Below are 115,343 nucleotides of genomic sequence, written 5' to 3' on the forward strand. Positions count from 1 at the left end.
GCGGGGGCGTGCTCCCCTCGAAGCTGCTGGGCGAACTGCTCCGGCAGTTCGAACGGATGCAGCGCGAGGTCCTCTCCCCGCACGGCCTGCACACCTCCGGGCTGACCCCTCGGGAGATCGATGTGCTGCGGCTGATGTCGGAGGGCCTGGACACCGCCGAGATAGCCGTCCGCATGTGCCTGTCGGAACGGGCGGTCAAACGCGTCGTCTTCGGGGTCACCCAGCGCCTGAACCTCCGCAACCGGCCTCACGCGGTGGCGTACGCCTTACGCAGTGGCGTCATCTGACCCGGGGCCGACGCCCGCACGAGGCGCCTGCCCGGCCCCGGGACCCGTGGACGAGGCCCCCGCCGGAGCCCCGGTGACGGCCGTCGGCGTGCGAAAGGCCCACGGCGGCCGTCCCTCCCGGCGCATCGCCTTGTGCAACAGCACCACATAGGCCAGGTCCAGAGCCACATAGGTCGGCACCAGCACCTGGAGCAGGTGGTGGGAAGGATAGACGACGAAGGCGGTCAGTCCGGCGAAGAGAGAACCCACGGTCTTCGCGACGGCGATGTACATCGACTGTCCCGCACTGGACCCGCGCCGCCTGAGCAGGAAGATGAACGAGGCGCTCAGCGGAACCTGGATGATCATCCCGGTGTACATGCCGTCGATGTCGTGGAACTCGTTCGCACCGACCATGACGACCACCGACGCCCACACCAGCACACCGGCGAGTGTCCACCGGAAGGCCCTCGCCGACAGGCCCGGATAGTCGCGCGGCCCGTACCGCAGTGCCTGGTACAGCAGGACGACGTTGAAGACGAGCCAGAGGAAGTTGATCTGCCGCTGGGTCGGCGTCTGCTCCAGCAGGAAGGTCAGGCTGAACTCCCAGGCGATGTTGACCGCCACCAGGTAGGCGGGTATTCCCACGTACCGGTCCCGGGACGCCTGCCGGATCGACAGGATGTACGTCACCATCCAGCCCAGCGCGGTCGGCCCGGCGACCGCCGCGAAGAGTACGTCCGGGACGTCGGCCGCCCCCACCGTGACCGGTGGGACCTCCGACATCGGGATGAGGAAGGGGGGCAGCCAGGACATGGAGATCCCTCGTGGGTCGGGGCCGGACGGGCGGGGCGGGACGGGCGGGACAGGCAACAGGCAGAGGACGGGTCAGAGGCTGGGCACGATGGGCTCCAGGCCGAAGAACGACCCGCCGTACAGTTCGTGGCCGACGTGGACGTTGAGCATCGCGTGGCGGGCCGCGGTGTTGGCGTCCCGCCAGTACCGCTGCAACGGGTTCGACTCGGCGAAGGACCCCGCGCCGTGCGCCCACAGCAACTCGTCGAGCGCCGTGGTCACCAGGCTGACCGCCTGGCCGACGTCGCCGCGGATACGCAGGAGTTCGCTCTCCGGCAGCGGGACGGCCCCGTAGGCGGCCTCGTCGAGCGCGGTCGCCGCCCGGTTCACGTGCATCTCGGCGGCGTCGATCGACAGAGCCGTCCTGCCGAGCGAGGACACGAAGGTCCGTGAGTCCGTCTGGCTGGTGTACTTGGTGGGCGCGATGCCCCGGGTGGGCGCCTTCTCCACGACGAAGGCGCGGGCCGCCTGGCCGGCGCCGAGCACCACGGAGGCGCAGACGACGGCCATGGCCGCGATCGCCGCCGTACGGAACAACGGCGGCAGGCTGACGTCGGTGGCGTTCTCCCGCCCGCGTTGCGCCTCGCCGGAGATCACCCGGTGCTCGGGGACGAACGCGTCCCGGAGCACGGCGGTGTGGCTGCCGGTGGCACGCATGCCGACGGTGTGCCAGGTGTCCTCGATGGTCAGGTCCGCGACGGGCACCAGCACGGAGAGCCCGCCGACGGGCTCCCCTTCACCGTTCAGCTCCCGGGCGACCAGGATCGCCCAGTCGTCGTGCAGGATGCCGGTGCCGTACGGCCAGGTGCCCGAGAGCACATAGCCGCCGTCGGTGCGTACCGCGGTGCCCGCAGCCGCGAAGATCGAAGCCAGCTTGGCACCGGGGTCGGCCCCGAAGACCTCGTCCCGGGCCGCCTGCGGGAACTTCGCGGCGAGCAGGTTGGAGCCGTTGATGTTGTTGACCACCCACGAGGTGGACGGGCAGTAGTGGGAGAGGGCCTTGGCGACCTCGCTCATGGTCCGGACGTCGGCCTCGAGACCGCCGTAGGCCCTCGCGGTCCAGATCATGCCCAGCTGTGACTGGTCGATGGCCCGGACCGTGGCGTCGGGCAGCCGCCGCTCCCGCTCCCCCTCCGCGACACCGTCCGCGAAGACGGGACCGAACTTGTGGACCCTTTCCACCAGTTCGGCCCGCAGTTCCGCCGGGTCCGTTCGGATGTCTGTCATGGTCACCATTCCGGGCTCTCGGTGATGAGGTGGGTGAAGTCGAAGTAGTCCCGCCAGGCGCTGATCCGGCCGGCCCGCAGTTCGAAGGCCCCCATCACCTTCAGGTTCAGCGCGATGGGGGTGCCGTCGACGCGGAGCATGTTCTCCACGCGCTCGGTCAGGACGGTGCCCCCGGCCGTGGCCACGTGCCGGAACTCCACCTCCAGCCGTGCGAAGTCGGACGGCATGAGCCGGAGGATCTCCGCCTTTCCCCGGCACACCGGGGAGCCGGGGTTCTCCCACACGCAGTCGTCGGTCAGGTAGCCGTCCACGGCCGCGCGGACATCGGCCGGGGCCGGCCCCATCGACGTCAGGAAGTCCTGGACGAGACGCTCGCCGTCGGTGGAGGGCATGGTCAGCTCCCGCTGTTCGTGGCGCCGGACCGGCCGAGGAGCCGGCCGAACGTCGCGTCGAGTTCCTGATCGGCGTGCCGGCTCCCCCGGACACTGCGCCAGGCGACGTGCTGGTCCGGCCGCACCAGAACGGCACCGTCGTCGTCGATCTCCCTCACCGCGGCCCATGCGCCCTCGGCGTCCCAGGGGCCCGCCGCGTCGGGCCCACTGCCGACGGGCACCACGGTGAGCGCCACCCCGTGGGTGTCCGCGGCCTTCTTGGCCGCGGCCGCCCAGCCCTCGCCCAGCGGCCCGGTGATCAGCACGAAACCGCCGTCGCCACCGACCAGGTCGTGTGTGGAGAGCCGGGTGTCGCCGTGCCGCAGCCACACGTGCGGGAGCCGGTGTCCCGGCCGGGTCGTCGGACGGTGGACCGCGCCCATCGGGTCCCGGGGCGGCGGCGGGGTGCCGTCCGGGAGCACCGCACCGGCCGTGTAGTGGTGACCGATCTCGATGTCGTGTGCCTGGTACTCGATGCGCTGGGTGCCGAACGCCTCCCGCACCACGGCCCGCCGGGTCTCACCCATCGGTGTGTCGGCCAGCAGTTCGCGGATGGCGGCCTCGGTTGCCTCCGGTTTCCCGTGCGCCATGCCCAGGGCCGCGAACAGGAGGCCGTAATTGAGCAGACAGCCCATCGCCCAGCCGACGTTGCGCCGGGCGACGGGAAGCCGTTCCGCCTCGTAGGAGTCGAGCAACGCGTCGCCGGCCCGGCCGTCGAGCACGGCCTTGAACTTCCAGGCGAGGTTGTGCACGTCCTGGATCGCCGTGTTCAGGCCGCCGCCGGCGGCGGGCGGCTGCCGGTGCGCGGCGTCGCCGGCCAGGAAGGCGCGGCCGGACCGGAACGACCGGGCCACGACGGCCTCCGGCCGGTACTCGCTCACATGGTGGATCCGTATGCCGAGGTCCTCCGGCAGCTTCAGCAGTTCCCGCACCCGGCTCGTGATCGCCCCCGTGTCGAGGCCGCCCGCGCTCGTGCCGGGCGGTACCCGGAAGTGCAGTGCCCATTCCTCGGACGACGAGCCCCACTCGGGCCCGGACGCGACGAGTACCGAGACCTCGCCGTCGAGGCCGAAGATGTGGGTCATCAGCACCGGGTCGCTCCACCAGCGGGAGAGGTCCGCGCTGAAGTGGACCGAGATGATGGTGAACCCGCCGCCGGCGCCGTCCATCGGGATGCCGAGCGTCCTGCCGACGCTCCTGCCGCCGTCGGCACCCAGCAGGTACCGGGCACGGACGGTGCCCGTCTCCCCGGTGACCCGGTCGGTCACCCGCGCCAGGACCCCGCTCTCGTCCTGGGTGAACTCCTCCAGCTGATGGTTGAACAACAGGCTGCCGGGAGCCCGTCTCTCCGCGTGCCGGCGCAGCAGCGGTTCGAGCCGGTGCTGCGGGAGGTTGGTCGAGGGCCCCGTGCTGTCGGCGGCGTAGGGCCCGGCGGTGCTGCCGCCGCCGAAGGCGTCCATCCGGTACAGCTCCCGCCCGTCCACGGGGCCGTCGCCGCCCAGCGAGGTGCGCCAGGCCACCTCGCTCATGTTCGGGAGCGGGCAACTGATCCGGTAGACGTCGTCGGCGATGCCGTGCTGCCGGAAGATCTCCATGGTGCGCTGGTTCAGGTAATGCGCCCTGGGCAGGACCGACGTCGACTCGCGACGCTCCACCACGAGGTGGCGCACCCCCACGTCGGCCAGGAAGACCGACGCGGCGAGTCCACACCCACCACCGCCGACCACCAGGACGGGCACTTCTACGTCAAACATCGCTCTTCCCCTGTGCTGCGGACGGATCACTGGCCGAGCTGGTCACTCGCCGTGATCCGACGTGTTCTCGTGCAGGACGATGACGGCGGCCGGGCACCGTGAGGCCGCCTTCCGGACCTGTGCGTGCTTGTGCTCCGGCGGCGTCGCGTCGAGCAGCGCCACCCTGCCGTCGTCGTCGTTCTGGTCGAAGACCGACGGCGCGTACAGCGCGCAGTTCCCGACGGAGAGACATCTGCCCTCGTCGACCTCGACCTTCATCGTCGTCCCCCTCTCGCTGCCGCTCACCAGGTGACCGGCAGGGCGTTCACACCGAAGACCAGCGCGTTGGTGCGGTACTCCAGCTCGTCGTGCGGCACCGCCGAACGCAGTGCGGGGAACCTGTTGAACAGGGCCGGCAGGGCGACGCGCAGTTCCATACGCGCCAGTTGCTGGCCCAGGCACTGGTGCGGCCCGAAGCCGAAGGTGAGGTGGCGCTGCGGGGGCCGGCGCACGTCCAGGCTGTCCCAGTCCCTGTCCTCCTCGTCGGCTGCGCCGAGGTCCCGGTTGGCGGCCAGCACGGACGCCACGACGTGCTCGCCCTCCTTGATCTCCTGGTCGCGCACGCGGATGTCCCCGACCGCCTGCCGCGGCAGGATGGTGGCCGGGGCGGTGTACCGCAGCAGTTCCTCGACGGCGTTGTCGGTCACCGAGGGGTCGTCGCGTACCGCCGCGAGCTGCTCGGGGTGCTGGAGGAGCAGGGCGACGCTCGCCGAAAGGGTGTTGGCGATCGTCTCGTGCCCGGCGATGAGCAGCATGTTGCCGATACCGGCGAGTTCCTCGTCACTCAGCTGGTCGCCGAAGTCCCGCACCACGCGACCCAGCACGTTGTCACCCGGGTCCTTCCGGTGCTGCGCCACGAGCCCGGCCATGTAGGCCATCATCTCGGCGGCTTTCTCCATCTGGACTTCACGGCTCTGGCTGAAGTCCAGCGCGAGAGCGGTACGGCGCTGGAACCCTTCGCGGTCGCTGTAGGGCACACCCAGCAGTTCGCAGATGACGAGCGTCGGGATCGGGGTGCTGAAGAACTGCACCAGGTCCGCGCCCCGGCCGGCCCCCTCCAGCGTGTCCAGCGCGGAATCGACCACGGTCTCGATGCTCGGCCGCAGCTCGCGCGCCCGCTTGGTGGTGAACGACGCGGTCAGCATGCGCCGCAGCCGGGTGTGCTCGGGGCCGTCGTAGCTCAGCAGGTTGCCCGGCTGGTACGGCATGGAGCCGCCCATGTGCAGCCGGTCGTCCGCGAGCACCTCCTTGACGTCCTCGTAGCGGGCGACGACCACCGCGTCGAACTCGCCCAGCATCGGGCTGGGCATCTTGACGCGGCTCAGCTCGTCGTCCTTCTGCGCGTCGTACAGCTCGGCAACGGGGGCGAACGGGCATCCGGCGGCCCGGCCGCCGATGGGAATGCTTCTCGTCTCGGTCATGAGATGGCCTTTCCGGTCAAGGGGGAGTGCACGTTGAGGGATCGGGACGCGACGCGTACGCGGCGGGCCGGGAACCGCGGTGCCGCCCGCCGGAGCGGGTGGCGTCCGGCGGGCGGGGTCTGGCTCCCCGTCTACAGCCGCCTGCCGACGACGAAGCCGGCGACTTCCTGGAACTCGGCGCGCACGTCGTCCGGGAGGCCGGCGTCGGCCAGGCACTCCTTCGCCGCGGCGATCCGACGGTCCGCCTCGTCCCGCGCCCAGTCCCGTCCGCCCGCCCGTTCCACGAGCTCGGTGACGCGTCGGACGCCGGATTCGTCCAGCGGCTCCGCGCTCAGGTACAGGGCGCGCAGCTCGTCCGTCCCGGGTGCGTCGAGCGCCGCCACCACGGGCAGGGACTTCTTGCGGACCCGCAGGTCGGCCCCCACCTGTTTCCCGGTGTGGTCCGGGTCGCCCCAGATGCCCAGCAGGTCGTCGACGAGCTGGAAGGCGAGCCCGATGTGTTCACCGAAGACACGGAGCCGTTCGACCAGGTGCCGTTCGGCGCCCAGCAGGTCGGCTCCCAGTGCACAGGCGCTTCCGAGCAGGGCGCCGGTCTTGTCTCCGGCCATGCGCACGCACTCGGCGAGGGTCACGTCCTCACGTCGTTCGAAGTCGGCGTCGGAGGCCTGGCCCTCGATCATCCGCTGGGTCGCCGTCATGAGCGCCAGGGTGGCGGAACGGGCGCCCGCGCCCGGCGCGCTCATCAGCACGGACGTCGCCGCGGTGACCAGGGCGTCGCCGGCCAGGATGGCGTCGGGCACGCCGAAGACGGCCCATGCGGTCGCCCGGCCCCGCCGGGTCTCGTCGCCGTCCATGATGTCGTCGTGCAGCAGTGAGAAGTTGTGCACCAGTTCCACGGCCACCGCGGCGGGCAGACCGTCCGCGGCCGCGGCGCCGGCCGCCCGGGCCGACAACAGCGCCAGGGTGGGCCGGATCATCTTGCCGCCCCAGGTACCGGTGGGCCGGTCCTCGGCGTCCGCCCAGCCGAAGTGGTAACGGGCGATCCTGCCCATCTCCGGGCCCAGGTGCAGGCTCACGGCGTCGCGCAGGGCCGGTTCGAGCAACGTGCGGCCGGTGTCGAGAACGGTGGTCAGGCTTGGGGTCGGCATCGTCGTCATGAGGTCCACCGGCCGTCCGCACGAAGGAGGGGAGAGTGGGACCGGGTTCGGCACCGGCCCCCTCTTTGACGGTCCGGGAGCACGCGGGTGTGTCGCATGGCGCACCTTCACTGTCGGCTCGTGATGGTCACGGGGTGGGGAGGCCGGACGAGGCCGGCCCGGTCGGGCTCAGCAGGGCCCGCCGCAGCACCTTGGGGGAGGTGACGAGCGTGCGGGGCGGGGCCAGCAGGAAGAGGACGTCACGGTTGGCACTGCAGACGACCGGGTCGTGGGGCACGTGAGCGCGCACGCGGTCGAGGTACCGGGTCAGCAGCCGGGCGACGGGCCCGGACCGCACCGCGTTGCCCGTGACGCCCGGCATCGGGCTGTCGGCGCCCGTCGCGACCTCCCACGCCGAGCGGGAGGAGCGCAGCACCGCCCGTTGCAGGGCGTTGGCCGAGGGGGTGCGGTCCCCGGCCAGGGCCTTCCTGAGGGCGACCGCGTTCAGGGCGGCGACGGAAAGGCCCTGCCCGTAGACGGGGTTGAGCGCGCACAGGGCGTCTCCGACGACGAGCAGTCCGGTGTGGTCCCGTCCCAGGCGGTCGTAGCGGCGGCGCCGGTTGGAGGTGTGCCGGTACCCCACGGGCCGGCCGACCGGGCGCGCCGAGCTGAGCCACTTGTGCGGGGCGGAGTGCGGCAGCCGGCCGGCGAAGTCGACGAAGTCCTCGGCGTCGTTGGGCGGCTCCTGGCCGCGCGGCCCGGACAGGGTGACCATCCAGCGGTCGCCCTCGACGGGCAGGATGATCGCGCCGAGCGGCTGGCCGGCGTCGGGCACGATGTAGAAGCCGCTGAGATCCTCGGGCGGGCCGTCGGCCCGGAAGACGCAGGTGGCGTACGCCCGGCCGGTCTCCACGAGTTCCTCGGCGGGCGCCTGGGCACCCATGTCGGCCAGCCAGGCCGGGGCTCTGCTGGCCCGTCCGGTGGCGTCCACCACCAGGTCGGCCTCGATCTCCTGCCCGGTGTGGTGTTCACCGCCCCGGTCCCGGACCGCCACGCCGGTGACGTGTCCGGGCCGGCCGAGCAGGCCGGTCACCTCGGCACCCGTGCGGACGTGGATGCGGGAGTCGTCCAGGACACGTCGGCGGATGTGGTGCTCCAGGAGCGGACGGGACGGGGTCATGATGGGCTCGGACGGGTTGCGGCGGGATATCCACTGCCCCGCCTGCCACACCCCGAGGTCCCCGGGCACCGCCAGCCGCGGTGCCCCCGAGTCCACCAGTGCGGGCAGCAGGCCGGGCAGCAGTTCTTCCAGGGCGTTCATGCCGCTGGTGAGCAGGACGTGGGTGTGGCGTGACTGCGGCACACCGGCGCGGGGGCCCGGGGCCTCCTCGTACTGGTCGCGTTCGAGCACCGTCACCCGTTCCGCGTGGCCGGCCAGGACGTGTGCGGTCAGCAGCCCCGCGACACTGCCTCCCACCACGACCACATGTCCCGGTCCTGACCGCCCGGCCCGTCCGGCCGGTGCGGGCAGTGGCCGGCTGCCGGTGACGTCCTCGGCGTCCGCCCGCCGCGGCGGCGCGGCGGGCGCCCGGTCGGCACCCGCCGGTACGTCGGTGGAGGCGCCGTCCAGTCTGGCGGCCAGAAAGCGCGCCCCGGAGGTCTCGGCCGAGCCCGGCCGGTCGCCGAGCATGTGGCTGACCAGTTCCAGGTGGGTGCGCCGCCAGCGCTGCACGGCGTCGTCCAGTCCGGACAGCCGCCGGGAGTCGGCCGGCGGACGGTCCTCACCGCCGCGTTGCGTCAGACGCTTCACGAGGCCGAACAGTTCGTGGAACTGCTCCGACTGCAATCCGCTCGCCGTGCCGAGCCGGTCCCGGAAGAGCAGGAAGTCCTCCCGCAGCAGCGTATGGCGCAGCAGCGTCAACTGGCCTTCCAGGGAACCCACCAGCCGCGTCGCCCGTTCCAGGCGCTGGGCGTGGCACTGCTGTCCGCACCGGCCCGCGTCGATGTGCCGCAGGTCGACCAGAACCTGGCTGAGCAGGGTCTCGGACGCCTGGTGCACGACGATGAAGAGCCGTTCGCTGTCACTGAGGTCCTGCTGCTCGGCCGGTGTCAACGGACGCTGCAAGCTGAGCAGTTCGTCTATCTTCAGATACGTCGCATAGTTCGGGGAGGTCATCGGCCCAGCTCCTCGGATTCGGTCTGCGCTACACCAGACGTCCCGGCACGGTGAGATCGGCCAGCGCGTCCCTGTGGACACCGGGCGGGAGGGCTTCCAGCGCCGCCGCGGCCGTCTCCACGTAACGGTGCGAAACCTCGCGCGCCGCCGACAGGCCGTCGTGGTCGTGGACCAGTTGCGCCATGGCCCCGTAACGCTCCTCGACCGGCACGGCCGTGTCGGCGAGCAGTTGCTCGATGCGCCGGCGCTGCTCCACGGGAGCACGTTCGTGGGCGAGCAGCACGGGCAGGGTGGGCCGGCCGTTGCGGACGTCGGAGACGTTCGGCTTACCCGCCCGTGTGCCGTCGTAGGCCATGAGGTCGTCGCGGATCTGATAGGCGATACCCAGCCGGTCGCTGTACTGGCTGAGCGCCTTCAGGACCGTGTCGTCCGCGCCGCCCAGCGTGGCGCCGACGCCGCAGGCCATCCACAGGAGGGCACCGCTCTTGTCCGCGATCATGCTCAGATAGTCGTCGACGGAGCAGATCTCACGGCTCATCCGGATCTCCCGGAGGGCCGCGTCCCCGATGCGCAGCCCCGCTCTGGAGAGCACCACGAGCGCCTGGGCCACCCGCTCCGCGGACGCGCCGGCCTCCTGGCACTCGGCGAGGGCGGCGAAGCCGTGGAAGAACAGTCCGTCCCCGCCGACGATCGCCGTCGGCTGCCCGAACACGGTATGGGCGGCGGGCTTGCTGCGCCGCTCCCCGTCGTCGTCGATGATGTCGTCGTGCATCATCGCTCCGACCTGGATGCACTCCACCGCCACCGCGGCGGGCAGGACAGTCGCTATGTCACCTCCCACCGCAAGACTGGAGTGGGTCACCAGCCAGGGCCCCATCATCTTCCCGAAGGGCACCAGTCCGTAGCGGACTATCTCGTCGAGGCCCGAAACGTCCTCCGGCCACCGGCCCTCGACCTCGGCTCCCACAATCGCTGCCAGTTCGCGATCGGCGACTTGAGGCACATCGATGTCGGTCATGCGCAAGACGTTAGGCATGCCGTACCTGACTGTCGTCACCGCAGGTCCGCATGGGCCCGAGTGGGACCGCACGTTGGCATCTTCGGCCCCGGCGGCCGGACCGCGGCGGCTCTCAGGTCGTGGTGCGCGTGAGCCGGCCGCTCAGGCTGGCCGCGGCCAGCTCGACCCGTGAACGGCAGCCGGTGCGGGCGAACAGACGAGTCAGGTAGTTCTCCACGGTCTTCTCACTGAGGTTCAGGCGCAGCGCGATCTGCCGGTTGGTCAGGCCCTCGCCGATCAGCTCGATGATCCGCTGCTCGGTGACGGCCAGGGCGTCACGCCGGCCGCGGGCGCGCGGGGCGGGGACTCCGCGTTCGCGGGTCACCACGCGGAGGCGTTCGAGGAGCGCCGACGCACCGCACCGTGCGGCCAGTGTGTGGGCCTCCCGCAGCCAGGGCCTCGGGTCCTCCGCGAACCGGGCGACGGCCAGGCAGGATTCCAGCAGTGCGGGCAGATCCCCCCTCTCGCGCGTCAGGTCGGTGGCCGACCGGGCGTACCCCAGGTCGCGGTCCACCAGGCCGCGCGCCAGCAGAAGACTCTCCCGCACGTCCGCGCGGTCCTCCCGGGGCAGCAGCTCGATCTCCGCCAGGAGTTCCGCGGCACCCTCGAGGTCGTCGCTCAGCACCGCGATCCGTACCGCCCGCGACAGCAGAAAGCTCAGGCCCGTGTGCAGTCCGGCCCGGCGCAGCCGCGGTCCGTCCAGCAGTGCCATCCGTACCGCCTGGCCGTCGTCACCCGTCCGGGCGGCCAGGCCGACACGGGCCCAGGTCCGCATCACCTCCAGCCTCGGGGCCGGTGCCGCGGCGGCCAGCCACTGGGCGGCCTGCCCGAACTCGCCGCGGGCGGCGCACATGTCCGCGGCGAACAGGCGTGCCGCGTGGTGCGTCAGCGTGTCCTCGGCGCCGGACAGTTCCAGTTCCCGGACCGCGGACATGGCCTGGGTCCAGTTGGCGTCGACGTACCCCCGCACCACCCGGTGGTAGGCGCCGAGCACACCGGTCAGCGGCACCCGGTAGTCCGCGCCGATCACCAGCCGGGCCACGTCGGCCATGTCGGCGACCGAGGCGGCACGGTGCAACCGGTCCAGTTCCGGGGAGGGTGCGGTGCCGCCCGAGTTCCGCCAGGCCCGCTCGCAGGCGCCGGCGTCACCGCAGAGCGCCGCGCTGAGCAGGTCCGTCCGCCCGGCCACCGCCCCGGTCACCGCCTCGGCCGGGCGCACCGGCTCATGCGTGCCGGGAGCGAGACGGCGTCCGAACCACCACTCCGAGAAGGCGGTGGGCCCCCGGCCCGGGAACGGTGCGTCCAGCAGTGAGCGCACGGCACGCTCGGCGGGCGGCTCGCCGGTGTGCAGGGCGACGAGGACGGCTGCGAGGCGGATCTCGTCCAGGGATTCCTCGGCGCAACCGTGTTCCGCGTACCGGGTCAACACCTCACGCAGCAGTTCGTACCTGCCCGTCCGGACCACCAGGAGGAGCAGTCTGCACAGCGTACGGGCGTGTTCGGGCCCTCTCGGCGGCAGGCGGCGCAGCGCCGCCGAGTACCACAGGGTGGCGCGCTCCGGCTCCTCCTGCTCGGCCGCGGCGCTCAGGGCCAGCAGCCGGCCGACCGTGTCGTCGTCGAGCGTCACGGCCGCCCCGCCGCGCGCGATGTGGTCGGCGAGCACCACGGGGTCGGTCCCGCCGTCCCACCCGTGCCGGGCCAGCAACCGCTCGGCGATCGACGCGTGCAGTGTGATGCCGCGTCGGGCACCGAAGCGGCCGGCCGCGGTGGCCGCCAGCGCGGGACACCGGCAGGAGACCCGGCCCTGCGGGCCGGCCGTCAGCACCCCCTCCTCGATCAGCAGGTCGAGCAGCCGGCCGCAGTCGACGGGGCTGGCCCCGAAGGTCTCGGCGAGCAGCGGCAGGTCGTCCAGGCCGATGCCGTCCAGGACCGCGATCGCGCCCAGCAACCGGACCGCGGGATCGCCCAGTGAAGCCGCACGGCGCAGGAGGGGGTGATCGGCCGGCAGTGCCACCGGCTCCTCCGGCGCGCGCAGGCACAGCCGGCCGCGGAAGGAGATGAGCCGGCCGCCTCTGCGTAACTCCTCGAGGGTGCCCAGGACGGTGCCCGGGTTCCCCGACAGCGGTCCCAGTGCCGCACGCAGGGCGGACGGCACCGCCTCGTCCAGGCGTGCTCCCACCGCGCGACGGACCAGGGACTCCACGACGTCGTCGGCCAGCGGGCCGATCGTCATCATCCGGTCGGCCTCGGCCAGCAGCTCGGCGATCCCCGGGCCGCGCTCGGCACCCTCCTCGCAGGTCGCCACGACCAGACAGCCGGACCGCCGGGCCGCGGTCAGCACGGGGGCGGGCTCGGCCACCGCGTGCACGTCGTCGGCGAGGACCGCGACGCGTTCCTGCCGGCCGATGGTGTCGAAGAGGCTGTCCAGCGCGGCGACCATGGACGGTGTCCATCCGCCGCCGTCCGGCCCTCCCGCGTCGCGCAGTTGGGCCACCGTACTGAGCGCCTCGGTCAGCCCGGCCTCCTGGAACTGTTCGAAATGCTCACGCACGGTGCGCACCAACGCGTCGAGGGCGAAGGGATCACCACCGCTGTCCGGACGGGCACCCAACCGCAGCGGCAGGATCCGCACCCCGTCCGGCGTCAGCAGCCGGCCCACCGCGTCCAGCAGTGCGCTCCTGCCGATACCGGCCGGTCCCCTGAGGACGATCAGGCGTCCGCCGTCGGTCGCCAGCGCTGTGCGCAGTGCCGTCAGTTCATGATCCCTGCCTCGCACCGCGGCACGCGTTCGGGCCACTGCCCGCCTCCTCCTGTGCGCCTCGCGCAACAGCGGCCCACAGGGCCGTCGTACCCGGCTCTCGCGGCCAACTCCGGTCGGTACACGCATTTTTCACACCAGAACCAACGCTGCCCGTCAATCATATACTTTTCGACGGCCCGTGGACCGGGAGCTGTGGGCATACTGGAAGCATGATCGACTACTGGCGCGGTGCGCCCGACGCCGCCCGGTCGGCGCAGGTGCCGTTCGGCCGTGACGACGTCGTGGCGCGGGTCGTCGACCTGGCCGCCTCGCCGGACTCGGCACCGCTCGTCCTGGTCACCGGCCCCATCGGCATGGGGCGCAGCTCGTTGCTGGCCGCCGTCCGCGACGAGCTGGCCGCGCGGGGCTTCACCCCCCTGTCGCTGCGGGTGGCGCGCAACGAGCGGGACCGCCCCTACTCCTTGGTCTCCCGGCTCTCCGCCGAGCTCTCCGCCCTCCACCGGGGCGGCGACGTCCGGCGTACGGCGAAGGCCGTGGCCACGGTGCCGCTCGCGGAGGCCGGCCGGCAGCTCGCCGCCGACCTCCGGTCGGCTCTCGCCACGAACGACAAGCTGACGGTGCTCATCGATGACGCGCACTGGGCCGATCCCGGTTCCCGCGCCGTGCTGTTGCCGCTCGCCCGCACGCTGGCAGGGGGCCCGGTCACGTTCGTCTGCACGGTGCGCCCCTCACCGGCCGACCCGGCGGGCGACCGGGCCGCGGTGGAGCAGTTACGGGCCGTCTCGCTGGCCGAGGTGGTGCCGCTGCGTCCGTTGCGCGAGCAGGAGGTCGGCGCGATGATCGCCCGGAGGTCACAGGCGAGGCCGACGGCGGCGCTGCTCTCCTACCTGCAACGTGAGTGCCGCGGCAGACCCGCCGCCGTGCTCGCGGCCCTGGCGGGGCACGAGCGCACCGGAGGGCTGTACGTATTCGACCGGCACGTCTACCTCACGTCGCCGGACCGGCCGCCCGAGCTGCCCCTCGACCTGCCGCCGATCGAGTACCTGCGCCGGCTGGGCGGTGTGGTCTGGTCGGTGGCCAAGGCGGCGGCGGTGCTCCTCCCCCTGGGCGGCGCGGCCACCGGGCTGATCGCCGAAGCGGTGGGCCGGAACGAGGACGAGGTGCGTGGCGCGCTGTCGGAGCTGTGTGCCGAGGGTGTGCTCCGCCAGGGACCGGAGGAGGGGGCCTGGCGTTTCCGGCTTCCGCTGCTGATCTCCGCCCTGACCGGCTGTCTCGGATCCTACGAGCGACGCAGACTCGCCCAACTGGCGGTCACCGCGATCTGGTCGGGCGACGCCGAGGCGGACGGCCGGTACCTGGCCGAGCAACTGGTGGTCGCCGGGCGGTTCGTGGACAGCCGGCGGGCGGCCGACGAACTGCTCGCCCGGGGCACCGCCGCCATGCTGGACGACGGATACTCCGCGGAGCGCTGGCTGCGCGCGGCCGTCGATCTGATCACCGAGCCGCGGGACCGCGCTCGGGCGCTGGTCACGCACGCCTCCACCTGCAGCATCCACCTGCGGTTCGCCGAGGCCATCGACAGTGCGTGGAAAGTGCTGTCCGAGTACGCCCATCTCGTCAGTTCCGAGGCGCTGTTCGAGACAGAGGTGGTCTACGTCGTCGCGTTGGCCGGGACCCTGGACACGGCGGCGCTCACCAAGATCTGCGACGGCGGCTGGCGCTCGCTGCCGGGCGGGGAGTTGCACCGCATCCTGACCCGGTGCGTTGCGCTGTGCCACCTGGACCGGTGGCGGGAAGCGGACGAACACCTGGCGTCCGAACGGGACGCCCTGCACCGGGACAACGATGTCGTCGCCGCGTTGGGCCTGCTCATCAGCGAGTGCGCCGGGGCGTTCCTGGGCAGGACCGAACCGTTCGACCAGGCCGTCGCCGATCCACCGGGGCGGCACCTGTGGACGTCGGGGACGCGGCACCGCCTCGAGCGGCTGCGGCAACTGGCCCGGACGCTGATGGCTTTCGGTGAGCTGGACCGCGCAGAGCGACTGCTGACGGCTTACGCACTGCCCTCCGTGTACCGGACGGTGCCCGACCAGGTGGTGGCCGACAGCCAGAGCGGGCACTGGGACCGTGCACTCGATCTGGCCCGGCTGGGCCTGGCCACCGGTCTTTCCGTCGGCTACGTGCCCAGTCACACCTTGGTGTCCCGGGAGACGAGCATCATATTCGGTGCACGCGGCCGGCTCACCGAGGCCCGCTCGGTGATCGAGCGGGCGCGCTCCGTGCAACCCGTGATGCTCCACCTGCTGGCCGTGCCGGAATCCCTCCTGGACGAGGCCCTGGGCGCTGCCGACCGGGCCCGCCGCGTCGTCACCGACGGCCTGGCCCAGGCCGTCGGACGAGGTCTGGTGGTCGGCACGGACGTCCTGTGGCTGAGGACGGCCGAGCTGGAACTGGCCCGCGGCGACCTGGCCGCGGCACAGCGGTGCGTGGAAGAGGCGCGCAGGACAGCCGAGTTGATCGGCACCGGCCGGGCCCGCGTGTGCCACCTGCTCGCCGCCGCGATGGTGCACCGCGACCGCGACGCCGCGACGGAGGCGGTCCAGCTCGCCCGCCGGCGCGCCCAGCCACTGGAGCTGGCCGCCACGATGGTCATGGTGGTCCGCCATGAAGTGGCCGACGTCGAGCTGCTGCACGAGGCGTACGCGCTCTACGGCGACCTGGACGCGCTGCTGCGCAGGGCACAGCTGCGCAACCTGATGCGCGAACGCGGCATCGCCGTGCCGCACAGATCCGTCGTCATCGCGGAGAACGAGCGGCTGCTGGCCACCTTGGTGAGCGAGGGCCTGACCAACCGCGAACTGGCCGCGGTGCTGGGCAGCAGCGAGAAGAGCGTGGAGGGCCGGCTGGGCAGACTCTTCAAACGCACCGGCTACCGTTCCCGCGTCGAGCTGGCCTCCGCGATGCTGACGGACGAGTACCGCCCCTGAACCATCAGGAACCCTTCGCAGCCGGCTCGAGGACCGCCATGCGCTCCCCACGCTGCGCCATCGGGAAGACGCCGCACAGGACCGGAGCAGGCACAGTCGCAGGCCGGCGTAGTTCCACAGCCGTTCCGAGCGGACTCCGGCCGTTCCGGGGCGTCGAGCGAGTGGTACGGCCCAGCTGAGGAAGCCCTGGACGCCGAGGCGGCCGCTCGGGGTCGCGGGCGTACGACAGAAGCGCGGTGCAGCGGGCGAGCGGCCGCTGCTCCACGGCCGTGCCCCGGGCGTGGGCGTGGCGGCGCCCGAGCACCGCGGTGGTTTCGGCGGGGCTCCTGCGGGTGCCGTCACGGACCTCCAGGACGGCACCGGCGGGCCGGTGGCGGCCCGGCACCCGGCCGCTCCCGCGGGCCGGACCCGCGCAGGCCGGTGAACACGGCGACGAGGCCGTCCATGGCACCCCGGTCACGGGCGGGCCACCGGAGCCGGCAGCCTCCCGCAAGGAGGAGAAAACGGCGCGAAGTCACTCCCGCCGGTGAGGCCGGGGCGGGGCGCTCCGGGAACCGAAGACCGTTCGCACGGCTGGGCGCCCGGCATCCACAAGACCGGCGCAGACGTGTGCGCGAGCCGTGACCGAGCCGGCCGGCCCCTCCTCCCCCGGCCCCCGGTCCCTCCTCCCCGGCCCCCGCCCGGCACGGGAGCCGTTCATCGCGAGCCGCCCTCCAGCACCGCCCGGCCGAGCCGGGTGCGGTGGTGGAGCACTCGCACGCCCTGGCGCTTCGAGAGCAGCAGACCCGCCTCGCGGAGCACGGTGGCGTGCCGGCTGGCCGTCGAGGGGGCGAGCCGCAGCGCCGCGGCGATGTCCATGGTGGTCATGGGGCGGTCCAGTATCCGCAGCAGTTCGGCTCGCGAGGCACCGATGAGCTGCGCCACCGGGACCTCCCCGCCGTGATGCCGGCGTTCGAGCCAGCCGGGCGCGGGCGAGAGCGGGTGGACGAGGACCGGAGGCAGTTCCTCGTCGACGAGGGCGAGGGGGGCGCGGACACAGAAGAAGGCCGGGACGAGCGTCAACGCCCTTCCATGCAGAGCGAGTTCCCGATCCATCGGGTACGGGGCCCGTAGCCTGCCGTCCCGGTAGTGCCACCCGGGCAGCTGGTCGTAACCGATGAGCAGGCCCTCCGCTCCGTGGGTGAGGACGGCTTCGGCCCGTACGGTCCGGTCGGTCGCCGCCTGCGCGCGCATGGCGAACAGGTAGGGCTCGACGGCCACCCGGTGATAGGCGCGCAAAGCCGAGCCGAGGCGGCGCAGCGCCTCGGGGGAACCCTCGGCGAGCGGGCGCACACCGGCCGGGACGGGGCGGCCGGTGTGCGCGTAGAGCCGGGCGAGTTCGGCGCGCAGACGGTGCCGGGGAGTGGAGAGCAGCCGGTCGAGTCCGGTGTCGAGGTCGGCGTCGCCTCGGCCGGGCGTCAGGAAGTCGGGGAAGTACGAGCCGTCCGGGCACAGCCGGATCAGGGAGCGGGTCGTGGCGACGAGGCCGGATCGCCGCAGGGCCGCGCCCACCTCGCGGCGCCAGGCGGCGAACGCGAGGGGCACCTCGCGGTTCTGGAGCAGATGCAGGCTGAGCGCGGTCTCCCAGAGCGGGTCCACGCCGGCCGCGACGCGCAGGCGGGTCAGCTCCTGGCTCGTGAACTCCATCCGCAGCACGGCGCACCCCCGGCGGTCACGGGTGCTCGTCGGCCCCCGCCCTGCGGGACTCTACGCGTATCACGGAAATGACGCATGCATGCCAGGTAATGTCAGGGGGCTGATACGCCTGCTCGCGGCGACCCCGGCTTGAACTCGCCGCGGCCCGGCCGGAACACACCCGCCGGGACCGCGACGAGCCGTGCTCCCGGCCCGGCCGGGCCGCCATGAGCCGCCGGTACGGCTCAGCAGAGCGGAACGCCCGGGAGTTTCGCGTCCGGGTGGTCGATGTAGATGTTGCTGACGAAGCCGTTCTGGTCACGCAGCTTGCTCCACCAGTTGTTGCTGTGCCCCTCGGCGTTGACGGTGTCGCCCTGCTTCTGGCACAGCACCCGTACGGCCGTCGGACCGGCGAGGGTGGTGACGACGGCGGCGGTGACACGGGCGTCGGCGCGGACGTTCACCCCACTGCCCCAGGTGCTGAACGGGGAGCCGCCGCCACCGCAACCGTTGTCGCTGGTCAGGTACGCCTGGTGGTAACTGCCCGGGTAGGCCAGGCCGGCGCCGTTGATGACGATGTTCTGGCCCGCGCCGTTGTAGAGCTGCTCGTAGTGGATGTGCGCCCCGGAGGAATTGCCCGTACTGCCCGTGACGCCGATCTGCTGCCCCTGGGCGACCGACGCGCCGCTCGCCACCGAGTACGCGGAGAGGTGGAAGTAGTACGTGCTCCAGCCGCCGCCGTGATTGATCACCATGTAGTTGCCGGCCCCGCTCGGCTGCGAGTAGCGGGTGGCCGTGCCGGCGGCGGAGGCGAGCACCGGGGTGCCGGCCGTCGCGCCGCCGTCGGAACGTACGAAGTCCAGCGCCCGGCGCACCTCGGCCGAGTGGTGGCTGTACGTCCACTGCTGGCCGCAGGGGTAGGGCGCCTTGAAGACGGGCGCGGCCGACGCACCGGCTTCGCCGGCCTGCGCCGGGGCGGCCGACAGTGCGGTGAGCACCAGAAGGGCTCCGGCGGCCAGGGCCGGAAGACGTCCGAGAAACCTCACGATTGCTCCTAGGTGGGGGAGGCGGCCCGGCCGGAACGCCGGGCGAGGCGCGGTGGGACGTCGGGAACGTAGCGGCGGTCCGGGCGGCTGGCAAGCGTGCGCCGGGCTTCTTCGACCAGGAACGAATGGGTTGCGCGCCGGCCCGGTCCCCAGCACTCTGGCGCCACGTGCCACAGCGTCACCGGGCCGTCGGCCGGGTGCGTCCGCGCCCCGAAGGAGCCCCCACTCCCATGCCCCCGCTCCGCCCCGCCCGCCGCCCGCCCCTTCCCGTCACCGTCCTCGCGGCGGCCGGGCTGCTGATCGCCGTGTCCACCGGACCGGCGGTGGCCGCACCCACCACGGGCCCGCCCTCCCCGGCCGCCGCCGGCGACGCACCGTCACCTGTGGGGCCCACGGTGGCGGACGCCGGTGCCGGACGGGTGACGGGCAGAACGGAGACCAGCACCGCCATGGACATCCCGGCAGACGTCACGGCGGGAGTCGCGGTGTACGACAGGCGCACCGGCCGCTCCACCGAGCAGCACCAGGCGGACCGCGCCTTGCGCTCCGCCTCGGTGGTCAAGCTGCTGCTGGCACTGGACTTCTCGTGGAACCGGGGCCCGGCCTACGAGCTGCCCCAGGCCGACCGGGTCCGCCTCGGCACCATGTTGCGCAGCAGCGACGACGCCGCCGCGAGCCACTACTGGTCCACGGGCGGCGGCAGTGCCGTGATCACCCGCATGGCGCTCCGCCTGTCACTCACCGGAACCACGCCAGCGCCGGCCGCCTGCCCCGGCTACTGGGGTTACACGGCGACCACCGCCGCGGACACCGTCCGGGTCTGCCGTTACCTCCTCGACGAGGCGCCGGCGCCGGTGCGGAGCCTCGTCCTGGGGGCCCTGCACCGGTCCACCCGCTGCGCCACCGACGGCTTCGACCAGCACTTCGGGCCGCCTTCCGCGTTCGACGCGCCGGGGGCGGTCAAGCAGGGCTGGTCCGGCTTCGCTTCCGGGGGCTGCACCGCCACCGGGACCCGGACGGCCGCACCCGGCACGTCCGTGCCCGCAGCGAACGGCACCGGCGGGAACGGGCCGCAGGGGACGTCCACCGCCGTCGCGTCCGCGCTGGATCTGACGACCGACGCACTGCACACCACCGGCACCGCCGGCCCCGGCGACCGGACGGTGGTCGCCGTCCTCACCCTGCACCCCGACGGCACCCCGTACGGGTCCGCCTACAGCAAGGTCACGGCGCTCACCGGTTCCCTGGACGTCCCCGGGGCCGTCCGTCCGGCACCCGGTTCACCACCTGGGGCAGCGGTGTCCGGGTCCGCAGCGGCGCCACCACGTCGTCCACCGTCCTCACCACCCTGCCCTCCGGGATGGACGTCCTCGTCGGATGCCAGCGGCAGGGCGAACGGGTGCCGGTCCCGCCCTACGTCAACGACTGGTGGGCCTACCTGCCCCAGTACGGCGGCTGGATCACCCACATCTACGTCGCATCCCCCGACAGCACCCTCCCGGGCGTTCCCCACTGCTCGTGACGCCCCACCCACCCCCGCCGAGAAGGAGGCGCACCGTGCGCCATGACCACAGACCCCGTGCCGCCGTCCACGTCCGCCGCGGACCGGCCGTCGCCGTGTCCCTGCTGGCCCTCGCCGCTCTGACCCTCGTCCCGGGGCCCGCCGCCGCCCGCGACGCCGCACCCGACGAGACCCCGTCCGGCAGCGTCGGCTGGCGGGTGGACCTGTCCGCGCCGACCGGCGACGAGACCAACATCAGTCGCACCGACGGCACGCTGCGCCTCCGCGACCGCACCCTGCGGCCCGCGTCCGCCCGCTCCGCCCAGGGGCAGGGCACGGCCCTGATGCCCGAACGCGTACTCGACCGCGCGGTGAACCGGATCACTCCGGAACTCGACGCCACCCTTCCGGCCGGATCCGAGGTCGCCGTCGACGTGCGCGGGCGGGACGGACTGGGTGTCTGGACCGAATGGCGTGAAGCGAGTGCCGGCGCGCCGGCACTGCTCCCACGGGCCGCCACCCGGGTGCAGACCCGGATCACCCTGATGTCCGCCCCGGGTGGCGCCGCACCGGTCGTGCGCGACCTGCGCCTGAGTGCCGAACTCGACCACGAGGCGCCGCGGGCCGTCGCGGCCGCCCCCTACACGGCCACCGTCTACGCCACCCGCGAGGGCCTGGTCGGTGGAACCACCGCGAACGGACACGTGATCGTGGCCGATGATCACTTCGTGGCGCTCCCGTCCCGTCGCGGCCTCTCCCCGAAGGGCAGTACCCAGTACTCGGTCCGCGTGTGCGGTCCGGCGCGCTGCGAGACCGCCCCGGTGTGGGACGTCGGCCCGTGGAACATCCACGACGACCACTGGAATCCGTCCTCCGTCCGCGAGGCCTTCAAGGACCTGCCGCAGGGCAAGCCGGAATCCCAGGCCGCCTATCAGGACGGCTACAACGGCGGGCTGGACGAATTCGGCCGCCGCGTGCTCAACCCGGCCGGCATAGACCTCGCCGACGGTACGTTCTACAACGTCGGCCTGAACGACAACGGCTACGTCACCGTCACTTACCTGTGGACAGGCACCGGCGCGACGACCACGTCCTTCCCGACCTGGGGCACCGACGTCAACATCCGTCAGCAGCCGGCCAGCACGTCCACCCGGGTCGCACAGCTCCCTGCTCCCACGACGGTGCGCGTGCAGTGCCAGGTGCGCGGCCAGCTCGTCCAGGCCGACGGCCACAGCAACGACGCCTGGTCCTACCTGCCGGACTACGGCGGCTACGTCTCCAACATCTTCATCGACGTCACCGACGGCTGGCTTCCGGGCGTCCCGGCCTGCTGACGACGGACGGACGGCGAGCGCGTCGCCGCCGTCCGTCGCGCCCGGTCCGACGCCGGCCCGGTCCGTTCCCGGAAGGCGCACCTGTCACGCAGCCACGGCGCGCCGTGCGGCGGACGTGCCGCAGAGGGCCGAACGCCTCGGCCCCTGCGAAGACGGGCCGGGACGCGACGACCGCACCGGAGACGAGAGGGGCCCCGGCCGCCGCGCGGCCGGAGCCCCTCGGCTCGGTGAGTGCCGGTCAGCAGGCGGAACCGCCCCCGCCGGGAACCGCTCGCCCCTACGCCTGCGGACCGCACCGCACCCCGGTCACCGTGAATCGGGAAGGTCAGCGTCGCAGGGTGAGGACGCCCGGCCGCCACGGCAGCCGGTTGTACTCACCGCCCGCGGCGGGATCCTTGCCCTGATAGAGGAACTGCAGGTTGCAGGGGTCGATGGTCATGGTCTGGTCGGGGTTGTTGCGGACCAGGTCACCGTGGCTGATGTCGTTGGTCCAGGTGGCGCCGCTGTTGGCCTTGCCCGCGAAGGGGTTGCTCTCACCGGCGGCCTGCGGGGTCCACGACCCGTTCAGGCTGGAGGCCGTGAAGGAGCGGAAGTAGCGCCCGTTCGCGCCCATCGCCTCGACGATCATGAGGTACTGGTTCTGGCCCTGGACCTTGTAGACCTGTACGCCCTCGAAGAGGTTGGCCTTCGTGTCGCTCATGATCGTCGTGTACGACGAACCGAAGTTGCCCGGGAAGTTCCCGATCGGCATGCTCGCCCGGTAGATCTTGCCGTTGTCACCGGCGAAGAACAGGTACATGTTCTGGCCGTCGGCGATCAGGGTCTGGTCGATCGGGCCGGTGTCGGAGCCGGAGATGCTCCCGGTGAACAGCGGCTGCGGGGAGGACCAGCCGTTGGGGTTGGTGGGGTCGCTCGACGTGCGGTAGATGAAGGGCCACGCACCCCACTGGTACGCCAGTACCCAGATGTTCTTGGGCGCGAAGTAGAACAGTGTGGGCGCCACCGCGGCCTGGCTCATCCCGGTCTGGCCGGCCGATGCCATGTCCGACCAGTTCGTGAAGGGACCGAACATCATCGAGCCGTACGACGACCCCGACACGTTCGACGCGTAGACCAGGTGCCTGCCGTTGTGCGTCACGGTGGTGAAGTCCTTCACCGCGGCCCACCCGTTCGCCGGCTGCGCCAGCACACCCGTCGACGTCCAGCGGTACGTCGAGGGAAGAGGACACGTGCCGTCCGTCGGCGGCGTCCCGGTCGGACCGGTCCACTTCTGGTTGCTGCCGCCGTTGCACGTCCACAGCTGCACCGCCGTTCCGTTGGCCGTACCGGCGCCCGCGGCCTCCAGGCACAACCCGGACTCCACGCCGACGACCGTACCGTCGGAGTTCACCCGCCACTGCTGGTTCGCACCGCCGGAACAGCTCCAGATCTGCACCCGGGTACCGGCCGTGGTGGCGTGGCCCGGAACATCCAGGCACATGGTGCCGTACACGGTCAGCCGGTTGGTGTCCGTCAACGTCCACTGCTGGTTGGTTCCGTTCCAGCAGTCGTGGATCTGCAGGTGCGTGCCGTCGGTCCGGGCGGCGCCCGGCACGTCGAGACACCGGCCCGAACCGACACCGCGCAGGGCGCCGTCGGCAGCCGCCTGAGCCGGGGTGGCGACGAGCATCGCCGCCAGCGCGGACAGGGCCGCGACCACGGCGGCGAGCACCGCAGACGGATGCCTGCGGCTGAAACTTCCTCTGTGCATGGGGACTTCCTCAGCCTTGAGTAGCCGGTTCCGGTTGGCCTCCTCAGAGGTTGCCCGGACTGTCGGTGTGGTGCGGTGGTGCGGTGGTGCGCAGCGGCCTGTGAGCACTACGCCCTACCGCTTGTGGTTTCCCGGCCCTTCCCGGCCGGCCTTCCGGAGGGCCGGTGGCGCCCGGCGCCTTCGGGCGGCACGGGTGCCCGGGGCGGAAGCCCGGACGGCCGGGCGTCGGGTGGGACGGTCGAAGAGGGCGGCAGCAAAGAATTGGCGAGGGCATGACATACACGTGCAGCACAACTCCCGCGGCACCGCACCGGCGGTGCGACCCGGAGTTGCCCTGCGTGTGCGACAAAGCGACGTGAGGTGTTCGTAATATCGAACAAGGGTCGAAGTGTCGAGCAACCCTCATGATAGGGAGCCGGTGAACGGCGTCAATACCTCTCGCATGTGTCGCTATCAATGCCGAAACGTTTGCGGGAACCTGTGCACGGAACGCCGCACGTCACACCGGCCAACGACCGAGTCGCACCACACTCGACGCCGGAGTGGAGGCCGTCCGGCGCGGCCCGAACACCAAAGGGTCCACGCCGGCGCCGAAGCGGTGGATCGGCGAGCAGGCCTGCGGCACCGCACTGCCGCACCGCCACCCCACCCGCGGCTCCGGGACCCGCTCAGCCGGCGCGGCATCGTGAGCCCGCCGCTCGACGGCCGGCACATGACCTGCCGACTCACCGGCCGCGCCGCGCAGACCCGGCCGGACCCGACGCCCAGCCCACCGGAATTTCGAAACTTTCGAATAAAAAACAGAAACTTTTCCTGTGAGGAGCATTGACGATGCATCGTCAATACCTCAATCATTCCTGTCTGAGAAACCGGTTACAGGCCGGCATCCCGAACCACACCGGCCTCGGGCAATCCGGCCGCACGGCAGGCCCACGCACGACCGCACTGCAGATCCGCGCACCGAAGCACCTGCACCACCCCGTTTCGTTCCGGTGAGGTCCGCGCCGGCGCGTCCTGGCTCTTCACACGGCTGGAGAGGTACGCGACGCCGTGTGGCGGTCCCCCGGCTGAGCCGCGATGGAGTACCCCTGTGCCCGTGTCGAAGATCGTCCCGTCCCATGACCGCGGTGTCCGGTGATTCCGTGCGGTCCGGGCTCCGGCCCGCCCCGTCCGTCCGCCGCAGGGGGGCGGACGACGCGATCCCCTGCGCTTCAGTCCTTCCGTGATCTCTACCTTGGAGGCACATCCATGGGCTTGTACGCCCTCCCCGGACCCGTTACCCGCCGGAAGCTCCGCGGCCTGCTGCTGGCGCTGGTCGTCGGCGTCCTCGGCGCGGTCACCACGCTGGTCACGCCGCCGACCGCACACGCCGCCGAGAACACGCTCGGAGCCGCAGCGGCGCAGAGCGGCCGCTACTTCGGCACCGCCATCGCCTCGGGCAAGCTGGGCGACTCGACATACACGTCGATCGCGAACCGTGAGTTCAACTCGGTGACGGCCGAGAACGAGATGAAGATCGACGCCACCGAACCGCAGCGGGGCCAGTTCAACTTCACCTCCGCCGATCGCGTCTACAACTGGGCGGTGCAGAACGGCAAGCAGGTGCGCGGCCACACCCTGGCCTGGCACTCCCAGCAGCCCGGCTGGATGCAGAGCCTCAGCGGCAACGATCTACGCCAGGCGATGATCGGCCACATCAACGGCGTGATGGCCCACTACAAGGGCAAGATCGTCCAGTGGGACGTCGTGAACGAGGCCTTCGCCGACGGCAGTTCGGGAGCCCGACGCGACTCCAACCTGCAGCGCAGCGGCAACGACTGGATCGAGGTCGCCTTCCGCACCGCGCGCGCCGCCGACCCGGCGGCCAAGCTCTGCTACAACGACTACAACGTCGAGGACTGGACCTGGGCCAAGACGCAGGCCATGTACTCCATGGTCCGGGACTTCAAACAGCGCGGCGTGCCGATCGACTGCGTCGGCTTCCAGTCGCACTTCAACAGCGGCAGCCCCTACAACAGCAACTTCCGCACCACCCTGCAGAACTTCGCCGCCCTCGGCGTCGACGTGGCCGTCACCGAACTCGACATCCAGGGCGCCCCGGCCTCGACCTACGCCAACGTGACCAACGACTGCCTGGCCGTCCCGCGCTGCCTCGGCATCACCGTGTGGGGCGTGCGCGACAGCGACTCCTGGCGAGCGGAGCAGACGCCGCTGCTGTTCAACAACGACGGCAGCAAGAAGGCCGCCTACACCGCCGTCCTCAACGCACTCAATGGCGGCGACACCACTGAGCCCCCGACGGGGTCCGGACAGATCAAGGGCGTCGGTTCGGGCCGTTGCCTGGACGTGCCCAACGCCAGCACCACCGACGGCACCCAGCTCCAGCTGTGGGACTGCGGCAGCGGTACCAACCAGCAGTGGGCGGCCACCGACGCCGGTGAGCTCAGGGTCTACGGCAACAAGTGCCTGGACGCCGCCGGCACCGGCAGCGGCTCCAAGGTCCAGATCTACAGCTGCTGGGGCGGCGACAACCAGAAATGGCGCCTCAACTCCGACGGATCCATCGTCGGCGTCCAGTCCGGCCTCTGCCTCGACGCCGTCGGGGCCGGTGCCGCCAACGGCACCCGGATACAGCTCTACTCCTGCTCGAACGGCAACAACCAGCGCTGGACCCGCACCTGAGGGAACCTGCCGCACACGAGAGGGCGTACCGATGACAGCCTGCGATGCGGGTCCTCCCGCCCCTCCAGGAAGGCATCGTTGATGGTCCCGGGTCGCCGCCGCCGTGGTGGTGGCGGCGACCCTCACGATCGGCATGCCCGCCGCGGTGAATCAGGCGCCCGCCGAGGCGGCGACGGTGGACACCGACAGGGGCCGGCCGCAGGCGTCCGCCGGAATCGCCGGACGAGTCGCAGAGTCCGCCCGGAGGCCGCCGGCCTGCCGCCGCACAGGCCCCGGCCCGCGACTGCGCCCCGCTTCCGGCTCGATCCGGGCACAGGCCGGGCCATGCGTGCGGGCCGGGCACGCGCATGCCCGGCCCGCACGTCGCCGCGCGTCAGGAAACGGGGAACCGGACCGGCAAGCGCTTGGCGACACCCGGTACGTCGATGTCGTCCTGCGCGACGTCCCCGGCGAACGGGCCGGCGACGGAGACCGGTGGCGGAGCGATACCGCGTTGACGCCGTTGAGCCGCAGGAAGACGCGCAGGGCGAGCCAGGCGGCGGGCTCGTCGCCGTCGGCACTTTCCGGACGAGCCCCTGAAGGCGTCGCCGACGCACGCGTCTTCCTCACGGGTTCGCAGGTCAGGCAACCCGCAAAGGCAGATCCGTCCGCTCGGCCGTCGCACGGAGGGAAACAGGCCGAGTACACCGGCCGGGCCACAGACCCGTCGGATCCGGTGCGGCGGGGCGGGACCGGATCCGGCGGGCGCGGGTCGGAGCGGCGCAGGGCTCCGGCTCCGAAGCGTCTCAGCCTGTGGTGGGGCCGGTCCAGTCCGCGGGGACGTGGCCGAGGCGGACCCGCTGCGGGTGGTCGCCGACGGGGATCGAGGCGACCTTCCTGCCGGTGGCGAAGTCGATCGCCGTCACCTGGTCGGCGCCGCTCTCGGACACCACGCAGTGCTCGCCGTCCCCGCTCACGGTGGCCCAGTACGGTTTGGAGGCGGTGACGAGCGGGCCTTCCTGGAGCGTCTCGCGGTTCACGACGGTGACGTAGTCGTCCATGGTCCCGGCGATGCAGAGCTTGTCGCCCCGGGGGCTCATGGACATGCCGTGGTGGCGGGAGTCGTTGACGAAGGTGGTGCGTTCGTCACTGGTGTCCGGGTTCTTCGGCAGTGTCTTCACCCGGGTGATCTCGTCGTTGCGCACGTCGTACTCGACGAAGCCGTTGAAGAAGGAGACCTGGAAGTACATCTTCGACTCGTCGGGCGTGAAGGCGACGGGGCGCAGCGCGTCGGACAGGTCCTTGCGGCCGAAGGCGTCGAGCCGCTCGCGCATGTCGATGATCTTCTTGACCTCGAAGGTCTTCGCATCGGCGACGGTGATGCGGCGGTCGCCCTTGGTGAAGTCCTGCCAGGGCGCGTCCATGTCGGTGTTGACCTCGCCGATGGCCATGTTCCAGATGTACTTGCCGCCGTCGGTGTACACGTTCTCGTGCGGCTTGTCACCCGTCTTGAAGCTGCCCGCTTCCTTGCCCGTCGCCATGTCGAGGACATGCACGGTGTTGGAGATGGAGGAGGAGACGGCGACCTGGGTGCCGTCGGGGGAGACCGCCATGTGGTCGGAGCGGAAACCGGACACCGGGAAGCGCCAGTTGATCTTGCCGCTCTCCACGTCGATGGAGACCACGTCGGCGAAACTCGGCCGGGAGGCGACGACGGACCTGCCATCATTTGTGGTGTACATGTCATCCACGTACTGGTCATGACCCTCGCCCGGGCCGAGCCGGATACCGAGGAAGAAGGCGAGCTTGACGGGGTTGAGATAGATCTCCCGCAGACGCTCCTTCTTGTCGGGGATCATGTTGATCCGGCCGACTTTGGCGTAGTCGCCACGGGAGTTGATGATGTCGGCGGTGCCCTCCCAGTTGTTGCCGACGAAGAACACCTCCTTGAGGCCCCCCGAGGCGGCCGCCCGCGCCCGCTCCGGGGCCTCGCTCGCGCCGGCCGGGCCGGGGACGGTGGGCAGCGCGCCTGCGGCCAGCCCCGCGGCGGCAAGGGCGACCGCGGCGACGGGGCGCCTGCGGCGAGGACGACGGGTGGCGGAACGCGTCATGGTGACCTCCAGAGGCAGGAACGGGCGGCGTGCCGTCGGACAGGCCCGCATCTGTTACTGGAGGTAACGTATCCAGGAGCGGGGAACTTGAACAGGGTCCGATCGAGACTCCTCGGCGGGTGTGATCGGGCCTCCCGAAGGTTCGCCACCACAGGCAGGCCCGCCCGAGCCGCCTCGCACGCGAGGGACGGCCTCCGGTCGGCGATGCGGCATCCGCCTCGCCCGCCCGCGCCGCAGCCGTCCCGGCCGGCGGGCCGGGGCGGCGCCGGCTCTCCGGCCGCCGTCCCGCATGCCGTCAGCGGGATCCGGGAGCCCTCGCTCCCGTTGGACACAGGTTCGCGCCTCACGCCCCACGACGAGCGGGCTCTCGGGCCCGGCCCCCGAGGACCTCGCGCCGCGCCGGGAGAAGTTCCGGCGACGCCCGCCGGAGTCACCGGACGAGCCGCGCGGCCGGCCCGGGGGATCGTGGAGGAAGCGGGAACCTGAGGCCGGCCCGCCCGCCGCGATGACGTCCCGCAACGAGTCGCCGCGCGTCGCGCCGCGACCGGGACGCCGCAGTGACAGGAGTTCGCGGCCACCTTGGACCCACCCCGGCGTCCGCGACGACCACGGCTGCGGGCCCCGTCACGAAGACGGAGCCCGCAGCCGGTTGTCCGCCGGACAGAGGTCAGCCGCTGACCGTGATGTTCGAGCTTCCGCTGCTCTGGTAACCCTCGGTGGCCATGATCATGTAGTACTTGAACTGGCCCATGTTCATACCCGCGCGCGCCCAGGCGTCGAAGTGGTTGCCGGTGGTGATGGTGCCGGAACCGCTGGTCACCTTCGACTGCCGGACGCTCCAGTACTGGTCGAAGGTGCGGGTGCCCTCGACGGAGGGGGCGTTGTACCGCGTCGTCTTGTAGATGTCGTACGTGCCTCCGTCGCTGTAGACGGTGCCCCTGTACTCGCCGGTGGGACGGTAGTTGCCCCAGTTGTCGACGATGTAGTACTCCACCAGCGGGTTCGAGGTCCAGCCGTAGAGGCAGCCGTAGCCGTTGCCCGACGGATTGAAGTAGCCGTTGTAGCGGACCGTCCTGCGCCCGCCGGTGTTCCAGCCCTTGCCGGCGACGAAGTTGCCGCAGTTGGTCCACCGGGTGCTGTAGCTGCCGCCGCCGTTGAGCGTCATGGAGACGGAGCCGCCGCCGTCGGTCCAGAACGAGTAGTACATGCCGTCATAGCCGGTCTGGTTGGTGGTGATGGTGGTGGCGGCATGGGCGGTGCCGGGCAGCAGCAGCCCGGACGCGGTGGCCAGCGCGACGGTGCCGGCACCACCGAGGAAGCCTCGCCGGCTCAAGCCGCTGGAGGGAGCGGGGTTCTGCTGGATCTGGTCCTGCTGCGTGCCGTCCTGTTGCATGCGTCCTCCCGATGAAGGCTGGTGGGGGCCGGGCGGCTCCTGCTGCCCGGCGGCCTTGCATGGAACACGGCGGGGTTCGCCCGTCGTCGTGCGGTGACGACCGACCGCCGTCCCCGGTCACATGGCACGAGGGGCACGACGGTCTTCTGTCGTCAGGTGGCCACAGTTTTCGTAGAACCTCATGAACCTGTCAACACTTTCGACAATCTTTCGGAAATGTTTCCTCAGCGGGAAGAAGTCTTGACGAGCACGTCCTAGCTGTTCAAGCTACCTTTCACAAGAATCGATGCGAGGGGTGGAATGGAATCCGGGAGAAACAGAACGCAAGCAGGCGCCCACCTTTCGAAAGTTTCGAACAAGCGGGGACACGACCACGGCGGCCTGCCGTCGGGAACGGCCGCCCTCGAACGGCCTGGCCCGGTTCACCGCCTACGACGTGGCGAGATCCGCGAACGTTGCCGGGCAGCGGGGATCGGGGGGCATCATCCGGGCCCAGCAGGGGGGTGCGACGACTTCCGTGCCGCATCGCCCGGCATTCCGGGTGACTGGGCGATCTCTTCTTCAGCGGCTTCGATGACGGCCAGTACGGCGGCCGCCGCGGCCGAAGGATCGCGGGCCTCGACGGCATGCACGATGGCGCGGTGACCCGGCAGCGAGGCTTCCACCGCGCCCGGGGTCTGGGTGCTGACGAGGAAGCTGTGTTCCAGCGCGATGTCGACAGCGCGGCCCAGTGACCCGAGGAGACGGTTGCCGCTGGCGTCGAGCAGGGCCCGGTGAAAGGTGATGTCGGCCTCGACGTAACCACTGCGCCCGGGTTCCGCCGCTGCGGCCTCCATGGCCGCCAGGGAGTCGTACAGGACTCGTACATCGTCGGGGCCGGCCCGGTCGGCAGCGAGGCGGGCCGCCTCGGGCTCGACGATCCGGCGCAGTTCGACCGTGTCGCGCAGCAGAGCCGTGGCGTCCCCGGCCTGTTTCCAGCGCAGTACGTCACGGTCCAGGTGGTTCCAGTGCTCCGGGGGCAGCACGCGCGTGCCGGTGCGCGGGCGTACGTGCAGCATCCCCTTGGCCACCAGCGCTTTGACCGCTTCCCGCAACACCCCTCGGCTGACGCCGGTCTCGGCCGCGAGCACGTCCTCGACCGGCAGCGGATCCCCCGGCTCCCACACGCCGTCCACGACGCGCCGCCCGAGCTCGTCGACCACGCGCTGGTGCATGGTCAGGAAGTGCACCACGATCTCCGCTCGCCCCCTGGACACCATTCATCTAATCATTTAATGATTGCATGACAGGGTACGGCTTGCGGGCCCTCACCCGAAAACGCCCCATCGCGAAGCGGACGACGCCAGAGCCACGGGAGTGCCTACATGACCGACGGTCAGAAGACGAGCCGTAGCCAGGCGTGGTTCGGCGCACGGGGCCGCAGCGGGATGCTGTACCGCTCCTGGATGCGCAACCAGGGGCTCGGGCACGAGGTGTTCGACGGGCGTCCCGTCATCGGCGTCGCGACCAGTGCCTCCGAACTCGCCCCGTGCAACGCGCATCTGACACACGTCGCCGAAGCCGTCAAGCGCGGCGTGTGGCAGGCGGGCGGCCTACCGCTCCAGTTTCCCACCATGGCCACCGGCGAGACCCTGATGCGCCCCACCGCCATGCTGTACCGCAACCTCATGGCCATGGAGGTCGAGGAGCTGATCCGGGCCAATCCGCTCGACGGTGTCGTGCTGCTGTCCGGTTGCGACAAGACGACCCCCGCCATGCTCATGGGCGCTGCCAGCGTCGACCTGCCCGCCGTCATGGTCACCGGCGGGCCGATGCTCAACGGCAAGTACCGGGGCCAGGACGTGGGATCGGGCACCCACGTGTGGAAGTTCGAGGAGGACCTGAAGACCGGCCGGATGACCGAGGAGGAGTGCTCCTTCGCGGAGGGGTGCATGGCCCGCTCCAACGGGCACTGCATGACGATGGGCACCGCTTCGACCATGGCCTGCATGGCCGAGGCGCTCGGCATGCAGCTGCCGGGCTCGGCGGCCTGGCCCGCGGTCGACTCCCGGCGGATGGAAACCGCGCAGGCGGCGGGGCAGCGCATCGTACGGATGGTGAGGGAGGAACTGCGCCCCTCGCAGATCCTGACCCGGGCGGCGTTCGAGAACGCCATCCGGGTCAACGCGGCCATCGGCGGCTCCACGAACGCCGTCATCCATCTCACCGCCATCGCCGGACGCGTCGGCGTCGAGCTGAGCCTGCAGGACTTCGACGACCTGGTCCGCGCGGTTCCGACTCTGGTCAACCTGATGCCCAGTGGCACATACCTCATGGAGGACTTCTGCTACGCGGGTGGCCTGCCGGCCGTCATGGCCGAGCTGCTCAGCGGCAAGCTGCTGCACGGCGAACAGATCACGGTCACCGGGCGCACCCTCGCCGAGAACACCGGGAATGCCGAACGCGTCGACTCCGACGTCATCACCGGCCTCGATGCCCCCTTCCAGCCCGCGGGCACCGGTATCGCCGTCCTGCGCGGCAACCTGTGCCCCGACGGCGCCGTGATCAAGCAGTCCGCCGCGTCACCGCACCTGCTCACCCACCGCGGCCCCGCACGCGTCTTCGACTCCCCCGAGGCCTATCACGAGGTGGCCGACGACCCGGAACTCGACGTCGACGAGAACACCGTGATCGTCATCCGCAACGCCGGCCCCAAGGGCTACCCCGGCATGCCCGAGGTCTCCAACGTCCCGCTGCCCGCCAAGCTGCTGAAGGCCGGCGTCAAGGACATGGTGCGCGTCTGCGACGGCCGGATGAGTGGCACCGGGTACGGGACGGTGATCCTGCACGTAGCGCCCGAGGCCGCCGTCGGTGGACCTCTCGCCCTGGTGTGCGACGGGGACCCCGTCGTCCTCGACGTCCCGAACCGCACCCTGAGTCTGGACGTGGACGACGCCGAGCTCACGCGACGCCGGCAGGCATGGAGGGCACCCGCTGAGCGGTATGCCGGCGGCTATGCCTGGCTCTACACCCAGAACGTGGAACAGGCGGACCAGGGCGCCGACTTCGGTTTCCTGCGCGGAAGCCGTGGACACGAGGTCCCCCGCGACTCCCACTGAGCCCGCCCCGGGCGACCGCACCCCTCGAACCCAGGAGAGCATCGATCGTGGAACCGGCAGCAGCGCGCCCTCGTCCGATCCTCACCACCGGCTCCGTCCTGCCGGAGGACGCCGCCCGGGCCGCCCTCGTTGCGCGCGTCCACAGCCCGGAACGGGGCGGACCGTGTGTGGCCGCGGTCCGCGGCGAGCACGTCGTCGACCTGACGGCCATCTCACCCACCGTCTCCGACCTCGTGGAACGCGACGACGCGGTGGCAGTCGTCCGCGAGGCCGACGGCGGACACACCTGGCGCCTGGACGATCTGCTCGAGGCACCGGCCGGCCGCCGTGACGTTCCGCACCTGCTCGCCCCCGTCGACCTGCAGGTGATCAAGGCCGCGGGCGTCACCTTCGCCCGGAGTCTGCTGGAACGCGTCATCGAAGAGCGCACGGGCGGCGATCCGGCACAGGCCGCGCGGGTGCGGGCGCGCATCGGGCAGGTGGTGGGCGGCACGCTCGACGGCATCCGTCCCGGATCGCCGGAAGCCGACAAGGCCAAGGAACTGCTCGTCTCCGAAGGACTGTGGTCGCAGTACCTGGAGGTCGGGATCGGGCCGGATCCGGAAGTGTTCACCAAGGCCCCGGTACTCTCCGCGGTCGGCACCGGCGCCGACATCGGAGTGCTCGGCGCCTCGGTGTGGAACAACCCTGAGCCCGAGGTCGTCCTCGTCGTGGACTCGCGCGGCCGGGTACGCGGCGCGACGCTCGGTAACGACGTCAACCTCCGCGACATCGAGGGACGCAGCGCCCTGCTGCTGTCCCGTGCGAAGGACAACAACGCCTCGTGCGCGATCGGCCCGTTCGTCCGCCTGCTCGACGAGGGCTTCGACCTCGACACCGTACGCGGACTCGACATCGCCCTGCGGGTCGACGGCCCGGACGGCTACGTACTGCACGGCAGCAGTTCCATGCACGAGATCAGCCGCGACGTACTGGACCTGGTGGCCGCTACGCACGGTCCGCACCACCAGTACCCGGACGGTTCCGTCTTGTTCACCGGAACGCTGTTCGCCCCCACCGAGGACCGGCAGGCACCCGGCGCGGGCTTCACCCACGAGTACGGCGACGTCGTGCGGATCTCCAGCCCGCGGCTCGGCGCCCTGGTCAACACCGTCATCCCCAGCGAACAGGCCGCGCCCTGGACGTTCGGCGTACGAGCGCTGATGCGCAACCTCGCTCGGCGCGGCGTGCTGTGAGGCGACGAGGACTCATACGGCCACCACCGGGCCCGGCGTCACGGAGTGCTGACCCGGTGGTCAGTGGGCTCGAGCATCGGCAACGCGTGATGTCGGTCATGTGCCCGTGTGCCCGCGGTACCGGTGTGGTTCGCCGCGAAGAACACCTACCTGTCCTCCAGGGCGGGCGGCTTGCCGCTGCCGCGCCCGAGGGGTCGACGAGATGACGCCGGGGCCCGTCCGTGACGTCGCGGGTGACGTGCAGGGCCCCTGCCCCAGCAGTCCACCCGCACGGCCCGCGGGCCCTCAGCGCCGCAGAGCCACAGCCGACCACCGGGACGGCTTCGAACCGGGCCGGTGCCGCAGTCGCCATGCCGGTGCTGTGCCCGGCGACGGCGGTGGGAGCTTCCTCCTCCAGGCGTGGGCGCTCGCTCTGCACGGTACGCCCGTGCACATGCACCACACCGTGTGATCACGGGTCACCCCGGAAGCGCCGGGCCCGGCCCCCCGCACACCTGGCCCCGCGGTCCCGGGTGCGCAGCGCCGCCGCTGCCGCGACGTGCGCTGCACCCGCCCGGTTCATGCCTGGTCAACCGGCTCCTGCCCGACCGTGGCATGCAGGCGTCGTGTGTGATCCACGTGGCGCTCGGCTCCGGTCAACGTGACCCTGGCCGTCAGGCGTGGATCCGCGCTGGAGGCGGCCAACCGCACTTCCAGCTCGCCCGGCTCGACGACGCGCCGATTGTCGCGTCCGGTGAAGGAGGCGAGGTCGGCCGGGACCGTGACACGGAGGCGCCGGGCCTCGCCCCGCTTCAGTTCGACCCGGGCATAGCCGACGAGGCGCTGCACCGGCTGGACGACGGAGGCGACCGGGTCGTGCAGATAGACCTGGACGATCTCGGTTCCGGACCGCCCTCCTGTGTTGCGAACGGTGAAGGTGAGGGTGAACTCGCCGTCCGTCGAAGCCTCCCGGACGTCCACGGCCAGATCCGTCCATTCGAACCGCGTATAAGACAGGCCGTGGCCGAAGGCGAACGCGGGGGTCGGGTCGATGCTGGACACCTCGCTCGCGTGAGCGAGCCGCGCCCCGAGGTACGTGGCCGGCTGGGAACCCGGCCCGCGCGGCACGCTGACCGGAAGACGCCCGGAGGGATTGGTACGGCCGCTGAGCACCCCGGCGATCGCGTGAGTGCCCTCCTCACCCGGGAAGAAGGACTGCACGATCGCGGCGGACTCCTCCACGGCGCGGCCGAGGGCGTACGGTCGTCCCGCGAGCAGCACGGTGACCACGGGTGTCTCCAGGTCGAGCAGGGTGTCGAGCAGTCGCTGCTGTGCGCCGGGCAGCGCCAGCGTCTCGACGTCGCATCCCTCTCCGCTGGTGCCCCGTCCGAAGAGCCCGGCGCGGTCGCCGAGCACCACCAGGGCGATGTCGGCCTCGCGTGCCAGCCGGGCGGCCTCGCGGATGCCGGAGAGATCTCCGTCGTCGATTCCGGTGCCGCGGGCGACCGTGATCTCGGCGTCGGGGAACTCGGCGGCGAGAGTGTCGCGCAGCGTGGGCAGTTCGATGCCGAGTGGGGTCCCCGGGTGGCGGACGCCGATGTGCTGGGGGAAGGAGTAGCAGCCCAGTACGGCGGCGGGTTCGTCGGCGTTGGGACCGAGCAGGGCGATGCGGCGCGGCCTCTCGAGCGGCAGGGTGCCGTCGTTGCTCAGCAGCACGACCGCTTTCTCGGCGACCGTGCGGGCCAGCGCGCGGTTCTCCGGACCGTCCAGGTCGATCCGGCCGCGCAGGGCGGCCGGGTCGTTCAGGTCTGCCCCGGCGAGCGCGGCCGGCAACGGGTTCCAGTCCGGGTCGAGCAGGCCGAGCACCGCCTTCTGGGTGAGTATCCGGCGCAGGGCGCGATCGACCAACGCCTCCGGAATGCGGCCGTCTGCGACGGCCTCGGCCAGGGGCGCGCCGTATGCCTTGACATTGGGCAGTTCGACATCGATACCCGCGCGCAGCGCCGTGCCGGCGGCGTCGGCCAAGTCGGTCGCGATGCCGTGCAGGGTCTTCAGGAAGGCGATGGCGAAGTAGTCGGCGACGACGGTGCCGTCGAAGCCCCACGTGTCGCGCAGCAGCCCGGTGAGCAGATCCTCGTCGGCCGCGGAGGGCATGCCGTCGGTGTCGGTGTACGCGTTCATCACCGACCGGGCCCCACCCTCCCGGACGGCCATCTCGAAGGGGGGCAGCAGAACGTCGGCGCGCTCACGCGGACCCACCGAGGAGGGAGCGAGGTTACGGCCTGCGCGGGAGGCCGAGTAGCCGACGAAGTGCTTGAGGGTGGCGGCGACCCCGGCCGACTCCAGACCCTGCACGTATGCCGTTCCGATGGTGCCGACGAGGTACGGGTCTTCGCCGATGGTCTCCTCGACCCGGCCCCAGCGGGCGTCACGCACGACATCCAGGACGGGCGCGAGTCCCTGGTGGACGCCGACGGAACGCATGTCGCGGCCGATGGCGGCGGCCATGCGCCGTACCGTTCCCGGATCGAAGGTGGCGCCCCAGGAAAGCGGAACGGGGTAGGCCGTCGCCCCCCAGGCGGCGAAGCCGGCCAGACACTCGTCATGCGCGAGAGCGGGGATGCCGAACCGGTTCGTGGCGGCGATACGGGTCTGGGTGCGGGCCAGGGAGAGCGCGCCCAGGGCGGGATCGACCGGGACCGTGCCGAACGGCCGGGTCAGTTGCCCCAGCCCGGAGGGCAGGAGTGCGTCGAGGTCGACGGCCTCTTCCATGGCGTGCTGGTAAGGAGCCACTTCACCGCCCTGGTCGGAGGCGCCCACCCACACCCCGTACAGCTGGGCGGTCTTCTCCTGAAGGGTCATCGCGTCGATCAGGGCGTCGACTCTCGCGGTGGCGGAAAGGGCGGGGTCGTTCCGGAGGGAGATTCCGGGGGTGTTCTCTACAGCCACGTTGGCGTTCCTTTCCTCCCACGTCCCTCGGACCCATGGTCAGGGTGCGGCGGACGAACAGGTGAACGAGCAGGACTCGGGGTGGGGCAGGTTGCGCCCGGGCTCCGGCACCGGCCCGGATCCGCTTCGCCCGGGGACGAGGCTGCGGAGCCCGGCTTGCCGCGTCCCTCCTGCCGGAATTCGCTCCTGGAGCTCACAGGCCGTCTCCTGCCGCAGGCCGGCCACCGGCCCACAGCGTCGGCGTCGGTCAACGGCTGAATCCGGCGGTCAGACCGCTCAGCAGCTGGCGACGGCCGAACGCGTACAGCACCAGGAGGGGCAGTGTGGTGAGGACGACGGCGGCGAGAACGGCAGGGACGTTGACCCCGTACTGGCCCTGGAAGGTCCACAGTGCGAGCGGCAGGGTCCGGCGGTCAGGACTCTGGGTGAGGATCAGGGGCAGCAGGAATCCGTTCCAGATGGTCAGCGCGTTGAAGATGGTCACGGTGAGGACGGCCGGCCGGGTGAGCGGTGCCGCGAGACGCCACAGCGTCGTCCATTCGGTGGCGCCGTCGACCCGCATCGAGTCGAACAGCTCTTTGGGCACGTCGCGGATGAAGTTGGCGAGCACCAGCACGGACAGCGGGACGGCGAAGGCGATCGACGGAAGGATCAGCGCCGGCAGACTGTCGTACAGACGCAGTCTGATGATGATCAGGTAGACCGGGATCACCGTCGCCTGCAGCGGGATGGCCAGGCCCATGAGGAACAGCCCGTTGATCGCGCGAAGGCCCCGCATGTGCCAGCCGCGAACGATCGCGTAAGCGGCCATGAAGGAGAACACGACCGCCGGCACCACGGCGCCGGCGGTGACGACGAGACTGTTGACGAAGTAGCGAAGGAAGCCGGACTCGATGACCAGCCGGTAGTTGTCGAGGGTCGGGTCGGCCGAAGGTACCAGCGGGTTGCTCGCGTAGTAGCGGCTCTGGGCCTTGAGACTCGTGATGAGGGTCCAGTACAGGGGTACGGCGACGATGACGAGCCAGATCCATCCGGCCAGGCCGCCGGCCCAGTTGCGCCGGCGGGAGTGGCGTTGCCGCTCGCGGTGGGTGGTCTTCCGCGGCCGTCGCGGCTCGGTCGGCGTGGTGGTCACGTCAGGCCCCCTCGAGTTGGCTCGCGCCGGCGTCCCGGCCGCCGAGCCGGCGCAGCAGCAGGGCGAGGGCCAGACCCACCAGGACCAGGATGACCGCGATGGCGCTGGCCGGTCCCATCAGGCTGGCCTGGAACCCCCGCTTGTACATGTCCAGCGCCAGGACCCGGGTGGCGTCACCGGGGCCGCCCTCGGTCAGGACGTAGATGAGGTCGAAGAAGGTCAGCGATCCGACCACCATCAGCGTGGACGAGGTGATGATGGTGTATCTCAGCTGGGGCAGAGTGATGCTGAGGAACTGCCGGATCCGTCCGGCTCCGTCCAACTGTGCCGCTTCGTAAAGGGACTTCGGAATCTGCTGGACACCCCCCTGGTAGATCAGGGAGTGGAACGGGATGAACTGCCAGGAGACGACGAAGATGACGACCCCGAACGCGAGCCCGGGCCGCCCCAGCCAGTCCTGGCTGAGCACCGGAATCCTCAGCCCGGCACCGAGCCCGAAGTTGGGGTCCAGCAGGGCCTTGTACGCGATCGCGATCGCCGCCGAGCTGAGCATCAGCGGGACGAAGTACACCACGCCCAGCACGGCACGGTAGCGCTGGCGGCCTGCCATGAACGTGCCGAGCAGAATGCTCAGCGGCGTCTGAACGGCCCAGGACACGGCCATCACCAGAAACGTCACCCGGAGGGCGTGCGGCAGCCCGGGGTCGGTGAGCACCGCACGCCAGCTGGTGAGCCCCGACGGGTGGATGGAGCCGATCCCGTCCCACGTGGTGAAGCTCAGCGCGAAGACGCCGAGGAGCGGAATCACGGCGAAGCCGACGAAGACCACCAGCGCCGGCGTCGCCAGCCACGGCAGGATGCTGCGCGGTTCGCGGCGCCGCGGATGGCCGGTGAGGGAGGTCATCTGGCGGTGGCCGCGTTGAGGGCGTTGGCGAACTGCTTCGGTGAGACGGCCAGTTGGAACAACTTGGCGATGTTGTCCAGCAGGGTCTCGGCGGCCGCCGGACTGAGCGCCTGATCCCAGGACTGGCCGAACACCTTGGCCTTGCTGGCGATGTCGTAGGTGAACTGCAGGAAATCGGCGTTCTTGGAGGCGGCCAGCAGTTTCTCCGTGCCGAGCCGGATCGGGACCGACCCGTTGTCGATCCACTTCTTCGCCTCCTCGTCCCGGAGGACGCCTGAGGCGAAGAATTCCTTGGCGGTCTTCTTCTCCTCGGCGCCGGCCTTCGAGGAGATGGACAGGTACTGGGCCGGGTTGCCGACGGTGTTGCCCGGATCGCCCTTGCCGCCTTCCACGGGCGGGAAGTTCATGTAGTCCAGCGCGCCACTGGAGACGAAGTCCCCGCCGTCGGCCTGCTGGATGCCGTACGACCAGGCGCCGTGCAGCATCATCGCGGCCTTGCCGCGGTACAGCAGTGCCTGGTCGGCGTTGGAGTCCGCGGTGATCGAGGAGAAGCCCTTGACGAACCCGCCGGCTTCTACCAGCTCCTGTATTTTTGTCAGCGCGGTGATGGCGTCCGGGTGGGACCAGGCGTTCTTCTCGCCTTCCATGATGGCCTGGAACACCTCGGGGCCGCCGATGCGGTCGAACAGGAACTCCAACCACATCATGTTCGTCCACCGGGACTGGCCGCCGAGTGAGAACGGCGCTATGCCCTTCGCGTTGAACCTGGGTACCAGCGCCATGACATCGTCCCAGGACTGCGGTGGTTTCACGCCGACCTGGTCGAAGACCCTCTTGTTGCAGTACAGGACGATCGGCTGCACCACCTCGCACGGCATCGCGTAGATCCTGCCGTCGACGGTCGCCGCGCCGAACGAGGACGGGAACAGCCCCTTCTTGATCTCGGCGTGCTCGCCGAACCACGAGGTGAGGTCCTCCACCTGGCCCGCTTCCGCGTAGGTGCGCAGCGTCCCGCCGCCCCAGCCCCAGATGATGGTGGGCGCCTGCCCCGCGCCGATGGCGGTCTTGATCTTCGTCTTGTACGCGTCGTTCTGGAAGGTGGTGTCCTTGATCTGCCCCGTGGGGTGGGCCTTGTTGAACGCGTCCACAGCGCCGGATCTGACGCCTTCCTGTGGCTGGCCGTTCAGGTACCAGTACGTGGCCCCACCACCGCTCCCGCCGGGACCGGATGAGCCACCGCAGCCCGCCAGCGCCGCGGAGACCGGTACGCCGGCGGCCAGGCCGAGGAGGGTACGTCGAGAGAGCGCCATGTTTTTTTCTCCGCACTCGAGAGCCACCGGCTTCTCGTGAGTCATGGTGAAAAGTTTTCGAAAACAGCCTTCTCCTAGCTCTGTTCATGCAAATTAGGTTTCGTCCTGACGCCCTGTCAAGACAGGTGCGGGCGCGTTGTCAGGCCGCATCCAGCTGCGTAGCATCGGGCGAGAACGACCCTCGGAAGACCTTGGCAGGGACCGAAACTGTTTCGAAACGAGCTGGTTGAGAACGAGGGGTGACGCGGTGACCACGGCTGCCCACACTGCCGGTGCAGGTCATCCCGTGCCGGCAGCGCCCGGCGCCGCCCGTGCTGGACCGGTTCGGTGCCCTCCTGGCTGGGACGACAGGGGCGGGCAAGGTCGCGCGGCTCGGCAGCCGCCGGACCGGCGACTGTCCGGGGCGTGGGGCCGAAGGCGGCGGCGGAAAGACCGAGAGGCGGCAAGGGGCGTCTCCGGACGCCGCGTTCGCGGGACTCCGGGAGCGTTCCGCCGACAGAGGCCGCCCCGCACGGTCTCGGTCACCTCACCCGGGTGTACGGCAGCCCCCGGTGCCCGGAGTGGAGAGCACCGCAGTACTTCCCGGGTCCCGGCCCGGCGCCCCCGTGCTGCCTGCCGGCCCGGTGCGGGCGTTCACGCGCGGCCGGGGGCACGACGGCGATCGCCCCGACCCGGCCCTGCCCAACAAGCTGCGGGGGCAGATCCCCCGCCGCCCCGGCCGGGCCGGACAGTCCGGCAGCCGGCCCGCTGCGCCCGGGCACGGCTGGAGCCGGTCACAAGCGCACGCGTACGGGTCGGCGTGCGTGCCGACCCGTACGCGTTCACCGAACGCGATCTCACACACCTCGTCGGACGTGCCGAGGCCGAGGGGCACGTCGGCACCTCCCCGGACGAGCCCGGTGCCGGGTTGCCGTACGGTTGACCGGTTCCAGACGTGTTGCCGGCCCGGCCGGCGGCTCACCGCACTGGTGGACGTACAACCGAGAGGAACCGATGCGACCGAACACCAGGCGCACCACTTTGGCGGACATCGCCCGAGCGGCTGGAGTCTCCGTCGCGACCGTGTCCAAAGTGGTCAACGGTCGCGGTGACGTGGCACCGCATACCCGTACCCGGGTGCAGGAACTACTGCATCAGCACCACTACCTCGCGCCCGTGTTCCGCCACACCGAGGCCGTCGAAAGCCCGACCATAGAGGTGCAGTTCAAGGGCGACCTCAAGTCGTACGTGGCCGAGACCCTGGAAGGCATCATCGACTCCGCAGCCGAATCGGGGGCCTCGGTGGTGATCAGCAAGGCGTCCCGGGCCCCGCACTGGGCCCGGGACCTGGTCTCGGCCGGGCGCCGCGCCGTCATCGCGGTCACCAGCGTGTACACCACAGCACACCTGAACGAACTGGCCCGGTCCGGGCTTCCTCTGGTCGTGCTGGACCCCCTGCACCTGCCCGACAGCCGGGTCAACAGCATCGGGGCGACCAACTTCGCCGGCGGCCTGGCAGCGACCCGGCATCTGCTCTCCCTGGGCCACCGCCGCGTCGCCTATCTCGGCGGGCCGGCCATGGCCGTATGCAACCAGGCGCGCACACACGGCTACCGAGCCGCCATGGAGGCGGAAGGAGTGCAGGTGCCCGACGCCTACGTCCGGTCCGGAGAATTCACGTACGAGACCGGGTTGCTCGGCGCCACAGCACTGCTGGGCCTGCACGAACCACCGACGGCGATCTTCGCAGGCAACGACGAGATCGCCGTCGGTGCCATCGAGACCGCCCGTGCCCGCGGTCTGCGCATCCCTGAGGATCTGAGCGTGGTCGGCTTCGACGACACAAGCCTCGCCCGGATGGCCTCACCGCCACTGACCACCGTGCGCCAGCCACTACGGGAGATGGGCGGGGCTGCCCTGCGCACCGCCCTGCGGCTGGCCAACGGCGAAAAGGTCGGGTCCCACCACATCGAGCTCGCCACCGAACTCGTGGTACGCGCCTCGACGGCGCCACCCGGCGAAGAGACGTCGGCGCGTAGGTGATCGCAGGCGAGGGGGAATCGGACAGCGTGGGCGAATCGGTCGGGCTGGTGAGCTCTGACTGCCCCCGCGCTCTGTCGCCGTATGAGTGCTGACGTGATTGCGTGACCCGGGCCGGGCCCGGCCTTCCGCCGGGCCCGCCACGTCGGCTCCATACCGGAGCAGGACTCGTGTCACGTCGCCGGCGTTGCGGTGTCAGCAGACCCGGACGGCAGGGCAGGAGACCGTAGTCGCCGCCGGAACGGGTTTCCGAGAACCTCGCCGAGATCCAGTCCTCACCCCGGCCGCCCCGGAACGCCGGTGCCGGCGTCGGTACCGATCGCCACCGGCACCGGGACCTGGATCCAGGAGGGATCGGGTACCCAGGAGGGATGGAGCACGGTGAAAGCCGCGTCCGGCGTGTCGCGCCGCATCGCCTCAGGGGTCATGTGGGTCCGCTCCAGCCGTACCGTGCCTCGAACACCCCGGGGCCCTCAGCGGCCACGCCGGCGTCCAGGCACCCGCGTCAGTACGCCCGCCACCTGGACACCAGGACGCCCGCGTGAGCAGGGCAGTTCACGCCAGCCGGCTCAGCGCCGCCGACACCAGTGTCTGGACACCGGGGACGAGCACCGACGGGTCGGGGGCGAACAAAGGACTGTGGTTTCCCGGTACTCTGCCGAACTTCTCGGCCAGGTCCGCTCCGGGGGCCGCCTCCCACACCGCGGGTGGGGTCGACGTCACATACCAGAAGTCGTAGGGCACACCCTCGGGCGCGAGAAGGGAGAAGTCCTCGCTGCCCATTGCCGGGCCGATGTCGAACACCGTGAGCGATCCGAACAGTTCACGGTGCACGGCAGCGATCTCGTTGTCGAGAGAGGCGTCGTTGACGGTGTTCGGGTACCCGGGCCGGACCGTGACCTCGGGCGGGGCCGGGCAGCCGGCGGTCCGGCACTCGCCCGTGACGATGCGACGGACGGCTCCGAGGACGCGGTCCCGCACGTTCGCGTTCTGAGTGCGCAGGTTCAGGGAGAGCCGGGCCTCGGCAGGGATGATGTTGTGCTTCGTCCCGGCATGGAACTGCCCCACCGTCAGGACCACCGAGTGTGCCGCCGCGACCTCGCGGGACACCACGGTCTGCAGGCGCGTGACGATGTAGGCGGCCGTCACCACCGGGTCGGTCGTCGACTCGGGGCGCGAGCCGTGTCCGCCGACTCCGTGCACGACGACGTCGATGTCGTCGGAGGCCGACATGGTGAGACCTGGCGTGTGCGGGTAGAGACCGGCGAGGCCGGGCGCGGCGTGCTGGCCGAGCACCACGTCGGGGCGGGGAAAGCGGGCGTGCAGCCCGTCGGCGACCATGGCCGCCGCCCCGCCGCCGGACTCCTCGGCGGGCTGCCCGACGACAACGAGCGTGCCCGACCACGTGCTGCGGGCCGCGGCCAGCGTGTCGGCGGCTCCCGCGAGCCACGTGACGTGCAGATCGTGGCCGCAGGCATGCATCACGCCGTCGACGGTGGAGGCGTACTCCAGGCCGGTGGCCTCCTGGACCGGCAGTGCGTCCATGTCGCCGCGCAGCCACACGGTCGGACCGTCACCGTTGGCGAGAACACCGACCACCCCGGTACGGCCGACGCCCTCCGTCACGTCGTAGCCGGCCGCCCGCAGCCGCGAGGCGAGCTTCGCGGCGGTGCGGTGCTCCTGGAAGGCGAGTTCCGGGTGGCGGTGGAGGTCCTGATAGAAGTCTTTCAGGGTGGCGGGCTTCAAGCCGGCGGTGATCTCCTGCGTGAGGCGGGCAACGGCGGTCGGTTCGTTCATGCCGCTTCCTTCTTCTGTTCGAATGTCGGCACGCTCGCCAGGAGACGGCGCGTATAGGGGTGCTGCGGAGCTCGGTAGAGGTCCCGCACCGGACTCTGCTCCACCAGTTCGCCCTGACGCAGGACAGCGACCTCGTCGCTGACGTGGCGGACGACGGCCAGATCATGGGAGATGAAGATCATCGTCAGGGACAGGGACCGCCGTAGTTCCTCGAGGAGGTTGAGCACCTCGGCCTGTACGGATGCGTCCAGCGCCGAAGTGATCTCGTCGGCGATCAGCACTTCGGGTTCCACGGCGAGAGCTCGGGCCACCGCGATGCGCTGGCGCTGGCCGCCGGAGAACTCGTGTGGGTACCTTTCGGCCGCGGAGCCGTCCAGCGCGACGGTCTCCAGCCACCGTTCGACCGTCGCCGCGTGTTTCCCGGCGTCGGCCCGCACGGGGTCGACGGCCTCGGCGATGGCCTCACCGATCGTCATGCGCGGGTTGAGCGAGGCATACGGGTCCTGGGAGACGAGCTGCACCCGACGGCGCACCGCAGTGAGCTCCCTCCGCCCGAGACGGGTGAGGTCCTCGCCGTCGAGGAGGATCCGGCCCGCCCGGGCCGGGTGGACGCCGACGATCGCCTTGGCGATCGTCGACTTCCCGGAGCCGGACTCGCCGACCAGGCCGAGGGTCTGCCCGGCCCGGACACCGGTGGACACGCCGTGCAGCACCGTTCTCGCGCGCCGGCCGTGACCGAAGACGACGGTCAGTGCCTCGACGGCCAGCTTGTGAGGGGACGCGGTCATTCGGCCTGTGCCTCCTGGAGTGCGGCATGGCAGGCCACGCCGTCGGTCGGACGAGGTCGTTCGGTCGCGCAGACCGTGTCGAGCACCACGGGGCACCGGTCGGCGAAGGCGCAGCCGGCCGGCCGGCCGGCCGGCGCCGGCGGGCGGCCCGGGATCGTGGCGAGCGGTGCGCGTTCTCCGGTGCCGGTGTCCCGCAGCCGCGGGCTCGCGGCCAGCAGGGCCCGCGTGTACGGATGCCGGACGCGGCCCGCCCGCAGGTCGGCCGCGGACAGTTCCTCGACGACCCGTCCCGCGTACATCACCACGACCCGGTGGCACACCGTGCCGACGACACCGATGTCGTGGGAGATGAGGAGCACGCTCGTACCACGCCGGCGGTTGACGTCCTTCAGGACATCGAGGACCTCGGCCTGGACGGTCACGTCGAGGGCGGTGGTCGGTTCGTCGGCGACGATCAGCCGCGGCCCGGGCAGGAGGGCGGCGGCGATCATCGCACGCTGCCGCATGCCGCCGGACAGCTCGTGCGGATACTGCTTCATGACCCGGGCGGGTTCCTTGATCCGTACCTGCTCCAGGGCCTCGACGGCCCGCCGGTCCGCCTCCGCCCCGCGCACACTTCGGTGTACGCGGAGGGTTTCGGTGAGCTGACCTCTCATCCGCAGCGCGGGGTTGAAGGAGGACGCCGGGTCCTGGAAGACGATGCCGATCTCGGTCGCCAGACGCCTGGGGTCGGCTTCGGGGACGGTCAGGTCGAGGTCGTCCAGGGTCAGTTCCGCCGCGTGGGCGGACAGCCCCTCCGGCAGGAGCCGGGCCACGCTCATCGCCGTCAACGACTTGCCGGAGCCGGACTCCCCCACAAGGCCGACGATTTCGCCGGGCATCACGTGGAAGGAGACGTCGTCAACAAGACGGGTGCCGTCCGGCAGGACGACGGCCAGGCCGTCCACCGTCACCAGGGCCTCCACGGGGGCCTGGTGCGAGGGCGCGGACACGGCGGAAGGACGAGCCGCTGGGGCCTTCGCCCTTCCCGCGCGGGGATCGAACGCCGCGGCGAGACCGTCGCCGACGAAGCCCGCGAGGACTCCGGTGACGGTGATGGCCACAGCCGGGCCGATCGCCTCGGCGGGGTTGGTGTAGAGGGACGCCAGACCGGAGTTGAGCAGCGAGCCCCAGTCGTAGTCCGGTGCCTGCACGCCGACCCCCAGGAAGGAGAGGCCGGACAGTGCGACGAGCACGTTCGCGAAGGCCACCGACAGGAGCACCAGCAGCGGCCCGGCGATGTTCGGCAGGAGGTGCCGCACGAGCACGCGGTACGGCGGTACGCCCATCAGGCGTGCCTGCGTCACGAAGTCGCGCTGCGCCACGGAGGCCGCCATGTTCGCCGTGAGCCGGGCGAAGGCGGGGGCCCCGCCCAGGCCGATCGCGAGGACGGAGGCGGTGGGGCCGGTCCCGAGGACGGTGGCGATCACCAGCGCCAGGAGGAGCGCCGGGTAGGAGATCATCACGTCGATCAGGCGCAGGCCCAGCTCGCGGACGCGCCTGCCGGACACCCAGACGCCGGCGCCGAGCAGGATGCCGGTGACCGCGGCGATCGCGGTCGCGGCGAGGGTCATCTCCAAGGTGAGGCGGGTGGCGACCAGGGTCCGGGCCAGTACGTCGCGGCCGAGGGCGTCGGTGCCGAGCCAGTGTCCGGCGCTCACGTGCGCGCGGGCGGCACCGCTCAGCGCGGTCGCCTCCTCCTCCGCGAGAAGGGGCGCGGCGATGGCGAGGAGAATGATCAGTCCGAGGCCGGCGAGGGCTGTGACCAGGGGTGTGTTCCACCGTACGCGGCGCATCAGTGACCTCCCTTTCCGGCCAGGGTGCGTGGGTCGAGCAGCGCGAGAACGACATCGACGAGCAGGTTGAGCAGGGCGGCGAGCAGCCCCAGGACCAGGACGCAGCCCTGGATGACGGGGTAGTCGCGGACGAGGAGCGCCTCGACGACGCGTTGGCCGATTCCCGGCCAGGCGAAGACGGACTCGACGACGACCGTGCCGCCGAGCAACCCGGCGAGGATCAGCCCGCCGAGGGTGAGCGTGGCGGTCAGCAGATTGGGCAGAGCATGACGGGCGTACAGGCGCAGGGGGGGCAGGCGGCGGCCTCGCGCGGTGCGCATGTAGTCCTGGGCGAGGACGTGTGCGGCCTCCCTGCGCACGATGCGGGCCATGACGCAGGTGGCCGGCAGCACCAGGGCGGCGACCGGGAGCACCATCGACGAGACGGTCTCGGCGCCCGCCGCCGGGAGCCAGCCCAGTCTGATGGCGAAGCCGAGGACGAGGAGGGTGCCGATGATGTACTCGGGTGTGGCGCCGACCGTTCCGGTGACGAAGGTGAACGAACCGTCGGTGCGGCGGCTGCCGCGTGCCGCGACGGCGAGTCCGATCGGCACGGCGAGCACCAGTACCACCAGGACGGAGAGGAGCGCGATCTCGACGGTGAACGGCAGACGGCCGCCGATGATCTCGGCGACGGGCTCCTGCGTCTGGAAGGAGGTGCCCATCTCACCCCGGAGCAGACCACCCGTGTACGTGCCGAACCGTGTCAGCAGCGGCTGGTCCAGGCCCAGCTCGTGGCGGGCCCGCTCCACGTCGGCGGGCGTCGCTTCGGCGCCGGCGACCGCGCGCGCCGGGTCGCCGGGGATGAGCTGCACCATCAGGAACGTGCCGGCGACGAGCGTGACCGCGACGGCGGTGAGCCCGGCAAGTCGCCGGACGAGAAAGGTGCCCCAGGGGCCGAGCAGTGTCGGGCGCCGGGTCCCCGCGGTCGTCCGCCGGGCCGTTGTCGCCGCCATCAGCCGGTGATCCGGAGCGTGGAGAGGGTCAGGGATCCGCTCGGCGTCGCGAAGGAGACGGCCTTGCGGGCGACGTAGTGCACGTTGACCGTGGCCAGCGGGATCACGTCGTTGGCCTTGAGCAGCGCCTCCTGGGCCTTCTGCCAGGCGGCGCATTTGGTAGTGCGGTCCGTGGTGGAGGTGGCGGCGACGTAGTTCTGCGCGTACGCCGCGTTCTTCACCGCGCCGTAGTTGAGGCCGCCCTTCGCCGGTTCCGGACCCAGGAAGTAGGTGCCTCCGCGCGCGAGGGCACCGGTGACCAGCGGGAAGACGGTGACGTCCCAGTCGCCCTGGTTGGCGGTGACGTCGGTGGCCCAGGTGGCGTTGTCGGCGTTGGTCAGCTTCACCTCGGCGCCGGCGGCGCGCAGGGCCTCGGCGACGTAGGAGTTGCCGGCGCCACCGGCGACCGCGTTGGAGCCCTCCAGCTCGATCGGGACGCCCTCCAGGACCTGCTTCGCCGCAGCCGTGTCCGTCCTGGTCAGCAGGGAGCCGTCGGTGGAGACGCATGCTGCCTTGTCGTCCACGTACGAGGTCAGGGGCTGTCCGGTGCCGCCGAAGACATTGTTGTACGCGTCCGCGCTGACCGCCTGCGCGATCGCTTTGCGGACCTCCGGGTCGGCACCCGGACGCCCGGGGCGCTGGTTGAACCCGATGTAGTTGCGGATGAGCGGCGCGGACGTGACCGTGAACGTGTCGTCGCCCGTGAACCGCGTGGCGTCCGTGCCGGTGAGGGGGGCCAGGTCGAGGGCGCCGGTCTGCAGCTGGTTGGCGAGGGTCGACTCGTTCTTCGAGATCTGGATGCGCAGGCGGCCGGCCGGCTTCCCCGCGGGCATCGAGGCGAACCGCGGGTACGCCTCGAAGCCCTTGCGCAGCCGCAGCTCGTACGAGGCTCCGCGTCGCGCCGTCGCCATCTCGTAGGGTCCGGTGGCCGCGCCCTCGACGGCGCCCTGAGCGAGCGCGGCGGCACCCGCGTCGAGGCCGGCCCCGCAGACGATCCCGGCGCCGGCGCCGGACAGGCCGGCGAGGACCTCGCCCCACGGGGCAGCGGTGGTGATGGTGACGGTGCCGGCTTCCTCGTCGCCGGTGATCGTGGTCTTGTCTCCCACGTTCGCGGCGCCGAAGGTGAGCAGGGCGCCGGCCGAGGTCGCACGGTAGCGCTTCAGGGAGGCGACGACCTGCGAGGCGGTGAGCGCCGATCCGTCGGAGCAGGTCAGCCCCTTCTTCAGGGTCAGTGATGTCTTCGTCGGCGTGGACGTCCAGGTCTCGGCGAGACCGGGGACGAAGGTACCGCCGTCGTCCTGGCCGATCAGTGGCTGGTACAGCAGCGCCGTGATGAGGTAATCGGTCGCACCCGCGCCCTTCGCCGGGTCGAACGAGGTGACGTCGGAGGTGACACCGATCTTGACGGTGCCCCCGCTCCTGTCGCCGTCCGAGGAAGGGCCGCCGGGCGGGCCGGTGGTGCAGGCGGAGGCCAGGAGGGACGTGGCGGCGGCCATGACGGCGCCGGAGAGGAACCGCGAACGGGGCATGGAGGACTCTCCAGGGCTGAGGGCTGAGAGCGGGGGCGGTGCTGCAGTGTGTTGCGGCATACAGAACAGGCCACTTCCCGACCGGCCCCGCAATTGCAAGAATCCGCACCAGGAAGGTGACCGCATGCATGGATCCGCAGGGCCCGTCGGCCTGAAGGCGACAGCCACCCCTCCCCGGGGAACACTCGATGAACTCGATCTCGCACTCGTCAACGCCCTGCAGATGGCGCCCCGCGCCCCCTGGGCGCAGCTGGCCCGTCCGCTCGGCGTGGACGCGGCGACGCTCTCCCGGCGCTGGGCCCGGCTGCGTGATTCGGGTGAGGCGTGGGTCACCTGCTACGCCGCTCCCTCCCAGGTCACCTACGGCGCCCTCGCCCTGATCGAGGTGTCGTGCCTGCCGCAGGCTCGGGAGGCTCTGGCCGAGCGGCTCGCCCGGCACCCGCAGGCGATGAGCGTGGAACTGGTGGCGGGATCGTGCGACCTGCTCCTGACTGTGGCCACGGCGACCATGTCGTTGATGAGCGGGTACGTTCTCGCACTCGGCCGTCTCGAAGCGGTGACCGCCACGCGCACCCACCTGGTGCAGCACGTGCACCGGGACGCGAGCGAGTGGCGCATGGACTCCCTCTCACGTGACCAGCGGCGCGACCTGACGGAGACCGAGGAGGGCGGCGCCCGTACCGCTGCGGCCACCCTCACGCCCGAGGACCGCGTGCTGCTGCTCGCCCTCGCCGGGGACGGCCGCCGCTCCGTCACCTCGATCGCCGCCGAACTGGGCCGTCCGGAGTCGACGGTGCGACGGATGCTGCACTCGCTGCTCCATGGCGGCAGAGCGGTGCTGCGCTGCGACGCCGCGCACCTGTATGCGGGCTGGCGCAGCTCGGCGACGCTCTGGATGTCCGTGCCGCCCGCTCAGCTCAAGTCCGCGGGCGACGAGTTGAGCCGGCTGCGGAACACGCGTATGGCTGCGTCGGTGTCCGCCGAGGCGAACCTGCTGAGCGTCGTGTGGCTGCACGCCCTGGACGACCTCGCTCGCTACGAGGTCCGGGCCGCCGCCAGGCTCACCTCCGTGCGCGTGCTCAACCGGGCCGTGAACCTGCGCTGGATCAAGCGTATGGGCCGCCTGCTCGGTGAGGACGGCCGCAGCACCGGCTGCGTCCCGGTCGACCCGTGGCACCCGGCCGCCTGAAACGCTCCCCGCCCGCATCGCTCCGTCCGGCCGGATCCCCTTCCCGAACACGCTGCGTTTTCCGGCACGCCACCCCCGGTCCTGGCGAATCCGTGCAATCCGCAGGCCGGACGGGGCCGGTCCCCGAAGCTGGCACCACCGTCGGCCGGCCGGCCGGCCCCAGCCTCCGAACGGGAAGGACGCTCATGTCCAGTCGCACGCCCGCAGGCGAAGACCTCGTCCGCCTCAGCGCCACTGAGGCTCTCCGTCTCTTCGCCCGCCGCGAGCTGTCACCCGTCGAGCTGATGCGGGCCGTCGTCGAGCGTGCGGAGAAGGTCGAACCGCGTATCAACGCCTTCACCGAGCGGATCTTCGACGAGGCACCCCTACGACGATCCCGCCGTCTTCCGCGTCGGCAGGGCTCTGGAGGCCCTCCGGCCCTGGTCGTACGCGCAGATCGAAGACGGCTTGTCGTGACCACGGCGGGGACGCAGGACCGACCGCACCGGCCGTTGTCGTTGCCAGGCAGCTCGCTCGACCGACGTCACAGCCGGCGCCCGACCGCCCCATTCCTACGGACCCCTGCCGCCCTCCCCGGCTGCCGGCGCCGCAGAACAGCCGATGACCGCTACCGAGCGGAGGGCCCGGACGCCCCCGCCGGCGCCGGAACGCCCGGTCCGTGACCGGTGCAACAGCCTCACACCCACCAGCCCGCCGTCGAAAGGCGACTCCTGTGAACACCCCTCGGCCCGATCTGCTCTGGCCGGCATACGACCAGCCGGGCGCCCTGGCGGCGATCGAGTCCGTCGCTCTCGAAGACCGCGGCCTGCCCGGTTCCACGTACGACGTACTGGCACGCGCCGCCGTGTCGTGGCCCGACCGTCCGGCTCTCACCGTGCTGCCCAGCGCGGAGCAGTGGACGCGCGGCGAGACCGTGTCCTTCGAGCAACTGCGCGATCAAGTACACCGCATCGCCAACCTCTTCCACCGGCACGGCGTCCGCCGTACCACCGCCGTGGGCCTGCTGACCCCCAACGCCGGCCTCCTGCCCGCCACCCTCCTGGCCGCCCAGCTCGCGGGCTGTGCGGCGCCGGTCAACCCGGCGCTCGCCGCCGAGCACGCCACACAGCTGCTGAGGCTGGGAGGGGCAGGGGTCCTGGTCGCGGCCGGACCTGAACTCGACGCCGACGCGTGGCGGACGGCCCGCGCCGCGGCGGCGTCGCTCCGCTGCTCAGCGCTGTTCGCCCTGCGTCCCGTCGGCGCACCCGAGCCCGCGCCCGAACTGGAAGGGGTCGAGGGGGTCCACGTCGCCTATCTGCACGTCGAGGCCGCCGCCCAGCCGGCAGAACTCCTTCCTGGCGTGGTACCCCCGAAGGCCGGCGACCTGGCCGCGTACTTCCACACCGGCGGCACCACCGGCGCCCCCAAACTGGCCGCGCACACCCACACCAACGAGGTGACCGACGCCTGGATGATCGCGGCCAACAGCGTGTTGGACTCCGACTCCGTGCTCTTCGCCGGACTGCCGCTGTTCCACGTCAACGCCTTGGTCGTCACTCTGCTGGCACCGCTGTTCCGCGGTCAGCACAGTGTGTGGACCGGTCCCCTCGGCTATCGTGAACCGGCGCTGTTCGCGGTCTTCTGGAAGATCGTCGAGCATTTCCGGATCGCCACCATGTCCGCGGTCCCGACCGTCTACGCGGGCCTCGCCCGGGTGCCGCTCGACGCGGACATCACCTCGCTGCGCTTCGCGATCGTCGGCGCGTCCCCCCTGCCGCCGGCGGTACGAGCGGCGTTCGAGCACCACACCGGCGTACCCCTGTGCCAGGGGTACGGACTCACCGAGGCCACCTGCGGCAGCGCCCGGAGCTTCCTGCACGAACACCGGCGCCCGGAGGCCGCGGGCCAGCGCATGCCCTACCAGCAGGTGAAGACGGTACGGATCGACAGCGACGGCACCTGGCACGACCTCCCGCAAGGGGAACCCGGCGTTCTCGCCATCAGCGGCCCCACCGTCTTCCCCGGCTACGTCGTCGGCCACGACGAAACCGGACCGCGCATGGACACCCTCGGCAGTGTGCGCGACGGCTGGCTCAACACCGGCGACCTCGCGCGTGTAGATGCCGACGGGTTCATCCACCTGCTCGGCCGCGCGAAGGACCTGATCATCCGCGGCGGCCACAACATAGACCCCGCCGTCATCGAGGACGTCCTCCTCGCCCACCCGGCCGTCACCGGCGCAAGCGCCGTCGGACGCCCCGACCCTCACTCCGGCGAGGTCCCCGTCGCCTACGTCACCCTCGGCCCCGGCACGACCGGCACCACACCCGCCGAACTGATCGCCTATGCCGCACAGCACGTACCCGAGCGAGCCGCCGCCCCCAAGGACGTCATCGTTCTGCCGGCCCTGCCTCTGACCGACATCGGCAAGCCTTCCAAGGTCCCTCTGCGCCTCGACTCCACGCGGCGCGCGATCTCCGCAGCCCTGGCCGACCTGGGCACCGCTGTCGCCGATGACCAGGTCCGATGCGAACTGGAGGACGGCCGCCCGAAAGTCTCCCTTCCTCCCGTCACCGACCCCGGCCAGCGTCGTCGGATCACCGCCCGGCTCGCCCCGTACGACGTGAACTGGGCGTTCACCGACCTCGGCAGTTCGTGAGGCCGCCCTGCCGTCACCACAGCATCCCGGCGGCCTGCCGCCGGCAAGGCGGGCCGCCGGGGCGAAACACCTGCCTCCTCCCCCTGGAGGCCACCCCGTCGCTGCGGCGATACGCTCGTCGGCCCTTGGCGACCTCGGCACCCGGACCCCCGAAGTCCCGCGCCGGCGCTTGGCCACGATCCGATCGCCAGGGATGGTGCCGGAACTCGCCCGACTCACCGGGGAGTTCGCTCAGCTACTGACCCCAGCCGAGGGCAACGACGCCGAACTCACCGACTGGATCACCATGGTTCGCGCCGTCGACCTACCCCACCTGCACTCCTTCGCGAACGGCCTCGAACTCGACCGCGCCGCCGTCGACGCCGGCCTCACCCGCCCCTACCACAACGGCCGCACCGAGGGCGTCAACACCCGCACCAAACGGATCATGAGACAGATGCACGGACGAGCCGGATTCCCCCTGCTCCGCCACCGCATCCTCCTCCAGTGATCACTACACGGCGCTACCACCGATTACGGGCCAGAGCCGAACGTTTTACAGTCCCGGGTCGGGATCCCCCGCTTCGACCACACCCCGTCCGAACGGCTCCGCTTCGTCCTCAGCGGCGGCCAGCCGCACCGGGCGAGCGAACGGGCCGACGCCCCCGGCCGCTCCCTCGGAGAGCAGCTCGCCGAGACCGCCCAAGAGGTCATTCTCCGCGGCGAGGCCGCTGAACGCAGACGCCAGGACGAGATCGAAGCGGCATGCCAGAAGCGCATCCGCTGGGAAGCCGCCATGGAAGAAGCCCGCATCCGGTACGCGGAGGCGTACCGCATCAGGCACTTCGAAGCGCAGGAAGCGGCTTGGCGCCACGCCACCCGATTGACCGAGTACGTAAGCACCGTGCGCGCGTCAGTCGAGGCCATGCCGCCGGGGCAGGCCAGAACCGACGCCGAAGCATGGATCAGCTGGGCAGCGACCACCGTCGAGCGTCTCGACCCGCTGAGCTCACCGCCCCGGTTGCCCGACGTCCCCAACCTCACAGGGCAATACACCTAGGGCCCTTCCGCGGGCACTGGAGCCCTTGCGGACCGGCCTATTGAGCGCCCGCTCCGCCAACGTCCGACCCGCCGAACTACGGCATGCAGGAAGCCGGCCTAGTTTCCTTCGAGTTCCTGCAAGGACAGCCCGCGGACACGCGCCCTCCACCTGGCACGACCTGCACAACCAGTCAGGTGACATCCCGTCAGAACGAGCGTCAAGGTATCGCCCGTAACGCCCACACCACACATAATGCGCACGCACAAAACCGCAGGTCAGGAGCTCTCTGCGACCGGTTCAAGGATCGCGACACACTCCACATGGTGCGTCATCGGAAAGGTGTCCCGGCAGGATGGATCTCGCGTAACACCAGGTCAGGGGACGTTTCCTGCTCCGCCGAAGGGCCCTTCGTGCGCACGGAGCGTCAAACGGGCGTCACGCCCAAGGGCCACGTCCTGGTCGGTCATTGCCGGGGAATTCATGACCCCTGCCAGCACAGCCAGCCGCTTGGCCTCCACGGCCCAGTGGCCAGACCGCCCGATGAGCGAAGTGGTCAGTTGCCGGGTTTCTTCTTCGAGCGCCGAGAGGCGGCGGCCTGGGTGGGGCGAGCGCCGGCCTCGATCTGCTGGGCGTACACGGCGTTCGTCACGAGCTCGCGCGCGTATGCGGCGTCCAGTCGGCCAGGGCGGAAGAGGATGCGGTACATGATCGGCGCCACGACACGGTCGATCAGCAGTTCCGTCTCGGGCACCGGCTCCCCCCGCTGCACCGCACGGGCCAACACGGCGTCGATCTGCTCTGCGGCATATGCCGAACACCGACTGGCATTGGTTCCGTCGGGGTCGCCGAGCAGGGCGTCCCGGATGTAGGCACGCCCGGGCGGCGAGGCCATCTCGTCGAGGAACTGTTCCGCCCACGCGTCGAGATCGGCCCGCAGGCTTCCGAGATCGGCCGGATCCGTTTCCGGGCGCAGGCGCTCGACGGCCACGTCGGACAGGAGTTCCTGCAGGTCGCCCCAACGACGGTAGATCGTGGAGGGGGTCACGCCCGCCCGAGTGGCCACCATCGGGACCGTGAGCGCGTCGCGGCCCACCTCCCCTACGAGTTCACGTACCGCCGCATGGACGGACTCCTGTACACGCGCGCTGCGCCCACCAGGGCGAGCCATGGGCTTGGGACTCATGCGGTCCACCTTAGAACTCATCCCGAGACAATCAGTTTCACAGAGCTGGAGGCGGCCCGTACGGTCGTTCGACCCGAATTATCAAACGGACCGTACGGACAACTTCTGCACTCCACCCGCGCAGGGCGATTCGTTACGAATGTCGGACGAGGTTCGCGCGCAGCACCTTTTCGAGGTTCAGCTCCACCTCGCGCGTGTGAACCCCGGCCGCGAGCGCTGCCCGGGCAAGCTCTCCAGATGCGGGAGTGAACGTTTCGCCGAGCAGGCGGTCTTCCGCGCGCAGTGCGTCCTCGAGCGTGCCGTCGGCCGCGTCGATTGCTTCGATAGCCGCGGCGCGGACACCGTCGGGCAGAGACGCGATGGCCAGTGCGACCCACTCAACATATTCATCCAGCTCTGCGGCGGGCAGAGCCCGGTTCACCCAACCCCACCGCTCGGCAGTCGCCGCGTCGACGAGCCCGCCTGTCAGCACGATCTCGAGAGCGCGAGCGCGGCCCACGAGGCGGGGCAGGTGGGCAGTTGCACCGGCTCCAGGGACGATGCCGATCAGTGCCTCGAACTGGCCGAACGCCGCAGTCTCGAGGGCCGCGAATCGCAGATCCAGGCTGGAGACCAGCTCGGCTCCACCGCCACGGGCGAGTCCCGCGACCTTGGCGATGGTGGTCTGAGGCAGACGCCGCCAGCGTTCATGAAGCCGCATCATCGGGCCCGTCCCGACAAGCGTCTCCTCCGCGACCGGGAGGGCGGCGTAGGTCGCGGGGTCCTCCACGAATGACAGGTCGCCGTGCGCCAGGAAGAACTCCGGATTAGCGCTCTGGACCACGATGACGTGCAGATCGGGATCATTCTCGGCCGATGCAGCGACGGCGTCCAGGTCGAGCATGAGCTGCGCCGTCATCAGGTTGACGGGCGGAACATCAATCGAGACCCATAGCACTCCGTCCTGGCGCTTGAGATTGAGGCTGGGCAGGGACTGTTCGGCCATGAGATTCCTTTGGGTTGCCGGTATCTCTGGTATACCTGGTACATGGCAGGTACTTCAAAGAAACCTGGTATCCGCGAAGATCGGGCCGGTCACGAGACCATCGTCGGCCCGCAGCGCGAGCTCCTGGATCAGCTGCTGGACAAGTGGGGTCATCTGCTGCTGGCCGCGTTGTGCCGGCAGCCGCGACGCTTCAACGAGCTCAAGAGAGAGCTCGATGGGGTCACTCAAAAATCGCTGACGCAGGCACTGCGACGGTTGGAACGCAACGGCCTCGTCGAGCGCCGGGTACTGATGCAACGCCCCGTTGCCGTGGAGTACCGGATCACACCGCTGGGCCGCACGCTTGAGGAGCCCTTCTCGATCCTGCGCTCCTGGACCGCCGACCACCTCCCCGAAGTCGAACGGCACAGGGAGGCATTTGACAAAGGCGCGGACACCCTTCACTGATTTTTTCGGGATGAGTTCGGTGTGAGGGCTTGGCGATCGGATCCGGTGGCGACAGAGTGGTCCAGGTGCCTGATGATCTTGTGCTTGATGATCTGTGGGAACGTGTCGCGCCGCTGCTCCTTCCTCGTCCGCCGCGGCGTCGGCGGTATCCGGGCAGCCTGCCGGTGGATGACCGTGCGGCTCTGCGCGGGATCGTCTACGTCTTGCGCACAGGTGTGACCTGGGCGGATGTGCCGACCGAGACGATCGGCCGCAGCGGGGTGACGTGCTGGCGGCGCCTGCGGGACTGGACCGAGGCCGACGTCTGGCCCCGCCTGCACGAAATCCTCCTCGCGGAACTCCGCAGAGCCGGCCTGCTGGACATGGCGGACGCCGCGGTCGACGCCTCGCACGTCCAGGCCCTCAAAGGGGGGCTCACACCGGACCTTCGCCGGTCGACCGCGGCCGCCCCGGCAGCAAGCACCACCTGATCACCGACCGGCACGGAACGCCGCTTGTGGTGTCGCTGACCAGCGGAAACCGTCACGACGTCACCCAGCTCATACCCCTGCTGGACGCAATCCCCCGCATCCGCGGCCTGGTGGGCCGGCCCCGTCACCGGCCGCGGCGGCTGTTCGCCGACCGCGGTTACGACTACGACAAGCACCGACGACTCCTCCGCGCTCGCGGCATCACGCCGAAGATCGCCCGCAAGGGCACCGCCCACGGAGCCGGCCTGGGCAAGACCAGGTGAGTCGTCGAGCGCGCCTTCGCCTGGCTCCACCAGTTCAAACGCCTGCGGACCCGCTACGAGATACGCGCCGACCTCCACCTCGGACTGCTCCAACTCGCTTGCAGCATCATCTGCTTGCGACGACTCCGACCCTCATTCTGAAATGATCAATTAATGCGATTTTGCTGCTTCTAGGCGGTGGCCGGCGTCGGCGACCCGCGGGGCTGCGTATCCGGGCGCCCGAGCACGGCGGACGCCCCTGCGGCGACGCGACCGCATGCCGGCTGGAACGTCCGCCTTCCCTCAGACAGCGAGGGGAGCAAGCCGCCCCGCGCCGGCCACCGACTCCTCGTAGGCCCGGCCCACACGGAGCACCGTCGCGTCGCGGAAGGGGCGCGCCATCAGCTGCATACCGATCGGCAGTCCGGCGCGGTCGTGACCGACCGGCAGGGTGAGGGCCGGGACGCCGGTGATGTTGGCTGGGGCACAGAGGCGGACGTAGCTGTCCGACACGGCCTCGGTCGTGCCATCGGCCCACTCGACGGTTTCCTGCCCCGCCTCGGCGGCGGTCATCGGCACCGTCGGCGCGGCGAGGACGTCGATTCCGTCGAACATGCGAGCCCAGGCGTCTCGCATCATGGTGCGGGCCCGCTGGGCGCGGAGGTAGTCGCCCGCAGAGGTGAGTTCACCGGCCTCCAGCAGGATGCGAACGTCCGCCGCGTACAGGTCGGGGGTGGCCCGCAGCGACCGCTCGTGGTAAGCGGTGGCCTCGGGAACCATCAGCCCCCACTGAACGGCCTGGATGTAACGCGCCATCGGGATCTCGACGTCGACGAGCTCCGCCCCCAGCTCCGCCAGCCGCTCGATCGCGCCGCGTACGGACTCCTCGACCTCGGGCGCGACCCGGTCGAAGTAGTGGTTCCGCGGTACGCCGACCTTCAGTCCTCGCAGGTCGCCTCCCGGGAACCAGTCCGGCATCGGGCCGGACACGCTCGCCGGGTCGCACGGATCGTGGCCGACGGTCGCCGACAGCACCAGCGCGACGTCCTGGACGGTGCGGGTGAGAGGGCCCACGTGGTCCAGGGACCAGGACAGCGAGGTCACGCCTGTGCGTGGGACCAGGCCATAGGTCGGCTTGAGGCCCACCACGCCGTTCAGGGCCGCGGGGACCCGGATGGAACCGCCCGTGTCCGTGCCCATGGCGAACGTCGCCCCGCCGGCGGCGACAGCTACCGCCGAGCCGCCGCTCGACCCGCCCGCAACCCGGCTGTGGTCCCAGGCGTTGTTCGTCTGCGGAGTGGTCAGGCCGTAGGCGAACTCGTGCGTGTGCGTCTTGCCCAGGAGGACGGCCCCGGCGGCGCCGAGCCGTTCGGCCACCCGGCTGTCGCGTTCCGCCACGTGCCCTGCCCGGACGTGCGAGCTCGCCGTGGTGGGTATCCCCTCTGCGTCGATCAGATCCTTGAGCGCCATGGGGATCCCGTGCAGCGGCCCGCGCGGTCCGCTTCCGGAGATCTCCCGTTCGGCGCGGACCGCTGCGGCCAGGGCCGCGTCGGCGGTGACGGTGGCGTAGGCGCCCAGCCGCCCTTCGACGGCGGCGATACGGGCGAGCACCGATTCGGTGAGTTCGACGGGGGACAGCTCCCGTGCGCGCACCGCACGGGAGGCTTCGGTCAGTGACAGCTCAAACGGTTGCATCGGCGTTCCCCTGTCCGGCCCGGTAGGAGGACGCGGGAGGGGTCTCGCCGAAATCGAGCTCGCGCAACGTGCTGATCACGGAGTGGATGTAGTTGGCCGTCATGGCCACTCCTTCGTGTCGGCCGGCCTCGAGGGGGAGCCCCGCCCGCAGCGCCCCTCGGGCTGCCTCTTGGGGGGTGAGTTCGCTGGTCATGGCTTCCTTCCGGATCTGCGCGGCGCGACGGGCCGGGGCTGGTACAGGACTTCCGGCCACCGCAAAAGCGAATCGTTTGCTTTAGTCGATCGTAGGACCTACGGTGGCTTAAAGCAAACCAATCGCTTTTAGTACGGGAAGGACCCTCATGCAGAGCGTCCCCGCGGGCCTCGCGCCTCCCCGCACCTCCCCATCCGGACGCCTGTCGTTCGCATTGCACGCCTCGATCCTGATCGCGCTGCTCGCCGCATCCAGCTCGCCGACCCCGCTGTACCCCCGCTACCAGGCTCAGTGGCAGTTGTCGTCCCTCGACATCACCGTGGTCTTCAGCGCCTACGCCCTGGCGCTCCTGATCGCACTGCTGACGACCGGAACCCTTTCCGACCATGTCGGACGCCGCCCCGTGCTCCTGGGCGCACTCGCGGTCCAGGTCGCCTCCATGGCACTGTTCGCGACGGCCGGCGGCCTGACCACCCTGATCGGCGCCCGCGCGCTGCAGGGCATCGCGACCGGCGCGGCGACCAGCGCAGCAGGTGCGGCTCTCCTCGACCTGGAAGACCCCGCCCGGCCGGGTCGCCCCGCTCTGGCCAACAGCATCGCGCCGGTGACGGGCATGGCGGCCGGCGTCCTGGCAGCCACCCTCATGGTGCGCTTCGCCCCCGTTCCGACGATCACGGTGTACGCGGCCCTGATCGCCGTGTTCACCGCGCAGGCCATCGCCCTTGTCTCGATGCCCGAGACCGTCCGCCGCCGCCCCGGAGCACTGCGCTCGACGCGGCCCCACCTGGCGCTGCCGTCGGCGGCCGCCCACACTCTCCTGCTCAACGGCACCGGCGTCGTCGCCGTCTGGGCACTCGGCGGCTTCTACTCGTCCCTGGGACCGGGCTTCACACGGCTCATCTCCCCCGGCGGACCCGAATACGCCGGCGGCATGGTCTTCTTCACGCTGACGGCCGTCGCCGCCCCGACGGTGTACTTCACGCGCAGGATGCGTGCCGACGTCTCCGCTCTTCTCGGGAGCTGCGCGGTGATTCCGGCGGCCGCCCTGACCCTGGGTGCCCTCCATCTCGCCGGCCCCGTACTTCTCTTCGCCGGGGCGGCGCTGGCCGGGTTCGGCTTCGGAGCCGTCTCCCAGGGTGCGCTGCGCGCGGTCGTCGACTCGGTCCCGGCGCGGGAGAAGGGCGGCACGCTCGCCTCCTATTACGTACTCAGCTACCTGGCGATGAGTCTGCCCGCCATCGGCGCCGGCGCCCTCACCACCGGCTTCGGGCTGCGTGCGGCAGCACTGGCCTATGCCGGCTGCGTGGCCGTACTGGCGACCGTCGCAGTCGCGACGCTGACCGCGCCGCTGCGCAGTCGGCGCCGGACACCGTCCCCAAACGCCCACTCCTGCCCGGCGACGAGCAACTACACATCCGCCTCACCCGACACACCCGCTCCGGACATCTCCGTCCTCGCGACCCATAACAGGTAAGGAAACTCGCCGTGTTCACCTCATCGCAAACGACCAAGTCCATCACTCCCCCCGCCTCTTCCTGGACGGTGGGCAACCACACCGTACGACGCATCGACGAAGTGGTCCTGCCCGCCCGGACCGGTCCGTGGCTGCTGCCCGGGGCAACCACCGACCTCGTGAGCCGGACTCCCTGGCTGAGCCCCGAATTCGCCGACGAACAAGGCGTCCTGCGTCTGGCGAGTCACAGCTTCGCCGTCGAGGCGGACGGCATGCGGGTGCTGGTGGACACCGGCATCGGAAACGGGAAGCGGCGCGCCAACCCCGCCTGGCACAAACTGAACAGCGACTACGAAGCACGGCTACGGGCGGCGGGCTTCGCGCCGGAGAGCGTTGACGTCGTGGTCCTGACCCACCTCCACGCCGACCACGTGGGGTGGAACACGCGTGCCGAGGGCGACGCCTGGGTGCCCACCTTCCCGAACGCGCGCTATCTCACCTCACGCACCGAGTGGGACTACTGGGCGGGTGTCGACATGGAGGAGGCGCGTCGGCAGATGTTCCGGGACTCGGTCCATCCCGTCCGGGAAGCAGGTCTGTTCGACCTCATCGATGTCGCGGACGAGGGCACGGACGTCGCGCCGGGCATCCGTCTGCTGCCCACCCCCGGCCACACACCGGGGCAGGTAGCGGTGGAACTGAGCAGCCGTGGTGAGACCGCACTGGTCACCGGCGACAGCATCCACCACCCGGTCCAGATGGCACATCCGGAGCTCTGCAGCTGTGTGGACGTCGCTCCCGAACTCGCGGCCAGAACCCGGAACCAGGTGCTCGGCTCACTGGCCGGTACGTCAACTCTCCTGCTTGGGAGCCACTTCCCGCCGCCGACCGCCGGACACGTGCGACGCGAGGACGGCGGGTACCGACTGGTCCCGGCTCCCTCAGGGGTCACGCCCATCGGCGGCTGAAGCGGATCGGAGCACCCGGGACGTGCCGCGCACCGAGTCGCACCGAGCCCGTGCGGGTGGCGTCCTGGGCGTCCGCCACCGGACGGCCCGGGAGCGGCTATGAGACTCCTCCGGCAAGCGCTCCGTCGTCACCGATGGGGCCGGACGACGTCATGACCGATCACCGTCTTGCGCCCTTTGCGTAAGCCGGCTGTCGGCTGTCCCTCGTGGGCGACAGTCAGCCGACGCGTCGCGAACGAGGGCGACCTGCCGGCCCCGCTCGCCCGTCGCCGGCCGAGCAACGCGGCCCTGCTTCAGTCCCACGAATCGAGCGTCAACAATGATGAATGCACGTCGCCGACATCATTCGCACGAACCCCGCCACACCCTGTAACCGCAGGTCAGGCAAGTTTGAGCAAGCAGTGAGTGCGCCCGGCCCACTGTACGGAGGAAAACAGGTCGCGCGACCCACCTGGGCCGCGCAACCGCAGGTCAGACGTCCTTTGCGGCCTTTTCAAGAATCGCCACGCATTCCACGTGCGAGGTCATAGGGAACAGGTCGAACGCCCGCAGCGTCCGCACCCTGTACCCCCCCTCCCGGAAGTACGCGATGTCCCGCGCCAGCGCCGCCGGGTCGCACGCCACGTACGCGATGCGCCGGGCACCCAGCGCGGCCAGCTGCTTGACGGTCGCCCTGCCCGCGCCCGCGCGCGGCGGGTCCAGGACGATCAGGTCGCACTCGGTGATGCCCGTGCGCGGCAGCACCTGGTCGACCTTGCCGTGTTCGATGCGGACCCGGTCCAGGTCCTTCAGGTTGTGCCGGGCGTCCTCGACCGCGCGCTTGCCGGACTCGATGCCCAGCACCGCGCCCTTCTCGCCGATGCGCTGGCCGATGGCTCCCGCGAACAGGCCGACACCGCAGTAGAGGTCCAGCGCCATGTCGTTCTTACGGGGCAGCAGTCCCTGCATGACCGCACGGACCAGGGTGTCGGCCGCCTGCGGGTGCACCTGCCAGAAGCCTCCCGAACCGACGCGGTACGTGCGGTCGTCGGCGCGCTCACGGACGAAGGCGCGGCCGTGGACGCGGTGGACGCCGCCGTCCTTCTCCTCGACCCGGAGCACGGAGACCGGCTTGTCCAGCTCCACGAGCGGCAGCCGGCCGCCTTCACGCGGGGTCAGGATGACCTGACGGTCGTGGGAGCCGGTGGCGGCGATGGCCTCGACCGTGGCCATCTGCGGCCAGTCCTGCTTCTCGATGCCGAGCTCGGAGACACCGGGGGCGGCGATCATGCAGTGGTCGATCGGCTGGACCTCGTGCGAGCGGTGCTTGCGCAGTCCGACCAGGCCGTCCTGGTCGATCGCGTACTGCACGCGGGTGCGCCAGGCCGGGACCTGACCCGGCGGGAGCTTGTCGCCCTCGGCCGGCATGACCGTGCCGTCCCAGCCGGCCTCCTCGGGCGTGAGGCCCGCCAGGCGCTGGAGCTGCTCGGCGATGACCTCGCCCTTGAGGCGGCGCTGGGCGCCGGGCTTGGCGTGCTGCCAGTCGCAGCCGCCGCACTTGCCGGGGCCGGCGTACGGGCAGGGGGCCTCGACCCGGTCCTTGGACGCCTCGACGACCGTGACCGCGTCGGCGCGCAGGAAGCGTGAGCCGCTCTCGCCCTCGGTGATCCGGGCGATGACCTTCTCGCCGGGCAGGGTGTGCCGCACGAAGAGCACCTGGCCCTCGTCGGTGCGGGCGATGCAGTGGCCGCCATGGGCGACGGGGCCGACCTCGACCTCGTACTCCCGGCCGATCAGGGACTCCCCGGCCTGCGTCTCCCCGGTCTGCGACGAGGTGGATTCGTTCTGCATGAGGGGGTGGCTCCAGAGGTCAGGAAGAGGGAAACGGCAAACGGCCGGACAACAGCCCACCAGTCTACGTGGGCCGAGCCCGGCCGCTTACCACAAGTGGGCCGCCACGTCAGCCCTTGCGGCTGGGCTCCTTGTGGTGCCGCCGTTCGACGGGGCCGCGGCGGACCGAACCCGGAGCGTTCCAGTCCGCACGCCTCCTGGCCCGGACCTTCGCCGCCTCGGAGGATTCCAGCTGGTAGGGCACCGAGGTCACCATCACACCCGGCGTGAAGAGGAGCCGGCCCTTGAGCCGCAGCGCGCTCTGGTTGTGCAGCAGGTGCTCGTACCAGTGGCCGACCACGTACTCGGGGATGTAGACGCTGATCACATCGCGCGGGCGGTCCTTGCGCAGGCTCTTGACGTACTCGATGACCGGCCGGGTCACCTCACGGTAGGGGGAGTCGAGGATCTTCAGCGGGATGTCGATGCCCCGCCGCTCCCAGTCCTCCTTGAGCGCCTTGGTCTCGGCCGGGTCGACGCTGATGGAGAGCGCCTCCAGCTGGTCCGAGCGCACCAGCTTGGCGTAGGCGAGCGCGCGCAGCGTGGGGCGGTGGATCCGGGAGACCAGGACGATGGAGTGGACCCGCGAGGGCCGGACGGTGTCGTCGGACGGGACGTCGGACGCGGCGATCTCCTCGGCGACCCGGTCGTAGTGCCTGCGGATCGCGGTCATCGTACCGAAGAAGATCACCATGCCCAGCAGCGCGACCCAGGCGCCATGGGTGAACTTGGTGGCCAGGACGACGACCAGGACCAGGCCGGTGAAGAACGCGCCGAAGGCGTTGATCGCCCGGGAGCGGATCATGTGCCGGCGCTTCGCCGGGTCCCTCTCCGTGCTCAGGTACCGGTTCCAGTGCCGCACCATGCCGGTCTGGCTGAGCGTGAAGGAGACGAAGACGCCGACGATGTAGAGCTGGATGAGCCGGGTCGAGTCGGCCCCGTAGATCCAGACGAGCAGGATCGCGGCCCCGGCGAGCAGCACGATGCCGTTGGAGAAGGCCAGCCGGTCCCCGCGGGTGTGCAGCTGGCGGGGCAGGTAGCGGTCCTGGGCGAGGATCGATCCGAGCAGCGGGAAGCCGTTGTACGCGGTGTTCGCGGCGAGGAAGAGCACGAGGGCGGTGGCCACCGCGAGGAAGACGAAGAGGAACGTGCCCTCGCCGAAGACCGCCGCGGCGACCTGGGAGATCACCGGGTCCTGGACGAAGCCCGCGCCCACCGCGGCGCCGTCGTGGATGAGGTCCTTCGCGGGGTTCTCGGCCATCTTCACGTCGGTGGCCATGGCGAGGCCGATGATCCCGCAGAACATGGTGACGGCCAGCAGGCCCATCGCGGCGAGGGTCGTCGCGGCGTTCTTGCTCTTCGGCTTGCGGAAGGCGGGGACGCCGTTGCTGATCGCCTCGACGCCGGTGAGGGCGGCGCAGCCGGAGGAGAAGGCGCGCAGGAGCAGGAAGACGAGTGCGAAGCCGGCCAGCCCCTGGTGCTCGGGCTTGATCTCGTAGTCCGAGGTCGGCGCGTGCATGGTGTCGCCGAGGGCCAGCCCCCGGAACGCGCCCCAGGCGATCATCGCGAAGACGCCCGCCACGAACAGGTACGTCGGGATGGCGAAGAGCTTGCCGGACTCCTTGACGCCGCGCAGGTTCATCAGCGTCAGCAGCACGATCGCCCCTATGGCGCAGAACGTCTTGTGCTCGATGACGAAGGGGATGGCGGAGCCGAGGTTCTCCACACCCGAGGAGATGGACACGGCGACGGTGAGGACGTAGTCGACGAGGAGGGCGCTGGCGACGGTCAGACCGGCCTTGGGGCCGAGGTTGGTGTTGGCGACCTCGTAGTCGCCGCCCCCGCTCGGATACGCACGGACGTTCTGCCGGTACGAGGCGACGACGGTGAACATCAGGACCACGACCGCCAGCGCGATCCACGGACTGAAGTGGTACGCCGACACGCCCGCGATGGACAGCACGAGGAGGACTTCTCCGGGTGCGTACGCAACGGAGGACAGGGGGTCGGATGCGAAGACGGGGAGCGCGATGCGCTTGGGGAGAAGCGTCTCCCCCAGCTTGTCGCTGCGCAGCGCCCGGCCGATCAGGATCCGTTTGGGCACGTCGGTCAGTTTGGACACGGGGAGGATCGTAAGCGCTCCCGGGACACGCCACCGAAGCACCACCCCCTCGGCGCCCGGAAAACCTTCATGATTACCCGTCCCCACCGGAAAAGTCCATGGATTCCTTAACGAAATCCTTGCGGCGCGGACGGTCCGGAGCCGGGGACCGCCCCCCTCCGTCCTGACGCCGTTCCCCTCCGCCCCGCAGCCGCTCCCCCGTGCGCGCCACTCCTCTTTTGCTCATCGGCCTGTGGGGTACGCACACTCGGATGAGGCGGCGTGCGCGCCGCCGCATAAGCTCATCCACGGGCAACGCCGAAGGTGGTTGCCCCGTTGTTTGCGCCGCAAGCTGAGAGAGAAGTGTGAGCAGGGTGTTTTCGCAGGTCATCCGGACGACCAGGACGGCGGGGTAGGCGCGAGGTGCACATCGTCATCATGGGCTGCGGGCGTGTCGGAGCCGCTCTCGCGCAGACCCTGGAGCAGCAGGGGCACACGGTCGCCGTGATCGACCAGGACCCCACGGCGTTCCGTCGGCTCGGTTCCGGATTCGGCGGCAGGCGGGTCAGCGGGGTCGGTTTCGACCAGGACACCCTGCGTGAGGCGGGGATCGAGGAGGCCGGAGCGTTCGCGGCCGTCAGCAGCGGGGACAATTCCAACATCATCGCCGCCCGGGTGGCCCGCGAGATGTTCGGCATCGAGAACGTCGCGGCGCGCATCTACGACCCACGGCGTGCCGAGGTCTACCAGCGTCTGGGCATCCCCACGGTCGCCACGGTCCGCTGGACGGCGGACCAGATGCTCCGGCGGCTGCTGCCGTCGGGCGCGGAGCCGTTGTGGCGCGACCCGAGCGGTGGTGTACAGCTCGCCGAGGTGCACACCACGCCGTCCTGGATCGGGCACAAGATCAGCACACTGCAGGAGGAGACGGGCGTCCGCGTCGCCTTCCTCACCCGGTTGGGTGAGGCCATACTGCCCACGTCGCAGACGGTTCTGCAGGAGGGCGACCTGGTCCACGTGATGATGCGTACGGACGAGATCGCGAAGGTCGAGGAGGCCTTTGCCGAAGGTCCCGAGGAGGGCGGTCACTGATGCGCGTCGCGATTGCCGGGGCCGGTGCGGTGGGCCGTTCCATCGCGGCCGAGCTCCTGGAGAACGGGCACGAGGTGCTGCTGATCGACAAGGCGCCGACCGCCATCTCGGTGGAGCGGGTCCCGATGGCCGAGTGGCTCCTCGCGGACGCCTGCGAGATCACGTCCCTCGACGAGGCGGCGCTCCAGCGGTGCAACGTCGTGATCGCCGCGACGGGTGACGACAAGGTCAACCTGGTCGTCTCGCTGCTCGCGAAGACGGAGTACGGCGTCCCGAGGGTCGTCGCCCGGGTGAACAACCCGAAGAACGAGTGGTTGTTCAACGAGTCCTGGGGCGTCGATGTGGCGGTCTCCACGCCGCGTCTGATGTCCGCCCTGGTCGAGGAGGCGGTGAGCGTCGGCGATCTGGTCCGGCTGCTGCGCTTCAGCCACGGCGACGCCAACCTGGTCGAGCTGACGCTGCCCCCGGAGTCGGCGCTGGCCGGTACCCGGGTGAGCGAGGTGGCCTGGCCCGAGGACACCTCGCTCGTCACGATCATCCGCGGCACGCGCGTGCTGACACCGAGCCCCGAGGAGACCCTGGAGGCCGGTGACGAGCTGCTGTTCGTGGCCGCCCAGGCACGCGAGGAGCAGCTGGAGGACCTGCTGTCGGTCCGCCGCGAGCCCTCCGAGGGCTGAGCAGGCATACGTACGCGAGGGGTCCCGGACCGGGTCGCCGGCCCGGACCCCTCGCGTACGTACTGCGGGTGTCAGAGGTCGTGGTTGCGGGCCTCCGCGGCCCGGGCGCTCTGCTGCGCCTTCCGGGCCTTCTCGGCCTGCTCCTCCGCCTCCATCTCGGCGAAGACGTCGATGGGCGGTGGCGCCTTGGCGAGGAACACCCAGGTCAGATACACCGCGAGCAGGAACGGCGGGATCTTGAGCGCGACCAGCACCCAGCCGAGCTGGGTGGTGTCGGCCCACCAGTACAGCGGGAAGAGGATCGCGCACTTGGCGAGCAGGATCAGCCCCCAGGCGTAACTGGCCTTGGCGTACGCCTTCTTGCGGCCGGGGTTCCTGGTCCGCCAGGAGAGGTTCTCCTTGAAGACCGGGCCGAGGATCAGACCGATCAGCGGCACCCCGGCGAGTGTCGTGACGAGGTACGCGAGGGCGAGCCCGAGGGTGTAGACCATGCCAGGGAGGTAGAAGTCCTTGGCCTCGCCCGTCATCTTCGCGAAGACCACACCGAAAGCCACGCCGAAGACACCGCTGAAGGCGTGCTTGACGGTGTCCTTGCGGACGAGCCGTACGACGACGAGGGCCACGGACACGGCCAGGGCGGCGATGGCCGAGGCCGTCAGGTCCCGGTCGACGGTGAAGATCGTGACGAAGAGCAGCCCGGGCAGGACTGTCTCCACCATGCCGCGCACGCCGCCGAAGGCCTCGAAGAGCGCGGCTTCCGTGACCGCCTTCGCGTCGGCGTCCTGCTGGTCGGTGCGGCGGGGCTGGTCCGTGTCGGACGTCGGCTTGTCGAGAGACGTCACCGGCTACTCCTTGCCGAGTGGTCGGAGTTCGTATTTGGGGTTGAACAGCACCCGGCGCCCGTGGCTCATGGCCATGCGGCCCGACGCGATGAGCTTGCGGCCCGGTTCGATGCCGACGATGGAACGCCGGCCCAGCCAGACCACGTCGAGCGGCGCGGTGCCGTCGAAGAGCTCCGCCTCCAGGGCGGGCACTCCGGCCCGCGGACGCAGGGTGACCGTCCGCAAGGTACCAGTGACCTTGACGATCTGGCGGTCCGTGCACTCGGAGATGCGCGTGCAGCCCGATGCGTGGGTGTCCTCCTGCAGCTCCTCGGACTCGAGGTCCTCCTGGGAGCTGGACAGCCGGCCGAGCATGCGGCGGAAGCGGCCGGACGGCCTCTCCGCCCTGCCTGGCTTCTCCGATCGGGGAACAGCACTCATACCCGAAGGGTACCGGTCCCCTGTGGTGAGGGCGGGCCCGCTCGCATGTCCCCCGGACGAGTGAAACGGATCAGTCCGGGACAGGCCGCCCCCGCTCGAAGCGATAGCCCATGCCCGGCTCGGTCACGAAGTGCCTGGGGTGTGAGGGGTCCGCCTCCAGCTTGCGGCGCAGCTGCGCCATGTAGACCCGCAGATAGTTGGTCTCGGTGCCGTACGAGGGCCCCCAGACCTCCTGGAGCAGCTGTTTCTGGCTGACGAGCCGTCCCGCGTTGCGGACGAGGACCTCCAGCAGGTGCCACTCCGTGGGCGTGAGCCGCACGTCGCGGCCCTCACGGTGGACCTTCTTCGCCGCCAGGTCGACGGTGAACCCCTCGGTCTCGACGATCCCCAGGTCGTCGCCGCCGTCCTGGCCGACCGGTTCCGCACGGCGCACGGCGGCGCGCAGCCGGGCCAGCAGCTCGTCCATGCCGAAGGGCTTGGTGACGTAGTCGTCGGCGCCGGCGTCCAGCGCCTCGACCTTCTCGTCGGAGGTGTGCCGGGCGGAGAGCACGAGGACCGGTACCCGGGTCCACCCGCGCAGCCCTCTGATCACCTCGACGCCGTCCATGTCCGGCAGTCCGAGGTCGAGGACGACCACGTCGGGGTGGCGCGCCGCCGCGAGCTGCAGGGCGGTGGCCCCGTCGGGCGCCGCGTCCACCTCGTACCTGCGCGCCTTCAGATTGATCACGAGCGCGCGCACGATCTGCGGCTCGTCGTCGACCACGAGCACCCGGGTCATCGCGGACCTGCCTTTCCGGAATACGTGTACGGGGCGGGCCCCGGGGATCTCATGAGGTGACGCGTGCGGGCGGCACGGGGCCGGCCCGCGCCTGTCCCGGAGCGGCCGTGAGGGTGAGGACCATGGTGAGCCCGCCGCCGGGGGTGTCCTCGGCGTCCAGGGTGCCGCCCATGCACTCCACGAAACCGCGGGCGACGGCGAGTCCGAGGCCGACTCCGGCGCCGCGCGGAGCGTCGCCGTACCGCTGGAACGGCTCGAATATGCGTTCCTTGGCCTCGTCGGGGACACCGCGGCCCCGGTCGGCGACGCGGAGCTCGATCCGTGCGCCCAGGGCGCTGGCGGCGACGGTGACGCGTTCTTGGCCGGGACTGTACTTGACGGCGTTCTCGACGATGTTGGCGACGGCCCGCTCCAGCAGCCCCGGGTCCACGGCGACCATGGGCAGTGTCTCGGGGATGTCCAGGTCGACGCTGCCCTCCGGGACGCCGCCGAGTGCCATCGGGACGACCTCGTCGAGGTCGAGCTCGCGGATCAGCGGGGTGACCGTGCCGGTCTGCAGGCGCGACATGTCGAGCAGATTGCCGACCAGGTGGTCCAGACGGTCGGCGCCCTCCTCGATGGCCGCGAGGAGCTCCGCCTCGTCCTCGTCGGACCAGGAGACGTCGTCGGAGCGCAGGGAGCTCACCGCGGCCTTGATGGCGGCCAGCGGAGTGCGCAGGTCGTGGCTGACGGCGGCGAGCAGCGCGGTCCTGATCCGGTTGCCCTCGGCCAGGCGCCTGGCAGCCTCCGCCTCCCCCACCAGGCGCTGCCGGTCCAGTACGACGGCGGCCTGTGCGGCGAAGGCGCCGAGGACCCTGCGGTCCTCCGCGGGCAGCACGCGGCCGGAGAGTGCCAGCGCCATGTGGTCGCCGATGGGCATGTCCACGTCCGCGTCGTCGGGCCGGGCCACCGGCGCGGGCCCGACGGATCCGGCGCACGTCCAGGGATCGACGTCGCTCTGCCGCTCCAGGAGGGCGACGGATTCCATGCCGAAGGTCTCGCGGACCCGGCCCAGCAGGGCGTCCAGGGCCGTCTCGCCCCGCAGGACGCTCCCGGCGAGCGTCGAGAGGATCTCCGACTCCGCCCGCAGCCGTGCCGCCTGATGGGTGCGCCGGGCCGCGAGGTCGACCACGGAGGCGACCGCGACCGCCACCGCGAAGAAGATCACGATGGCGACGAAGTTCTCCGGGTCCTGGACGGTCAGGGTGTGGGTCGGCGGTGTGAACCAGTAGTTCAGGAGAAGCGAACCGGCGGCGGCCGAGGCGAGCGCGGGTGCCAGGCCTCCGAGCAGGGCCGCGGCGACGGTCAGGAAGAGGAAGAGCAGGACGTCGTTGGCGAGTCCGGGCCCGTTCTCCAGGCTGTACAGGAGAAGTGCCAGGAGGACCGGCCCGCCGACCCCCGCCACCCAGCCGGACACGATCCGGGTGCGGCTGAGCCGGGCGCCGCGTGCGATGGGCAGTCCGCGCCCCTTGGCGACCTCTTCGTGCGTGACGATGTGCACGTCGAGGTCGGGGCCCGACTCTCGGGCGACGGTGGCGCCGACCCCGGGGCCGTAGATGTACTGCCAGGTCTTGCGGCGGCTGGAGCCCAGGACGATCTGGGTGGCGTTCACACCCCGGGCGAAGGCGAGGAGAGCGAAGGGTATGTCGTCACCGATGACGTGGTGGAAGGTGCCCCCGAGGTCCTCGACGAGCGTGCGCTGGACCGCGAGCTCCTTGGGCGAGGCGGAGGTCAGTCCGTCGCTGCGGGCGATGTATACCGCGAGGATCTCGCTGCCGGAGCCCTTGGCGGCCATCCGTGAGGCGCGGCGGATGAGTGTGCGGCCCTCGGGCCCGCCGGTCAGTCCGACGACGATGCGCTCCCGGGCCTGCCACGGGGCGCTGATGTCGTGTTCGCCGCGGTACTGCTGGAGGTACTCGTCGACCCTGTCGGCGACCCAGAGGAGGGCCAGCTCGCGCAGGGCGGTGAGGTTGCCGGGGCGGAAGTAGTTGGACAGGGCCGCGTCGACCTTGTCGGACTGGTAGATGTTGCCGTGGGCCATGCGGCGGCGCAGCGCCTGGGGCGACATGTCGACGAGTTCGATCTGGTCGGCGCGGCGGGCGACCTCGTCGGGGATGGTCTCCTGCTGGCGCACGCCCGTTATCGACTCCACGACGTCGCCGAGGGACTCCAGGTGCTGGATGTTGACGGTGGAGACCACGTCGATGCCGGCCCTGAGCAGCTCCTCGACGTCCTGCCAGCGCTTGGCGTTGCGGGAGCCCGGCACGTTGGTGTGGGCGAGTTCGTCGACGAGGGCGACGGCCGGCGCCCGCTCCAGGACGGCGTCGACGTCCATCTCGGAGAAGACGGCCGAGCGGTGTTCTATGTCGCGCCGGCGGATCTGCTCCAGGCCGCGCAGCAGCACCTCGGTGCGCGGCCGGCCGTGGTGCTCCACGAAGGCGACGACGCAGTCCGTGCCCCGCTCCACCCGGCGGTGGGCCTCGGACAGCATCGCGTACGTCTTGCCGACGCCGGGCGCCGCGCCCAGGTAGATCCGAAGCTTGCCGCGTGCCATGGCCCCATTGTCTTCTCTGAACCGGCCGCCGCAGATGCGGGAGCCGGTGTCGAAGCTACCCCGAAGGTTTCCGGCATACGGGGTCAGGGCCGGGCGCCGGCTCCGTATTGACGGGATTCTGATGCCGAGCCGGTGCCCACGGACGTCAGGCCCTGCGCCTGCTCGACGATGTGCCCGTCACTGAGCTCCAGGACCCGGTCGGCGAAGCCGAGCAGCTGGGGGTCGTGGGTGGCGACGAGGACGGTGACGCCCTCGCTGCGCACCACGGCCCGCAGCAGCTGCATGACCGCGAGTCCGGTCTCCGCGTCGAGCTGCCCGGTGGGCTCGTCGGCGATCAGGAGGGCCGGCCTGTTGGCGAGCGCGCGGGCGATGGCGACACGCTGCTGCTGGCCGCCGGAGAGTTCCCCGGGGCGCTGCCCTGCGTGGTCGCCGAGTCCCACCAGGGAGAGCAGCAGCGCCACCCGCTCCTCACGCTCGTGAGGAGCGGTCCTGCGCAGGCGCATGGGTACGCCGACGTTCTCCGCCGCGGTCAGGATCGGGATCAGGCCGAACGACTGGAAGATGAAGCCGATCCTGTCCCTGCGCAGCTCCAGCAGTCCGTCCTCGCCGAGACCGGAGAGGTCGGTGCCGCCCACGGTGATCCGGCCCCTGTCCGGTGTGTCGAGGCCGCCGACGAGATTGAGCAGGGTGGTCTTGCCCGACCCGGAGCGGCCCTTGAGGGCGACGAGCTCTCCGCGGGCGATCTCGAAGGAGATCCCCCGCAGGGCGTGCACGGCCGCCGCGCCGGTCCCGTACGAGCGGTGCAGGTCCTCGATCCGCACCATGGGGCCCTCGTCCGGGCTCTCGGACGGGGCGGTGGCGCTCCGTGTCATCGCTCTCCCCCGTGCGTACGGATTCCTCGGCAGCCGCCAGTATGTGCATGCGGTACCCGGTGGGGCAACGGAAAGGCCGGTGGGCCGCACCCCCTCCCCGGGGTGCGGCCCACCGGCCCGGAGAATCCGGGGGCGCTCAGCGCACCTCGGTGATCTCGGGCCCACGCTGGAGCTGGCCCATGCCTCCGGAGAACTTCGAACCCTCCTGGTCCTCCTGCTGTACGCCCTCGGGCACCATCTGGGCGTCGTTGGGAAGCTTGAGGACGATCGGGTCACGCGGGGCCATCGGGCCGTCGCCGCGGACGACGACCGTGTCCCGGAAGACGGTCTCCAGCAGCCCGGCGGCCTCCGGCTGCACCGCGCCCTGGCCGGAGATCACTCCGCGCAGGAACCAGCGCGGCCCGTCGACGCCGACGAAGCGCACCAGCTGCACGCCGGTCTTGCCGTCCGGAAGCTGTACGGGGACCTGAGCACGCAGTTCCCAGCCCAGCGGCCCCTCGACCTCGTCGATGACCCCGCCCTGCTGGGTGATGCCGGAGGCGATCTCCTCGCGCACCTCGCCCCAGATGCCCTCCTTCTTGGGGGCGGCGAAGGCCTGCAGCTGGACCGCGCTGTCGCGCAGCACGACGGTGGCCGCGACGATCGCGTCACCGGCGACCTCCACCCGGAGCTCCATGCCCTCGACCCCGGGCACGAAGATGCCGCCCAGGTCCACCCGGCCCTCGCCGGGCCGGGAGACCTCGGAGATGTCCCACGGCCCGTCGGGGCGGGGGGCCGGTGGAAGGTTCGTGCGGCGAGAGCCGTTCCCGGCCGCGGTGTCGTCGAGCTCGTCGGCGACCTGCTCGGTCTCGCGCGCTTCGTCCACCGTGTCCTTGGCGGAACCACTGTTCTTGCGACGTCCGAACACGTCAACGTCCTTCCCGGTCGGATACGACCGAAGCGTAGCTGTTCCCACCCTGGGTGTTACCGCCCGTGACGCCGTCCACGGCGGCGTGGCCGCCGGTGGATCCGAAGCCCCCCTCGGCCCGCGCCGAGCCGGGGAGCTCCGTCACCTCGTGGAAGCGCACCTTCTCGACCTGCTGGACGACCAGTTGGGCAATCCGGTCGAACCGTTCGAACCTCACGGTCTCGCGTGGGTCGAGATTGACCACGATGACCTTGATCTCTCCACGGTACCCGGCATCGACCGTCCCTGGGGCGTTCACGAGGGCCACTCCGCAGCGGGCCGCGAGGCCCGAACGGGGGTGCACGAAGGCGGCGTAGCCGTCGGGCAGCGCGATCGACACCCCGGTGGGGAGCACCGCCCGTTCGCCCGGCCCGAGTTCGGCGGCCTCGGTGGTGACCAGATCGGCGCCCGCGTCACCGGGGTGCCCGTAGCCGGGAATCGGCACGTCCGGGTCGACCCGGCGGATGAGCACGTCGACGGGATGCCGCATCAGGGGTTCACCTCGAAGGCACGGGCACGCCGCACCTGGTCCGGGTCGGACATGGCCGCCTGGATCTCCTCCGGCCGCCCGTTGTCGATGAAGTGGTCGACCTTGACCTCGATGAAGAGGGCCTCCGCACGGACCGCGACGGGCCCCTCGGGGCCCTCGGTCCTGCCCGTGGCCCGGCAGTAGATCTTCCGGCCGTGGACGGCGGTGACCTCGGCCTCCAGGAAGAGCACCGTGCCCACCGGTACCGGCAGGACGTAGTCGGTCTCCAGCCGCCCGGTCACCGCGATGACCCGCAGCAGCCAGCTCAGCGCGCCGAGCGTCTCGTCCAGCGCCGTGGCCAGGACACCGCCGTGCGCCAGTCCCGGGGCACCCTGGTGAGCGGGTTTCACGGTGAATTCGGCGGTGACGTCCACGCCCTCTCCGGCCGTCGCCCGGAGGTGCAGTCCGTGCGGCTGTCCGCCGCCACAGCCGAAACAGTGTTCGTAGTGGGAGCCGAGGATCTCTCCGGGCGCGGGGGCGTCGGGGTGCCGGACCGGCTTCACCGCGCCGGCCGGGGGCGTCAGACGTGCAGATGTTCCACTCACAGGCGCAGACCTTACCCGCGCCGCCTGCCGCGGGGTGCGCCGTGCCAAGCTTGCTTTCATGCAGCCTTCCGCACCCTCCTTCGACGAACGTCTCACCGCACCCCGTTCGTGGTGGCTCATCGCTCTCGGGATCGGCGTCGCCTGTGCGCTGATGCTCCTGCCGCTCGGCACCCTGCCCATGCTCGGCGGCCTGGTCGCCGGCACGGCCGCGGCCTGCGCGGGCGTGAGCTCGTACGGCTCCGCGCGCATCCGGGTCGTGGCGGGCGCCCTCGTCGCGGGCGATGCCCGGATCCCCTTGGAAGCGCTCGGCGACGCCGAGGTGCTGGAGGGGGAGGAGGCGCGCGCCTGGCGTTCGTACAAGGCGGATCCCCGCGCGTTCATGCTGCTGCGCAGCTATGTCCCGACGGCGGTGCGGGTGAAGGTCACGGACCCGGCAGACCCGACGCCGTACGTCTATCTGTCGACCCGGGAGCCGCAGGCCCTGGTGGCGGCCCTCGCGCCCGTACCCGCCTGAGCGGTCAGCGACCGGGGTCGTCCAGGCCCTCGGGGAGTTCCTCGGCGGGCTTCGCGGGCTGTTCCAGCGGAGGGAGCTCCGGGAGGCGGTCCCAGGGCACCTGGTGGCGCCGCAGGTCGTTCCTGACCCGGTCGGCGAGCTTTCTGGTGTCCCGTCGGTTCATCAGCGCGCCGACGACGGCACCGACCATGAACGGGAGGAGGTTCGGCAGGTCGCGCACGGTGCGCTTCATGATCTGCTGACGCAGTTCGCGCTTCATCTGCCCGCCCAGCGCCGCGTTGAGCGTGGAAGGGCGTGAGACGTCGATGCCGCGTTCCTCGGTCCAGGACGTCAGATACGCGGTGCTGCGCTGGCCGAGGTTTCCCGGCGGGCGCCGGCCGTAGACCTCGTGGAGCTCGGCGACGAGCTTCATCTCGACGGCGGCCACTCCGGTGATCTCGGCTGCCAGCTCGGCGAGCATGGCGGGTGGTACGGGCATCATCGCCGCCGCCCCGATGCCGGCGCCGACGGTCGCGGTGGCGTTGCAGGCGCCCGCGACGAGTTTGTCGGCGAGTTCTTCGGGGCCCAGCCCCGGGAACTGTTCGCGCAGGGTGGCGAGATCCCGCACGGGGATGCGGGGAGCCGCGCCGATGATGCGGTCGGCGATCAGGCCGACTGCGGCGGTGGCGCTCTCCCGGCTCCTGCGTGCGCCTCGTTTCAGTGTGTGCAGACGGGCGGAGCCCTTGGGGAGTCCGGCCGGTCCGGTCTGTCCGGGCCCTGGCGGGGAGCCGTCCGCCGTCGCCGCTTCGAGCGAGGCCGGGCGGCCCCGCTCGTCGTCAGGTGTACTGCCGGGAGAGGCCGGCAGGGCGGCCTGCTGCTCGGCAGTGGGGCTTTCGCCCTCTGCCGGGCCTGTGCCGCCCTGATGTGCCTCCGACGACCTCGTGCGCCGCAAGCGCAGCTTCCGGAACGGTGTGTCGCCTGCCACGGCCGGCTGCCCTCAGTCGCAGTCGCGGCAGATGGGCTGGCCGTTCTTCTCCCGCGCCAGCTGGCTCCGGTGGTGCACGAGGAAGCAGCTCATGCAGGTGAACTCATCGGCCTGCTTGGGCAGGACCCGCACGGCCAGCTCTTCGTTGGACAGGTCCGCGCCGGGCAGTTCCAGTCCTTCTGCCGCGTCGAACTCGTCCACGTCGACGGCGGATGCCGTCTTGTCGCTCCGACGAGCCTTGAGCTCTTCGAGGCTGTCCTGGTCCACGTCGTCGTCGGTCTTGCGTGGGGTGTCGTAATCCGTTGCCATGTCGCTCTCCCCCTCATGGGTGTCTGCGGTGTCTCAGCGCACGTAACGCGTGAGAGGCCGGACTTGTGCCCGACCTGAGGCGGAGATTTTGCCTCACATCAAGGTCTGTTACTCAATCGACACCCAACCGGATCTCTCGTGAGCGATCAGCTTGGGTGGCGATGGGGACCGTACACGGTCCGATTACTGCGGTTCGCGGGCGCCACCCCGTGTACTTCCCGTGATACCGACCCCCGGAAACCCGGACGTTTCCAGGCTTTCGGGCAGAGATGCGGTCACGGAGAGTGGAGGGGCGGAGATTTGCTTCTGTGATCGATCACACAGGGGTGGAACGGAAGAACTGTGCAAAAATTCCGCCCAAAGCGAACAAGGCGATCCGATGCGGCTTCACACCGTGAAACCTCTCAGGCCGGCAGGGTGACACGCATCACGAGACCGCCGCCTTCGCGGGGCTCCGCGATGATACGGCCTCCATGGGCCCGCGCGACGGATCGCGCGATCGACAGGCCGAGCCCGACCCCCTTGTCGCTGCCCGTGCGCTCCGTGCGCAACCGCCGGAAAGGTTCGAAGAGGTTGTCGATCTCGTAGGCGGGAACCACGGGCCCGGTGTTCGAGACCACCAGGAGCGCCTGCCCGTGCTGGAGCTCCGTGGTGACCTCCACCCAGCCGGCCTCCGCCACGTTGTAGCGCACGGCGTTCTGGACGAGGTTCAGCGCGATGCGCTCCAGGAGCACCCCGTTGCCCTGGACGACGGCCTGGGCGCGCTCGCCGCGCACCTCGACCCCCTTCGCCACCGCCTCGGCACTGGCCTGGTCGATCGCACGGTCGGCGACCTCGGCGAGGTCCACGGGTTTGCGTTCGATGATCTGGTTGTCGCTGCGGGCCAGCAGCAGCAGCCCTTCGACCAGCTGCTCGCTGCGTTCGTTGGTCGCCAGGAGCGTCCTGCCGAGCTGCTGGAGCTCCGTGGGGGCACCGGGGTCGGAGAGGTGCACCTCCAGCAGGGTGCGGTTGATCGCCAGCGGGGTGCGCAGCTCGTGCGAGGCGTTGCCCACGAACCGCTGCTGGGCGGTGAAGGCCCGCTCGAGCCGGTCCAGCATCTCGTCGAAGGTGTCGGCGAGCTCCTTCAGCTCGTCGTCCGGCCCGTCCAGCTCGATCCGCCGGGTCAGGTCCGTGCCGGCGACCCTGCGGGCGGTGCGGGTGATCCTGCCCAGCGGGGACAGGACCCGGCCGGCCATGGCGTAGCCGAAGGCGAAGGCGATGATGCTGAGCCCCACGAGAGCCAGCAGCGCCCTGTTCAGCAGGCTGTCGAGGGCATGCTGCCGCTGCGCCGCGGTGCAGTCCTTGATGGCCTCGTTGAGCTGGCTGTTGTTCAGCGCCGCACCGAGCTGCGGGCACATGTCGCTGGAGATCTGCACATTGGTGCCCTTGACCTGGAATTCCAGGCCGCCGGCGTCGCTCAGGGCCTGCGCCGCCAGCATGTAGATGATCGAGAGCAGCAGGATGCCCGCGATCAGGAACATACCGCCGTACAGCAGCGTGAGCCGTATCCGGATGGTGGGGCGCAGCCAGGGATACGGCGATTCCTGCGGTTTCGGTTCCCAGGTCGGCTTCGGAGGCGCCTTCATGGGTGCGGGGGAGGCTGCCATCACGCCCTCAGATCCGGTATCCGGAGCCGGGGACGGTGACGATGACGGGGGGCTCGCCGAGCTTGCGGCGCAGGGTCATGACGGTGACGCGCACCACGTTGGTGAACGGGTCGGTGTTCTCGTCCCATGCCTTCTCCAGCAGCTGCTCGGCCGAGACGACCGCGCCCTCGCTGCGCATCAGGACCTCCAGGACGGCGAACTCCTTCGGGGCGAGCTGGATCTCCTGCTCACCCCGGAAGACCTCGCGGCGGTTGGGGTCGAGCTTGATGCCGGCCCGCTCCAGCACGGGTGGCAGCGCGACCGTGGTGCGGCGCCCCAGGGCGCGGACCCGCGCCGTCAGCTCGCTGAAGGCGAAAGGTTTGGGCAGGTAGTCGTCCGCGCCGAGCTCCAGGCCTTCGACCCGGTCGCTGACGTCACCGGACGCGGTGAGCATGAGCACCCTGGTGGGCACACCGAGTTCGACGATCCTTCGGCAGACGTCGTCCCCGTGCACGACCGGGAGGTCCCGGTCCAGCACGACGACGTCGTAGTCGTTGACCCCGACGCGCTCGAGAGCCGCCGCTCCGTCGTAGACGACGTCGACGGCCATGGCCTCCCGGCGCAGCCCGGTGGCCACCGCATCGGCGAGCAGCTGCTCGTCCTCGACGACGAGTACGCGCACGGCGCAGTCCTTCCGTAGATCTTCGAAAAAACGGCGAGCGGCCCTCGTTCCGGCCGCTCGCCGCACGTCGGCGGCACCGACTGTGCGCGTCCATCCTGCCCGTAACACGCATAAACCGGCGGTAAGGCGACGCGGCACGGCCGCTGCTCCGGGGTGATCGACCGGATTTCCGGGCCTGTTGAGGTTTCTCGCGGATCGGCGGTGGGGAGGACGCTCTCACACCCGCGATCACGCCTGCACATGGCGTACCACAGCCCGTCCTGCATCCAGAGGGACTGCGTGATCACCCGCACTCCGGCCGACGAGCCGGAGGACCACCGGGCACACCCCCGTGCCACCGACCCACGACGAGGGGGCGCTTCATGGACGCTTTCACAGCAGGTCTGCTGCAACGGATCAGGACCACCGAGTCCGACCTCACGAGGGCTCGCGAGACGGGCGACGACTTCCTCGCGGATGTCGAGCAGGGAGAGCTGGACGACCTGCACCGCCTCGCCGCCGAGCACGGCGTGGAAATCGGCGCCACCAGCGTCTGAGCCGCCGCAGGAGGGCCCCGGGAGCCGCCACGGCTCTCCGGGGCCCTCTCCTCGTTACGGCACCCTTCCTGGGCGCCCGCAGCAGCTCGGGGAGGGCACCGGTCAGTCGTGCCAGGCTCCCAGCTCCTCGAGCAGGGCCTGCAGCGGCTCGAAGACGCCGGGGGTGGCCGCCACCGTCAGATCCCCGTCCGGCGGCAGACCGGGCCTTCCGCCGGTGAGCGCGCCGGCCTCCCGGGCGATGAGGTCGCCGGCCGCCACGTCCCACGGGTGCAGGCCCCGCTCGTAGTAGCCGTCGAGCCGGCCGGCAGCCACGTCGCAGAGCTCGATGGCGGCGGAGCCCCCGCGCCGGACGTCACGCAGCAGCGGAATCAGCTGCCGGGCCACGGCCGCCTGGTGGTCGCGCACCCCGGTGACGTAGTTGAAACCGGTCGCCACCAGCGCCTGGTCGAGGGGGGCCGTGGGGCGGCAGCTCAGTGCCTCCCCGTTCCCGTACGCGCCGCCCCCGAGCACCGCGTGGAACGTCTCACGCCTCATCGGGGCCTCGACCACGCCGACGACCCGTTCGCCGTCGCGCTCGGCGGCGATGGAGACGGACCAGGTCGGAAGACCGTAGAGGTAGTTCACCGTGCCGTCGAGCGGGTCGATGACCCACCGGATGCCGCTGCTGCCCTCGGCACTGGCGCCCTCCTCCCCGAGGAAGCCGTCGGCGGGACGGTGCTCGGAGAGGTAGCCGGTGATCAGCTTCTCCGCCCGGATGTCCATCTCGGTGACGACGTCGATCGGGCTGGACTTCGTCGCGGCCACCCCGAGGTCGGCGGGACGGCCGTCGCGCAGCAGCGCGCCGGCCCGGCGGGCCGCCTCCAGGGCGAGTTCGAGCAGGTCGGACAGCAGGGGGTCGGTCACAGCGCTCCAGACGTGGTCGCGGGGCCGGGGCGGGCGTGTCGGTGCCCGCGCGGCAGGGAAAGCGGCGGTCGCCGGCGGTCAGAACGGGCTGTCGGCGCCGGCGGCGGCGGGTTTGAGGGCCCTGGCGGGGCAGCAGCCGACCGGGCAGAGGTCGTGGGAGGGGCCGAGCGCGCCCAGGGCGCACGGCGTGACCGGGCGGTCCTGTTCGGCGGCGGCGCGCTCCAGGAGGAGTTCACGCACGGCGGCGGCGAACCGGGGGTCCGCGCCCACCGTCGCGGAGCGGCGCACCGGGAGTCCGAGCCCTGCGGCTTTCGCGGTGGCCTCCGTGTCGAGGTCGTACAGCACCTCCATGTGGTCCGAGACGAAGCCGATGGGGGCCATGACGACCGCCGGGACGCCCGTGCCGTGGAGTGTTTCCAGGTGGTCGCAGATGTCGGGCTCCAGCCACGGGATGTGCGGTGCGCCGCTGCGCGACTGGTAGACGAGCTGCCACGGGTGGTCGACGCCCGTCTCCTCCCGTACGGCCTCGGCGATCAGCCGGGCCACCTCCAGGTGCTCGGCGACGTACGAGCCGCCGTCGCCGTGTGTCTCCACCGGTCCCGAGGTGTCGGCCGCGGAGGTCGGGATGGAGTGCGTCGTGAACGCGAGGTGAGCTCCCGCCCTGACGTCCTCGGGAAGGTCGGCCAGCGACGCCAGCACGCCGTCCGCCATGGGGCGCACGAAGCCCGGGTGGTTGAAATAGTGCCGGAGCTTGTCCACGCGGGGCACCGGAAGCCCTTCCGCCTCCAGTGCGGACAGCGACTCCGCCAGGTTCTCGCGGTACTGCCGGCAGCCGGAGTAGGAGGCGTAGGCGCTGGTGGCGAGCACGGCGATCCGGCGGTGCCCGTCCGTGACCATCTCGCGGAGGGTGTCGGTGAGGTACGGGGCCCAGTTGCGGTTGCCCCAGTACACCGGGATCTCCAGGCCGTGGTCCGCGAAGTCCCTGCGCAGGGCGTCGAGCAGCGCCCTGTTCTGCGCGTTGATCGGACTCACACCACCGAAGAGGAAGTAGTGCTTGCCGACCTCTTTCAGCCGTTCTTCGGGGATGCCCCGGCCGCGCGTCACGTTCGCCAGGAACGGGACCACGTCGTCGGGGCCTTCGGGCCCTCCGAAGGAGAGCAGCAGCAGGGCGTCGTAGGGAGCGGGATCACGCAGATCGGACATGTACCCGATCCTGCCACCCGCCTCAGGCGGTGCGGCAACCGCCACCGGTGGCTCACGGGCCCCCGTAAGCTGTATCAGCCGTTGCACACCTGACAGGCTTCTCCGGAGTCCCCTTGCCCAGCCCCTACCGCGCCATCTTCGCCGCTCCCGGCAGCCTCGAGTTCTCGGCCGCCGGATTCTTCGGCCGGATGCCGCTCTCCATGATGGGGATCGGCGTGGTGACGATGGTCTCCCAGCTGACCGGCCGTTACGGGCTGGCGGGTGCGCTCTCCGCGACGCTCGCCATGGCTGCGGCCGTCATGGGGCCGCAGGTCTCCCGGCTGGTCGACCGGCACGGGCAGCGCCGTGTGCTGCGTCCCGTCACGCTGTTCGCGGCCGCGTCGGTCGCGGGGCTGCTGGTCTGCGCCCAGCAGGGGCTGCCCGACTGGACCCTCTTCGTCTTCGCCGCGGGAGCCGGCTGCGTCCCGAGTGTGGGGTCGATGGTCCGGGCGCGCTGGGCGGAGATCTACCGGGGGGCCGGGCGCCCGCTGCACACCGCGTACGCGTGGGAGTCGATCGTCGACGAGGTGTGCTTCATCTTCGGGCCCATCGTCTCCATCGGCCTGTCCACGGCCTGGTTCCCGGAGGCCGGTCCGCTGATCGCCGGTGTGTTCCTGGTGACCGGGGTCTTCTGGCTGACGGCCCAGCGTGCCACCGAGCCCCGGCCGCACCCGAAGGAGCACCACACGGACGGTTCGGCCCTGCGCTCGTCCGGGCTCCGGGTGCTGGTGATCACCTTCGTCGCCACCGGGGCGATCTTCGGGGCGGTGGACGTGGTGACGGTGGCCTTCGCCGAGGAGCGCGGCCACAAGGCGGCGGCCAGTCTCGTGCTGGCTGTCTACGCCCTGGGTTCCTGCCTCGCCGGAGCGGTCTTCGGCCTGTTGCGCCTGCGGGGGAAGCCGTCCACCAGGTGGCTGGTGGGGGTGTGCGCGATGGCCGTGAGTATGATCCCCCTCCAACTGGCCGGGAGCCTGCCGTTCCTGGCCGTGGCGCTCTTTGTCGCGGGCCTCGCCATCGCACCGACGATGGTCACCACGATGGCCCTCGTCGAACAGCACGTACCGCGCGCCCAGCTGACCGAGGGCATGACCTGGACCAGTACCGGACTCGCGGTCGGAGTGGCGCTCGGCTCCTCTGCCGCAGGCTGGGTGGTCGACGCCTCGGGGGCCGGGGCGGGGTACGCGGTGCCCGTCGTGGCGGGAGCGCTCGCGGCCGCGGTGGCGCTCCTGGGGTATCGCCGGCTCGCGGAGCCGGGGCCTACGGGAGGGCGCGGGGAAGATGACCGACACCTACGCACGGACGGCGAACACGTGGCGTAACTGGGCGGGGAACGTCACCGCCAGGCCGGCGCGCGTGGAGACCCCCGCGTCCGTCGACGAGCTCGCCGAGGTGCTCCGCAGGGCGTCCGAGGACGGTCTGAGGGTCAAGCCCGTGGGCACCGGTCACTCGTTCACCGCGACCGCGGCCACCGACGGGGTCCTCATACGCCCGGATCTGCTCACCGGCATCCGTGGCATCGACCGCAGGGCGATGACCGTGACGGTCGAGGCCGGCACCCCGCTGAAGCGCCTCAACGCCGCGCTGGCCCGGGAGGGGCTCTCCCTCACCAACATGGGCGACATCATGGATCAGACGGTCGCCGGGGCCACCTCCACGGGCACCCACGGCACCGGCCGCGACTCGGGGTCGATCTCCGCGCAGATCCGCGCCCTGGAACTGGTCACGGCCGACGGCACCGTGTTGCGCTGCTCGGCGGGCGAGCACCCGGACGTCTTCGCGGCAGCACGGATCGGTCTCGGGGCACTCGGCGTGGTCACCGCGGTCACCTTCGCGGTGGAGCCGGTCTTCCTGCTCACGGCCCGCGAGGAGCCGATGACCTTCGACCGGGTCACGACCGATTTCGATCAGCTGGTCACGGAGAACGAGCACTTCGAGTTCTACTGGTTCCCGCACACCCGTAACTGCAACACCAAGCGCAACAACCGGAGCGCGGGCCCCGCGGCTCCGCCCGGTCGGGTCAGCGGCTGGATCGAGGACGAGCTCCTCTCCAACGGGATGTTCCAGGTCGCCTGTTCGGTCGGCCGGGCGGTCCCGGGAGCCATCCCCTCCCTCGCCCGGATCTCCAGCCGCGCCCTGTCGGCCCGCATGTACACCGACATCCCGTACAAGGTGTTCACGAGCCCCAGGCGAGTGCGCTTCGTCGAGATGGAGTACGCCCTGCCGCGCGAGGCGGCGGTCGAGGCACTGCGTGAGCTGAAGGCCATGGTGGAGCGTTCACCGCTGCGGATCAGTTTCCCGGTGGAGGTCCGTACGGCGCCCGCGGACGACATCGCGCTCTCCACGGCCTCGGGCCGGGAGAGCGCGTACATCGCGGTGCATCTGTACCGGGGTACGCCGTACCGGGCCTACTTCACGGCAGTCGAGCGGATCATGACGGGATACGACGGACGTCCGCACTGGGGCAAGATCCACACCCGGGACTCCGGTCACCTCGCCGGGGCCTACCCCCGGTTCGGCGAGTTCACCGCCCTACGGGACCGGCTCGACCCGGGACGGATGTTCGCCAACGACTACCTCCGCCGCGTGCTGGGGGACTGAGGCCGCGGGGAAACAACGTCCGGATCACCGCTCCCCGCCCGTCCCGGCCGTGTCCCCGCCCCGCTGGTCCGGGCCCTCGCCGGCTCCCGTCGGGTCCGGTGAGGCCGGAGTGGTGCCGTCGGTGTCCGGGGTGGCCGGGGTGCTGGATTCCGGGGTCGCGGCGCCGCCGGACACCGGAGGGGTGGGTGCGGGGCCGACGGCCGGGCCGTCACCGCCGGAGGGGTCGGGCCGTGCGCTTCGGCCCTCTCCCTGGTCCGCGCCGGGCGTCCTGGTGCTCCCGTCACCCGGCACGCCGACGTCACCGTCCTCGTCCCCCTCGCCCCCCTCGTCCTCCTGGCCCGTGCCGCCCGAGGGCGAGGGGGACGGCGAGGCCGGCGCTCCATGCCGCTCGCCGCTCACGACGGAACCGACGGTCGTCCCTCCGTTGCCCCCCAGGTCGTGCCCGGACGCCATCTCGTACGCGGTGATGCCGGCCATCGACAGGACGAAGACCCCGGCGGCCGCGAGGGCCGATCGCTTCCAGCCCCGGACACGGGTGCCGTGCGTACGGGCGTCGGAGTACGGATCGTCCGCGGACGCGTCGCCGAGGTGCGCGGCCCCGTGGCCCGCCTCGCCCGGCCGGGCATGCCGCAGCACCGTGGTGCGCTCCACGCCCGGCTCCGCCCTGCGCAGCACCGTGGTGCGGTCCGCGTCGGACTCCGCCCTGCGCAGCACCCTCGTCGCGTCGTCCTGCGGCCGCTGCGGCGCGGGAGACGTCTCACGGGTGTGCACGGTCACCTGACGGCCCGCCGGGTTCTTCACCTGGACGGTGACCTCGCGGATCTGCTCGCCGGTACGACGGAAGAAGTGCTGGAAGACCGAGCCCCCGCAGGTGGCCACCACGCTCATCACGCCCGCGCCGGCGATGGTTCCGTACACACCGAGCTGCGAGGCCATCACCGCCGCCGCGACCGCCGCCACGGCGCTGCCCGCAACCTGCGGCAGGCTCAGATCTATGCGCCCTTCCTTACGTTCCGCATCACTCCGCGGCTTCTGAACCATGATCAGCCCTTGATCGACAACTACCCCACCTTGCACCAAGAAGGGACATGTGGGCGAATCAGATAGTTCCGATTCTGGAGATTCTGTGAATCAGCCCACGCATCGCGGGCATACCGCGGACAACGGGACAACCCGGCTCCCGCGCCCGGCGGGAACTTCGACGGCGCGCCGGTCCACCCAGGTGGCCCGAATGGAGTACTGTGGCGAGCCCTGGGGCCGGACTCCCACACGGGTGTCCGGGACCTGCGGGAGAGGGCCGAAGACGGCACTCGAACCGGCGGCGCCGCGGCATCGCACGGGCGCCTGCTACGAGGAGCGACCACCTGGCCGCTCCGCGTCGCAAGAGGTAACCGTGTCATCCTGGTGTTCCAGGGCCAAGGCCCGACACGCCGGGTAACTTGGCAAGGTTGTGGCAGGCTGAACCCGGGCAGGTCACACTCGACTAGCGGAAGCAGCGACGCACGTGACGTCGGCAGGCACCACCCGGGAGGTTCCCATGCCCGAACTGCGTGTCGTGGCCGTCTCGAACGACGGCACACGACTGGTGCTCAAGGCTGCGGACAGCACGGAGTACACGCTTCCGATCGATGAGCGGCTTCGTGCCGCCGTGCGCAACGACCGCGCCCGGCTCGGCCAGATCGAGATCGAGGTGGAGAGTCATCTCCGCCCACGCGACATCCAGGCGCGTATACGCGCCGGCGCCTCCGCCGAGGAGGTCGCCCAGTTCGCCGGCATCCCGGTGGACCGGGTGCGCCGCTTCGAGGGCCCTGTGCTCGCGGAGCGCGCGTTCATGGCCGAGCGCGCCCGGAAGACTCCCGTGCGCCGTCCCGGCGAGAACACCGGTCCCCAGCTCGGCGAGGCGGTGCAGGAGCGGCTGCTGCTGCGCGGCGCCGACAGGGAAACCGTCCAGTGGGACTCCTGGCGCCGGGACGACGGCACCTGGGAGGTGCTCCTGGTCTACCGCGTCGCGGGCGAGCCGCACTCCGCGAGCTGGACGTACGACCCGCCGCGGCGGCTGGTCCAGGCCGTGGACGAGGAGGCGCGCTCGCTCATCGGCGAGACCGACGACGTCGCGGCGCCGGAACCGAGCTTCCCGTTCGTGCCCCGGATCGCCAGGCTGCCGCGCGACCGGCCGCTGGACCGTGCGCTGGACCGCCAGATCGAGCGGCCCGCTCCCCTGGCGCCGGAGCCGGAGGAGCGCGTCGGCGGTGTGTCGGCCGGCGAGCGCGACTCGCTGACCAGCCTCCTGGAGGCGGTGCCGAGCTTCCGGGGCGACATGGTCGTCCCGGAGCGGCCCTCGCAGCCCGAGCCGCCCGCGCTCGAACCCGCGCCGCAGCAGGAGCCGGAGGCCGACGAGTCCCCGGCCGCGGCGGCGTCCGCCGGTGCGGGTTCCGCCTACGCCGACGTACTGATGCCCCGGGCGGTGGCAGGCCACCGCGACCGGCTGACCGGGACGACGGACCGTCAGGCCGAGGCGGACGGCGTGCGTCCGGGACGTCGGGCGGCGGTACCGAGCTGGGACGAGATCGTCTTCGGCACCCGCCGGAAGAAGCAGGACTGAGAACCGGCCCCGAGTCCGTCGGCATGAGGAGGGCCCGCACGCGGCCGCGTGCGGGCCCTCGCTCCGTCCGGACGTCCGTCGCGTCAGGCAGGGTCGGGGCCCGTGGCGACGGGCCGGGACCCGTCCGAGGACCACTCCGACCAGGACCCGGCGTACAGGGCGGCCCGGTGACCGGCGAGCTCCAGCGCCAGTACTTCATGGGCGCCGGACACCCCGGAACCGCAGTAGACGCCGACCTCGGTCTGGCCGTCCGCGCCGAGGGCGGAGAACCGGGAGGCGAGCGAGGCCGCGGGCAGGAAGCGCCCGTCCTCGCCCACGTTCTGTGAGGTCGGGGCGGAGACCGCGCCGGGAATGTGGCCGCCGACACGGTCGATCGGCTCCACGTCCCCCCGGTAGCGCTCCGCGGCCCGTGCGTCGAGCAGCAGACCGGAGCGGGCCAGTGCCGCGGCACCGTCCGCGTCCAGCAGGCCGAGCGCCCCGGGCTCGGGCCGGAAGTCGCCTTCGGCGGGCTCCGGGATGCCGGAGGTGAGCTCGCCCGTCCATGCGGCGAGTCCGCCGTCCAGCACCCGGACATCGGGGTGCCCGGTCCAGCGCAGCAACCACCACGCACGCGCCGCGGCCCAGCCCTGGCCGCCGTCGTAGACCACCACCGGGATCCTGCGGCTGACCCCCGCCCGGCGCATGACGGCCCCGAAGGCCTCCGGGTCCGGCAGGGGATGACGGCCGCCGCTGCCCGCCGGGCCCGCGAGCTCGGAATCGAGATCGATGTACACCGCGCCCGGGAGGTGTCCGGCCTCGTAGTCGGCGCGGCCGTTCGGCCCGCCGAGCTGCCAGCGGACGTCCAGGAGCACCGGTGGCCGCGGGCCCGCTGACTCGCTCATGTATTCGGATGCGGTGATGATGGGCTTCATGGGTGCCATCATCCCGCAGGGGCCGCCCCCGGGGAGGCAGCACCGAATCGGATGTACCGCATCAAAAAAGGGCTACGACGCGAGCGGAAGCCGGGAAACGCGGCGCGGCCGGGATGCCCCGGAGCCTCAGCGGTGCGAGCATCTGCACGGAGCGTACGCGCCCGTATCCGTACCGCTGGACGCCGCACAGGCTCCGTCCCCCGTACGGCCACCCCGAGGGTACGAGGAGAGAGAAGAAGATGACCGAGGCTGTCACCCGGCGCACACCCGGAGCACCGTGCTGGGTGAGTCTGATCGTGCACGGCCTGACCGCGACCCAGGAGTTCTACAGCCGGTTGTTCGGCTGGGAGTTCCGGCCGGGACCGGAACAACTGGGGCCCTATGTCCGGGCCCTGCTGTGCGGCAAGGAGGTCGCGGGCATCGGACAGCTGCCGCCCGACCGGCACCTCCCGATCGCCTGGACGACCTATCTCGCCACGGAGGACGCGGACTCGACGGCTGAGACCATCCGCTCCTGCGGCGGGACCGTCGCCGTGGGCCCCCTGGACGCGGGGCGCGCGGGGCGCCTCCTGCTCGCGTCCGACCCGAGCGGCGCCGTCTTCGGGGCCTGGCAGGCCGCGGATCACGTCGGCACCGCGCTCGCGGGTACACCGGGCACACCGGTGTGGAACGAACTGGTGGTCCGGGAGACCGCATCGGTCGCCAAGTTCTACCAGGCCGTGTTCGGATTCGAGACCGAGGCGGTCGCCCCGGCCGGCTCCGACTACCGGACACTGCATCTCCAGGGCCGCCCGGTGGCCGCCCTGCACGGCGTGGGACACGCCCTGCCGCGCGACCGGGGCCCGCACTGGATGACGTACTTCCAGGTCTCCGACACCGACGAGGCGGCGGCGCGCGTGGCGGAGCTCGGCGGGCACGTGCTGCAGCCGCCGCGGGAGGCCTCCAGCGGCAGGATGGCGACGGTGGCGGACCCGGAGGGGGCGGTGTTCACGCTCGTCCGCCCGCCGGGCAGCTGAGCGCCACCGGGGAGGCGGCCCGGCTCGCACCAGGGGCAGGCACGGGGCCCGCGTCCGGGTCACGGCGGGTGAAGCCCTTGCCCCTGCCGCCCTCACCACTCCCTCCGGCCCGGCGTCGGCGACAGCAGGCGATGCGCGGCCCCCGCAGGGCGGTTCACGCCCAGGCACCTGAGGCGGGAAAGGCCCACCTGTCAGGGAAGGGCGGCACGGGCGAACCGGTCTCCGCCGCAAGCCGGCCACCGAATTGAGGTCCTCATCGCAGGCGAACTCTCGACTGACACGAACTCATGCCCGCGGAGGGTCCTTTCCGTTCCGGATATTGGCGCGTACATGCAGTACAATCCCCCTCTGAACTCCACTCGGAAGAGAGCATGATGAGGAAAGCGCACATATGTTTTGCGGTACTGATGACGCTTATGACTGCCACCTCGTGCGGGCAGAGCGACACATCTGTCAACACTTCCGACCTGACCGAGCAGGAAAAAGAATGGGTCGAGTTTTCATACGCGCACGAGAAGAACGAGGACGTCAAACGGACGTGGGAGCAACTGCCCGCTGACGGCGTGAAATCCTACCTCGAAGAGCAGCGCCCCCGTCTGTGCGGCGACACGGCGGAACTGATGCAGAGCCTGAAGGAAGCGGGCTACGAAGCAGGTGAAATGCAGGAGTACAAGGAGAAGACCGCAAGGCTCATCTGCTGACCCGTGTACAGGAAATCGCCCGTCAGGACACTCCAGGGGCAGATCTCACGCTCGCAGACCAAAGGTCCCTGCCGTCACCGGCAGGGACCTTCGCGATCAGGAGTCCGTCACTCGCTCCGGACCGAAGCCCCTCCGAGAATCCTCAGGGAGTACTTGTCGTAGGCCCGGTGCAGAGCCATCACCACCGGCCCCGAGACGAACACCCCACTGACGACGTACTCCTTCTTGTTTCCGGTCTCGGCAACCTTTTTCCCGTACAGGGAATCGGTCTCCTTCTTCGCCTGCCGGAGCCACGACGAGGCCTTGCCGTGGTCGACTCCCGCCACGTCCAGCCCGGCGCAGGCGGCGAGGAAAGCGAAGCCATCGGACTGGTTCGTGCTGGTTCTGCACAGAAGAGACGACAAGTCCGCGTGATCGGCGTATCCGGCCGAAAGCGTCATCCCCCTCGCACCCCGCCCGTGGACGTAGGTCCTCTTCTCCCCGTCGGGCATCTCCTGCTCTACGGGCTTGTCCAGCTTCAGTTTCCAGTCTTTCGAGAGACCGGCGATGAATTCCTCGCCCGTGTACCCGGTGACCATCGTGTCCGCCGCCCCGAAGCTGGGCCGCTTGTCGCCCGGCACCGCGTGCTTCGGCAGATCGGCGACTCGCGGCACGGTGCGCGTCCTGGACGGTTCAGGTCGCGGCGCCGCGGCCTTCGGATGCTCGGACGCCGTCGTCGTTCCGGCGCTGTTCCCGCTGCAGGAGACGGCTCCCGCCATGCCGATGACGACAGTCATCAGCACGGCGGGAACGCGGACGGCGGCGCGGATCACAAGCCACCGTCGACAAGGGCGCAGGCGCCGGGATCAGGTGAATTGAACGGGACGAAGGCGATCGCGTCGAACACCACGTTGTCGTCTCCGGTGCCGCCCTTGTGGATGTTGTCCGCCTCGATACGGCCACCCTTCCAGAAGCTGAAGGTGCCCATCTCGAACCAGGTGTCCTTGCCCGCGCTGCGGGTTCCCTGGTTGACGTTGCAGTAATCGGGTTTGGCGCCGGCCGTGTTGTCACCCGGAATGAAGTCGTACCGGACGACCGCTTCCGCCCCGTGGCTGGGCAGGTGGACGTAGACCTTGTAACGCTGGCCGGGCTGGTCCCCGGAGGGGAGATTGTTCTGGTTGACCTGCCACCGGCCGGTGACCCGGTGGAAGTTCTCACTGTATTCGTAGCTGTGCGTGAAGTAGACGTGGTGGTCGTACCCGGCGCCGAGCTGGTGGAGGTCGATGTTGGCGATGTAGGGGGTCGCGCGGAAGGAACCGTCCTCCCTCAGCGTGGTGATGTTGTCACCGGACTGGAGGGTGAACTTTCCGTCCCAGCCTCCCTCGAAGTCCCCGCAGCCGTAGGTGTCCTCGTGCTCTCCGAGGTCATCGACGATGATGGCGTTGGGGTAGACGCTCGGGTGGTCGATGCACGGGCCGTGCCCGTACTTGCTCTGGAGTTCGGGTTCCGCCGAGCCGAGCGAGTAGTTGAGCTTCTCGGTGCTGGAGTTGCCGGTGCTCTGCGGGCCCATCCAGTCCACGCTGCCGCTCCAGCGGCACTGCTCGTCCCAGCTCGGGCACGGGTCGGCCGCGTCCTCGTTGCACGCGTTGACGGACGGCTCGCAGAACAGGTCACGCGGCGGGGCCTTGACGATGCCGAACGGCATGTCCGGCTCCGAATAGGATTCCTCGCCGTTCCATGTCATCTGCGGGACTTCCGCCCAGCCGAGGATCTTCTCCGAGTAGGTCCACTCACCGGGGCGGGAGGCGTCGTTGTAGCTGTTGCGCAGGAACGGCTGCCGGTCAGCCGGGTACTCCGGGTTGATCGGGTTGTTGAAGAAGCCCAGGCCGACGATGCCGCTGGGGTTTTCGGCGCCGGGCATGTAGACGCCGGAGTTGTACCCCCACAGCGCCATGTACCAGTTCTCGATGTAGGCCGGGCTGCCGTTGTTCGTGTTCATGCCCAGCGCCTTGAGCTGGTTCCACTTCTCGGCCAGGATGCCCAGACCGGCGGCGATGTTCGCGGCGTAGTCCGTGGTGACGGCGCCTGCGCGCAAGGTGTCCAACTGCTGGTCGTGCTTCTCGGACATGCCGGTCGTGACCTGGGCGATGCCGTAGCCGCAGTCGGCCTTGTCCCTGTTGGGGTAGCCGTGGATGCCGTTCTCGTTACCGAGCCAGTCGGACCTGGTGACGTTGCCCGAGTCGCCGTTCATGGAGTGCCAGGACGCCTGCTTGAAGTTGGACTCCTGGGCGAGGATGCCCAGCATGACCTGAGCGGGGATCTCGCCTCCGCCGGTCAGCGACGGCTTGGGGAACAGCCCCTGCGGCGTGTAGGCGGCGAGACCGGTGTCGTGCCAGTTCTGCGGCCGCGAGATCTTCAGTTCGCCGTGGACGGCCTGGTCGACCGCCCACTCGACCATGTTCGCGCTGGCTTGGAGTGCCTGACGCTTGGGGTCGTTGCGCTTGACGATGCAGGGGGTTTCCATTTCCCCGACCTTGCCCCAGACCGGCGCACCCGACCCGGACAGGCACTGGGTCTCCGGGCCGCCCTCACCACAGGTGCGAGGGTCGTCGTCGTCGGCCATGGGGAACGCCGCCGGGTCCATCGGCAGCGAGGACTTCAGCTTCGGCCGCTTACGGTCGGCGTCCACGAGCTTGGTGGCCTTCGCGCCGGTCCTGAGCGCGGTCGCCTTGACGGTCAGCGACCCGGCGCCCTTGCCCGAGGGTGAGCCGATGCTCGTGGTGATGCCCTTCATCTGCTCGGAGAACACCGAGTTGGTCACCAGGTGACCGTGACGGGAGATCCCGGCCACCTGGCCGTCCACCGCGTGCTTGGAGAGCCCTGGAGCCTTGCTGGTGTCGATTCCCTTCACGTCACCGACGACCGCTGCGCCGCCGGCCACGGGGAGGAGTTTCACCTTCCCCTTCGGGGCGCGGCCCAGTTCGGTGAAGTCCTCGCCGTCGAAGCGGGAGATGACGCTCTTCTCGCCGTCGACCGTTCCGACGTCCACGGTGCCGTCCTTCGAGGCGGTCAGCGCGAACATCGGGCCGGGCACCGGGGCGAGCTTGCGGGCGGACAGCTCCTTGCCCTGGCCCTTGAGGTCGACCAGGCTGCCGTCGAGCACACCGACGGTGCCCTTCTGCGTCGGCGTCACATGTGTCAGGTAGCCGTCGACCGTGCGGCGGGAGGAGACCGACCCCGTGGCCGCGTCGACCGATGTCACCGTCGTGGAGCCGGCGGACCTGTCGGTGGCCGAGCTGGAGGTGAACGCCACCTCGTCACCCGTCCCGCAGCCCGGGGTGAAGTAGGCCAGTTGCACCCGGTCGGGAACCTCGGTGACCTTGCCGTCGGAGAGACGGATCACAGCGGCGAACGCGCCGCTCCTGTACGCTCCCGGCTCGTTCGACCAGGCCGACGGCGCGTAGACCGCTGCCGCGTAGTTCCCCGAACCCGTCGTGCAGACGTAGCCCGTCCACGGACCGGCGTCGGACAGTTCCTTGCGGTTGAGCCGGGCGATCTCGTAGAAGGAGAACCCGTCGTTCTCCTTCGCCGCGAGGATGTGCAGCCCCTCGGCGTCGCCGGTGGCCTGCACGATCGCGTCCGGCGAAGAGGCGTAGCCCGATCCCAGATCCTTGCTGGGCGTGGCGAACAGACGGGGCGTCGCGCCGTCCGCGGCGGTGGGGGCCGCCGTGGTGTCCGCGGAAGTCAGCGGTACCAGGACGGCGGACGCCGCCAGCACGCTCATGGCTATCAGCGGGTTCATGGAGAAGCGTCTTATGAACTGTCTTTTACGCATGATTTTTCCTTACAGCCAGTCCGTGCAACGGCCGTGTGCGGCAGGGAGGCTAGCGTCGACCGGCTTGTCTCCGGTCGCGGAGGGGTCGCTGAAGATGTACTTCATGGGCTGGGGGTCGTACTGGGCGTGGACGTCGTTCCAGCACGCCTTCGCCGTCGTTTTCTTCCAGTTCCGCATCTCGGTGTAGGCACCTGCCACGCCGTCGGTGAGCAGGCCCGCCGTGTCGTAGGCCTGGATGCCGCCGTCGGGATCACGTGTCGTCCACATCGTCAGGTACACGTAGTCGGGTGACGTGTCGAGATCGCGTGAGATCTTCGCCCATACCCCCTGGCAGTGCGGCGACCACATCAGCCGCACCGAGACCGACTCGTCCGCCTCGGTCACCTGCTGAAGAATCTCGGCGTCTTCGTCACACCCCATCTTTATGGGGTCCTTGCCCGCACAAGTGGCTCGAAAGCAGTCGTATGCGGCTGCCGGGGACGCCTGGATCCCCTGGAAGACCCCTGTCAGCAGCGTCAGGGCAGCCGCTGCCGGGCCCCATCTGCGTATGCCGTTCACACACATCACCTCAGATATTCCTTCTCCGTGCCGCATCGAGCGCAGCACGGATGACGGTGTTCACCCCTGTGCCGCTCCAAGCATCAGGGGAACGCGCGAAGTTTACGTGAACACGCCATCAAATGTGTGGAGTTACCAACTCTGAGCTGCGACGATGCCGAAACTGGACACGTCAGGGCACTGCACCTCATAGGGGCACACGGCCGCAGAGCGGAACATGTCAGGCGCTGTTCCCTCGTTCGGCAGGGCGCGTTCGGACAGCTGCGGCCTCCGACGGCCCGGGGAGCCGTCACCCGCTTCGGCAGGTGAGCAACCAGCACGTGGGCCGGACCGCCGGCGCCCCCGGAGCCCGTCTCCCGTACGTCCCGGGAAGACACCGGGCATTCCCAGCACGGTCACCGGTCGGGGGTGACGGGGAGCCACGCACGGGACTCCCCCGCCGTCGAGCGAGGCGTGGCCCGCCCGGTGTCCCGGCGGATCCTCCGTGACGCCCGATGCGGCCCGGTCCGGCCCGAATCGAATGACGTCGATCGCCGAAGCGATCCCCACCCTGGGAGCGGCAGCGCCGGAAAGCTCACCCACCCGCAGGGCAGCCGCGATCCCCGGCCCCAGGCACAGCCCGTCGTCCGTCCGGACCCCTCAGGCCGGGGCGACCGGCAGGACGTCCGGGGAGAGGGTGCCCGCATGAGCTGCGGCACTCGTCATACGGCGGCGGTGGTGACGACGGCAGAGGACCTCGTAACCGATGTCCGCGGCCGGCCGGTCGACATCACCGACGACGACCTGCTCCCCCTCGACCACCATCACCCCGCCCACCGTCCGCGCGTTGTGCGTCGCACGGGCACCGCACCAGCACATGGCCTCGACCTGGAGCGTCTCTATCCGGTCCGCAAGCTCGATCAGCCGCTGCGAGCCGGGGAAGAGCTTGGTCCGGAAGTCCGTGGTGATACCGAAGGCGAACACATCGAGGCCCAGGTCGTCGACGACCCTGGCCAGCTGGTCGATCTGTTCGGGAGCGAGGAACTGGGCCTCGTCCACGATCACATGATCGACCCTCTCGCCCCTCGACATCCGGCCCACCAGGTAGCCGTACAGATCCATCCCCGGGGCGACCTCGACCGCTTCCGTCACCAGACCGAGCCGCGACGACAGCTTCCCCTCCCCGGCCCGGTCGTCCCGGGTGAAGATCACTCCCTGCAGACCACGCGCCGACCTGTTGTGGCCGATCTGGAGGGCCAAGGTGCTCTTTCCGCAGTCCATCGTTCCGGAGAAGAACACAAGCTCGGGCATGAGGAGTCGAGCGCCTTTCGAGATGCGGTGCGGTGGGGCGGAATGAGGGCTACGAGCGTACTTCGAGGAGCGGCACCAGCTGTTCCACGGGGGTCAGCGATCCGTGCATCCCCACCATCGCGGACTCGTTGGGCTCCTTGACCGACGCGGTGATCACCACGTCGTCGTGAGCGGCCGCCACCACGTCGCCGATCCTTCCGTACACCCGCTCGTCGATGTGCGGGCCGAACCAGCCCGCCGCGATGGCCTCGTCACGGCCCGCCACCCAGAACTGCTCGCCGAGCACCTCGCGCCAGACGGTCAGTACGTCCGCCTGGGCCCCGGGGACCGCGTACACATGGCGGGCACGGCCCTCGCCGCCCAGCAGGGCGACTCCGGCACTCAGCTCCCAGTCCTCGTCGAAGTCGATGCGGGACTGCTCGTCGAACGGGATGTCGATCATCCCGTGGTCGGCGGTGATGTACAGCGCGGAGCGCGGCGGCAGCTGTTCGGCGAGGCGCCGGGCCAGCCCGTCGACGTACATCAGCTGGCCCCGCCAGGCGTCGGAGTCGACGCCGAAGCGGTGTCCCTGGCCGTCGACCTCGCTGTAGTACGTGTAGACGAGGGACCTGTCACCGGCGGCGAGCCGCTCGGCGGCGAGGTCCATCCGGTCCTCGCCGGTGAGCCGGCCGAGGAAGGACCCGCCGCTGAGCGCGACCTTGGTCAGGGGGGTCTGTTCGAAGTCCGGGGCGGAGACCTGAGCCGTGCGTACGCCGGCGGCGTCGGCGAGTTCGAAGACGGTGGGGTACGGCTGCCACGCCTCGAGGGAGGTCCACGGCTTCCAGCGGAGCTGGTTCATCAGCGCGTCCGTGTCCGGGTTGCGCACCGTGTACCCGGGAAGCCCGTGCTCGCCCGGGGTCAGACCCGTGCCGACCGAGGCGAGCGAGGTCGCCGTGGTGGACGGGAAACCCGACGTGACCGGCCGGCCTGTGCCGCCGCGGGAGGTGGGGAGCAGCGAGTGCAGGAAGGGCGCCTCGTCCGGGTGGGCCTTGATCTGCTCCCAGCCGAGCCCGTCGATCAGGAAGACGCAGTTCCGGTCGGCGGGGGCGAGCTCCGGGATCCTCGCCTCGAAGCCGGGTACTCCCTGGCCGGCGACGAGGGTCGGCAGCAGATCGGCGAGCGAGCCGGTGCCGTATTCCGGTACGGGCGCGGTCTCGGGAGCGAGCAGGACGGGGTCCTGCCAGGCGGGCTGGACCATCAGCGGGAGGACGTCGAGATCGCGGCCGTGGCCTCGGAGAGCGCCTGGGCGAAGGCGAGGGTCTGTCGCACCGTGTCGGGTCCGTCCCCGGCCTCGCTGACACGCAGGCTCAGGTCGTCGGCGGTGGAGCTGCCGGTGTAGCCGTGGTCGGCCTCGCAGTTGGAGTCGCCGCAGGCCGCGGGCTCGAGGTCGATACGGGAGACGGCGCCCCAGCCGATGGTCAGGACGACCTCGCGGGGCAGTGTGCCGGGCACGTACTTCTCGGGGTCGGCGACCACGCGGCTGACCACGACGGAGGAGATCCGGTCGAGCTTGACCGACTCGGTGGACGTCGTGGCGTAGGGCGTCGGGGAGCTGGTGTCGGCGGCCTGCTCGTCGGTGTGACTGACGATGAAGCGGGTGTCCGTCAGGACGAGGACCGTGACGTGGCGACGGACCTCGTTGGAATCGAAGGTGGTCTCCTGGTGCACCAGGTACGAGGCGACCGGTTCCCCGCCGACGGCGGCCTCCACCGCCTCGGCCACGAGGGCCGGGTAGTAGCCGCTGCGCTCGATCGCCGCGCGCAGCCCCTGGGTCGTCGTACCGGTCTTTGCCATGAGGACCATCCTACGGGGGGCCGGTGGCTGCCGGGGACGCCGTACGCGGGTCCGTACGCGTCAGTAGGCGGGGAGCCGGCGGGGACCGAGATCACTGCGGGCGGGCGGAGGGGCGAGCCGGACGCTCGCTCCGAGCACCGTCAGGCCGTGCGTGGCCACCACGACGGGTTCCAGGGCGACCGAAACCACCTCGGGGTGGTCGTCGACCAGCCGGGACACCCGCAGAAGGAGCTCTTCGAGCGCCGCGGTGTCCACCGGCGCGGAGCCGCGCCAGCCGAACAGCACCGGAGCCGCCTTGATGGAGCGGATCAGCTCTGCGGCATCGCGGTCGGTGGCGGGTACGAGGCGGTGGGCCGTGTCACCCAGCAGCTCCGAGGGTGCGCCGGCCAGGCCGAAGGAGAGGACGGCGCCGGCGGCCGCGTCGATGGACGCCCTGACGACGGTGTCGACGCCCCTGGGAGCCATGGCCTGGACGACGGGCCGGAGCTCGGCGGGCCTGCCGAGCAGTTCGGTCAGCTCGTCGTACGACCGGCGCAGGGCGCTCTCGTCGGCGAGATCGAGCCGGACACCACCGAGGTCGGCGCGATGCCGGAGATGGGGTGCGGTGGTCTTGAGGGCGACCGGGTAGCCGAGCTTCGCGGCGGCGGCGACGGCGGCCTCCGGATCGGGGGCGGGGAGCGCCGGCCGTACGTCGACGCCGTAGTGGGCGAGCAGTTCCCGGGCCTCGTCGGGGGTCAGCGGGCGGCCACGCGGATCGGGGGCCGGGCCGAGGAGCGTCCCGATCAGCCCGGCGGTCCCGTGCTCGTCGATGGTGTCGTCCAGGAATTCGGGCACCTTTCCGGGGGCGGCCGCCTGGCGCCGCCACCGGGCGTACTTCACCGCCTCGGCGAGTGCGCGGACGGCGCGCTCGGCGGCGGGGTAGGCGGGGATCCGCCCGGTGGCGGGGCCGGGGGCGCCCGCCTCCCTCGCGGGCACGGCCGGGACCGGTTCGTGCACAGGCGGGGCCGGTTCGTGCACAGGCGGGACCGGTTCGTGCACAGGCGGGGCCGGTTCGTGCACAGGCGGGGCCGGGGCCCCGGCCCGTGGCGCCGGGGTCCGGGAAGCGGGCGGAGGTGACTGCTCCTGGGCGGCCACCCGGGGCCCGGGCGGGGTGGTGGCCGTGCTCGCGGCGGCGGCGAGGGCCTGCGCCAGGCCGCCCATCTCCACGTGCACCACCGCCACCGGCTTGGCGGGGCCGGTGGCCGCCGCCTCGCGCAGTGCGGCCGCCAGGACCTCGCCGTCACCGGTCTCCGCCTCGCCGTCCTCCCCCACCCAGGGGATGGCGGTCACGATCACGGCGTCGCACGTCCGGTCGGCGAGCGCCTCGGTCAGCGCGTCCCGGAAGTCCTGCGGGCTCGCCGCCGTGGTGAGGTCGCGGGGTGGGCGCGGACGCAGCCCTTCCGCCAGGCAGGCGTCATAGGTGAGGAGGCCGAGCGACTCCGAGTTGCCCAGGATCGCGACCCGGGGGCCGTCCGGCAGTGGCTGGCCGGCGAGGAGCAGGCCGACGTCGACCATCTCCGTCACCGTGTCGACCCGGATCACGCCCGCCTGCCGCATCAGAGCGGAGACCGTCGCGTCGGGGATACGGCTGACCGGCACGGCGTGGCCCGGCGGATTGGTTCCGCTGTGCCGGGCGCCCTTCACCACGACCACGGGCTTCACGGCGGCCGTACGGCGGGCGAGCCGGGTGAACTTGCGCGGGTTGCCGAGTGATTCGAGGTACAGCAGGGCGACGTCGGTGCCCTGGTCCTCGAACCAGTACTGCAGGGAGTCGTTGCCGGAGACGTCGGCGCGGTTGCCCGCGGAGATGAAGGCCGACAGCCCGGCGCCCCTGCGGTGCAGACCGGACAGGAGGGCGATGCCGATGGCGCCGGACTGGGCGAAGAGCCCGATGCGCCCGGTCCGGGGCGACTCCGGCGCGAGGGAGGCGTTGAGGCGGACCGTGCCGGAGGTGTTGATGATGCCGAAGGCGTTCGGTCCGATGATCCGCATGCCGTACGAGCGCGCCTGCCGCACCAGTTCCCGCTGCCGTTCCCGGCCCTCGGCCCCGCGTTCGGCATAGCCGGCGGACAGGACCACGAGACCCTGGACCCCGTGCTCGCCGCAGTCGGTGACGACTTCGGGCACCCGGTCGGCGGGGACGGCGACGACCGCGAGATCGACCTGCTCGCCGATTCCGCCCACGGAACGGTGCGCGGGCACCCCGTCCACGGTGTCCAGGCCGGCTGCGAAAGACGTGTTCACCGCGTACGTGCGTCCGGTGAAGCCCGAGCCGAGGAGATTGCGCAGCACCGTCCGGCCCACGCCGCCCGGCGCGCGGCCGACGCCGACGACCGCGACGGACCCGGGGGCCAGCAGGCGCTGCACGGAGCGCGCTTCGGCACGCTGCTCACGGGCACGCTGGACGGCGAGGGACTCGGCCGTGGGTTCCAGGTCGAGAGTGAGGTGGACCGAACCGTCCTCGAAGCTGCGCTGCTGGGTAAACCCGGCGTCCCGGAATACCTTGATCATCTTGTTGTTGGCGGGCAGCACCTCGGCGGCGAAGCGGCGGATGCCCCGCTCCCTGGCCACCGCCGCGATGTGCTCGAGAAGGGCCGACGCCACGCCACGGCCCTGGTGCGCGTCCTGGACGAGGAAGGCGACCTCCGCCTCGTCCGCGGGGGCGGAGGCGGGCCGGCCCCGCTCGTCGATCCGGTCGAAGCGGACGGTCGCGATGAACTCCCCGCCGATCGTGACGGCGAGTCCCACCCGGTCGACGTAGTCGTGATGGGTGAAGCGGTGCACGTCGCGGGCGGACAGACGTGGGTAGGGGGCGAAGAAACGGTAGTACTTCGATTCGTCGGACACCTGCTCGTAGAAGCTGACCAGCCGCTCGGCGTCGCCCGTGGTGATGGGCCTGATGCGTGCGGTGCCACCGTCGCGGAGCACCACGTCCGCCTCCCAGTGGCCGGGATACGCGTGATGCGGACTCTGCTCCGCAGTGGGCTCCATGGGCAAAGCCTACGGCTCGGCACACCGGTCGCGGCGGGTTCGCGGCAGGGGCACCCTGGGGGAGCCCGCGGGCGGTGCGTGGCGGACGGTGCGGTGCCGGGCACAGCAGTACGCACTGCATGAGAGACTGGTCTAGACAACTCATTGACACGTGAAGGGCAGAACCATGGCTGAGCGCCGCGTCAACGTCGGTTGGGCCGAGGGCCTGCACGCCCGCCCCGCTTCCATCTTCGTCCGTGCCGCCACGGCTTCCGGCGTCCCCGTGACGATCGCCAAGGCGGACGGCGACCCGGTGAACGCCGCCTCCATGCTCGCGGTGCTCGGCCTGGGCGCCCAGGGAGGCGAGGAGATCGTGCTCGCGTCCGAGGTGGACAACGCCGAGGCCGCCCTGGACCGTCTGGCGAAGCTGGTCGCCGAAGGGCTCGAAGAGCTCCCGGAGACCGTCTGATCCCGGCCATTTCGAGCCGGAATCGTTTCTGCGGAAAAGCCGCGGCGCCCCCACCGGGCGCCGCGGCTTTTCCGTTTTCCTGTTTCCCGGCCCGGCAGGGCTCCGGAAAACGAATCGGAGCAGCAGGAAGAACTCCCCCGATAAACACCGTCCCTGTATACGGCCCCCTTGTTAATAGCGCACTCCCGCGATGTTTACGGGGTGTTGCGAAGTCCTCACCCGCGCCGGGCCCGCCGTGTGCCCCGGCCGGCCCGTGCGCCGCAGCCGATGGGCCGCGGCGGTCCGCTCGGCGTGCTGGGTGGCGAGCGCCCTGGCCCGCTCCGGATCACGGCGCGCGACGGCGTCGACGAGAGCTCCGTGCTCGGCCCAGGACTCCGCGGGGCGGACCGGCTGCTCGACGGCGTACATCCAGGAGATCTTGTGCCGGAGCTGGGTGAGGAGCGCGATCAGAGCGGGGCTGCCCGAGGCCTGTGCCAGCGTCTCGTGGAACCAGCCGCCCAGGGAGCGCAGATCCTCGCCCTCGCCGCGGCGCACCCGCTCCTGCCCCAGCCTCACCAGGCCACGCAGCACCTTGAGGTGCGCGTCCGTGCGACGCTGGGCCGCACGGGCGGCCCCGAGGGGCTCCAGGAGCATCCGGACCTCCAGGAGGTCGGCGGCCTCCTGTTCCGTGGGTTCGGCGACACAGGCACCGGCGTGCCGGCGGGTGATGACGAACCCCTCGGACTCCAGGGTGCGCAGCGCTTCTCGCACGGGGACGCGGGAGACGCCGTAGCGACGCGCGAGCACCTCTTCGGTGAGGCGGCTGCCGCGTTCGAAGACCCCGCAGACGATGTCGTCACGGATTGCCGTGCATACCGAATGCGCGGGAATGCGCATGTCCGAACCTCCGCCTTAATCCCCGCGGAACGCGGCCGATCGACGCCTGTTCCGCGACTCTATTGCAATCGGCGGGAATTTCCGATGGCGGGGCGTGAACCATGGATATCTTTTGGCCGGGGAGCACTTCCGCGGGGGGCTTCGGCGCACGTCTTGCTCAGACACGGCGAAGACCCCGGCTGATGCCGGGGCCTTCGCCGGAGCGTCGTCGTGCGGCGCGGGTCAGACCTGGACGCCGTGGGCGCGCAGATAGGAGACGGGGTCCATGTCCGAGCCGTACTCGGGGGTGGTCCGGGCCTCGAAGTGCAGGTGCGGCCCGGTGGAGTTACCGGTCGAGCCGGACAGGCCGATCTGCTCGCCCGGGCCGACGCTCTGGCCGACGGAGACACCGATCGAGGAGAGGTGGCCGTACTGGGTGTACGTGCCGTCCTTCATCCGGAGGACGATGTTGTTGCCGTACGCACCGCCCCAGCCCGCTTCGACGACCGTGCCGGCGCCGACCGCGACGACGGAGGTGCCGGACGCCGCCTGGAAGTCCACGCCGGAGTGGCTGCCGGAGGACCAGAGCGCGCCACCGGACCGGTAACCGGTGGTCACGTGCGAACCCGCCACCGGGAGATGGAAGGAGTTCAGCCGGGCCCGCTCGGCCGCGCGGGCGGCGCGGGCCTTCTCCTCGCGGACCTCCTCGGCGCGGGCCTCGGCCTTGCGCTCGGCCTCGGCCTTCGCCCTCGCCCTGGCTTCCGCTTCGGCCTCGGCCTTCGCGGCGAGCTCGGCCTGGTGCCGCTGCGCCTCGGCCTGGGCGTCGATCTGCGCGGCGAGGGTGGTGTCGAGTGCGACGGTCTGCGCGAGACCGGTGCCGACGGCCTCGGAGTCCGCCGCGAGGGCCGGGGTGGCCGTGGCGCCGATGACGCCGGTGGTGGCCAGGGCCGCGATGCCGGCGGCCTTGACACCCTTGCGCGCCAGGCGGCTCGGGGCACGGTGCTTCCCGGTGGCACGGATGAACGCCATGGAGGGGCTGGTCCTTTCCTTCCTTCTCGCCTACCGGGTTAGCTGACGGGTTCGGAGCAGGAAGGTCTCCTACGGGCCCCTGAGCCTCCGGTGAGGTGCAGGAGTCCGATTCACCCCAGGGACTTCATGGGTCCCCGGCTCCCCAGGCTCGCGCCTGACGGGGACTCGGCGATGGCTGTCCGGCGCCGCGGGTGCGGCAGTCGTCCGGCGGACAGCCGAGCCGACGCTAGAACGGTCAACTTTCCCTCTCCAAACGGAAAAGGTCTTTTGTCGCACATCCCACAGAGGAAATACGACCTTTCTCCGCGGACCGGACAAAACGACGGGCCTCGGCGCTCATGTGTGCGCCGGGGCCCGTCCTGTCCTGTCCCGTCCTGTCCCGTTCTTCCGGACGCTTCCGTCAGCCGCTGACGACCGACACCTCGCCGATCCCGAGCGCCCTCACGGGCTCGGCGATCTGCGCGGCGTCCCCGACCAGGACGGTGACCAGCCGGTCGACCGGGAACGCGTTGACCACGGCGGCGGTCGCCTCGACCGTGCCCGTCTCGGCCAGCCGGGCGTACAGCTTGGCCTGGTAGTCGTCAGGGAGGTGCTGCTCCACCTGATCGGCCAGGGTGCCGGCGACGGAGGCCGCCGTCTCGTACTTCAGCGGGGCGACGCCCACGAGGTTCTGCACTGCGGTCTCACGCTCGGCGTCGGTGAGCCCCTCGGCCGCCAGGGTGCGCAGGACCTTCCAGAGGTCGTCGAGCGCGGGACCGGTGGACTCCGTGTCGACGGAGCCGCTGATGGCGAGCATCGCGGCGCCGGTCGACCCGGACGAGGAACCGGGCGCGGTGGAGCGCAGCACCTGCCCGAAGGCCCGGACACCGTAGGTGTAGCCCTTCTCCTCGCGCAGCACGCGGTCCAGCCGGGAGGTGAGGGTGCCTCCCAGGCAGTACGTACCGAGAACCTGGGCGGGCCACACGCTGTCGTGCCGGTCGGCGCCGATCCGGCCGATCAGCAGCTGCGTCTGCACCGCTCCGGGACGGTCCACGATGACCACACGGCCGGTGTCGTCCGCGGTGATCGCAGGCGCGGGCCGTGCCTGGCCGGCATCTCCCGACCAGTCCCCGAGGGTGTCGGAGAGCAGCGCGTCCAGGTCCACCCCGGTCAGGTCCCCGACGACGACCGCCGTCGCGGTGGACGGGCGGACGTGCGCGTCGTAGAAGGCGCGTACGGCGGCGGCGTCGATCCGCCGGACCGTCTCCTCGGTGCCCTGGCGTGGGCGCGACATCCGTGCCGTGGCCGGGAAGAGCTCCTTGGAGAGCTGCTTGGCGGCCCGCCGGGCCGGGTTGGCCTGCTCGTGCGGGATCTCGTCGAGGCGGTTGCCCACCAGCCGCTCGACCTCGCTCTCGGCAAAGGCCGGGGCCCGCAGGGCCTCGGCGACCAGGCCGAGGGCCTTGGCCAGCCGGGAGACCGGGACCTCCAGGGACACGCGGAGACCGGGGTGGTCCGCGTGGGCGTCCAGCGTGGCGCCGCACCGTTCCAGCTCGGCGGCGAATTCCTCGGCGGAGTGCTTGTCCGTGCCTTCGGACAGTGCGCGCGCCATGATCGTGGCCACGCCGTCCAGGCCCTCGGGCTCGGCGTCCAGCGGGGCGTCGAGGAAGATCTCCACGGCGACGACCTGCTGGCCGGGCCGGTGGCAGCGCAGCACGGTCAGCCCGTTGGGCAGGGCGCCGCGCTCGGGTGCGGGGAAGGCCCAGGGCCTGGCCTCGCCTGCGGTCGGCTGCGGGTGGTACTCCATCGCTACTCCAGTCACGGCGGCGTCAGTCACTTGTCGGCCCCCTCGTGCGCGTCGGTGCCGTCCGTCTCGTCGGCCGGCTCGACCGGCTCGTAGACCAGGACCGCACGGTTGTCGGGGCGCAGGTGCGCCCGGGCGGCGGCCTTGACCTCGTCGGCCGTCACCTCGAGCACCCGGCCCACCGCGGTCAGGGCGAGCTGCGGGTCACCGAACAGGACGGCGTACCGGCACAGTTCGTCCGCGCGGCCGGCGACCGTGCCGAGACGGTCCAGCCACTCGCGCTCCAACTGCGCCTGTGCGCGCTCCATCTCCTCGGGCGTGGGGCCCTCCTCGGCGAAGCGCGCCAGCTCCTCGTCGACGGCTGCCTCGACCTGCGGCACCTCCACGCCGCCGGACGTCTTGACGTCCAGCCAGCCCAGTGAGGGTGCACCGGCCAGCCTGAGCAGCCCGAACCCGGCGGCCACGGCCGTACGGTCACGGCGGACCAGTCGGTTGTGCAGACGGGACGATTCGCCGCCGCCGAGCACGGTCAGCGCGAGGTCCGCGGCGTCGCACTCGCGCGTGCCGTCGTGCGGCAGGCGGTAGGCGGCCATCAGCGCACGCGCGGGGACCTCCTCCTGGACCACTTCGCGCAGCTGTTCGCCGATGATGCCGGGCAGCGTGCCGTCACGCGGGGGCTGCTTGCCGTCGTGCGAGGGGATGGAACCGAAGTACTTCTCGATCCAGGCGAGCGTCTGCTCCGGGTCGATGTCCCCGACCACGGAGAGCACCGCGTTGTTCGGCGCGTAGTACGTCCGGAAGAACGCCTGCGCGTCCTCCAGCGTCGCCGCGTCCAGGTCGGCCATCGAGCCGATCGGCGTGTGGTGGTACGGGTGGCCCTCCGGGTAGGCGAGGGCGGTGAGCTTCTCGAAGGCCGTGCCGTACGGGACGTTGTCGTAGCGCTGGCGGCGCTCGTTCTTCACGACGTCCCGCTGGTTCTCCATGGACTCCTCGTCGAGCGCGGCGAGCAGCGAGCCCATCCGGTCGGCCTCGAGCCACAGGGCCAGCTCCAGCTGGTGCGTGGGCATCGTCTCGAAGTAGTTGGTGCGTTCGAAGCTGGTCGTGCCGTTCAGGGAACCACCGGCCCCTTGCACCAGCTCGAAGTGCCCGTTCCCCTTGACCTGGCCCGAGCCCTGGAACATCAGGTGCTCGAAGAGGTGAGCCAGGCCCGTGCGTCCCTTGACCTCGTGGCGGGAGCCGACGTCGTACCAGAGGCAGACCGCGGCGACGGGGGTCAGGTGGTCCTCGGAGAGCACCACGCGCAGGCCGTTGGCCAGACGGTGCTCGGTCGCCGTCAAGCCGCCGGAACCGGCCTGGGCTGTGGCCGTGTGACCCATGGGCATGTACGTCCCTTCGATCGGTACAGGATTTCCTGCCGGACCTGCCACTCTAAGCAAGCGCACGGGCACCTGGCGAAGTTCCCGTCGGGTGAATGTTGTCGTAGATGCTGCCGCAGGCAGGGCCCGGTGGGGGCCCCTGGGGCCGCTTCGGACGGGTCGAGGTCGGCGTTGTCGGTACGGCGGTCCACAATGGTCGGCGTCAGTACCTGAGGTTGCCCGACAGAAACTGTGAAGGAGTCGCAGCCGCGATGGCCCGCCGCAGCACGAAAACCCCGCCGCCGGACGACTTCGAGGAGAAGATCCTCGACATCGACGTCGTCGACGAAATGCAGGGCTCCTTCCTCGAGTACGCGTACTCGGTGATCTACTCCAGGGCGCTGCCCGACGCCCGCGACGGCATGAAGCCCGTGCACCGTCGCATCGTGTCCCAGATGCACGAGATGGGACTGCGCCCCGACCGCGGTTACGTGAAGTGCGCGCGTGTCGTCGGCGAAGTCATGGGCAAACTGCACCCGCACGGTGACGCGTCGATCTATGACGCACTGGTGCGCATGGCACAGCCGTTCTCGATGCGCCTGCCCCTCGTCGACGGGCACGGCAACTTCGGCTCACTGGGCAACGACGACCCGCCGGCCGCCATGCGGTACACCGAGTGCCGGATGGCCGACGCCACGTCCCTCATGACGGAGTCGATCGACGAGGACACCGTCGACTTCCAGTCGAACTACGACGGCCAGGAACAGGAGCCGGTCGTCCTCCCGGCGGCGTACCCGAACCTCCTGGTCAACGGCGCTTCCGGGATCGCGGTCGGCATGGCGACCAACATGCCCCCGCACAACCTCGGTGAGGTCATCGCCGCCGCCCGCCACCTCATCCGGCACCCGGGGGCCGATCTCGAGACGCTGATGCGTTTCGTCCCGGGCCCCGACCTGCCCACCGGCGGCCGGATCGTCGGCCTGGGCGGCATCAAGGACGCCTACGCCGCAGGGCGCGGCACGTTCAAGATCCGCGCCACGGTCGCCATAGAGAACGTCACGGCCCGCCGCAAGGGTCTCGTCGTCACCGAGCTGCCCTTCACCGTCGGCCCGGAGAAGGTGATCGCCAAGATCAAGGACCTCGTGGGCTCGAAGAAGCTCCAGGGCATCGCGGACGTCAAGGACCTCACCGACCGGGCGCACGGTCTGCGCCTGGTGATCGAGGTCAAGAACGGATTCGTGCCGGAGGCCGTGCTGGAGCAGCTCTACAAGCTGACGCCGATGGAGGAGTCCTTCGGCATCAACAACGTGGCGCTGGTCGACGGACAGCCGCTCACCCTGGGGCTCAAGGAGCTCCTGGAGGTCTATCTCGACCACCGCTTCGACGTGGTGCGGCGGCGCAGCGAGTTCCGCAGGACCAAGCGCCGTAACCGGCTGCACCTGGTCGAGGGTCTCCTCGTGGCGCTGCTCGACATCGACGAGGTCATCCGCCTCATCCGGGACAGCGACAACTCGGCGCAGGCGAAGGAGCGCCTGATGGAACGCTTCTCGCTGAGCGAGATCCAGACCCAGTACATCCTGGAGACCCCGCTGCGCAGGCTCACGCGCTTCGACAGGATCGAGCTGGAGACCGAGCGCGACAAGCTCACCGAGGAGATCGCCCGGCTGACCGCGATCCTGGAGTCGGACGCCGAACTGCGCAAGCTGGTCTCGTCGGAACTGGCCGCGGTGGCGAAGACGTTCGGCACCGAGCGGCGCACGGTACTGCTGGAGTCGGCCGGCTCGCAGGTGGCCTCGGTGCCCCTGGAGGTCGCCGACGACCCGTGCCAGGTGCTCCTCTCCTCGACCGGTCTCCTGGCCCGTACGGCCAGTGCCGAACCCGTCGTGCAGGCCGAGGACGCCAAGCGCACCAAGCACGACGTGATCGTCTCGGCCGTCCCCGCCACGGCACGGGGGGACGTGGGTGCGGTGACGTCCGCCGGACGGCTGCTCCGGCTCTCGGTGATCGACCTGCCGCAGCTGCCGGACACCCATGCCGCTCCGAACCTGTCGGGCGGCGCCCAGATCGCGGAGTTCCTGACGCTCGAGGCGGACGAGGACCTGCTCTGCCTCACCACTCTGGACGAGGAGTCGCCGGGCCTGGCCGTCGGCACCCTGCAGGGGGTGGTGAAGCGCGTGGTTCCGGACTACCCCGCCAACAAGGACGAGCTGGAGGTCATCTCGCTGAAGGACGGCGACCGGATCGTCGGCGCCACGCAGCTGCGTACGGGCGAGGAGGACCTGGTCTTCATCACGTCCGATGCGCAGTTGCTGCGTTATCCGGCCGCGTCGGTGCGTCCGCAGGGGCGCGCGGCGGGCGGTGTGGCGGGCATCAAGCTCGCGGCGGGCGCCACCGTTCTCTCGTTCACCGCGGTGGACCCCTCGGCCGACGCCACGGTGTTCACGGTCGCCGGGTCGCACGGCACGCTGGACGACTCGGAGCGGACCTGGAAGCTCACCCCGTTCGACCAGTATCCGCGCAAGGGCAGGGCCACCGGCGGAGTGCGCTGCCAGCGCTTCCTCAAGGGGGAGGACGTCCTGGTGTTCGCCTGGGCGGGCGAAGCCCCGGCACGGGCGGCGCAGAAGAACGGCGCGCCGGCCCAGCTGCCGGCCCCGGACCCGCGCCGTGACGGTTCGGGGACGCCACTGACGAGTCCGGTCGCGGTGATCGCCGGACCGCTGTAGGGCACCGGCCGGACGGCGAGGGGCTTCAGGCCTCGTCGTCGTCCGGCTGCCGCACGTACCGCAGGACGCCCCACATGCTGCGCTCCAGCTCCTCGCCGGCCTCCTGCCCGGGGTCCTGGCAGGCATCGAGTTCCTTGTGCAGCGCCTCGGCGTCGATACCGGAGCCGATCAGTACCAGCTGCGTCCGCCGCGGTTCGCCGCGGGCCCAGCGCTGCGGCACGAAGCGCAGGAACCTGCCGACGGCGTGCAGGGAGTACCGGTTGCCGGGGTCGCCCGCGCCGAAGTGGGCGAAGCCCTTGATCCGGTAGAGGCCCACGGGCCTGGAATCGAGGAATGCCATGAAGCGGCGGGGGCTGAGCGGCACCTCGGCGGTGAAGGAGACACTCTCGTACGCCGCGTGCGGGTGGTCCTCGTGCGTGCGGTCGGCTCCGGGGAGCAGTTCCTCGAACGTCAGCTGGCGGAAGGAGCCGTCCTCCTCCGGCCGGAACACGGGGTCGAAGAGGAGCTCCGGGTCGATCCTCCCGTACGCGGCGCAGATGACCGCCGCCCGGTCCCCCGCGGCGCCGACCGCCTCCCGCACAGCCCGCAGCTCCGCGTCCGTGACCCGGTCGGTCTTGTTCAGGACGATCAGATCGGCGACGGCGAGATGGCGGTCGATCCCGGGGTGGCGCTCCCGGGTGGCGGGGAATTCGGCGGCGTCGACGACCTCGACCAGTCCCCCGTAGCGGACGCGTGGGTTGTCGCTGGCCAGCAGCATCCGTACGAGCTCCTGGGGCTCGGCGAGACCGCTCGCCTCGATGACGATCACATCGATCCGGGCGGCGGGCCCGGTCAGCGTCTCCAGATAGGCGTCGAGCTCGCTCGCGTCGACGGCGCAGCACAGACAGCCGTTGCCCAGCGAGACCGTGGAACCGACCTGCCCCGCGACGGTCATCGCGTCGATCCCGATGGACCCGAAGTCGTTGACGATGACGCCGATCCGGTTCCCCGTCCTGTTGCGGAGCAGATGGTTGAGCAGTGTCGTCTTGCCGGATCCGAGGAACCCCGCCAGGACGACGACCGGGATCTGCGGGGCGCTGGGCGGGGTCAACGGGGCCTTCCTCGGGTCGGTCGGAGTGCGGGCACGGGGGCGGGGTCCCGACACAGCGGGCCACCGGGCGGATGATCTTCGAGTCCTCCGCCTGCTCCAGGATATTGGCGCTCCGGCCGGCCCTGCGCGCGGTACGGAAGACGGGGTGACATCGCACGGGGCAGCGCAGAGCTCCATGACGACCACGGCGCGGAACTCCACGTTCGTGTGCGGCCCGCGTCCCGGCTCGATCCCGGCGAGGACCGCCTCCACCCGGGCGCACCCGCAGGCCGTGGTCTCCGCGGGACCGGGCGTGCCGGAGGGCCCGCTGCACGGCGCGGCGAGCGGGCCCCGCGCACCGCGTGCTGTCCGAGGCCGTGGACCGGGGCAGCGCGGCTCCGGTCGTCGCGGATCATCCGTGCGCGGCCGGCGGGTGCCGGGGCTCGGCCATCGCCTCCGCGAGGTCGGGAGGCCGCGGACCGGTCCGCTGTTCGCACCACTGGACGAGGTGCCGCAGGCGGCCCCCGTGACGGCGGCGGACCGTGGCGTGGTCGCGGCCACCGCCCGTCACTCGCCACTGCACGCCGGTGCCGGCCTGGCCGTGGCCGTGTTCCCGGTCACGTACGCATGGCGGCCGAGACGGTGTCCGCCGTGGCGCGCACGGCGGGCTGGATCGCCCGCGCCCCGGAGGAGTACGCGGAAGAGCCGCTGCGCATGCGGCCCGGTGGTCAGTGCAGCGGCCCCCACGTGCCACAACCCCTGCGGGCTTCGAAAGCACCCGCCCCGCGAGCGGAACCACCGCGGAGGAGCCTTTGCTCAGGGAAACTCACCGGTTCCCCATCAGCGTGCTCGGAAGGCGGTCGGACGGCAAAGAGATTTCGGTCAGCACGTTTTGCCCTCTACCGTTCGTACGATGAGCGCCCCACCGACCACCCCACGGGCACCGCGCCGGTTCGGCTGGCCACAGCGGGTCTTCTCCCAGGTACTGCTGATGCAGCTGGCCGTCATCACCGGTGTCACGGTCCTCGTCACCGGCCTCTTCCTGGCACCGCTCAGCGCCCAGCTCGACGACCAGGCGATGCGCCGTGCCCTGGCGATCGCGCAGAGCACGGCGGCACAGCCGCAGATCGCCGCCTCCCTGCTCACCACCGAGCCTCGCCCGGACGGTGCCGTCCAGAACGCTGCTGAGCGGATCAGGCGGTCGACCGGTGCCGAGTACGTCGTGGTCATGGACAAGCAGGGGGTGCGCTGGTCGCACACGGACTCCTCCCGGATCGGAGACGTCGTCTCCACCGACCCCAGCACGGCGCTCGCCGGCAGGTCCGTCATGGAGATCGACAGCGGCACGCTCGGACGCTCGGCCCGCGGCAAGGTACCGCTGCTCGACGGATCGGACCGGGTCGTCGGCGCCGTCTCGGTCGGCATCGCGTACGACAGCGTCCGCGCCCGGCTGCTCGCCGCGATCCCCGGACTCCTCGCGTACGCGGGCGGTGCGCTGGCCGCAGGAGCGCTGGCCGCCTACCTGATCTCCCGCCGCCTCCAGCGGCAGACCCATGACCTGGCATTCTCCGACATCTCGGCGCTGCTGGCCGAACGCGAGGCCATGCTGCACAGCATCCGTGAGGGGGTCGTCGCGATCGACCGCACGGGACGCGTCAGGCTCCTGAACGACGAAGCGCAGCGGTTGCTGGGCCTTGGTCCCGAAGCCGCTGGAAAGCGGCTCGACGGAGTCCTGGGCACGGGCCGGACCACCGACGTGCTGGCCGGCCGCGTGGCCGGCGAAGACCTGGTGACGGTCCGCGGCAGCCGGGTTCTGCTCGCCAACCGGATGCCGACCGACGACGGTGGGGCCGTGGTCACTCTGCGCGACCGTACGGAGCTGGAGTACCTCGGCCGTGAGCTCGACTCCACGCGCGGCCTGATCGACGCGCTCCGCGCCCAGGACCACGAGCACGCCAACCGGCTGCACACCCTCCTGGGACTGCTGGAACTGGAGATGCACGAGGAAGCCGTGGAATTCGTCACGGAAGTCGTCGGCGTCCACCGGGCGACAGCCGAGCAGGTCACCGAGAAGGTTCACGACCCTCTGCTGGCCTCGCTCCTGGTCGGCAAGGCGACCGTGGCCGCAGAGCGCGGGGTGGCCCTGCGCATGGCCCCCGGAACACTGCTGCCGGACCGGCTGGTGGACCCGCGCGGTCTCGTCACGGTGCTGGGCAATCTCGTCGACAACGCGCTGGACGCGGCCTCGGGATCGGCCGGCGCCCAGATCGAGGTCGGGCTGCGGGCGGAGGGCCGTACGGTGGTACTGAGGGTGCACGACAGCGGCCCCGGTGTACCCGCAGACGACCACGAGTCCATCTTCATGGAGGGCTGGTCGACCAAGGAGCTCCCCGCCCACGGAAAGCGCGGTCTGGGCCTGCCGCTGGTCCGGCGCCTCGCCGAACGGCAGGGCGGCAGCGTTGCCGTATCGGGTTCCCCCGAGGGCGGAGCGGTGTTCACCGTCGTCCTCCCGGAGGCCCTGGACGAACCGGAACGGCTCGGTGTCAGCGCAGAAGGCGGACCGGAACGGCTCGGTCCCCCCGCCGTGAGTGGCCCGGCGGCCCCCGGACGGCCCGCGACGTCAGGAGAAGCCCCGTGATCGAGGTTCTGGTCGTGGACGACGACGTACGGGTCGCCCGGATCAACGCGGCCTACGCCACCAAGGTGCCCGGATTCCGGGTGGCCGCCACGGCCCACTCGGCAGCCGAGGCTCTCGCCAGGATCAACGAGGTCCCCGTCGATCTGATCCTGCTCGACCACTATCTGCCGGACCGCAACGGCCTGGCCGTGGTGCGGGAACTGCGCGCACTCGGCCATCACACCGACGTGATCATGGTGACGGCCGCCCGCGACGTCGCGACCGTGCAGGCGGCGATGCGCCACGGAGCCCTCCAGTACCTGGTGAAGCCGTTCGCGTACGCCGGGCTTCGCACCAAACTGGAGGCGTACGCGGCACTGCGCCGCAGCTTCGAGGGTGGCGGTGAGGCCGAACAGACGGACGTGGACCGGCTGTTCGGGGCATTGTGGGCCACGGGAGGATCCGGCCTGCCCAAGGGGCATTCGGCGACGACCGCGGAACTGGTCCGCCAGGCCCTTCGGGCGGCCGACGGACCGCTCTCCGCGCAGGAGCTCGCGGAGAGCGCCGGAATGAGCCGGCAGACGGCCCAGCGCTATCTGAAGCTGCTGGAACGCACGGGACGGGTGCGGCTGTCCCTCAAGTACGGCGAGACGGGCCGCCCTGAACACCGGTACACCTGGGCCACCGGTTCCTGAAACCGCCGGGCCGCTGCCACGCCTACGCGGCCCCCGCGCCGGCGAGCGACCGGACCTCCGTCTCCGCGTGCTTGGCCGGGTCGGGCGGCTCGGGTGAAGTGACCGTGCCGATCCAGCCGGCCAGGAAGCCCGCCGGGACCGACACGAGCCCTGGGTGCTCCAGGGGGAAGAACGCGAGGTCCGCACCGGGGAAGGGCGATGTGGGGCTCCCTGAGGCGACCGGCGGGAGCAGGACGAGCAGAACGGCGGGGAACAGTCCGCCGTAGACGGACCAGACCGCTCCCCGCGTGGTGAAGGCCCGCCGGAACAAGGAGGAGAGCAACGCGGGCAGATTGGCGGAGGCCGCGACGGCGAAGGCCAGCCCCACCAGGAACGCGACGTTCAGATCCTGGGCGAGGAGACCCAGTGCGATGGCCACCACCCCGCTGCCCGCCACGGCCACCCGGGCGACGCCGACCTCGCTCCGCCGTTCGGCACCCGGCCACCGGAAGGAGGCGTGGAGGTCGTGGGCCACGGAGGCGGAGAAGGCGAGGGTGATACCGGCGACGGCGGCCACGACGGCGAAGAGCACCGTGCCGGCCGTGGAGCCCTCACCGCCTCCGAGGACGAGCGCCAGGAGCGGGACGGCTGTGTTCCCCGAGGCGCTGGACGCGCGCACGTCCGCGGAGCCGACGAGCGCGGCCGCTCCGAGTCCGAGCACGATGGTCCTCAGGTGGAAACCGCCGATCAGCCCGATGGACCAGACGGCGGAGTGCCGGGCCGCCCGGGCGGTCGGAACCGTGCAGAAACGCGCCAGGATGTGCGGCAGGCCGGCGGTGCCGAGGAACGACGCGGCGGACATGCAGTCACCGGCGATGGCGAATCCGTTCTCCATGGGGGCAGAACAGCCGGCCGCCCGCGTAGAACTCCTCGGCGGAACCCTGTCTGTTCCGGCCGGCCCAGATGGTGATGCCGAGCGTCGCGCCGATGAACACGCTGAACAGCAGCAGGCCGGCTTCTGGTGGTCCCCCTCACCGGCCGGCCCCTCTTGCCATCTCCTGGGTCTCCCAGCGCAGTTCCAGCGCGGCACGGTCCCGGTGCAGACGTGCATGGCGGGCGTAGGCCCAGGTGAGCAGGAAGGTGGTGAGGAACTAACTGCCCGAGCCCTGCCACCATGGCCACGTTGAGCACACCGGCGACAGAAAGCGCCATCAGGTCGTGCGCAGTGGTGGCCGCGATGGCACAGGCGAGGTACCAGAGCAGGAAGGCGACCGCCGCAGGGACCACGAACCGCCGGTAGCGGCAGCGCACTTCGCGGAATGCCGGGCTGTTCCGCACCTCCAGGTAGATCTCGGCCGCGCTGCTCCGCCGACCGGGACCGCCCGTCGGCCGCGACGGCCTCCGTACCGTCCGGCTCGCCCCACCCACCGCCCGGCACCTCGTGCCACGGGTCGTCGAGCCGCATCGTCGCGGCATCCGGCCCTGCTTCCTTCTCCACCGGCGAACCCCCTTGCCCACGAACCTCCGGCTGTGTGCACAGCCCACGACCGGATCGGCTCAGGGGAGCCGGCCGCGGGGGGAGCGGACTCCCCCCGCGGTGGAGAACGTCAGACGTCGATGCGCGAGCGGTCCAGGGTGGCGGCGGAACTGGTGATGAACTCCTTGCGGGGGGCCACCTCGTTGCCCATCAGCAGATCGAAGACCTGCTCGGAGGACTCCAGGTCACCGATGTTGATCCGGCGCAGGGTGCGGTGGCGCGGATCCATCGTGGTCTCCGCCAGCTGGTCCGCGTCCATCTCGCCCAGGCCCTTGTACCGCTGGATCGAGTCCTTGATCCGGACGTTCTTCCGCTGCAGCTCCAGCAGGGTCTGCCTGAGCTCGTTGTCGGAGTACGTGTAGATGTACTTGTCCTGGCCCTTCTTGGGCTGGACCAGTTCGATCCGGTGCAGCGGCGGCACGGCCGCGAAGACCCTTCCCGCCTCGACCATCGGCCGCATGTAGCGCTGGAAGAGCGTGAGCAGCAGGGTGCGGATGTGTGAACCGTCGACGTCGGCGTCCGTCATCATGATGACCTTGCCGTAACGCGCCGCGTCGATGTCGAAGGTGCGGCCGGAGCCCGCTCCTATGACCTGGATGATGGCCCCGCACTCGGCGTTCTTGAGCATGTCCGAGACAGACGACTTCTGGACGTTGAGGATCTTCCCGCGGATCGGGAGCAGGGCCTGGAACTCACTGTTGCGGGCCAGCTTCGCGGTGCCGAGGGCCGAGTCGCCCTCCACGATGAAGAGCTCGCTGCGCTCCACGTCGTCGCTCCGGCAGTCGGCGAGCTTCGCGGGCAGCGAGGAGGACTCGAGCGCGGTCTTGCGGCGCTGGGCGTCCTTGTGCTGGCGGGCGGCGATACGGGTGCGGGCGGCGGCCACGGTCTTGTCCAGCACCGCCCTGGCCTGGGCCTTGGCGTCGCGCTTCGTGGACGTCAGGAACGCCTTGAGCTCCTTGGCGACCACGTTGGCCACGATCCGGTTGGCCGCAGAGGTGCCCAGCACCTCCTTGGTCTGCCCTTCGAACTGGGGTTCCGCGAGCCGTACGGTGACGACCGCGGTCAGCCCTTCCAGGGCGTCGTCCTTGACGATGTCGTCCTCGGCGACGCGCAGCAGCTTGGCGGAGCGCAGGACCTCGTTCACCGTCTTCGTGAGGGAGCGCTCGAAGCCGGTGACATGGGTGCCGCCCT

Annotated in this window: 89 protein-coding genes, 5 pseudogenes and 1 riboswitch (2 of these 95 cut by a window edge); of the genes and pseudogenes, 30 read left to right on the forward strand and 64 right to left on the reverse strand. The window is 70.9% G+C overall.

The genetic code is table 11. The annotated features are described in order from the left end of the window. Positions 1 to 287 carry the 3' portion of a response regulator transcription factor gene (locus tag ACF1FZ_RS19045; RefSeq protein ID WP_391774547.1) on the forward strand. Its footprint begins 328 nt before the window's first position, so the window shows 287 of its 615 coding nt (coding positions 329-615); the start codon falls outside the window, past its left edge; it ends in the stop codon at positions 285 to 287. Here ACF1FZ_RS19045 and ACF1FZ_RS19050 read toward each other — a convergent pair. The 10 genes from ACF1FZ_RS19050 to ACF1FZ_RS19095 form a co-directional block, all read right to left on the reverse strand. Beyond that, positions 267 to 1,082, reverse strand: coding sequence for a hypothetical protein (locus ACF1FZ_RS19050; protein WP_391774548.1), 816 nt, complete (start codon positions 1,080 to 1,082; stop codon positions 267 to 269). The genes ACF1FZ_RS19045 and ACF1FZ_RS19050 overlap by 21 nt on opposite strands. Before the next feature lie 72 nt (positions 1,083 to 1,154). After that, positions 1,155 to 2,348 (reverse strand): hypothetical protein, encoded by a 1,194-nt coding sequence (locus ACF1FZ_RS19055; RefSeq protein WP_391774549.1) that lies wholly within the window; start codon positions 2,346 to 2,348, stop codon positions 1,155 to 1,157. 2 nt (positions 2,349 to 2,350) lie between these two features. After that, positions 2,351 to 2,740, reverse strand: coding sequence for a limonene-1,2-epoxide hydrolase family protein (locus ACF1FZ_RS19060; protein ID WP_391774550.1), 390 nt, complete (start codon positions 2,738 to 2,740; stop codon positions 2,351 to 2,353). A gap of 2 nt (positions 2,741 to 2,742) precedes the next feature. After that, positions 2,743 to 4,533 carry an FAD-dependent monooxygenase gene (locus tag ACF1FZ_RS19065; RefSeq protein ID WP_391774551.1) on the reverse strand — a complete coding sequence of 597 codons (1,791 nt, stop codon included), beginning with the start codon at positions 4,531 to 4,533 and terminating at the stop codon, positions 2,743 to 2,745. Between the two features lie 42 nt (positions 4,534 to 4,575). Further along, positions 4,576 to 4,818, reverse strand: a complete 243-nt coding sequence (locus tag ACF1FZ_RS19070; RefSeq protein WP_391774552.1) for a ferredoxin — start codon at positions 4,816 to 4,818, stop codon at positions 4,576 to 4,578. Beyond that, positions 4,815 to 5,993, reverse strand: a complete 1,179-nt coding sequence (locus ACF1FZ_RS19075; RefSeq protein ID WP_391774553.1) for a cytochrome P450 — start codon at positions 5,991 to 5,993, stop codon at positions 4,815 to 4,817. The genes ACF1FZ_RS19070 and ACF1FZ_RS19075 overlap by 4 nt, the downstream gene beginning before the upstream one ends. A 131-nt stretch (positions 5,994 to 6,124) precedes the next feature. Further along, positions 6,125 to 7,141, reverse strand: a complete 1,017-nt coding sequence (locus ACF1FZ_RS19080; RefSeq protein WP_391774554.1) for a polyprenyl synthetase family protein — start codon at positions 7,139 to 7,141, stop codon at positions 6,125 to 6,127. Positions 7,142 to 7,277: 136 nt separating this feature from the next. Continuing rightward, on the reverse strand, positions 7,278 to 9,305 hold the full coding sequence (locus ACF1FZ_RS19085) for a tryptophan 2,3-dioxygenase family protein (protein ID WP_391774555.1): 2,028 nt from the start codon (positions 9,303 to 9,305) through the stop codon (positions 7,278 to 7,280). 28 nt (positions 9,306 to 9,333) lie between these two features. Then, complete coding sequence (locus ACF1FZ_RS19090; protein WP_391774556.1) at positions 9,334 to 10,323, reverse strand: polyprenyl synthetase family protein; 990 nt, start codon at positions 10,321 to 10,323, stop codon at positions 9,334 to 9,336. A gap of 112 nt (positions 10,324 to 10,435) precedes the next feature. After that, complete coding sequence (locus tag ACF1FZ_RS19095) at positions 10,436 to 13,159, reverse strand: LuxR C-terminal-related transcriptional regulator (protein ID WP_391774557.1); 2,724 nt, start codon at positions 13,157 to 13,159, stop codon at positions 10,436 to 10,438. Positions 13,160 to 13,332: 173 nt separating this feature from the next. On the opposite strand from ACF1FZ_RS19095, the gene ACF1FZ_RS19100 reads away from it, so the two are divergent. Beyond that, a complete protein-coding gene (locus tag ACF1FZ_RS19100) occupies positions 13,333 to 16,110 on the forward strand; it encodes an AAA family ATPase (protein WP_391774558.1) in 2,778 nt (925 codons plus the stop codon). A gap of 696 nt (positions 16,111 to 16,806) precedes the next feature. Here the strand turns inward: ACF1FZ_RS19100 and ACF1FZ_RS19105 are convergent. Both ACF1FZ_RS19105 and ACF1FZ_RS19110 read right to left on the reverse strand, forming a co-directional pair. After that, complete coding sequence (locus tag ACF1FZ_RS19105; RefSeq protein ID WP_391774559.1) at positions 16,807 to 17,796, reverse strand: ArsR/SmtB family transcription factor; 990 nt, start codon at positions 17,794 to 17,796, stop codon at positions 16,807 to 16,809. 233 nt (positions 17,797 to 18,029) lie between these two features. Then, positions 18,030 to 18,830: a peptidoglycan DD-metalloendopeptidase family protein gene (locus ACF1FZ_RS19110; protein ID WP_391774560.1), complete on the reverse strand. Its 801-nt coding sequence runs from the start codon at positions 18,828 to 18,830 to the stop codon at positions 18,030 to 18,032. 230 nt (positions 18,831 to 19,060) lie between these two features. On the opposite strand from ACF1FZ_RS19110, the gene ACF1FZ_RS19115 reads away from it, so the two are divergent. Then, the gene (locus tag ACF1FZ_RS19115) at positions 19,061 to 20,398 is read left to right on the forward strand and encodes a hypothetical protein (RefSeq protein WP_391774561.1); all 1,338 of its coding nucleotides are present in this window, start codon (positions 19,061 to 19,063) and stop codon (positions 20,396 to 20,398) included. Next, on the forward strand, positions 20,388 to 21,665 hold the full coding sequence (locus ACF1FZ_RS19120) for a hypothetical protein (RefSeq protein ID WP_391774562.1): 1,278 nt from the start codon (positions 20,388 to 20,390) through the stop codon (positions 21,663 to 21,665). The genes ACF1FZ_RS19115 and ACF1FZ_RS19120 overlap by 11 nt, the downstream gene beginning before the upstream one ends. A gap of 325 nt (positions 21,666 to 21,990) precedes the next feature. Here the strand turns inward: ACF1FZ_RS19120 and ACF1FZ_RS19125 are convergent, their stop codons facing one another. Further along, the gene (locus ACF1FZ_RS19125; RefSeq protein ID WP_391774563.1) at positions 21,991 to 23,415 is read right to left on the reverse strand and encodes a non-reducing end alpha-L-arabinofuranosidase family hydrolase; all 1,425 of its coding nucleotides are present in this window, start codon (positions 23,413 to 23,415) and stop codon (positions 21,991 to 21,993) included. A gap of 1,248 nt (positions 23,416 to 24,663) precedes the next feature. On the opposite strand from ACF1FZ_RS19125, the gene ACF1FZ_RS19130 reads away from it, so the two are divergent. After that, complete coding sequence (locus ACF1FZ_RS19130; RefSeq protein ID WP_391774564.1) at positions 24,664 to 26,097, forward strand: endo-1,4-beta-xylanase; 1,434 nt, start codon at positions 24,664 to 24,666, stop codon at positions 26,095 to 26,097. Positions 26,098 to 26,882: 785 nt separating this feature from the next. On the opposite strand, the gene ACF1FZ_RS19135 is transcribed toward ACF1FZ_RS19130, so the two are convergent. From ACF1FZ_RS19135 to ACF1FZ_RS19145, 3 genes are all read right to left on the reverse strand, one after another. Continuing rightward, a complete protein-coding gene (locus tag ACF1FZ_RS19135) occupies positions 26,883 to 28,187 on the reverse strand; it encodes a YncE family protein (protein WP_391774565.1) in 1,305 nt (434 codons plus the stop codon). 667 nt (positions 28,188 to 28,854) lie between these two features. Beyond that, entirely contained in the window at positions 28,855 to 29,580 is a 726-nt protein-coding gene (locus ACF1FZ_RS19140) for a glycoside hydrolase family 11 protein (RefSeq protein WP_391774566.1), read from the reverse strand. Between the two features lie 482 nt (positions 29,581 to 30,062). Further along, positions 30,063 to 30,839, reverse strand: coding sequence for a FadR/GntR family transcriptional regulator (locus ACF1FZ_RS19145; RefSeq protein WP_391774567.1), 777 nt, complete (start codon positions 30,837 to 30,839; stop codon positions 30,063 to 30,065). A 105-nt stretch (positions 30,840 to 30,944) separates the two neighbouring features. Here ACF1FZ_RS19145 and ACF1FZ_RS19150 point away from each other — a divergent pair, with 105 nt between their 5' ends. Together ACF1FZ_RS19150 and ACF1FZ_RS19155 are read left to right on the forward strand one after the other, a co-directional pair. Next, positions 30,945 to 32,678, forward strand: a complete 1,734-nt coding sequence (locus ACF1FZ_RS19150; RefSeq protein WP_391774568.1) for an IlvD/Edd family dehydratase — start codon at positions 30,945 to 30,947, stop codon at positions 32,676 to 32,678. 47 nt (positions 32,679 to 32,725) lie between these two features. After that, on the forward strand, positions 32,726 to 33,913 hold the full coding sequence (locus ACF1FZ_RS19155; protein ID WP_391774569.1) for a fumarylacetoacetate hydrolase family protein: 1,188 nt from the start codon (positions 32,726 to 32,728) through the stop codon (positions 33,911 to 33,913). Between the two features lie 558 nt (positions 33,914 to 34,471). On the opposite strand, the gene ACF1FZ_RS19160 is transcribed toward ACF1FZ_RS19155, so the two are convergent. The 4 genes from ACF1FZ_RS19160 to ACF1FZ_RS19175 form a co-directional block, all read right to left on the reverse strand. Further along, positions 34,472 to 36,841 (reverse strand): beta-glucosidase, encoded by a 2,370-nt coding sequence (locus ACF1FZ_RS19160; protein WP_391774570.1) that lies wholly within the window; start codon positions 36,839 to 36,841, stop codon positions 34,472 to 34,474. A gap of 247 nt (positions 36,842 to 37,088) precedes the next feature. Beyond that, on the reverse strand, positions 37,089 to 37,973 hold the full coding sequence (locus ACF1FZ_RS19165; protein WP_391774571.1) for a carbohydrate ABC transporter permease: 885 nt from the start codon (positions 37,971 to 37,973) through the stop codon (positions 37,089 to 37,091). Position 37,974: 1 nt separating this feature from the next. Next, entirely contained in the window at positions 37,975 to 38,877 is a 903-nt protein-coding gene (locus tag ACF1FZ_RS19170; protein ID WP_391774572.1) for a carbohydrate ABC transporter permease, read from the reverse strand. Further along, a complete protein-coding gene (locus ACF1FZ_RS19175; protein ID WP_391774695.1) occupies positions 38,874 to 40,187 on the reverse strand; it encodes an extracellular solute-binding protein in 1,314 nt (437 codons plus the stop codon). The genes ACF1FZ_RS19170 and ACF1FZ_RS19175 overlap by 4 nt, the downstream gene beginning before the upstream one ends. A 993-nt stretch (positions 40,188 to 41,180) precedes the next feature. On the opposite strand from ACF1FZ_RS19175, the gene ACF1FZ_RS19180 reads away from it, so the two are divergent. Beyond that, on the forward strand, positions 41,181 to 42,209 hold the full coding sequence (locus ACF1FZ_RS19180) for a LacI family DNA-binding transcriptional regulator (protein WP_391774573.1): 1,029 nt from the start codon (positions 41,181 to 41,183) through the stop codon (positions 42,207 to 42,209). 272 nt (positions 42,210 to 42,481) lie between these two features. Here ACF1FZ_RS19180 and ACF1FZ_RS19185 read toward each other — a convergent pair whose 3' ends face one another. From ACF1FZ_RS19185 to ACF1FZ_RS19210, 6 genes are all read right to left on the reverse strand, one after another. Continuing rightward, the gene (locus ACF1FZ_RS19185) at positions 42,482 to 42,634 is read right to left on the reverse strand and encodes a hypothetical protein (RefSeq protein ID WP_391774574.1); all 153 of its coding nucleotides are present in this window, start codon (positions 42,632 to 42,634) and stop codon (positions 42,482 to 42,484) included. 127 nt (positions 42,635 to 42,761) lie between these two features. Continuing rightward, on the reverse strand, positions 42,762 to 44,003 hold the full coding sequence (locus tag ACF1FZ_RS19190; protein ID WP_391774575.1) for an amidohydrolase: 1,242 nt from the start codon (positions 44,001 to 44,003) through the stop codon (positions 42,762 to 42,764). Continuing rightward, a complete protein-coding gene (locus ACF1FZ_RS19195) occupies positions 44,000 to 44,791 on the reverse strand; it encodes an ATP-binding cassette domain-containing protein (protein WP_391774576.1) in 792 nt (263 codons plus the stop codon). Before ACF1FZ_RS19195 ends, ACF1FZ_RS19190 begins: the two co-directional genes overlap by 4 nt. Further along, on the reverse strand, positions 44,788 to 46,626 hold the full coding sequence (locus ACF1FZ_RS19200) for a dipeptide/oligopeptide/nickel ABC transporter permease/ATP-binding protein (protein WP_391774577.1): 1,839 nt from the start codon (positions 46,624 to 46,626) through the stop codon (positions 44,788 to 44,790). Before ACF1FZ_RS19200 ends, ACF1FZ_RS19195 begins: the two co-directional genes overlap by 4 nt. Further along, complete coding sequence (locus tag ACF1FZ_RS19205; RefSeq protein WP_391774578.1) at positions 46,626 to 47,621, reverse strand: ABC transporter permease; 996 nt, start codon at positions 47,619 to 47,621, stop codon at positions 46,626 to 46,628. The genes ACF1FZ_RS19200 and ACF1FZ_RS19205 overlap by 1 nt, the downstream gene beginning before the upstream one ends. Continuing rightward, the gene (locus ACF1FZ_RS19210) at positions 47,621 to 49,189 is read right to left on the reverse strand and encodes an ABC transporter substrate-binding protein (protein ID WP_391774579.1); all 1,569 of its coding nucleotides are present in this window, start codon (positions 49,187 to 49,189) and stop codon (positions 47,621 to 47,623) included. Before ACF1FZ_RS19210 ends, ACF1FZ_RS19205 begins: the two co-directional genes overlap by 1 nt. A gap of 124 nt (positions 49,190 to 49,313) precedes the next feature. Here ACF1FZ_RS19210 and ACF1FZ_RS19215 point away from each other — a divergent pair, with 124 nt between their 5' ends. The 3 genes and pseudogenes from ACF1FZ_RS19215 to ACF1FZ_RS19225 form a co-directional block, all read left to right on the forward strand. Beyond that, positions 49,314 to 50,378 (forward strand): Lrp/AsnC family transcriptional regulator, encoded by a 1,065-nt coding sequence (locus ACF1FZ_RS19215; RefSeq protein WP_391774580.1) that lies wholly within the window; start codon positions 49,314 to 49,316, stop codon positions 50,376 to 50,378. 712 nt (positions 50,379 to 51,090) lie between these two features. After that, entirely contained in the window at positions 51,091 to 53,016 is a 1,926-nt protein-coding gene (locus ACF1FZ_RS19220) for an acyl-CoA synthetase (protein ID WP_391774581.1), read from the forward strand. Between the two features lie 202 nt (positions 53,017 to 53,218). After that, positions 53,219 to 53,506 (forward strand): annotated as a pseudogene (locus ACF1FZ_RS19225) (transposase); the annotation flags it as partial. 45 nt (positions 53,507 to 53,551) lie between these two features. Here ACF1FZ_RS19225 and ACF1FZ_RS19230 read toward each other — a convergent pair. After that, positions 53,552 to 53,869 (reverse strand): hypothetical protein, encoded by a 318-nt coding sequence (locus ACF1FZ_RS19230; protein ID WP_391774582.1) that lies wholly within the window; start codon positions 53,867 to 53,869, stop codon positions 53,552 to 53,554. Positions 53,870 to 53,899: 30 nt separating this feature from the next. On the opposite strand from ACF1FZ_RS19230, the gene ACF1FZ_RS19235 reads away from it, so the two are divergent. Next, entirely contained in the window at positions 53,900 to 54,055 is a 156-nt protein-coding gene (locus ACF1FZ_RS19235) for a hypothetical protein (protein ID WP_391774583.1), read from the forward strand. 535 nt (positions 54,056 to 54,590) lie between these two features. Here the strand turns inward: ACF1FZ_RS19235 and ACF1FZ_RS19240 are convergent. Together ACF1FZ_RS19240 and ACF1FZ_RS19245 are read right to left on the reverse strand one after the other, a co-directional pair. Then, positions 54,591 to 55,220, reverse strand: a complete 630-nt coding sequence (locus tag ACF1FZ_RS19240) for a TetR/AcrR family transcriptional regulator (protein WP_391774584.1) — start codon at positions 55,218 to 55,220, stop codon at positions 54,591 to 54,593. 133 nt (positions 55,221 to 55,353) lie between these two features. Then, a complete protein-coding gene (locus ACF1FZ_RS19245) occupies positions 55,354 to 56,205 on the reverse strand; it encodes an enoyl-CoA hydratase/isomerase family protein (protein WP_391774585.1) in 852 nt (283 codons plus the stop codon). Positions 56,206 to 56,247: 42 nt separating this feature from the next. On the opposite strand from ACF1FZ_RS19245, the gene ACF1FZ_RS19250 reads away from it, so the two are divergent. Continuing rightward, positions 56,248 to 56,652: a helix-turn-helix domain-containing protein gene (locus ACF1FZ_RS19250; protein WP_081014204.1), complete on the forward strand. Its 405-nt coding sequence runs from the start codon at positions 56,248 to 56,250 to the stop codon at positions 56,650 to 56,652. Between the two features lie 65 nt (positions 56,653 to 56,717). Next, positions 56,718 to 57,526: pseudogene (locus tag ACF1FZ_RS19255) on the forward strand (IS5 family transposase). Positions 57,527 to 57,667: 141 nt separating this feature from the next. Here the strand turns inward: ACF1FZ_RS19255 and ACF1FZ_RS19260 are convergent. Together ACF1FZ_RS19260 and ACF1FZ_RS19265 are read right to left on the reverse strand one after the other, a co-directional pair. Next, positions 57,668 to 59,059, reverse strand: coding sequence for an amidase (locus ACF1FZ_RS19260; RefSeq protein WP_391774586.1), 1,392 nt, complete (start codon positions 59,057 to 59,059; stop codon positions 57,668 to 57,670). Then, the gene (locus ACF1FZ_RS19265) at positions 59,046 to 59,252 is read right to left on the reverse strand and encodes a hypothetical protein (RefSeq protein ID WP_391774587.1); all 207 of its coding nucleotides are present in this window, start codon (positions 59,250 to 59,252) and stop codon (positions 59,046 to 59,048) included. The genes ACF1FZ_RS19260 and ACF1FZ_RS19265 overlap by 14 nt, the downstream gene beginning before the upstream one ends. Positions 59,253 to 59,400: 148 nt before the next feature. Here ACF1FZ_RS19265 and ACF1FZ_RS19270 point away from each other — a divergent pair, with 148 nt between their 5' ends. Together ACF1FZ_RS19270 and ACF1FZ_RS19275 are read left to right on the forward strand one after the other, a co-directional pair. Further along, the gene (locus ACF1FZ_RS19270) at positions 59,401 to 60,726 is read left to right on the forward strand and encodes an MFS transporter (protein WP_391774588.1); all 1,326 of its coding nucleotides are present in this window, start codon (positions 59,401 to 59,403) and stop codon (positions 60,724 to 60,726) included. A gap of 11 nt (positions 60,727 to 60,737) precedes the next feature. Beyond that, positions 60,738 to 61,673: an MBL fold metallo-hydrolase gene (locus ACF1FZ_RS19275; RefSeq protein ID WP_391774589.1), complete on the forward strand. Its 936-nt coding sequence runs from the start codon at positions 60,738 to 60,740 to the stop codon at positions 61,671 to 61,673. 471 nt (positions 61,674 to 62,144) lie between these two features. Here ACF1FZ_RS19275 and ACF1FZ_RS19280 read toward each other — a convergent pair whose 3' ends face one another. After that, a complete protein-coding gene (locus ACF1FZ_RS19280; RefSeq protein ID WP_391774590.1) occupies positions 62,145 to 63,503 on the reverse strand; it encodes a class I SAM-dependent RNA methyltransferase in 1,359 nt (452 codons plus the stop codon). Between the two features lie 109 nt (positions 63,504 to 63,612). Continuing rightward, on the reverse strand, positions 63,613 to 65,664 hold the full coding sequence (locus tag ACF1FZ_RS19285; protein WP_391774591.1) for an APC family permease: 2,052 nt from the start codon (positions 65,662 to 65,664) through the stop codon (positions 63,613 to 63,615). A 402-nt stretch (positions 65,665 to 66,066) separates the two neighbouring features. Here ACF1FZ_RS19285 and ACF1FZ_RS19290 point away from each other — a divergent pair, with 402 nt between their 5' ends. After that, positions 66,067 to 66,735, forward strand: coding sequence for a TrkA family potassium uptake protein (locus ACF1FZ_RS19290; RefSeq protein WP_014153600.1), 669 nt, complete (start codon positions 66,067 to 66,069; stop codon positions 66,733 to 66,735). Beyond that, entirely contained in the window at positions 66,735 to 67,412 is a 678-nt protein-coding gene (locus ACF1FZ_RS19295; RefSeq protein WP_391774592.1) for a potassium channel family protein, read from the forward strand. Before ACF1FZ_RS19290 ends, ACF1FZ_RS19295 begins: the two co-directional genes overlap by 1 nt. Before the next feature lie 71 nt (positions 67,413 to 67,483). Here ACF1FZ_RS19295 and ACF1FZ_RS19300 read toward each other — a convergent pair whose 3' ends face one another. The 8 genes from ACF1FZ_RS19300 to ACF1FZ_RS19335 all read right to left on the reverse strand — a co-directional run bounded on the left by ACF1FZ_RS19300 (position 67,484) and on the right by ACF1FZ_RS19335 (position 74,937). Beyond that, on the reverse strand, positions 67,484 to 68,254 hold the full coding sequence (locus ACF1FZ_RS19300; protein WP_391774593.1) for a DUF3159 domain-containing protein: 771 nt from the start codon (positions 68,252 to 68,254) through the stop codon (positions 67,484 to 67,486). A 3-nt stretch (positions 68,255 to 68,257) separates the two neighbouring features. Next, complete coding sequence (locus ACF1FZ_RS19305) at positions 68,258 to 68,674, reverse strand: OB-fold nucleic acid binding domain-containing protein (protein ID WP_391774594.1); 417 nt, start codon at positions 68,672 to 68,674, stop codon at positions 68,258 to 68,260. A 70-nt stretch (positions 68,675 to 68,744) separates the two neighbouring features. Next, positions 68,745 to 69,452, reverse strand: a complete 708-nt coding sequence (locus tag ACF1FZ_RS19310; RefSeq protein WP_391774595.1) for a response regulator — start codon at positions 69,450 to 69,452, stop codon at positions 68,745 to 68,747. A gap of 49 nt (positions 69,453 to 69,501) precedes the next feature. Then, complete coding sequence (locus ACF1FZ_RS19315) at positions 69,502 to 72,045, reverse strand: ATP-binding protein (protein WP_391774596.1); 2,544 nt, start codon at positions 72,043 to 72,045, stop codon at positions 69,502 to 69,504. Between the two features lie 83 nt (positions 72,046 to 72,128). After that, entirely contained in the window at positions 72,129 to 72,917 is a 789-nt protein-coding gene (locus ACF1FZ_RS19320; protein ID WP_391774597.1) for an ABC transporter ATP-binding protein, read from the reverse strand. A 136-nt stretch (positions 72,918 to 73,053) separates the two neighbouring features. After that, complete coding sequence (locus ACF1FZ_RS19325; RefSeq protein ID WP_391774598.1) at positions 73,054 to 73,824, reverse strand: DUF3710 domain-containing protein; 771 nt, start codon at positions 73,822 to 73,824, stop codon at positions 73,054 to 73,056. A gap of 1 nt (position 73,825) precedes the next feature. Then, positions 73,826 to 74,353, reverse strand: a complete 528-nt coding sequence (gene dut / locus ACF1FZ_RS19330) for a dUTP diphosphatase (protein WP_391774599.1) — start codon at positions 74,351 to 74,353, stop codon at positions 73,826 to 73,828. Then, positions 74,353 to 74,937, reverse strand: coding sequence for a PaaI family thioesterase (locus ACF1FZ_RS19335; protein WP_391774600.1), 585 nt, complete (start codon positions 74,935 to 74,937; stop codon positions 74,353 to 74,355). The genes dut and ACF1FZ_RS19335 overlap by 1 nt, the downstream gene beginning before the upstream one ends. Before the next feature lie 58 nt (positions 74,938 to 74,995). On the opposite strand from ACF1FZ_RS19335, the gene ACF1FZ_RS19340 reads away from it, so the two are divergent. Next, on the forward strand, positions 74,996 to 75,451 hold the full coding sequence (locus tag ACF1FZ_RS19340) for a DUF3093 domain-containing protein (RefSeq protein ID WP_391774601.1): 456 nt from the start codon (positions 74,996 to 74,998) through the stop codon (positions 75,449 to 75,451). Positions 75,452 to 75,455: 4 nt separating this feature from the next. Here the strand turns inward: ACF1FZ_RS19340 and ACF1FZ_RS19345 are convergent, their stop codons facing one another. The 4 genes from ACF1FZ_RS19345 to ACF1FZ_RS19360 all read right to left on the reverse strand — a co-directional run bounded on the left by ACF1FZ_RS19345 (position 75,456) and on the right by ACF1FZ_RS19360 (position 79,031). Beyond that, positions 75,456 to 76,415 (reverse strand): hypothetical protein, encoded by a 960-nt coding sequence (locus tag ACF1FZ_RS19345; protein ID WP_391774602.1) that lies wholly within the window; start codon positions 76,413 to 76,415, stop codon positions 75,456 to 75,458. Between the two features lie 12 nt (positions 76,416 to 76,427). After that, positions 76,428 to 76,724 carry a DUF4193 domain-containing protein gene (locus ACF1FZ_RS19350; RefSeq protein ID WP_003965732.1) on the reverse strand — a complete coding sequence of 99 codons (297 nt, stop codon included), beginning with the start codon at positions 76,722 to 76,724 and terminating at the stop codon, positions 76,428 to 76,430. Positions 76,725 to 77,128: 404 nt separating this feature from the next. After that, a complete protein-coding gene (locus ACF1FZ_RS19355; RefSeq protein ID WP_391774603.1) occupies positions 77,129 to 78,370 on the reverse strand; it encodes a sensor histidine kinase in 1,242 nt (413 codons plus the stop codon). Positions 78,371 to 78,377: 7 nt separating this feature from the next. After that, positions 78,378 to 79,031 carry a response regulator transcription factor gene (locus tag ACF1FZ_RS19360; RefSeq protein ID WP_391774604.1) on the reverse strand — a complete coding sequence of 218 codons (654 nt, stop codon included), beginning with the start codon at positions 79,029 to 79,031 and terminating at the stop codon, positions 78,378 to 78,380. 362 nt (positions 79,032 to 79,393) lie between these two features. Here ACF1FZ_RS19360 and ACF1FZ_RS19365 point away from each other — a divergent pair, with 362 nt between their 5' ends. After that, entirely contained in the window at positions 79,394 to 79,567 is a 174-nt protein-coding gene (locus ACF1FZ_RS19365; protein WP_391774605.1) for a hypothetical protein, read from the forward strand. 102 nt (positions 79,568 to 79,669) lie between these two features. Here ACF1FZ_RS19365 and ACF1FZ_RS19370 read toward each other — a convergent pair whose 3' ends face one another. Together ACF1FZ_RS19370 and ACF1FZ_RS19375 are read right to left on the reverse strand one after the other, a co-directional pair. After that, positions 79,670 to 80,470 carry an inositol monophosphatase family protein gene (locus ACF1FZ_RS19370; RefSeq protein WP_391774606.1) on the reverse strand — a complete coding sequence of 267 codons (801 nt, stop codon included), beginning with the start codon at positions 80,468 to 80,470 and terminating at the stop codon, positions 79,670 to 79,672. A 78-nt stretch (positions 80,471 to 80,548) separates the two neighbouring features. Further along, a complete protein-coding gene (locus ACF1FZ_RS19375; protein ID WP_391774607.1) occupies positions 80,549 to 81,673 on the reverse strand; it encodes a ferrochelatase in 1,125 nt (374 codons plus the stop codon). A 113-nt stretch (positions 81,674 to 81,786) separates the two neighbouring features. On the opposite strand from ACF1FZ_RS19375, the gene ACF1FZ_RS19380 reads away from it, so the two are divergent. After that, positions 81,787 to 83,031 carry an MFS transporter gene (locus ACF1FZ_RS19380; protein ID WP_391774608.1) on the forward strand — a complete coding sequence of 415 codons (1,245 nt, stop codon included), beginning with the start codon at positions 81,787 to 81,789 and terminating at the stop codon, positions 83,029 to 83,031. Next, positions 82,991 to 84,310, forward strand: a complete 1,320-nt coding sequence (locus ACF1FZ_RS19385; RefSeq protein ID WP_391774609.1) for a D-arabinono-1,4-lactone oxidase — start codon at positions 82,991 to 82,993, stop codon at positions 84,308 to 84,310. The genes ACF1FZ_RS19380 and ACF1FZ_RS19385 overlap by 41 nt, the downstream gene beginning before the upstream one ends. A gap of 24 nt (positions 84,311 to 84,334) precedes the next feature. On the opposite strand, the gene ACF1FZ_RS19390 is transcribed toward ACF1FZ_RS19385, so the two are convergent. Further along, on the reverse strand, positions 84,335 to 85,351 hold the full coding sequence (locus tag ACF1FZ_RS19390; protein ID WP_391774610.1) for a hypothetical protein: 1,017 nt from the start codon (positions 85,349 to 85,351) through the stop codon (positions 84,335 to 84,337). 496 nt (positions 85,352 to 85,847) lie between these two features. Here ACF1FZ_RS19390 and sepH point away from each other — a divergent pair, with 496 nt between their 5' ends. Beyond that, positions 85,848 to 86,912 carry a septation protein SepH gene (gene sepH / locus ACF1FZ_RS19395; protein ID WP_391774611.1) on the forward strand — a complete coding sequence of 355 codons (1,065 nt, stop codon included), beginning with the start codon at positions 85,848 to 85,850 and terminating at the stop codon, positions 86,910 to 86,912. 83 nt (positions 86,913 to 86,995) lie between these two features. On the opposite strand, the gene ACF1FZ_RS19400 is transcribed toward sepH, so the two are convergent. Beyond that, positions 86,996 to 87,823 (reverse strand): sulfurtransferase, encoded by an 828-nt coding sequence (locus ACF1FZ_RS19400; RefSeq protein ID WP_391774612.1) that lies wholly within the window; start codon positions 87,821 to 87,823, stop codon positions 86,996 to 86,998. A gap of 239 nt (positions 87,824 to 88,062) precedes the next feature. On the opposite strand from ACF1FZ_RS19400, the gene ACF1FZ_RS19405 reads away from it, so the two are divergent. Both ACF1FZ_RS19405 and ACF1FZ_RS19410 read left to right on the forward strand, forming a co-directional pair. Continuing rightward, a complete protein-coding gene (locus ACF1FZ_RS19405) occupies positions 88,063 to 88,839 on the forward strand; it encodes a VOC family protein (protein ID WP_391774613.1) in 777 nt (258 codons plus the stop codon). Positions 88,840 to 89,255: 416 nt separating this feature from the next. Continuing rightward, positions 89,256 to 89,540, forward strand: coding sequence for a hypothetical protein (locus ACF1FZ_RS19410; RefSeq protein ID WP_391774614.1), 285 nt, complete (start codon positions 89,256 to 89,258; stop codon positions 89,538 to 89,540). A gap of 107 nt (positions 89,541 to 89,647) precedes the next feature. Here the strand turns inward: ACF1FZ_RS19410 and ACF1FZ_RS19415 are convergent, their stop codons facing one another. From ACF1FZ_RS19415 to ACF1FZ_RS19445, 7 genes are all read right to left on the reverse strand, one after another. Next, on the reverse strand, positions 89,648 to 90,193 hold the full coding sequence (locus ACF1FZ_RS19415; protein WP_391774615.1) for a hypothetical protein: 546 nt from the start codon (positions 90,191 to 90,193) through the stop codon (positions 89,648 to 89,650). A 155-nt stretch (positions 90,194 to 90,348) separates the two neighbouring features. Next, the gene (locus ACF1FZ_RS19420) at positions 90,349 to 93,321 is read right to left on the reverse strand and encodes a hypothetical protein (protein ID WP_391774616.1); all 2,973 of its coding nucleotides are present in this window, start codon (positions 93,319 to 93,321) and stop codon (positions 90,349 to 90,351) included. A gap of 42 nt (positions 93,322 to 93,363) precedes the next feature. Next, complete coding sequence (locus ACF1FZ_RS19425; RefSeq protein ID WP_391774696.1) at positions 93,364 to 93,948, reverse strand: DUF2690 domain-containing protein; 585 nt, start codon at positions 93,946 to 93,948, stop codon at positions 93,364 to 93,366. 603 nt (positions 93,949 to 94,551) lie between these two features. Then, on the reverse strand, positions 94,552 to 95,202 hold the full coding sequence (locus ACF1FZ_RS19430) for a thymidine kinase (protein WP_391774617.1): 651 nt from the start codon (positions 95,200 to 95,202) through the stop codon (positions 94,552 to 94,554). Positions 95,203 to 95,251: 49 nt separating this feature from the next. Continuing rightward, positions 95,252 to 96,439, reverse strand: a complete 1,188-nt coding sequence (locus ACF1FZ_RS19435; RefSeq protein ID WP_391774618.1) for an alkaline phosphatase family protein — start codon at positions 96,437 to 96,439, stop codon at positions 95,252 to 95,254. Next, positions 96,439 to 97,035: a DUF5998 family protein gene (locus tag ACF1FZ_RS19440; protein ID WP_391774619.1), complete on the reverse strand. Its 597-nt coding sequence runs from the start codon at positions 97,033 to 97,035 to the stop codon at positions 96,439 to 96,441. The genes ACF1FZ_RS19435 and ACF1FZ_RS19440 overlap by 1 nt, the downstream gene beginning before the upstream one ends. Before the next feature lie 60 nt (positions 97,036 to 97,095). Beyond that, entirely contained in the window at positions 97,096 to 100,065 is a 2,970-nt protein-coding gene (locus ACF1FZ_RS19445; protein WP_391774620.1) for a GNAT family N-acetyltransferase, read from the reverse strand. A gap of 166 nt (positions 100,066 to 100,231) precedes the next feature. Between ACF1FZ_RS19445 and ACF1FZ_RS19450 the strand changes: the two genes are divergently transcribed. Next, a complete protein-coding gene (locus tag ACF1FZ_RS19450; RefSeq protein WP_391774621.1) occupies positions 100,232 to 100,513 on the forward strand; it encodes an HPr family phosphocarrier protein in 282 nt (93 codons plus the stop codon). 171 nt (positions 100,514 to 100,684) lie between these two features. Here ACF1FZ_RS19450 and ACF1FZ_RS19455 read toward each other — a convergent pair whose 3' ends face one another. From ACF1FZ_RS19455 to ACF1FZ_RS19470, 4 genes are all read right to left on the reverse strand, one after another. Further along, the gene (locus ACF1FZ_RS19455) at positions 100,685 to 101,389 is read right to left on the reverse strand and encodes a GntR family transcriptional regulator (protein ID WP_391774622.1); all 705 of its coding nucleotides are present in this window, start codon (positions 101,387 to 101,389) and stop codon (positions 100,685 to 100,687) included. Positions 101,390 to 101,611: 222 nt separating this feature from the next. Then, positions 101,612 to 102,397 carry a M23 family metallopeptidase gene (locus ACF1FZ_RS19460; protein ID WP_391774623.1) on the reverse strand — a complete coding sequence of 262 codons (786 nt, stop codon included), beginning with the start codon at positions 102,395 to 102,397 and terminating at the stop codon, positions 101,612 to 101,614. Between the two features lie 12 nt (positions 102,398 to 102,409). Further along, positions 102,410 to 102,578, reverse strand: a riboswitch (cyclic di-AMP (ydaO/yuaA leader). 219 nt (positions 102,579 to 102,797) lie between these two features. Further along, on the reverse strand, positions 102,798 to 104,180 hold the full coding sequence (locus ACF1FZ_RS19465) for a M16 family metallopeptidase (RefSeq protein WP_391774697.1): 1,383 nt from the start codon (positions 104,178 to 104,180) through the stop codon (positions 102,798 to 102,800). 26 nt (positions 104,181 to 104,206) lie between these two features. After that, positions 104,207 to 105,559, reverse strand: a complete 1,353-nt coding sequence (locus ACF1FZ_RS19470) for a M16 family metallopeptidase (RefSeq protein ID WP_391774624.1) — start codon at positions 105,557 to 105,559, stop codon at positions 104,207 to 104,209. A 245-nt stretch (positions 105,560 to 105,804) separates the two neighbouring features. Between ACF1FZ_RS19470 and ACF1FZ_RS19475 the strand changes: the two genes are divergently transcribed. Continuing rightward, positions 105,805 to 108,255, forward strand: a complete 2,451-nt coding sequence (locus tag ACF1FZ_RS19475) for a DNA topoisomerase (ATP-hydrolyzing) subunit A (protein WP_391774625.1) — start codon at positions 105,805 to 105,807, stop codon at positions 108,253 to 108,255. 25 nt (positions 108,256 to 108,280) lie between these two features. Here ACF1FZ_RS19475 and ACF1FZ_RS19480 read toward each other — a convergent pair whose 3' ends face one another. Next, on the reverse strand, positions 108,281 to 109,345 hold the full coding sequence (locus tag ACF1FZ_RS19480) for a CobW family GTP-binding protein (protein WP_391774626.1): 1,065 nt from the start codon (positions 109,343 to 109,345) through the stop codon (positions 108,281 to 108,283). 244 nt (positions 109,346 to 109,589) lie between these two features. Here ACF1FZ_RS19480 and ACF1FZ_RS19485 point away from each other — a divergent pair. The 3 genes and pseudogenes from ACF1FZ_RS19485 to ACF1FZ_RS19495 all read left to right on the forward strand — a co-directional run. Next, positions 109,590 to 110,086: pseudogene (locus tag ACF1FZ_RS19485) on the forward strand (citrate/2-methylcitrate synthase); the annotation flags it as partial. 151 nt (positions 110,087 to 110,237) lie between these two features. Beyond that, a complete protein-coding gene (locus ACF1FZ_RS19490) occupies positions 110,238 to 111,962 on the forward strand; it encodes an ATP-binding protein (protein WP_391774627.1) in 1,725 nt (574 codons plus the stop codon). Further along, positions 111,959 to 112,636: a response regulator gene (locus ACF1FZ_RS19495; protein WP_391774628.1), complete on the forward strand. Its 678-nt coding sequence runs from the start codon at positions 111,959 to 111,961 to the stop codon at positions 112,634 to 112,636. The genes ACF1FZ_RS19490 and ACF1FZ_RS19495 overlap by 4 nt, the downstream gene beginning before the upstream one ends. Before the next feature lie 22 nt (positions 112,637 to 112,658). On the opposite strand, the pseudogene ACF1FZ_RS19500 reads toward ACF1FZ_RS19495, so the two are convergent. The 3 genes and pseudogenes from ACF1FZ_RS19500 to ACF1FZ_RS19510 form a co-directional block, all read right to left on the reverse strand. Then, positions 112,659 to 113,459: pseudogene (locus ACF1FZ_RS19500) on the reverse strand (cation acetate symporter); the annotation flags it as partial. Positions 113,460 to 113,646: 187 nt separating this feature from the next. Continuing rightward, positions 113,647 to 114,080, reverse strand: a pseudogene (locus ACF1FZ_RS19505) (DUF485 domain-containing protein). A 142-nt stretch (positions 114,081 to 114,222) separates the two neighbouring features. Continuing rightward, positions 114,223 to 115,343 carry the 3' portion of a type IIA DNA topoisomerase subunit B gene (locus ACF1FZ_RS19510; protein WP_391774629.1) on the reverse strand. Its footprint extends 1,006 nt past the window's final position, so only the last 1,121 of its 2,127 coding nucleotides appear in the window; the start codon falls outside the window, past its right edge; its stop codon occupies positions 114,223 to 114,225.

This window comes from Streptomyces sp. NPDC014623 (assembly GCF_043088245.1).
Classification (GTDB): domain Bacteria; phylum Actinomycetota; class Actinomycetes; order Streptomycetales; family Streptomycetaceae; genus Streptomyces.

Bases quoted from the DNA above. Each gene is read 5' to 3' on its own strand.
- ACF1FZ_RS19050 (WP_391774548.1), bottom strand. From the start codon at position 1,082: ATGTCCTGGCTGCCCCCCTTCCTCATCCCGATGTCGGAGGTCCCACCG.
- ACF1FZ_RS19055 (WP_391774549.1), bottom strand. From the start codon at position 2,348: ATGACAGACATCCGAACGGACCCGGCGGAACTGCGGGCCGAACTGGTG.
- ACF1FZ_RS19060 (WP_391774550.1), bottom strand. From the start codon at position 2,740: ATGCCCTCCACCGACGGCGAGCGTCTCGTCCAGGACTTCCTGACGTCG.
- ACF1FZ_RS19065 (WP_391774551.1), bottom strand. From the start codon at position 4,533: ATGTTTGACGTAGAAGTGCCCGTCCTGGTGGTCGGCGGTGGTGGGTGT.
- ACF1FZ_RS19075 (WP_391774553.1), bottom strand. From the start codon at position 5,993: ATGACCGAGACGAGAAGCATTCCCATCGGCGGCCGGGCCGCCGGATGC.
- ACF1FZ_RS19080 (WP_391774554.1), bottom strand. From the start codon at position 7,141: ATGCCGACCCCAAGCCTGACCACCGTTCTCGACACCGGCCGCACGTTG.
- ACF1FZ_RS19085 (WP_391774555.1), bottom strand. From the start codon at position 9,305: ATGACCTCCCCGAACTATGCGACGTATCTGAAGATAGACGAACTGCTC.
- ACF1FZ_RS19090 (WP_391774556.1), bottom strand. From the start codon at position 10,323: ATGACCGACATCGATGTGCCTCAAGTCGCCGATCGCGAACTGGCAGCG.
- ACF1FZ_RS19100 (WP_391774558.1), top strand. From the start codon at position 13,333: ATGATCGACTACTGGCGCGGTGCGCCCGACGCCGCCCGGTCGGCGCAG.
- ACF1FZ_RS19105 (WP_391774559.1), bottom strand. From the start codon at position 17,796: ATGGAGTTCACGAGCCAGGAGCTGACCCGCCTGCGCGTCGCGGCCGGC.
- ACF1FZ_RS19115 (WP_391774561.1), top strand. From the start codon at position 19,061: ATGCCCCCGCTCCGCCCCGCCCGCCGCCCGCCCCTTCCCGTCACCGTC.
- ACF1FZ_RS19125 (WP_391774563.1), bottom strand. From the start codon at position 23,415: ATGCACAGAGGAAGTTTCAGCCGCAGGCATCCGTCTGCGGTGCTCGCC.
- ACF1FZ_RS19130 (WP_391774564.1), top strand. From the start codon at position 24,664: ATGGGCTTGTACGCCCTCCCCGGACCCGTTACCCGCCGGAAGCTCCGC.
- ACF1FZ_RS19135 (WP_391774565.1), bottom strand. From the start codon at position 28,187: ATGACGCGTTCCGCCACCCGTCGTCCTCGCCGCAGGCGCCCCGTCGCC.
- ACF1FZ_RS19140 (WP_391774566.1), bottom strand. From the start codon at position 29,580: ATGCAACAGGACGGCACGCAGCAGGACCAGATCCAGCAGAACCCCGCT.
- ACF1FZ_RS19145 (WP_391774567.1), bottom strand. From the start codon at position 30,839: ATGGTGTCCAGGGGGCGAGCGGAGATCGTGGTGCACTTCCTGACCATG.
- ACF1FZ_RS19150 (WP_391774568.1), top strand. From the start codon at position 30,945: ATGACCGACGGTCAGAAGACGAGCCGTAGCCAGGCGTGGTTCGGCGCA.
- ACF1FZ_RS19170 (WP_391774572.1), bottom strand. From the start codon at position 38,877: ATGACCTCCCTCACCGGCCATCCGCGGCGCCGCGAACCGCGCAGCATC.
- ACF1FZ_RS19175 (WP_391774695.1), bottom strand. From the start codon at position 40,187: ATGGCGCTCTCTCGACGTACCCTCCTCGGCCTGGCCGCCGGCGTACCG.
- ACF1FZ_RS19180 (WP_391774573.1), top strand. From the start codon at position 41,181: ATGCGACCGAACACCAGGCGCACCACTTTGGCGGACATCGCCCGAGCG.
- ACF1FZ_RS19185 (WP_391774574.1), bottom strand. From the start codon at position 42,634: ATGACCCCTGAGGCGATGCGGCGCGACACGCCGGACGCGGCTTTCACC.
- ACF1FZ_RS19190 (WP_391774575.1), bottom strand. From the start codon at position 44,003: ATGAACGAACCGACCGCCGTTGCCCGCCTCACGCAGGAGATCACCGCC.
- ACF1FZ_RS19195 (WP_391774576.1), bottom strand. From the start codon at position 44,791: ATGACCGCGTCCCCTCACAAGCTGGCCGTCGAGGCACTGACCGTCGTC.
- ACF1FZ_RS19200 (WP_391774577.1), bottom strand. From the start codon at position 46,626: ATGCGCCGCGTACGGTGGAACACACCCCTGGTCACAGCCCTCGCCGGC.
- ACF1FZ_RS19205 (WP_391774578.1), bottom strand. From the start codon at position 47,621: ATGGCGGCGACAACGGCCCGGCGGACGACCGCGGGGACCCGGCGCCCG.
- ACF1FZ_RS19210 (WP_391774579.1), bottom strand. From the start codon at position 49,189: ATGCCCCGTTCGCGGTTCCTCTCCGGCGCCGTCATGGCCGCCGCCACG.
- ACF1FZ_RS19215 (WP_391774580.1), top strand. From the start codon at position 49,314: ATGCATGGATCCGCAGGGCCCGTCGGCCTGAAGGCGACAGCCACCCCT.
- ACF1FZ_RS19240 (WP_391774584.1), bottom strand. From the start codon at position 55,220: ATGAGTCCCAAGCCCATGGCTCGCCCTGGTGGGCGCAGCGCGCGTGTA.
- ACF1FZ_RS19245 (WP_391774585.1), bottom strand. From the start codon at position 56,205: ATGGCCGAACAGTCCCTGCCCAGCCTCAATCTCAAGCGCCAGGACGGA.
- ACF1FZ_RS19250 (WP_081014204.1), top strand. From the start codon at position 56,248: ATGGCAGGTACTTCAAAGAAACCTGGTATCCGCGAAGATCGGGCCGGT.
- ACF1FZ_RS19260 (WP_391774586.1), bottom strand. From the start codon at position 59,059: ATGCAACCGTTTGAGCTGTCACTGACCGAAGCCTCCCGTGCGGTGCGC.
- ACF1FZ_RS19265 (WP_391774587.1), bottom strand. From the start codon at position 59,252: ATGACCAGCGAACTCACCCCCCAAGAGGCAGCCCGAGGGGCGCTGCGG.
- ACF1FZ_RS19270 (WP_391774588.1), top strand. From the start codon at position 59,401: ATGCAGAGCGTCCCCGCGGGCCTCGCGCCTCCCCGCACCTCCCCATCC.
- ACF1FZ_RS19280 (WP_391774590.1), bottom strand. From the start codon at position 63,503: ATGCAGAACGAATCCACCTCGTCGCAGACCGGGGAGACGCAGGCCGGG.
- ACF1FZ_RS19295 (WP_391774592.1), top strand. From the start codon at position 66,735: ATGCGCGTCGCGATTGCCGGGGCCGGTGCGGTGGGCCGTTCCATCGCG.
- ACF1FZ_RS19305 (WP_391774594.1), bottom strand. From the start codon at position 68,674: ATGAGTGCTGTTCCCCGATCGGAGAAGCCAGGCAGGGCGGAGAGGCCG.
- ACF1FZ_RS19310 (WP_391774595.1), bottom strand. From the start codon at position 69,452: ATGACCCGGGTGCTCGTGGTCGACGACGAGCCGCAGATCGTGCGCGCG.
- ACF1FZ_RS19315 (WP_391774596.1), bottom strand. From the start codon at position 72,045: ATGGCACGCGGCAAGCTTCGGATCTACCTGGGCGCGGCGCCCGGCGTC.
- ACF1FZ_RS19320 (WP_391774597.1), bottom strand. From the start codon at position 72,917: ATGACACGGAGCGCCACCGCCCCGTCCGAGAGCCCGGACGAGGGCCCC.
- dut (WP_391774599.1), bottom strand. From the start codon at position 74,353: ATGCGGCATCCCGTCGACGTGCTCATCCGCCGGGTCGACCCGGACGTG.
- ACF1FZ_RS19340 (WP_391774601.1), top strand. From the start codon at position 74,996: ATGCAGCCTTCCGCACCCTCCTTCGACGAACGTCTCACCGCACCCCGT.
- ACF1FZ_RS19350 (WP_003965732.1), bottom strand. From the start codon at position 76,724: ATGGCAACGGATTACGACACCCCACGCAAGACCGACGACGACGTGGAC.
- ACF1FZ_RS19355 (WP_391774603.1), bottom strand. From the start codon at position 78,370: ATGGCAGCCTCCCCCGCACCCATGAAGGCGCCTCCGAAGCCGACCTGG.
- ACF1FZ_RS19365 (WP_391774605.1), top strand. From the start codon at position 79,394: ATGGACGCTTTCACAGCAGGTCTGCTGCAACGGATCAGGACCACCGAG.
- ACF1FZ_RS19375 (WP_391774607.1), bottom strand. From the start codon at position 81,673: ATGTCCGATCTGCGTGATCCCGCTCCCTACGACGCCCTGCTGCTGCTC.
- ACF1FZ_RS19385 (WP_391774609.1), top strand. From the start codon at position 82,991: ATGACCGACACCTACGCACGGACGGCGAACACGTGGCGTAACTGGGCG.
- ACF1FZ_RS19390 (WP_391774610.1), bottom strand. From the start codon at position 85,351: ATGGTTCAGAAGCCGCGGAGTGATGCGGAACGTAAGGAAGGGCGCATA.
- sepH (WP_391774611.1), top strand. From the start codon at position 85,848: ATGCCCGAACTGCGTGTCGTGGCCGTCTCGAACGACGGCACACGACTG.
- ACF1FZ_RS19400 (WP_391774612.1), bottom strand. From the start codon at position 87,823: ATGAAGCCCATCATCACCGCATCCGAATACATGAGCGAGTCAGCGGGC.
- ACF1FZ_RS19405 (WP_391774613.1), top strand. From the start codon at position 88,063: ATGACCGAGGCTGTCACCCGGCGCACACCCGGAGCACCGTGCTGGGTG.
- ACF1FZ_RS19410 (WP_391774614.1), top strand. From the start codon at position 89,256: ATGACTGCCACCTCGTGCGGGCAGAGCGACACATCTGTCAACACTTCC.
- ACF1FZ_RS19420 (WP_391774616.1), bottom strand. From the start codon at position 93,321: ATGAACCCGCTGATAGCCATGAGCGTGCTGGCGGCGTCCGCCGTCCTG.
- ACF1FZ_RS19425 (WP_391774696.1), bottom strand. From the start codon at position 93,948: ATGCGGCACGGAGAAGGAATATCTGAGGTGATGTGTGTGAACGGCATA.
- ACF1FZ_RS19430 (WP_391774617.1), bottom strand. From the start codon at position 95,202: ATGCCCGAGCTTGTGTTCTTCTCCGGAACGATGGACTGCGGAAAGAGC.
- ACF1FZ_RS19435 (WP_391774618.1), bottom strand. From the start codon at position 96,439: ATGGTCCAGCCCGCCTGGCAGGACCCCGTCCTGCTCGCTCCCGAGACC.
- ACF1FZ_RS19440 (WP_391774619.1), bottom strand. From the start codon at position 97,035: ATGGCAAAGACCGGTACGACGACCCAGGGGCTGCGCGCGGCGATCGAG.
- ACF1FZ_RS19445 (WP_391774620.1), bottom strand. From the start codon at position 100,065: ATGGAGCCCACTGCGGAGCAGAGTCCGCATCACGCGTATCCCGGCCAC.
- ACF1FZ_RS19450 (WP_391774621.1), top strand. From the start codon at position 100,232: ATGGCTGAGCGCCGCGTCAACGTCGGTTGGGCCGAGGGCCTGCACGCC.
- ACF1FZ_RS19455 (WP_391774622.1), bottom strand. From the start codon at position 101,389: ATGCGCATTCCCGCGCATTCGGTATGCACGGCAATCCGTGACGACATC.
- ACF1FZ_RS19460 (WP_391774623.1), bottom strand. From the start codon at position 102,397: ATGGCGTTCATCCGTGCCACCGGGAAGCACCGTGCCCCGAGCCGCCTG.
- ACF1FZ_RS19465 (WP_391774697.1), bottom strand. From the start codon at position 104,180: ATGGAGTACCACCCGCAGCCGACCGCAGGCGAGGCCAGGCCCTGGGCC.
- ACF1FZ_RS19470 (WP_391774624.1), bottom strand. From the start codon at position 105,559: ATGCCCATGGGTCACACGGCCACAGCCCAGGCCGGTTCCGGCGGCTTG.
- ACF1FZ_RS19475 (WP_391774625.1), top strand. From the start codon at position 105,805: ATGGCCCGCCGCAGCACGAAAACCCCGCCGCCGGACGACTTCGAGGAG.
- ACF1FZ_RS19490 (WP_391774627.1), top strand. From the start codon at position 110,238: ATGAGCGCCCCACCGACCACCCCACGGGCACCGCGCCGGTTCGGCTGG.